The sequence below is a fragment of the Oceanobacillus longus genome (assembly GCF_042650085.1).
Taxonomy (GTDB): domain Bacteria; phylum Bacillota; class Bacilli; order Bacillales; family Amphibacillaceae; genus Oceanobacillus; species Oceanobacillus longus.
This window is the reverse complement of sequence record NZ_JBHSAO010000016.1, coordinates 1-108,444: the sequence shown is the minus strand read 5'-3', so window position 1 is coordinate 108,444 and position 108,444 is coordinate 1. Positions and strand designations below refer to the sequence as shown.

Sequence of the window (108,444 nt, the reverse complement as noted above, 5' to 3'; positions counted from 1 at the left end):
TTTTTTATTTGTTCAACCTTCTAACATTTTGGTTGCAATACTCTGTACTTTTATTATGCATTAAACAATACTTCACAAAATTTTATTACTTTATAACAATCATTGTTTATTATTACTGTGTTTGCTTTCAATTTTTTTTGAAACTTTTTCAGCCTGAGCATCTAAGTAATTTATGCTAAAAAACCATAATACACTAATTCCTATATACCAAATTGCCAAAATACAAAGGTTGTCTGTTACGTTCTCCCATAAGGTTTTGGAAGTGAAAAAGTACCCCCAACTAATTGATGATACTAAATATAGAATAGGTGAAATTATATGTACAAAGGCATATAAAAACTTCATAACTTTATATTTACTCAAATAAACCCTCCACTTCATAATCGTGTCCCACCATTTCCTTTCTAAATATACGTTTTAAAACATATTCAGTTTCATTATTTTGCTTGAATAAGATAATAGGCCGTTGTCAAAGAAACAACCTCTTCTTTCGCTAACGCACCCGTTATTTTAATAAACTTATCTTATTTATTAATACGTTTACTTATAATAACTCTTTTGTTTATTGTTGAAATTAGACATAAAAATAGAACTTACTATTTAATGTGACATTCTATAATGTGACATTCTATTTTCATTTTATTTTCATTTTATTTCATTGGCTTCTTCATAGAATATAATGCCTGTAACAATAAACCCACCAACACCAAAATTGGTAACGCAAATGCAAAAATAATATCATAAATATCAACGCCATCAGTATCAGGATTTTTTTTAATCATCCAATCCCCCCATTCAAGTAAAAATGTAAAAATTTTATTTCTTTATAATTAAAGTATTGTTAAACTAACCTACTACCCGATCAATTGGCATATACGCTGATGTTCCAGTTGGGATTAGATTGCCCCTTCTTTTTTTGAAAAGCCATTCAAAAGGGGAACAGGTCTAGATAAGAAGAAAAATACACTTTCTCATTTTATTTGATACAATAGATGAGATAAAACGGATATTTGTAATTAACCAAAAACTAAGGAGGAAACAGAAATGGATACTGTAAAAGGGTCAGAACTATTCATTAAATTAGGGGGGAATGGGCATGGCTAGATGTACAGCTCCAGTAAGGGGGCATCGAACAGCGAGTGCCGCAGCCGACTGCCCAGCGTGCGGTGGGGGCTATCGTGGATACAGGTCGTACTCAGCTCCGTCGTATCCACCGCCCGCTAGGAGCGGGGGCGGCGGAAGTAGTAGCGGAGGTTCCGCCCGCAATAAAAAGCCTCGTTGGTCGAAAGCAGGTTCGTCCGTATTTTACACAACTCAAGAAGTTAAAGCACTTACACCAGTCCGTGACAAAGTCGAAGATTTGGCAGAGCGAGACCTTCGGGACGTCTTCCTCTGCCACGCATGGGACGACCGGAAGGGAGCCGCGAAGGAACTGCACGATCTGCTTGAGTCTAATGATGTCTCCGTATGGTTCAGCGAGAAGGACGTTGGTCTCGGCGTGCCGTTACTTCGTGCAATAGACAGGGGCTTGGCGAACTCACGAGTCGGGCTTGTGCTGGTGACCCCTGCGATGCTAAAACGCCTCCCAAAAGAGGGCATCGCCGACAAAGAACTTTCAGCACTACTCGCTAACGATCGCCTCATTCCGATTGTACACGAGACAACATATGAAGCTCTCCGCGATGTCAGTCCCCTGCTCGCATCGCGAACTGGTCTGGATACAGAGGAAGAATCAATGGCGGATGTCGCGACCAAGCTCGCAGAACTCGTCGCCCTCTAAGCTCTGTTTGTTTACACCAGTTTGTTGAAAAAAGTAAACTACTAATTTTTGAAACAGCCGCATTTTTGAACGGAATACTGCGGCTTGTCGTCCTTAAAAGTAAACTACTTTATTTCATTAAACAAAAATTATTCAAAATTAAAATTAAAGATGACGATAAGAACGCAAATGGAATTAGCTTATCAGCGATTATCATATCTCTTGCAACAAAGAAAATAATAAATGAAAAGTTTTAAATTAATTATAAAAAAGAGATCTTCAGTAAGTTTATAACTTACTGAAGATCTCTTCTTATTCTTTAAAACATGAGCAAAACCATGAGCATAAATGATGTGAATCACCATAAACCTTTATATATCAAGAGTTTAAAGGGTATATTACATCATGCCGCCGGTAAGTTGAGAGTGTGTAATATCGTTAACGATAGGTGCGATAAGTGCGGTATATCAAGGTTTTTAAATTATCTTACTGTAACATCTTTCATGTTAATTTACGTTTTTTACTTCAGTGCGTTAGCAAAATGTTAACATGTTGATGTTGCTATACTGAATGCCCATAAAAAATGGCACCAAATCTTCCGTGGTTTTATACCAGCAGTTGCCTCGAATTTACTACCATTTGTTATTAACGGGTTTCCTACAGCGAAATGGCACCATGGTTTTGGTCACCCTTTTTATCAAGGAATTAGGTTTATGGTTTTACCGCAATCGCGCCAAATGCGGAAAATCGTTTGCTATTGAATAGTAGCGTTGAACTGTGCAACAAAAAGCAAAGATATAAATGGGAGGTCTTGTTGAACTTGTTTTAGTTTTTCAAGTTCTGGTCAACAATGATTTATCTACATAAAACGTAGTTCTTTTCCATTGTATTTATCAATAGCAGTATAGAATAGCATGACCATTATTTGATTACCTCATTAAATCGTAAATAGATTACCTGAGTGTATTTCATAGATCTAGATTACATCATATAATCATTTTACAAATTCTCATTGGCTTTATTCATTTCTTCTACTAAATTATCTCTAAAAAACCGTGGTGCATTTGGTTGATTTCCATAACTTCCAGATACAAAAGTCATAACTAACTTTCCAGCATCTATTATAAATCTCGACTCTAGAATCATTTTATTCGAATTAGATTTAAACTCGTACACTAATTCATTGCCGTCGATAAATGATTTCACACCTTTATTAGTACTTGTAGCTATTCCATTTATCACGCTCTCTTTAAGTCCACCAAATGATTTTTCTTCATTAATTACAGGATCAGAAGCAACTTTTGCTATGTCAGAAACTACCTTAGATGAAAGAAAAGGTAGTTTCCCCTTCTTAGCACCAACCCCAAGAACTATCGTTGCCGCTGTAGCAACAAGAGACCAACCCGTCTTTTTTGACATTTTCATATCGCCATTTTCTCCCTTTTCGAATTTAATTATTTTTCCGTATCATCAGTGCTACTGCTTCAATGTGTTTTGAATTCAGTTTCAAGTATATCACTAGTATATTGACAACTATATCAAAATTCGTCGTTTCACTTACAACGAATAATTAATATAACAGATAATATTAAACTGAATTTTAAAACCGCTTCTAATCGCTAGCTTCATATTACAGGGAATTAAATCGATTAACGCTAATAACCAGCGTTTTTGCTGATGTTACTCTAAATGGACTATATAATTAACATTTTCCATGGAGGGACACGGGAACGATGATCTGGCAAGTTGTAGTGTGAAACAGAGATGTATTATCAAGATGTTTTAGAAACGTTACAGAAGGGAATGACGATTACAAAATCATACCAGAAAAAAGTATTTTCTAAAATTATACCTGTCATTGTTGCGCAGTATAGGGCTACTATGCATTAGAAAAATTTATCCTAATCTGTTTTCACTCATTGAAATTACACAAAAGTATGAAATGGTAAACGTGTGGCATTTACTGGTACATTCTTTGTCATTCGGTGGCAATAACTATGGCAGAAGTGGTACATTTCAGTGGCTGTAATCATCATCTTTATTATTACTGTATTTAATTTTATTAGCGACAGATAAAATGGGGGCCATCACCTCGATGATAGAATTTATTCCATTCTCCTTTTTCTATTTCCCTTAGTTGAGAAGCTTTCAACTCTTTATACATCCACACGAAGATTGCTAATAATATTAAAAAATAAAATATCTCAATTTCACTAAACCCCGTAACTTTCCTAAAACTCTCAACTATTTCTTTCAAGAAGTTCATATGTATATCACCTTAAAATCATTACAAGGAGTATGGTGGATCCTCTGGAAAAGAATCTATACAATTGCAATAGGTCTCCTTAGAGACTATCTCCTTTTTATATTTGTAATACATTTTCTCTAAAGAAGGTATGTCATGTTTTAAAAGTGCTTCTTTTGTTAACCTTTGTTTAGTTTTACTATAAAAACTTTTATAAATTTGCTTTCGTATCCAGATGTCTAAAGACCGTAATTTTCGAACATCTGTTATTAGGGGTTCACAAGTTCATCGTCCCGTAGTTAACCTAAAAACTAATCGAAACAAAGAACCTGTTCCCACGGTCAAGTAAATGTTTATATCTAAAAAATCAGCGTTAAGGACTTTACCGCTTAAATTGGTGGGATACAGGCACTATAGCCATTCAAATAAAACCTAGCTTTTAGTCTTGGAGACCTCGCTAGGTTTTATTTAGTATGATCTTAGTGCTGCTTATAAGACATAGTAACTCATGAATTTCCTGACATTTTTCATTGAACTTTCAACCCATCCTGAACCTCTTCTTTGCGAACTAATTCCTTAATTCGCTGATCAATACGTTCTATCTCATTTACAGGATTCTTCCACCAATTCCTGCTCCAGATTCGTTCGATTATCCAGCCCCTTGATTCCAAATATCTTTGGCGATAAACATCTCGTTCTCTAGCGCTTGGGGAACTATGATACATGGCTCCATCACATTCTATTCCAAGAATGTATCGGGAATTATCGCTTGGATGGACGACTGCCATGTCAATTCGATAACCGGACATTCCTACTTGCGTGGTGACTTCATATCCAATATTACGAAGTTGTTGGTAAACTTGCTCTTCAAATGGTGAATCGAAATGAAGCGATTGTTGTTCAACGTGCGTATTTACCGTTTCGTTAATCTCTTGGATCACCGCATTAATGTCTTCTATCTTTCCACCAGAAACAGCTCTTGCATATTTCAAATAGGACTTTAATAGCTTCGGACCGCGTTCGGCCGTATTAGCTACATTAAGTTCCTCTGGTTCGATACTAGAAACCAGGATGATTCCTTCTTTTGCACGGGTAACCGCTACGTTTAATCGATTTTCCCCGCCCTTTTGGTTAAGCGAACCGAATCGGTTATACACTTTACCTTCTTCATTTTTTGCATAACCAATGGAAAAAATGATAATATCTCGTTCGTCCCCTTGTACGTTTTCAATGTTTTTAACAAATAGCCGTTCATCTAGATCACGTGCCATTAGTTCATTATAAAGGGTTCTAAATTCATCATCTTCCGCAACTGCCTTATCAATCATATCTTGTACTTTTGACTGTTGTTTCGAGTTAAAAGTGATGATTCCAACCGTCTTACCAGGTTGTTGTTGCAGTGTATGCTTTAACTGTGTGACGACTTCCAGTGCCTCTATTTCGTTTGATTGGTTAAGCCATCTACCATCTATTCGTCTCCATTCTATTGCAGGTGGTTCTCTAAATGGCGTGACGTTTGGGGCAATTTGAACATAGCCATTATAGAAAGCATGATTGGAAAAGTTAATAAGCTCTTCATATTTAGAACGATAATGCCACTGCAAAATCTTCTCTGGAAAACGTCGTTTCGCTAAATTAAGCAAGCTAACGGATTCATCAGTATTAAACTTCGCTTCTTCCTCTTCTTCTTCATCCGCATATCCCGCACTGAATAAATTAGATGGCGGCAGTTGCTTTTCATCTCCTGCTACGACTATTTGTTTGCCACGATATACAGACGGCATCGCGCTTTCTACTGTTAACTGGGAAGCTTCATCAAATATTACGATGTCAAATAGTCCTTCTTTTAATGGAAAAATAGATGATACCATTTCAGGTGAAGCTAGCCATACCGGTAAAATATCCACTAGTCCCTTGTTTGCAAAGTCGTTTACTAATTTACGAAGTGGCCAGATCATTCTCTTTTTACCTGTTTGATGTTTTAGTTCTTTTGTCGATTTTCCTTCTACTTGTTGCACGGATTTCACTTTATTTTTCAGTTCGTGTATCAAATATTCTGCTGCAACTTTTCGCTTTTCTTCTAGCAGAATGGCAAACGATTCACGTATTCTTCCAAATTCGTTTGTAGAGATCTTCTGGACTTCTGGATACTTTGCCTCGATCTTATCAATCCAATGGATGTACGCTGAATTTTTAAAGGTAGCTACCCAAAATTCTGATAGCGATTGTTCATTTTTATGCTCCTTTTCCTTTAAGGCCGTTATTACATGCTTTGTATCGTCACTTGCCTGCTTCCAGAACTTATCCATTAATTTCAGGTCATCAAAGTCACGATGGATATACTCTAATATTAAGTCTAACTCTTTTAACGGAATATCCCCTTCCGCCACGCGGTCCTGTAATTTATTCAGTTGATCATCTTGCATAAAAGGAGACAATGTCTTCATGTCATCTGCCATCGACTTCGTAACTTCGCCTAAATCGTGCATAATTTTTAATGACTGTTTTATCTTCAACCACTCTGTAGAACTTGTCCCTTTAAATTTCTCACCATTTGTAATCTCTTCTATAATGGATTTCCCTGTTACCGTCGTCCACCAGAACATGCGTAAACCTTGAAGCGTACGTTTTTGGCTATCATCTAAATCTGGATATATTTTTTCTAGTCGATGTTGTACTTGCCATGTATAAGCAGGTGTAATCTTGTCAATATCTAGCGCTTCGATAAAGACTATTGCTTCCTTTGCTTTCTGGATTAATGTTTCTAAAGATTCAATCGCTTCTAACTTTGCTTTCATGCCAAATCCAGCAAAGCTCTTTCGGTGACGCAACGGATAAGACTCTTTCCCAAACCGTTCATACCATTCTCCATACGTAAATATTGTTTCCGCCATGTCTCGTAATGACTCTCTCGTCATTCGATCGATCACACTGTTTAAATTGATTATCTGGTTTGAATCAGTTATCGGTTTCGATGCACCGTAAAGTTCATATAGTTTATAACCATAGACTTGCGTTTCATAAAGTGCTTTGGCGATCGTGTTTAGTAAATGTTCTTGATTATCTAGCCGAGAAGTCACGGTAATCAGCTTTTCAACCGATTCCACAAACTGTACTTCATTATGTTCTAACATACTAGAAATTTTCTGGTAAAGTACTTTTCGATCCACTTTCTCATCATGTACAAGTGCAACATGGTCACTTAGTCTCAAACTATTCATGCGTTGATACACAACATCTAGCGCTGCACGTTTCTGACAGACAACGAGTATCTTTTTCTTTCGATAAAGTGCGTCCGTTACAAGATTAACAATGACTTGCGATTTCCCAGTTCCTGGAGGTCCATGTACGACTAATCCCTTTTGATGGCGAGCCTCCTGCAAAATTTCTTCTTGAGATCCGTCTGTTTTTAATAGATTTAATATATCTTCATTTTCACTAGTTTGCTCTTCTTCCTCAACACCACTAGGTAATACACCTGCTTCAATTGATCGATCATCTTCAGAATTCATTATCTCTCCAACTAACGAAAGAGAACTGGTTTCTGATAGGTTAATCAATTCATCATAATCACGTACAATGGAAGAACCGCCTTGTGGAAAATTACCAATTACTGCATTTTCAAGTAATGTCATATTAGCAACTTCCGGTATATCACTTGCCTTATACTCCTTTAATCGACTTAGACCAGTTTGAGTATACTGAACCTTCAATTGATATTTTTCCAAGAAGGATATAATTTCCGTAAAGTCCAGGGATCCCGCAGTTAAAACAGCCTCTTCAAAAATATCCTCTGAAAAGCCAAGCTTATTTAATTTCTTCAGTGCTAAAAAGAGCGTCCTATTTAACTGTGACCCGCCTTCATCAACATGTAACACCCATTTTTGCAATGCAACTTTATCTTTTTCTAAACGAATTGGGTACAAGAAAAGAGGGGCTTGAATAAAGGTTCCATCGAGGAGAACTCCAGATATAAAGGGATAACCTAAGTAAAGGTCATTTACACCTGTTTCATCTTCCATTGCTTTGATTTGACGATAGAGATCGGTAAGCTTCTTTGATAAGTTCATCGATTTCTCATCATCAAGGGAAGGATGCAATAAAGTAATCTTACCTTTCGTTTTCTGCTCTACTACTTTCTTTATAATTGATTGTGTGTCTTCTTTTCTGTCTAAAGAATCTATATTTGCAAGATCAAAGCTCCATTTCTGATAGATTTTCAATAACCGAATAGAGCGATTTGACTTGTTTAAATTATTTAGCTTATCACGCATATGCAATAGATGAGCTTTCATTTAATCACTTCTTTCGTTAAAGCTGTTTTGCAGAATTATTTTATAAGAATCAATTATATCTTAATATATGGGGTAATAGTAACAGGATTGAAATAGTCATAATATTCATTTCTTAATGGACCACGGGGACAGATTCATCTTCCCAGGGTCCTTAACTTAAAAACTAAGTGGAACAAGGAGCCTATCCCAATGGTCGGCACACTTCAATATAACTAGCTATTGACTTACCCAACCCTTGATAGATCAGGTATTAGATACGTTTGGTATCGAAAGATCATTGAGTGAAAAAGGAACACCTTATGACAATGCCGTAGCAGAAGCCACATTTAAAACTATTAAGGTTGAATTTGTAAGTGGTAGAGTTTTCGCTAGCCAACAAGAACTTGATCTAGAGCTTTTTGATTATGTGAATTGGTTCAATAATATTCGAATACATGGATCACTAGATTATTTAACACCATCTGAATATAAGCGGGTAGACCTTTAAATAATTGTTCAGTTTAGTGTTGACATACCAATCATCCGTCTATAATATTTCTAATTTTTCTTTGGAACAAGAACTGCATTGTCTCACTTCTCTTTTTAAGTACCCTCTTCTTTTTAACTTATTACATATTTGATTAATCTATTGCCTTGGTTTTATATTTAGCACTTCTAAAAGACAATCGTCACAATACAAGTCATTTGTACTATTAATAAATTTTTGAACAACTTCTGCATTCGACATAAACAAACTCTCCCTTCCACACCTTGGAAAAAGCTATCGATTAAATTGGCTTGCATTAATTATATAACTACATTACAATCGTTCCCTGAGCATACGATTGGAGTAAATTTTAAATTGACAAAAGATAGATTGTAAAGTAGATTCCTGTCTAAGTCTTCATATTTCAATAGAGCTTTTTAAAAAATTGAATAAATATAAAAAGGCTATACGACATATCTAACAATAAGTGCATTTCTACTGAAAAGGCGTTAAATTTTGCACATATTTATGAATAAGTCGTATGCCTGATCTGAGAAGCAGATTTTTTAGAAATTCTTAGCCATTTCTTTTTTTCTTTGTAAAAACTATACTACTCGAAAAATTTTAGCAGAGGAAAAATTTCGTGAATTGAGACAATGTACAAGAAACTTAGAACAATTCACCACCCGATCGCATTTTACATTATGTGCTATATGAACCTCCCCTTATAAATTCCCTCTACATATTTTTAGGAGGTATGGCGTCTATCTGTAAGCAACTATATTCAATTTCAAACAGATCAAATAAATGCCTTATTATAAATGTTTTGTCCTTATTAGATAAACTAGTCTTTGCATAAACGCCTGGTAACAGTCGTTTTATTATTTCTAACCGGTGTAAAGGCAGTCTCGAAACCAGTTTTACTCTCTGCTTCTGCAAATTCAGCAAAAGCTGTTGGAGTTTCCTGCGCTAACTTAATTAATAATTCAACGTACATCTCTTTCCATGAGTCAACTGCGTGATAATCATCCGTAATAAAATTGTATCCTTTTACTATATAGTTAGTGAAAGGATTTTCACCATCAAAACTAATGCAAGTTCAATTAAAGAATTGCGGCGGGCAATAATTTCTTCTTCTCCCCAACAGCATGTGCAGGGAAAGCATTCAAAATAACGAAATGACTTTCTCGGTATCCTTTATCCATAAGTTGATTCTCAGAAAAGGGACGATTACTGTATTTGGGATTATATCCTGTTAAGGTTAAGTTACCTATATTATTAAGATACACTTTATATAATTTCTCATGACCTTCACCTAAATATTTTTGCCAAGGAACAGAAAGTTTTTGCGGCATAATATGTTCAATGCTATAGTCCTTTTCCTCTATACCTTCGTGTTGGGGGACTGACTCCAAAAACTGAAGCTTAGGCCGGCGTGGTTTTGGTATGATGTGTAATTATCATCCACACCTCAATTCACAAACTCCGTATTCCTCGCCTTCCAATCTTCCAGCTTAATAAACACCCAAAATCCATAAATTCCTAAAGTGATTACCGTAAAGAACCACCATTTAATCCAATGTCCAAATAAGCCGACAGCAGAGCCTGTAAACCTGAGTCTTCTTCCTTCCAAGACTGTATGGTTAATTTTCCAGCCGTAGATCATCGTTACGGACCAAGGGTAACAAATACCTAACGTAAAGACTGTAACAAGCGAACCAAGAATCACCCAACCAACAAACTGCAGCAATCCGCCGTCAAAAAATGATTTTCTTCCTTTTTGTATTTCTAATGCGTTTTCCATTTGCCATACCTCCAGATTGAATTATAATATTATGAATTCTCTTCACACCATACTATATACCTAAGTCATTAGCAATGCGTGAAATTAATTAGCACCTTTATTAATTGATTCACCTACATAATAAGCTCCCAATTTCCACTGATTCAAAGAGTTATTCCTTTTCAGCCCTTCTAGGCACAATACAATAATCCGATACTATTGTTTCCATTCCTATATAATCAATGGGAAGCTGTTTGTGATTTAAAAATACATAATTTGCAATCCAGACTATGGGGGTCAGTCCCCCACTTCGCTATCGCTTTAACGTGGTGGGGGACTGACCCATTGGCCTTGCATCAATGGAACCGCAGTCCAAATCAGTTAAATTTTACCAATTGATTTCAGTTTTAAAATTAAAAGAAGAGAACGGGGTCTCAGATAGACCTTGTTCCCACCTTTTTCCATATTAAATTATCAAAAAAAATAAGCGTTACTTCTTCTTCTGTGGCTTGATAATGGCTATATTTCCTTCAAACTCCGTCTCCTTTTTCTTCGGTAGAGGGACTTTCTGTCGCCCTCGTGATGTTTTGCTTTTCTCTCGATGTAGTGCCTCCATAAATACGTTATAAGGTTTATACATATACGTTCTCATCAACCTTAAAAACGGCCAAAGTTTCTTCTTTGATTTGGTTTGTAATTGTAGTATCAAAGCCAAGCCATATGCAGCTAGGGCAAGAAACATTTGATTCCACATTCCCTGTGGTTTCGTACTCCAGATTTTGACTAATTTTAAATGTTGCTTGATCCATTTGAAGAAGGTCTCAATCATCCATCGATAACGATAGAGATCCATGATTTGCTCTGCAGATAAATCCCATCTTGTTGTCATTAATCGATAGAGTCTGTGTTCTTCATCTTCAAATTCTACTAGACGAATCGGTTCATCCGCATAGCTATATTTGACTTTAACGTCTCTGAGAATGGCTGGGTGATTGGTTTCGTAAGTTTCAATAGGTACGGCTCTAATATTCTTTGTAATTCGGACAACAAAGGAAATGTCTTGTTCCTGCCATGACATTAGGTTTTTTACCGACGGATAGCCACGATCCATCAGGTATGTTGCATCATCTTCTTCAACAAGCAAATCAGGTGTTTCAACGTCACCCACGTTACCTGTTGAAGGTACAATTTTGTCTGGATAAGATATATCTTCTGAAACGACCACAATACGGGTATGCATTTTTACCACGTTCCATGCTTTTGTGACGAATGCCCAATCACAAAGCTCTGGAGGAAGCTTTAAATGCGTTGAGTCGATGATTTTCAGCCGTCCAATTTCTGAATTTATTCCTTTATAATCTTTCGTAAGATCATGAATGATATGTACCACTTTTTGAAAAAGCTCCTGGGCGAATTCCGTTGGTAAATCGTTGATTCTTCGGCTCAGTTGCGATCCACTTATACTGGGTAGATGGATAGATTCGCAGAATTCTGGATTAGCCCGAAGCCTTTCTTCCATATCCTCATAAGATTCCCACTTATCCAATTGTGCAGCCACAAAAATTTTCATTAAAGCATCTACAGAAAGCTTGTCATACTCGTAATTTAAGAGTGGTGATGAAAAAAATTCTGTAGGTAAAACGGACAAGCATTGACTAATTAACTGTTTATGACCTATACTGTTAGAATGCAAATTCTAAGCTCCTTTGTAGAAGATTTGGGAACAAGTATGGTCTCACTTCTACAATAGGAGCTTTTTTTATTTTTGTAAATAAAGAATACACTAAATCTATAAATTGGAAGTTATTCCCACACGTGCAAGGCCAATGGGACTGACCCCAAAAACCAGGGCGTTTAATAGATGAAGAATATGAAGCCTTTTATGAAAAGGTGAAAGAAGCCGCCGGAATTGCAAGAGAAGCACTAGATGCAACAGATACGTATACTAGTGTTGAAAAATGGAGAAAACTGTTTGGTTTGAAATTCCCTACACCGCCTAAGAGTACAAAAAAACAAAATGGATTTTCAAGCAGGGAAGAAAAAACAGATATCGGTAGTGGAGGAACCAGGTTTGCGTAAACCTTTTCAGAAAACCCCTAAAGAAGATCTGTTAACTGCTAGAAGAATGTTGGAAGAATTCAATTGCATTACCTTGCTTGAAGATTTAAGATGGGATTCTTTAGTTAATAAGTGGATAATTCATTGTTTAATCAAGATTGAAAGTTCGGACCTTCAACTGGTTGAGAATAAAACAGAGTGGTTTGTGTTTATTGATGATTCGTATCCTTTGGGGAACATAAAATTCTATCCTTCAAAACAAAATGGATTAACCCTGACCTTTCCACATCAAAACTATAATAGTGAAGGTGATAAAGAACTTCCCTGGAGAAATGGAGATTTGTGTTTAAATACACATATGAGTTTATTTCAACGACTCGGCATGGATATAGAACCTCTAGATAAAGAGCAAAGGCTGCAGTGGCATTTCAAAAGATTTATATCCTGGTTGGAATATGCTAGTAAAGAAGAATTGTTACAAACAGGTGATCCTTTTGAATTGCCCCCATTGCCAATAAGAATACCAACAACAGTTGCTTTCAACGAAAATGACCGAAATTTTCAGTTTTGGAAAAACAATCATTTTAAATATGGATATCTCGATTTAATCAAGTTGGACACTAAAAATAAAACCTTGTTGATAAATAAGTTTTTTACGTACCAAGATATTTTGATTCATAAATGCCATTGGGGGGATTATGTCAGTAATCATGAAAAGGGACATATTAAAGGTTCCTAGGTATTATTAAATGAAATCCCTATTTTACGTCCGTGGCATATCCCATCAACTTGGGGAGAACTGTTCTCCGTTTGTCATAAGCAAAACATTGATTTACTGAGTATAATTAAACAATTTGCACCTACATTTCGTTATAGTGGAAGACATATTCTTATGATAGGATTCCCCATTCCGGATAGGATAGGTGAGAAAAGTGTACAGATTTACTGGATTGGGTTAGCTCTTCCCGAACTTACTCATCAATCGTTATTGGTACATGGATTTAGAGATCCGGAAAAAGCTTATTGGTGGCATGACCAACAAAAGCTATTTAAGAAGTCGGCAGAAATCCAATGGTTGTTTACCGAGAATTGGGATAAAAGTGAATTAACTAGTCGAGGAAGTTTTCCAGATGATGTAACCACTAAAAGCGCTTTAATTATTGGCGCTGGATCAGTCGGTTCCGTTGTTTCTGAATTACTAGTCCGATCCGGCCAGACACAGTTGGCGATTATGGATGGAGATTTACTACAGGCAGGGAATTTGGTTCGCCATACCCTAACATTAAACGACATTAACAAATATAAAGTAGATTCACTTGTAAATCGACTCATCGATTGTTCACCTCACAATCGAATCAAAGGAATAAACAAACATTTTCCTTTGATTGAAGATGAACAAATAGAAATAATTAATGGATACGATGTTATTCTAGATTGCACAGCTGAAGATGAAGTAATTTACCAACTCGAAAATTTCCCTTGGTCACCGGATAAGACATTTATATCCATATCCTTAGGATATGGATCCAAACGGCTCTTTGTTTATATGTCTCAAGGACAAAGTTTCTCTGCCCAATCTTTTTTCAAACTAATTCACCCTTGGCAGGAAAAGGAAGCACAAAGCCTGATTGGTATCGAATTTCCAAGGGAAGGGATTGGCTGTTGGCATCCAGTTTTTCCAGCAAGGTCAGATGATGTATGGCAAATGGCAACAATTGCAATAAAGAATATTGAAATGGCTTTACAACAACCAATAATCAAACCAAAATTATTAGTCTATGAGCAGCAATGGAATGAAGAGGTCTTTCTTGGTACGAGATTGGTTTATCAGGAGGAATATGATGAGGGATAGACCCACATACACATCAAAAGATCAACTTTTTGAAGTAACGCTACACCGGCATATCTGCGAAATGATGAGAGAGTTATGTGGAAAATTGCATCCAAAAGAAACGGGTGAATCCTAATAGGCTATTATTCAGAGGATCAACGTACTGCGAATATCACAAAAATTACTGGTCCTCCCAGAGATTCGAAACACGGTCTTACCTGGTTTGAAAGAGGTACGGAAGGTCTCCAAAGCATATTGGATAACGCTTGGGAAATAGAACAGGTATATTATTTGGGTGAGTGGCATTATCACCCAAAAGACTTTCCCAGCCCAAGTTCTATTGATATTAACCAAATGGAGCGTATATCAAAAGATCCAAAGTATCATTGCCCAGAACCCATTCTAATTATTGTAAATGGTGATACAAACAAAACCCTTTGTGCCTATGTTTTTCCTTCAGATAAAAGCTATATTTCATTAGAAGAATTCTAATCATATATTAAATAAACGATAGCCAACTACGATCCTGTAGTTGGCTATCTATATGAATTCTTATTATTAAATTTAAACGATTTTATCTCAACTCATCCCGCAAAGGCACAAGAGATTCATCTAATATTTTCCTCCACTGTCGCTTCATCTCAGGTCCATATTTCAATGGCTTTGCACCCGGATTTACAGCTTTGTACTCCTCAAAATTCCTACTGTTAATTATGTCACTAATATTTGGTATTGGATCCATCCCGACGATATATTGAACCTTCGATAAATGGAGTGCTTCTTTGTCAACAAACCATGTATTCGCAAAGTCTGCAACTGCTCTACTTTGCGCATCCGTGAAAAAAGCTCGTTTGACGATAAATATATCTTCTTCTGCATCTACTTCTTCTGCATCAATTGCATTTAGAATTGCACGGTACACTTCTTTAACGATTTCTTTTTTCTCTAATTTTTGCAAGGCATTTTCAATATCATCACGAATATTTTTATTGTTGGCTGAGTAGGTTTCTAAGAGCTTATCGATATAGCTTGAATCTACATCATATATTTTAACGGTATTTTCTCCGTAAAATTCAATATCAGAGAAGTCTACTTCTCCTTCCCCAGTGTCTTCTTCATCCATTAATGAGCCTTTTACGGTTTGATAGACGCCGACAGATTCTTCAATAATCATTACCTGTTCTTTTAAAGCTTTTGAGTATTCCACGTCATCGTTGTATTCGTTATACGTAACGAGTGCTTCATACGCGTTATTTAACTCTTGGAATGCCTTTATAAATTCTACCCGTGTTTCAATCGGTGTATGCTCATCTACATTTTCTATATTAGGCACAGCACTTTGAAGCTTTTTATGCGCCTTTTTGAAACGTTTCTTGGATTCCTCATACGTTGGATAGATGAGTGTTGATGCTTCTTCTTCATTGGAATATACTTTTGTTGCTTCTTGGACATTGTATTCCATCGTATGTGGCTTTCGGAAGGTTACGATTAATCCCTTCTCCTTCTCGGGATACGTTCGATTCGTTCGCGAAAACGCTTGAATCAAATTAGCATAACTTAAATTACGATCAACAAATAGAGTTAATACAGTCGGTGCATCAAAACCGGTTAATAAGCGGTCAACAACAATCACAAGGTCAACTTGTTTCCCAAACTCTTTAAACTCTGCTTTCTTACGCGCTAACCGATTATTAATATCGCCATTGTACCTATCTATACTCTCAAGTGACCATGCTGTATCGTAATATTCGTTATAGTCTTTGATAATTTCCTTCATTTCATCTTGGTTTGCAGCTGCCTTTTCGTCGTTTTCTTGTAAAGAATACGTAATCGCAATGCGAGGAAAATCTGGATCCTCCATCGTTCTTCCTTTTCGAATGGGTTGATTGGCAAACTCATTCATTAACCATTCTGGATATTTCGTCATCTCTTTTATGGCATGATAATAGCGTTTTGCCATATTAATCGAACTCGTGGTAAAAATGGCTGACTTTTGTGGACGACCATTCTCAAAATTAAATTTCATATACGCATTATCGGGTCTGAACATCTTCCGAAGCACTTGATGAATATGTTTATCTGTTTCATAAATAGTAGGATCAATATAGGTTTCTTGTTCGATTCCATCCATTTGATCAATCAAATGATTTATTTCTTCATCTGTCTCATTCGCATACTTGGTATCTTTCCGCAATTGATCAAAGATGGTATTTTTTAAAGATGTCTTTTCAATGGTGTTTTCATGTTCTACTTGAAAGCCTAACACCGCACCATCTTCTAGTGCATTTTTAATCGTATAAGTATGTAAAACATCGCCGTATTGGTCACGAGTTGTCCGTGCTAATTGTCCTTTGGCCTGCTTTTTATTTACTTCAAAAATTGGAGTACCAGTAAATCCAAACCATGTAGAGTTAGGGAAAAAGCCTTTCATATCCTCCATGCCTTCTGCACTTAAAGCACGGTGACATTCATCGACAATAAAGACGATATGTTGGCCCACTAGCTTTTTAAAACGTTGTGTACCTTTCTTCTCTTCTACCCTTTGCGCATGTCTGAGAGCAGATTCCAGCTTTTGACGTGTTGTAATAATGACTGCATTGGAATTCGCATCTGATAACAATGTATCACTTAACTCTTTGGCACTTCCTGTCCCGACAATCAAACTATTCGAACGTGCATTACCGGATGAGATGCCTGTATTAAATTCCGATGCAAATTTTGTAAACTCAGAAGTAGTCTGGTTATCTAAGTCTTTGCGGTCAATGAGCATAATCGTACGATCAATTCCAGGTTTTTTAGCGAGTAACTTCGTCGACACAAAACTCGTTAAGGTTTTTCCTGAACCCGTTGCATGCCAAATATAGCCGGACTCATGTTTACTTGCAGATGTATATAATGCTTGAATAGCATGGATTTGATACGGTTTTAGGACCATTAATACTTTATTATCCTGATCTTCACTCACAATCGTATAATCAGCAACTAATCGGTGTGCATCTGGTATATTTAAAACTTGTTTTACAAATTCATAGAGATTGTCTACTTTTTGATTATCCGTCGTTCTCCAGCTAAAGAGAAATTTCTTATGCATATTTTTTGGCATCGCATTGGCGAAGTAGCGTGTCGTTTGCTCGTTAGAGACAACAAATAGTTGCAGTGTAGAAAAGATATTCCCACGAAACATTCCTTCTTCTGCATATTTCTTAACTTGATTAAACGCTTGAATTACGCCGTCTTTGGCACTCGCTTGTTTTAACTCGATTTGTACTATCGGTAAGCCATTAATTAATAATGTAACATCAAAACGACGATTCCGATCTTCCACCGCCTCTTTTTGCTTTGCGATTTGATGTACGACTTCATATCTCGATATTCCACCACCAATATCATGGTTGGAGTACAATACTAATGACATCGGTCCTAAAGCCACATTTTCTCGTTCAATCGTAATACGTGCAATGCCATTCTCCCCTTTGAGCCATTTTGCAGCTTCAAAGGGAGTTTTTGTTCGCAGTAAAAGTTCTGTTTTAATCGTATCGAATTCTTTGTCTGTAATCGGATGTTCGCCAATCTCTGATAAGTTATTTTGCGTTATAATCTGCCGTAAGTTTTTCCAGAGATGTTCTTCCGACTTTAAATCAGGGCGATAATTCCATTGATTATATCCTTCACCTAGTACTACAATGAGCCGGCGTTCGACTTCGGCTTCACTGTTTGAGGAAAGTTTTGTCATGATTTCCCTCTTTTCTATTTTTTAGACAAACATTTTCTGTAGGAAAGCTTTTTTAGTTTGTTTTAGGGTTTCTAATTCTTGCCGATGAAGCGTAATAGTGTCATCAATTTGTTTGAAAAACATACCAATTTGGGTCTGTTCTTCAATATTTGGATTAGGGATATTCATTTTGGTAATCATTTCTCGACGAACCGAATCAACTGATGTCTTTGCATTATACTTTCTTGATTCGTATATAAAGTTGTCCGAAAAATAATAGTAAAAGAACAACCCATTAAAATCCTTGAAATCTGATACCTTATACACTCGTTGATGATAATCAAATTTACCAGTAACATAATGAAACACCTTTCCTACACCAACTCCATCACCTACGGTTAATACTGCTTCTCCATCATATGAATATGAATTTATCTTTTCTATTTTAGGAGACCGTACATAAAAATCATACTTTCCATCTTCCAAAGCATCTTGAGTATCTCTATTTCCTGTGCTAACCAAAGCTATATCCTCTACCTTACACTCTTCCCAAGTACCAGTAAAACCCGGAAACCTAATCTCAGGTATGGTCTCTCCCTTTTTAGGGAACATTTTTTGCAAGAACCCCTGTTTTGTTTGTTTGAGGGTGTCTAGTTCTTGCTGACGAATAGAGATTGTATCGTCTAGTTCTGTGAAAAGATTACCTACTTCCACCTGCTCCTCTATTGATGGAATCGGAATAGGCATTTCACTAAATACAGAATCTTTGATAGCAAACCTGTCTGACCTTGCACCGGAATCCCCATTTAAGTTCATGAATCTATGCCAGCCATTACCTGAAAAATAATATTCTAAATACGTTTTATCAACGTCATGCGTACGGAAAACGTAGTAAAGTGGAGACATTATACCAGTTCTCCCCAACTTATTTCGCTTGATTGGACCTACTGGGGCAAAATTAGAAATCCTTGGATTATATACAAAATAATCTGGATGAACAATATAATAGCCATCTATATTCTTTTTGTTCGAAATATCTTTTTCGAAAAAATCACGTTGAGTGATAATTCCAAACTCAGCTGAATTCGTCAGTGTTTCAGAATAAATATTATCCTTATTTTTCTCAGTAACTTTTACCGAAATCTCACCTAACTGACGTTGTTCCCAATCTCCAGTAAAACCAGGAAACCTTATCTCTGGTGTAAGTTTATTCCCCACGCTTAAACACCTCTAATGCACCTTTAATCCACTCTTCGTTTTCCTTATTATATTTCAGGGAAGAAATGGTTTCATATAAACTTGACTCTAATTCAGCCTTTTCTTTACGAATGTCTTTTATCGACAATCCGAGCGCTGCCATATCAACCGGCTCTTCTTCTTCAAACGTATCCACATACCGAGGAATATTTAAATTGAAATCATTTTCTTCAATTTCTTCAAATGTTGCTAAATGCGCATACTTCACTATATTTTCTCGCTTTTTATATGTTTCAACAATCTCAGTAACATGTTCTTTCGTTAACTTATTTTGATTTCTTCCTTTATCAAACCCTTTACTCGCATCAATAAAGAATACGTCACGGTTGTCTCGATTTTTCTTTAATATAATAACCGTTGTTGGAATCGATGTCCCAAAGAAAAGATTTGCTGGCATACCAATAACCGCATCAATACTACCATCTTCTAGTAATTTTTTACGAATGACACCCTCTGCAGCTCCTCGGAATAAGACACCATGTGGTAAAACGATCGCCATTGTTCCTGAGTCTTTTAAATGATAGAAACCATGTAAAAGAAAGGCAAAGTCTGCTTTCGATTTAGGTGCTAATTTACCGTACCGATTGAAACGAGAATCATCTAAAAATGATGGATCAGATGACCATTTGGCAGAATACGGTGGATTCATTAAGACAGAATCAAATAGATATGGTTCATCTGTCGGCCAATCTTTATTTAAAGTATCCCCATTACGCAGTCGCATATCTTCTTTTCTTACACCATGCAAGATTAAGTTCATCTTTGCTAGGTTATATGTTGTTGTATTCAGTTCCTGCCCGTGAAATTTCACACTTTCCGGATGATTAAGATAGTTTCGTACATTAAGCATCAACGAACCCGATCCCATCGTTGGGTCATAGACACTGAATAACTTTTTATCCCCTTGCCCAATTGCAACAATTTGTGCCATCATATCCGATACTTTACTAGGAGTATAAAACTCGCCTGCCTTCTTTCCAGCTTCAGAAGCAAATTCTCCAATTAGAAATTCATAAGCATCGCCAATGACATCCCCATCATGCCCCATCACATCAATCTCACTTAATTTCTTCAAAACATCGGAGATTGTAATATTGCGTTGTTGGTCGTCTGATCCTAGTTTTTTAGAAGTCAGATCAACATCATCAAACAGCCCACTAAATTGCTCATAACTCGTAGACAAATCGACAAACGCTTTATTCAAATCATTCAGTTGAAATATGTTTTGTTTTGCTTCATCAGCTAAAACATTGAATAAGTAATTTGGCTCAATATGATGCCCTAACGTGTCAACTAATGTTTCCACTAAATCATCTTTTACATCTTCATCAGTAAGTAGTTCTCGATATAGTTCCGTCTGTTTTGCTTGGGTGCCATACGCTTCTAGTGATTCATCAGCTAACTCAACCACTTTCACTAGTAATTTATCTGATAAATACTTATAGAAAATTAATCCTAATAAATAATCTTTGTATTCGGATGCATCCATTTTACTGCGTAAGCTATCTGCAGCGCTAAATAATTTTGAATTTAATTCTGACATATTGTGTTCTCCACTTTTCTTTTATTTGTCTAATTTTTTCAACACTTCTAGAAAAAACAGTTCTTCCATATCTGCTTGTTTCTTTGCTAGGGCTAAGCGTTTCCTTAGAGTCAGATATGCCTTTCCAATGACTTGTTGCTTCTCTATACTTGGCAACTTCATATCCAAGGTCTTCAGAATCGCTGGTGTTAATTTTGGAATCGTACTACCTTGCATGGAAATCGCCATTTGTTTCTTCATGGAATGTGATTCATTCAATACATAACATAAATAGCCCGAATCCAATTGTTCTTGTTCTATAATCAGTTTAGCAAAGTTTTGATTAATAATCTTACCAGTATTCTTTCCACTCACTATTGCAGCTTTTGAACTGACAAAGCTAAAAACAACATCTCCTACTCCACTTAAATGAACATTATTCTTATCGATATTTTCATTAGATGGACTAGATTTCGAATCTAGATATAAACCATCTAAATCATTCGTTAAATCCTCGTAGGAGTAAGTTTCTAATAATTGATTCTGTATCCCATTTACTCGAGAAATGTTTCTTCCTACTCTCACCGTTACCATCTTTTTAAGTTTCATATCCCACCTCTTCAGTAAAGTAATTCTTTAAAATTACTTTAACACAAGTGAATCATATCATCTACAAAATAACCCGTCTACACTACTACGATAGAGTGGTGCAATTGCTAGAGGAAAAAAATAGTGTGATGGATATTCACCGTCAAGTTGGTGTGACCAGAAATACGGTTTATATATCAAATATTTCACATCCCATTCATTAAACAAGTCAGCTTGAACAATGCAACCTATTGATTTTACAATATTTATATTTGTTCGTTCAGAGTGTACTTTGGTTAAACACAAATAGAGTTATTTATTATAATTAAAATTAAATGAAAAATATGATAAATAAAAAATAAATTCTTGAAATATATACATTAACCCAACCATTTGCAAGGTTACGGGGTCAGCTCACAGTCCCCCGCTGAATTAAAGTGCTAAAGTAACGAGGGACTAATTCTATTTTCCTATCCCGCCCGGTTCATGACACAATGAACTGGTGTGACCACCAAACCTTTCCTTGTGGTCCTTCGTAAGATCCTTAAGATACCAGCAGATACATGGCACTTGAATTAGGCATAAAACAACCTATTTCAGGGTAACCAATACGGTTACAGATTCTTTCTTAATAAAAGGAAACATTTACTCGGTAAAGGGCGTTCGAAAAGACAAAGGAAATACGAATTATGCTGGCAAATTCGTATTTCCTTTGCTTATCACTTCTTCTACCTGATGTATTGTAATAAAGGCGTTTTGGTCGGTTTGTATTATCATCTTTCTGGCTAACAGTAGTTCACGCTGATTAATTACAACATAAAGCATTTTTTTATTAATGCCCGGGGATTATGGGGTCAGTCCCCCGCTGAATTAAAGTGCTGAAGTAACGGAGAACTAACCCTATTTCTCATGGTAGAATCATCATAAAACTGAAGTGATTGCTGTCAATAGAGTATTGCTTCATCATTAGATTATTTCTTTTAAGCAACATCTCTACATAATACCATGGATCATCTACTAAAACAGTTTTACCGAGAAAATTAGGTTTTTAATTGACTTGTGTAATGTTAGTTCTTTTCCCTTACATGTAATGATATCTGCCATATATCCTTAACCTTATTTAGTAATAGAAAAACACACGTTTGATCACTATAATTGTAATCGACAACGTGTGTTTTTAAAATAACTTTAATGTCACAACTAATTATAAATTTCTAAATCTAGTGTATAATTGATATTGTTTAATAGATTGGAGGTGAATTTAATGGATCCAATAATCACTGCTGCAGTTACTTCTTTTGTTACAACTGTAGCAACTAATAGTAGTAAAGTTCCTCTGAAAAATCTTGACGACCTTTGGTACTTGGCATTTGGCAAAATCAATCATCTTGCCGATTTAAAAAGAGCGAAATATGAAGTTGCAACAACACAATATAAAAATCTAGTTGCAAAAAAAGTCATAGAAATTGATGATAATAACTTACAAGAACCTCCAATGAGTGTAGTCGGCCCAGCATTAGAAGCTTCTCGTTTCTACATTGAAGAACAAGAATTAAGAGAAATGTTTGCTAACGTAATTTCTGCTTCAATGGATAAGAGTAAGTCCAATAAAGTACATCATTCTTTTGTTGAAATAATAAAGCAGATTTCACCTGATGATGCAAAAAACATTAGTTTATTTAGAGAAAAGACTCATCATCCAATAGTAAAGTTTGAATTAAACTATGTACAAAAAAATGGCTACCTAATTTTAAAATCAAATGTTTTTTATGATTCTTGTTCTGATATTATTACAGGTGATGAAAATGCTGCTTCCATTACAAATCTACAGCGACTGGGATTAGTTGCAATTTCCTATGAAGAAAACTACCAAGATAAATCAAATTACATTGGTTTTAGAAATTCAATATTTTATAAACATGAAATAAGCTTGCAAAATCCAGAAATTTCAAGAGTTGATATACGTGAAGGTATTATAAGAATAACGCCTTTAGGAAAAGCGTTTATTGATGTGTGCCTATAAATCGTCAGCTCTTTTGTTTTAGAAAATAATTTACTACTAAATAGAGACAACAAAGGAATATAGGGTCAGTGCCCTAAATTACTAAAGTAACGGGGGACTGCGAGCTGTGGTGCACCCCAAAGGTTAGATTCTTACTCCAACTTTTGTGGTGTACCACACATGCCTGTCCCTCTGTCCCACATCTTATAATAACATTCCAGCAATTGCTGCACTTAATAGGTTCGCTAATGTACCGCCAATAATGGCAAGGAAGCTATATCTTGCAAGAAATTCACGGCGAGATGGAGCAAGTCCGCCAATACCTCCAATTAACATACCGATCGCGCCTAAGTTTGCAAATCCACATAAAGCAAAGCTGATGATCGCTACGGTTTTATTTGAAAGTGTGTCTATATCTTGCGCAAAAGTACTATATGCTACAAATTCATTTAAAACAAACTTTTGTCCAATATACGACCCTGCTTGCAGTGCTTCATCCCAGGGAACACCGATCACGAATGCTAATGGAGCTAATAGGAAGCCAAGAATACGTTCTAGTGTAAGATTATCAAAACCGACAATACCACCAATCCATTCAAGACCAAGGTTCACTAATGCAATAAGGGAGATAAACGCAAGGATTAGTGCACCGATATTTAGCGCAATTTTTAGTCCGATAGATGCACCTTTCGAAGCCGCATCAATGATATTAACGGTATCTTTATCTCTTTCTAGTTTTATCACTTCGTTCTCTATTTGTGTCTCCGTTTCTGGTAATAACATTTTTGCCATTAGTAGACCAGCTGGAGCAGCCATAAATGCTGCAGCAATTAGATAGTCTAGTGGAACACCGAGAAGGGAGTACCCTACTAACACAGAACCCGAGACAGAAGCGGCTCCACCTGTCATGACAGCAAATAATTCTGATTTAGACATTTTTTCTAAATATGGCTTCACGACGAGTGGTGCCTCCGTAATTCCAATAAATATATTCGCTGCAGCAGACATGGATTCAGGCTGTGAAGTTTTTAACATTTTGGCTAAAAATCCTCCAACCGCTTTAGTGATAAACTGCATGATTCCTAAATAAAACAAGACAGAAATAAGAGATGAGAAAAAGATAATTACGGTAAGCACCTGAAAGGCAAATACAAATTGTACGCCTTCCCCAGCAAGTACGCCACCGAATATAAATTGGATCCCCTCATTCGATGTATCAATAATACTTTGTACGAAAATCGTGATCCAGCCTAATATCTGACTACCTGTTTCCCACTTTAAGACAATAAATCCAAAGGTAATTTGAAGTAAAAGTGCACCGATGACAGTGCGAGCATTGATTGCTTTTTTATTTGTAGATATTAAAAAGGCGATACCTAATATAACGACGATTCCCAACATTCCCCATAAAATGTGCATAGTATGTTTTCCTCTCTCTTGATGTGTTCACAATGAAGTTAAAAGGATTTTAATACGTCCAATAATTGATCCTTAAACATGTCTCGATTCACTTCTTCACAAACGATAACATTCGGTTCTTTTCCACTACGATTGTTCATATCGACCAGACTATAACCTCTCGTTAACTCCCCTTTTGTTTCCACATCTACATAATATTTCGTGGCTTTTGTCATCACGTCTTCGTTCGCGGCAATTGCTACGAGCAATGTATCTGGATGGGTCGTTCCATTTAGTCGATGCACTTTTTTGTTAAATTGCTTTACGACTTTATTAATCTGAATAAAGAATTCAGATCCTTTCGAGGCTAGACGTTCAATGTCTTCGTGATCTCCATCATCCATAATCGAGAATTTGGTACACATATCCCATCCTACAAGTGTAATAGGAACCCCGGAATGCAATACGATTCTTGCAGCTTCTGGATCGACCCAAAAGTTATATTCCGCTGCTGCGGTAATATTACCTAGTGAATTATTGGTACCACCCATAATATAAATATGTGGGATATCTTTTACAATCGATGGGTCCTTTTTGATAGCCATTGCAATATTGGTTAATGGTGCAATGGCTAATAGATGAATTTCCCCAGGGTTGGCTTTCACTTTCTCAATGATAAAATCAACTGCATGCCCCTCTTCAGGTCGCTGTTTTGCTTTTTCAAAAAAGCTATCACCCATGCCGTCGCTTCCATGCACATCCTCTACCGTTTGATGACGACCCGTGCCATTTGCTAGAAGGGGAACTTCAAAACCTTTATAAACAGGGACAGGTTCACGCGGATTGGCCACTTGGATTGTGTAAAGGGCATTTTCAACTTCTTGATCAAAGTCTACATTCCCTCCCGTAATTGTCACGCCTTCTACTTTAAAATAATGGAGGGCGGTGAGTAGGGCGATTGTGTCATCCCCGGCTGTATCTGTATCGATAATCACTTTTCTCATGAGCTCGTCCTCCTTATTTATCCTGTTTGGCAAGTTCAGTAATGTAATCAAAGAATGCATCGCGCTCTGCTTCATATACTAAATTTACTTCTCTTCCACTTTCTGAAAGCTCTGTTTTTCCTTGACTAGCTCCACTGTCATGAACGATAGATTTCACGGTTTTCTTCTTTACTAAATTGGTCTTGCCGATACTTACCGTCGTTAAAACATCCCATAAGAAGTAAGTAGAGTTCGTTTGGAAATGGACTAACGGTGGAACGATTGCATAGCATTGTCCTAAGAAATCTACACCGATATCGTTTCGTTGGGATGCCCATTTTTGTCTGACATCCAATGTAAGAGGGACCATATTCGTACTCTCAAGCGCTACTAAGTCAATAGTAATGTTACTATCCCATACCACTTTTACTGCCTCCGGATCCCAGAACGCATTCCACTCTGCTGTTCCATCATGTTCTGGTTCCTCCACGTTTCCTTTTTCTAAAAACGTACCGCCCATCCAAACTAATTTCTCAATTTTTTCTTCAATGTCTGGTGCGATTTGGAGTGCACGAGCTAAATCGGTTAATGGCCCAATAAAGATTAATGTGGTAGGTAAATCATGTTCACGGAGCACTTTAATCATATGTTCATGAGCTGGTAAATCAGCTTCTTTTGTTTGCACGGGTGGATATTCATTCAGAATGGGTAATGCATCTACGGTAAACGCGTGCATACGCCAGTCTTTCGGGAATGGGTTTTTACCACGGGAATTAGAAGCCGCAACTTCTACTTGTTTTCCATTGCCAAACCGATCGACGATTTTTCTACTTGCATACATTGCTGGTTCTAAATAACAATCTGCAGGAATAACACCTACTCCTGTTAAATTTACGTTTTCCATTTGTAACAGAAGGAATAGTGAAATTAAATCATCTACCCCGCCATCATGATTGAGATATACATTTTTACTTTTACTCATGCTGTGGTCCTCCTTGTTGTTTACCTATTTCTATATTTTGCCAAAAGAAAAGGTCTATACATATAGATGGAATGCCTCTACATGTATAGACCTACGAGTAAAGTAAATATCATAAAGCGCCAAATATATGCTTCATGATAAGATGATGTTGTTATGAGAATAACAAGCATCACATACTTTACCTCGTAGTCTAGTTCGTTTACGGGAACCAGGTAGAGACTCTCAGACCATATTACTGAGGATATACGAGTTACGATATTTAATTAATATTAGGATAATAAATATACCAGAGAAATTTGTGATAAGCAATATAAAATGGGTCATTTTTTTAAAAAACGTTATTATTGTTCGTGTTTTACGTTATTGATAGAGGTTTTTTTATAATAATATACGTATTTTGACGATTCTAAAACTCGCGACAAAAGGGATCTTACTACTCCATCGTCGAAATGACGGTGCCTAGTTCTTTTTACCATATTGTCTGATGAGATAATCGCCGTGATGCTCTTCAATGAAAATAACTAAAATAAAATGAAGTATTACCAAAATGATATTAAAAACAAAATGATATTCTGGTATGATATACAATGGGTAAATCATACCGGTACAAAAGATTAATATAAAAGGAGATTAACAAAATGACAGGATTTTTAGGATTTATAGCGTTGGTATTATTAGTATGGGGATTGATTCAAGTATTCCAGAAGGCTAAACGTAAAAAAGGATTAATTAAATTAGGTGTTGGATTTGTATTGTTCATCATTGTGGGTATAATAGCTCCACCTGTAGAAACAGAAGTTGCTGAGGAATCTGAAACAGTTGAAGAAACAGAGGAAGTTGATGAGAGCGAAAATAAAGCCAATGAGGAAGCTGAAGCAGAACAAGCTGAGAAAGATAAAGATGCCGAAGAGGAAGCAAAAGCCGAGGAAGAAGCTAAAAAAGAAGCTGAAGAAGAAGCACAGAAAGCTGAAGAAGAAGCAAAAGCAAAAGAAGAAGCTGAAGCGAAGGCTAAAGCAGAAGAAGAAGAAGAAGAAGAAGAAGCAAGAGCACAGGCAGAAGCAGAGAAAGAACCAGAAATGTCAGTCTCACAAAAGAACGCAATTCGTCAAGCTGAAAGCTACCTAGATTATACTGCCTTCTCTAAGTCTGGTTTGATTGAACAATTAGAGTATGAAGGATATAGCAACGAAGAAGCAGCTTTCGCAGTTGAAAACATTACAGTCGATTGGAGAGAACAAGCGGTATTACAAGCTGAAAATTATCTTGACTACTCAGCTTTCTCAAGAAGTGGATTGATTGACCAATTACTGTATGAAGGTCACAGTCAAGAAGATGCAAATTACGCTGCCGACCAAGTCGGACTATAATACAAATATAATAAAATGAACCTTCCATTACTTATGGGAGGTTTTTTATTTATCTCCTAATATAAAGTAGTCAATAGTACTATAATAATTTCACTACTTTTTTTGGGGGGGTGAAGTCATTGCAGTATGATTCACTAGAGAATAAGAGACTAAGTAAAGATATCTATAAGTACATCGAGATCCATGCACCTGAGTCCGTCGGTAAGGATATGAGTGAAATATTGGCTCATTTGGACTCTCTATGATTGTTTCATGAACACCAATACAAAATGATAGAAACACAAATTTCTTTTACAAAGATTTGTTATGATATTGAGGGTCTTTGCCAGGGAAGATGCCTTGTTACTTTTTATGATGATAAGAAAAGTAAATTCTCCCAATGGTAGCAGGTCCACATGTTCAAAAGAATTAAGTAATATAATTGACGGGTTAAAAATTGGCACCTGCTCCCCACCGCTTTACAGTATTAAAGCGATGGAGGACATGCATCTGATTACTAAAAGGAGGGATTTATGCAATTGCAAATACCCTTTATGACTTCTTACATAATAGATTAATAATGCTTCTTCTGGGGGAAATTTTTATACCTTCTATATTGGGGTAATTATTATCCCCTATTATTTAGGTATGTTCGCCCCTTCGAGAAGATGTGCTTCAGATTATTCTGTCTTACGTAACCACGTATGTACTCAAAAGAAAAGCCCCCGACTGGATATAGTCAGAAACTTCCTTTCATTTTGATTCGATCTATAAAATAAGTGTCTATCTCAGTTCTGATTCCATAACACCTCCATTTTGATACTCATTATAACTTCGCTATCTCACCTTAATTTCTACTAGATTATTTAATCAATTTACAAGAAGTCATGTTCAACGACTATTTCTTTGTTTAACAGCTGAATATACTACTTATATACAAGTTAGGAGGATTTTTATGGCGAAGGAGAAAATAGTTATTGGCGCAACCGATAAGAAAAAAAGTGCACAACACCAGTATAATTTATTAACCAGGAACAAAATTAACGCAGATATTAAAATCTATAAAACGGATAGCGGAGAACTCTATAGCGTGGAGGCCGGCCCATATTCAATGAGGAAACAATTACTTCAAGATATAGATAAAATTAAAGGCCTTGGATTACCAAACGCTTTTATTACAAATGCATAGTGGGACGGTTACCCCACATCCCCAAACCACTCACACCCTTCTCAAACGCCAGTTCCACCGTTCCTGTCGGTCTATTCCGTTGTTTTGAAATAATGACTTCCGTCCGGTTATTCTTTGGATTCGGCTCATAATAATCCTCCCAAAAATTGGTGCCTGTCCCCTACCGCTTTACAGTATTAAAGCGATGGGGGACAGGCACTTGATTATGGAACCTAACCAGTACATCTTCAGAGTCGACGAATGTCCGCCATTGAGGGTTCCCATAAGCCATATGCCCAGTTATATAAAAATTCTCATTTTCTTTTATTAATTGCATCGGCAAGTGTGTCGCGATGGATTTCCCTTTTTTCGTGGTGACGAGCGTTCCAAAAGAATTCTGTCGAACAAATTCCTGGATTTCTTCCACATCACTGGTTTTGAACTGTTTTGAAATATACATACTGCTCCACTTTTCACAAAAAGATTATTAAATTGTTTTCACCATAATCAAATCCACTTGCTCGTCATCGCCCATAAAGAAAGAATGCGAGCCCTTTTGGACAAATCCTTTTTTCTGATAGAACGCGATGGCATTTTCATTTGCCTCCCAGACGCCCAGCCAGATGCTCTTTTTCTGCTGTTCCAGCGCAATTTCGAATGCTTTATTTAGCAGAAGTTTACCCAACCCGTATTTTTGAAATGTCTTCCTGATATAAATCCGTTCGACTTCAAGGGAATCATCGTCCATTACTTCGGTCTGCGCGTCATCAGTATTAACCTTGAGGTATCCGGCTACTTCTTTATTAAAGGAAACAAAAAAGAATTGGGAAGAAGGATTGGCTACTTCTCGTTCCAGTTGTTTCAAATCATAGGCTTTTTCCAAATAAGCGTGAAGGTGTTCAGGTGAATTTCGATCTTTGAATGTCTCAGTAAACGTCGTGATACTAATTGCTTGGAGTTCATGTAGCTCTTTTTGGGTGCATCTTTTTATCGTTGTTGTCATGATAATCGATCACTCCTTTAATAGTTTCGCTTGTTTCCTTTTTTTACAAACTCCCAGTCCTTCTCGACATTTTTCCGGATTCGCTGCAACAGATCGAATGCAATTTCTTTTTCGGCTTCAGAAAAACCTTGTAAGGCAATTTGACCGGAGTAAACATTCTCGCTTTTGATGAAAGGGAACACCGTTTTCCCTTTTACCGTGGGAAAGAGTCTTTTATTCTTTTTATTATCCGGATCGTCTTGCTTTTCTATAAAGCCGTTCGTTTCCAGTTTTTGAAGCGCGCGAGTTGCGGTGGAGCGATCCACTTTGATCATATCCAGTAACTGTTCCTGGATAATTCCCGGGTTCTCGCAGATTCGCACCACATACAAATACTGGCCTTTAGTCAGGTCGAATTCTTTAAATTCGATATTGCTGATGGAATCCAAAGCCCTCGCTATCATGCCAATTTCGCGCAGAATCTCTTTCATAATGATCTCCTTAGTTTTTTAGTTGCAAATGCAACTAAAAATAGTATGTATTAAATCTACCTTAATTTTATTGTATTTGCAACAAAAATAATAACGAAGAAGTGAAGTGGATTGAAATATTTTTTAGGCTTAGGTCCAGGGGAACAGGTTCATCGTCCCAACATCCTTACCCCCTAATTCCCACCTTTAAAAAATCATCATCCGCATTTCCCAATCATATACATCACTAAACCTTGAACGTCCTAAGGAGATGCCTATGCTTCCTAATACGAGTAAACTCACTGTTTATCACGGGACCAATTTATTCTCTGCCAAGGTTATCAAATATAACGGCATTATGTTGAACGCTCAGAGAGATCTTACTGATTTTGGGAAAGGGTTTTATGTTACACCGCATCGTAAACAAGCAATCGAATGGGCTCTTGTAAAGGCTCAAGATCCACAGGTTAATTCCACCTTATTGAAGTTGTTACATATAAATAAAGATGATTATTTAAACCATCCGGAAACGAGAATTCCTGCCTTTTTGTCTTATCATTTAAACGTAAAGCAACTCTTTTCATTACATGGTTTGCTATTTCCTATGCCTTACGATTCAAATTGGTTTTTATATAAAGCACGTTGGAAGGATTTCGTGGAGAGCTGTCGTCTAGGTATGAAACACCCTTTTGACTTTGTTTACGGTCCAATTGGAGGAAGGCATAACGGTACATATGCAATAGTTAGACCATCAAAATTGAAAGAACAATTAGCCTTAAACAGCGATAAAGCGATGCAATGCCTTTCGAATTTACGAATTACAAGGTTAAGGCCAGTGAACACGAATCATGAAAAGAAATTAAATGAGCATTTTCTTCAGAGAAATCGAAATAAGAGTGTAATGAACCATCCATTTTTAAGAAGCGTTTGTGAGGAATTATTTTCTATTAGCCAGCGGTCTTATCTTGACGCTGATGAATGCGCTAAATTTTCATGGATGGCCCATCAAATAAGCAAACAGGAATCGATATTGTGGAATGAATCCCCAACCTATTGGGCATTTTTTATATTGTATGGAAATAAGAAATTATGGTATAACGACTACGAATCCTATTTAGTTAGGCAGCAACGTAACAAAAAATAATTACCCTCGATATAGAACGGGATTATTTTTTTCTTTATTGCCTCAACTTTTTTGTTTTTCCTTTTAGTACAAAGTTAGCATACCTTTTGGCATCCACAAAATCATTGGAAGCAATAAGCTTGAAGCCATGTTGATTGTCATAAACATGATAGCTATCTAGTAGATTTTTAATGTCTGCAAACGTACGAGGAACGAGTTTATGCGTATTTTTAATAATCGACGGAGGTACCTTTCTTCCCGTAATTTGTGCCCTTTCGTCAGCGCGTTTTATTGCAACAGATAACGGCACATCAACGACATATGCATGAATCTCGTATTGCTGTTTTTTCAACTGATGAACAAGTGATTGATACCGACGCCTCCTTGCCATCGTCCCCTCATAGATAAAATTTTTTTGTTCCCTGATTAATTTATTTAACAACAGGACACTAATATCATAGGATTCTTTGTGAACGAAACTTGCTGCTTGCTGTGGGTTTGTTTTTTTATAAATCGTGTATTCTGGAATATATTCCTTTATTTCGTCAAGGTCTATGACAGTAACGTGTATCGATTTCGAGTGGAGTTCCTTTTCGATTATTGTTTTACGCATCGTTGTTTTACCTGATGCAGTCCCTCCATCAATCAGAATTGCAATTGGCTTGCTCCCATTCTTTGGATAAGCGTTTGGCTTTTCAATCATGCGAATAATTTTTTGATGCAATACATGACGGTCCTTTGTATACGTCTTGTAATCAATAGAATACTTTTTCTTTGTGTCTTTTCCCTTCTTCTTGCCTCGTTGGACATTGTGTTTCCGTCTTAAAATCCGATTTAAAAATGAAAATTTTATTTTTCTCATAGTTATCCATACTATTCCTAAGGCTGTTGTTTGTACCTAGAATATTATTAAATAGGTATATACCTAAACCTTTTTACTTACATTACTCCCAAACTCTCCATCAGCAGGTAAATACCTGTAAACAGCAAGATGATATATGTAAATATTCGAAAAACATGCTGATTAATCCATTTAAATAATAATTGTCCTACATACAATCCTATAAATACCAATGGTAAGGCCCACATACTTGATATCCAGATCGTCTTATTTGTTCCAGCAAAAACCACTTGGATAATTAAACTAACAAAGTAGATAAATAAATAAAAGGCTAGTGTAGTACTTCTTAATTTTTCTTTTTGTGTATCTGTTCCAGAAAAATATAATAATAATGGTGGTCCGGGCATACCAATACTTGTTGTAAATACACCGGAGAGTCCCCCGACAAGTAAGTCTCGATTCTTATTTTGGCCAATTCGAAACGTAAGAAGAAGCATTATTGTTAATACTAAGATGACAATGCTCACTCCTAGCTTTAATCGATTGATATCCATTGACAAGAAAATAATAATTCCGATGGGCAGACCCATCGTACTTCCTACCACAAACCTTCTAACGATTGCAAAATCAATATCCTTTCTAATTTTTATTATTAATGCAATCGAAATAAAGAGAGATAATAGCAAGTTTATTTGAATTGCCTCCATTGGTTCAAACATTAGTAGAAGAAACGGAGTAGCCATAATGGAAAATCCAAATCCTGTACTCGTCTGTAGGACAGAAGCGACTAAAATGATGATAATAAATGCGATCGTTTCCATAAAACACCTGATTTCCTATGTTAAAAAAATTAAGGTACCGTTTATAAAACAGTACCCTGTAAAATCTATTTTAACATTTCATTGATTGTGAGTGTATCCATAACGAATTGTACTATTTCTGGTACGGTTCAGTTTTCATCAATTGAAAAATACATATATTTTGGATAGCTACTATAATGTTTGAATATCGTCAATGGGGACAGGTTTATCGTAACGTAGATTAAACAATAAATTAATTGAGCCAAAGTACCAGCGGACCGTATAAAGTTATTTTATATACCATATTGTGGAAACCGTAGTAGTCTGAAATAATTATAATAAAGAGGAAATGGGATTTGGGATGTTTTAAGTCTAATATATAATAAGGGGCGAAATATTGATTGGTCCACGGAACCATGGTCCTTAAGGAACAGTTGAATATAAAGATTGAAGTGAGTGCAAAAACGCATTTGACAATTTACAAAAGTAACAGCTCAGAATTTTGAAGATGTCAGCCAGAAAATAATTAGCTCTGAACCAATCGCTAGGCTAGAAACTTAGATTAGAAAGTATTTATTGCATGTGTTAAACGGGATGGCTCATTGTGGTAAATTTTTCTGATTTCGAGGCAAGAGTATATAATAGATACCTAAAAAAAGCACCTTTCAAACAGCTTAAAACTGCTTGGAAGGTGCATTTCCCATTTCAATTTCGTACATTTAGAATTTAGTAATTAATTTTTAAAACAGGTTTAATAACTGAGCCATTCTCTGATTCTTCAAAGGCCTTATTTATTTCATCAAATTCATAGAATTTTACCATTCGGTCAAATGGAAATTGTCCCTTCTTATAGTAAGAAATCAATTCTGGAATAAATTTTTGTGGAATTGCATCACCTTGACTGGTTCCTACAATACTGTTACCTCCTAGTGCTAAGATTTCCAAAGGTATATTAAGACTATAATCAGTAACGACAGTAGCTAGTTTTCCAAAAGTATCTAATGATGCGATTGCTTGTTCGATTACCATATCTACTCCAGTAGTATCAAGGACATGCTGCACTCCTGTCCCAGTAATTTCTTTGATCTTTTCTGCAACATCTACATTCTTGCCACTTTTTATAGTAGCCGTCGCACCCAACTCTTCAGCAAGTTCTAAGCGATTATCATGGAGGTCAATCCCAATAATATTTTCGCAACCTGCAATTTTAGCAGCCATAATTGCACTTAATCCAACGGCCCCGACTCCAAATACCGCAATAGAACTGCCTGCTTCAGGCTTTAGCACATTTAAAACACTACTAGCTCCTGTTTGTAGGCCACAACCTAATGGAGCCGCTAAAGCTAAGTCCATATCCTTATCAATTTTTACAACATTTCTTTCGCTAACGAGTGAGTATGTTGCAAATGAAGATTGTCCAAAGAATCTGGAAACCAATTTATTGGTATCTTGATCTATATGACTATTTAAATTAAGTTCAGCATAATACCTGCAATGTGCAGGGTGATTGGCTAAGCAATTATCACATTTTCCGCAACTTGCAAATGAGACAACCACATGATCTCCTTTTTGAAATTCAGTAACTTCAGATCCTATCTCTTCAACAATTCCAGCACCTTCATGACCAAGAACTGAGGGTGGATTGACCATACCTGTGTCTCTCCCTGAAACATCAGTATGACAAATCCCGGATGCTGTTACTTTTATTAAAACATCTTTCGAATCAAGTTCAGGCAGTTCAATGTCTGTGATTTCAAATGGTTGTCCCGTTTTTGGGGTGACTGCCGCTTTAATTTTCATAATTATATTCTCTCCTTTTATAAAGTTTATATCTGCTTCCTTATGGCAATTCATTATAACAATAGATTTTTATCTAATTCAAACATAAGCCTGGACATTATTGATATGCAGTTCTTTTTAATTTACATTTACCCCTCCCTGTCTCGATGGTGATTCGGATGCAACGCGGATAAAGCCGTTGAAGCCAAGGGATGGTTCTGCCTCATGGTAACAGTAGAACCGTCCCTCTGTTTTTTCTCTGTTAGGAGGTAGGACTTCTGCCTATATGCGGTCATATGTAAACTCATGTTAGTTGGAATAAAAAGATTTTTTTAAAGCACTTTGCAAATTCATTAAAATAGTTAAACCTATTCTAAACCTTTTAACAGATAAAAGTTGGCTGCGAAGATCTTTGTAGCCCAGCTTTGTTTCTTTACGCATTTAAATCAAACAAATAGAATGGACTTTAACTTATTGCTTAAATAAGTGATTTTGTAATTCATTTGGGTATCATCGATTTTTTCAATTGTTTACGTAGACAGCAATTGAACTTTTTACAACAGGTAATAGTCCCGCAACCATGTTCAATTGCCTGGCCAAAGGAATACTAACTCTCGTTTGGGAACAAAAACATTGAAAGTAAGATAATGATTCGGGAAAATCATTATCTTCTGCTATAGTCATCATAATTACCGAGGTGCATATTAGCTCCCGTGGGCGTGAGCTCTAACACTTTGCTAGCTAACTTTTACTTATACTGTTCACTTGCAATAACATTTTTTACCCTCTTTTATTATAAATTTTTATGAAATGTTCCTCTGGGAATAATCCCTCAGCTTTTTACTCCAACACAAAAAAGGCGCCGAGATAGACCCGGCGCCTTAGAATAAGGTAGTTCTGTGATTAGTATAAAATCACAGAACTACGTTTTATCATGATTTGCTTAACAAGGATGTAAAATGCCTCTGGTCACTGTTTCAGTATGAAGTTCGCTTAAAAAAGGACAGACTGGTCCCATAGTTAGCACATCTTCAATTAGCAAATATCCTTTTAATAACATTACTTTAATGAATACAGTTTCCACGGCTTTTACCTCCCTTCTTCGTTCAATGATATCTATTTTACTATTCATTTATAAAAAACAACACCTATCATTCATATTCCAGGTGGTCCATGGGGACAGCGTATAATGGCAAATAAGTCAAGCCATGTTTGACACAAATTTGAGCGACCTTAAGCCAAGCCCTCAAATTTCCATTTTTTGAAAGACTCATCTATCACAGAACTTTATGATGGGCCAGGCCAATGGGTCAGTCCCCCCGCTTCGCTATCGCTTTTACGTGGTGGGCGACTGCCTTTATTTCCCGTGCAAGGTCAACGAGACTAACCCCTTGCATCACAGAATTCGCCGCCATTTTAAGAAATAACCCCTTTTCGCAAGAGCTCTGCCACGGCTTGCGTGCGATTGTTTACATCCAGTTTTGTTAAGGCAGATTTGACATATTGGTTGACTGTTGACTCACTAATCCCCATGACATCGGCCATTTCACTGGAACTTTCTCCCCACGAGATATGTTGCATGACCTCTAATTCTCGCCTGCTTAACCTATCTATTTTTTTACTTTCGCCCAAGTTACCTAAAATGTTTCCTGATAGTCTTCCGAATAACGTGAGGGATGACAACAGCTCTTGATCAAAGGTTGTGTCATCGTCAAATGAATAACTGATGATAAAACCTACAACAACCGGGCCAGCACATAAAGGAACAATAATTGAAGAATTGACTTCCGAGGAAAATATATGCTTGCTCGTCATAAGTTTTAAAAACTCAATTCCAGTAAAATATTTGGCCTTCCTTTCTCCAATAACTGCATTGAAAACAGGTAATAACCGTACATCGTCTCGTTCGCTTCTTATATGAACAACTTTTGAATGTGATATACCAATAATCCCTTCTGCTAAATAACCTATAGACGAATATCTATATAGGAAAGCATCACGAATAGGGAAAATACGAGTGTAGTTTTCAAGGATTTCTATTAAAAGTTCATCTTGATTGTAGAAGCTAGTTAAATTAGATAGTGTTTCTTGGACATTTTGTTTCATCATCATAAAATCTATACTCCTTTTATCAAAAAAAGTGATTTTATCGATTCATACTACTAAAATCGGATGGCATTTTTCATCTAACGATACGAATCAAGAGTAAACTGTTATCCCTAATAATTAGGAATATACAGATTATTTATAGAAGTATAGGATTAAATATAGCACACATTCATGATTTTGTATAAACAGAATGTGGGTATGTTATTTACAATCAGTAATGTATTTTTTATGTAAAACATGAATGCGCTCGCAGATTGTAAAAGTATTAGAAGTTGAATGCTTGGAGAAATTCTAAGATTATGTAATGTCAGCTTTGAATTCAACAAAATTTATTATAATTTGAGAGGAGAATAACTTTGCCAACAACATTAGTTCCAGTAAGTAAAAATGCCACTAAATTTATCTCTACTCCTAAGAAAATGCTAATAAATGGTGAATGGGTGGAAGCTGACAGTGGTGAAAGAAAAGAAACAAGAAATCCTGCAACAGGTGAGGTTATCACAACGTTCCGAGAAGGTGGCGTGGAAGATATTGACCGTGCAGTAGCTGCGGCACGAAAGGCATTTGAAGAAGGTCCTTGGCCAAAAATGAAACCAAATGAACGAGCAAAATTGTTGCTTGACCTCGCAGATTTAATGGAAGAGAACGGCGAAGAACTTTCTCATCTAGAAACGCTTGATAATGGTGGACCTATTGGTGTCACTGCAGCGTTTGTTGATTTAAGTGTGAACAATCTTCGTTATTTTGCTGGATGGGCTACGAAAGTAACTGGTGAAACGATTCCAGTGTCCAATCCAGGAAATGTTTTTAACTATACAAGAAGAGAACCTCTTGGTGTTATCGGTGGAATCACGGCATGGAACGGTCCATTATATATGGCGATACTAAAATTATCTGCACCACTTGCAACAGGAAATACAGTCGTATTGAATCCAGCATCAAACACGCCACTGACAACTTTACGATTAGGTGAACTTATCCAGGAAGCTGGTTTCCCTGATGGAGTTGTTAATATTGTCACTGGTAGTGGTTCGAAAGCTGGTGCTCGATTAAGTGAACATCCTGATGTAGATAAGATTTCCTTTACAGGATCAACAGCTGTTGGGAAACAAATTATACAAGCAAGTGCTGGGAATGTGAAGAAAACATCGCTTGAACTCGGCGGGAAATCTGCACATATTATTTTCGCTGATGCAAATTATGAACAAGCATTAGAGAATGCTGCGAACGCTGTTTTCTTTAACTCAGGTCAAGCTTGTATTGCTGGTTCAAGGTTATTTGTGGAAAATAAGATTTACGATCAATTCATGAGTGACTTAGCAGATTACGCAGAAAAGAATTTCACAATTGGTAATGGATTTGATCAATCCGCAATGATGGGACCACTTATTTCCGCCAAACAGAAAGATCAAGTATTAGCCTATATTGATATTGGTCAAAAAGAAGGTGGAGAAGTTCTATTCGGTGGAGATGCAACCGGAAGTGAATTTGCAAATGGTCATTTTGTGAAACCAACTGTTTTAGCCAATATCACGAACGAAATGACGATTGCCCGTGAAGAAATCTTTGGTCCAGTTGTATCTGGTATGCCATTTACAGATATCGATGAAGTAATTAAACTTGCTAACCAATCTATATATGGTCTAGGTGGAGGGATTAGCACAACCAATCTTAGTAAAGCTCATCGAGTTGCCCATGGACTGAGAACAGGAAATATCTGGATTAATACGTACAATCTCCTGGATCCTGCTACACCATATGGTGGTTATAAACAAAGTGGATTAGGTAGAGAAAACGGCAAAGCAGCTATCGATATGTTCACAGAAGAAAAAAGTATTTGGGTCAATCTAGATTAGGTTTAAATTGAGGGCATTCCCCCATTACATAAAGCATTCACGTGGTGGGGGACTGGCACCTGATCTTTATTACCTTTTTTCTCTATTAAACTTATAAACGATTTTATAAATGTCAGTTTTATTCTTCTTACCCTCCTGTCTAACTTATGATTTGATATTATTTCATAGGTCCACAGGGACAGGTTCATCGTCCCGTTGTTAACCTAGGAAGCACCACAGACCTGTCCCCACCACTTTACAGGATTAAAGCGATGGGGGACAGGCACCTGATTGTCACTAATATCATAGGATTCCTTGTGAACGAAACTTGCTGCTTGCTGTGGGTTTGTTTTTTTATAAATCGTGTATTCAGGGATATATTCCTTTATTTCATCAAGGTCTATGACAGTAGCGTGTATCGATTTCGAGTGAAGTTCCTTTTCGATTATTGTTTTACCTGATGCAGTTCCTCCACCAATCAGAATTGCAATTGGCTTGCTCCCACTCTTCGGATAATCGTTTGGCTTTTCAATCATGCGAATAATTTTTTGATGCAATACATGACGGTCCTTTGTATATGTCTTATAATCAATAGAATACTTTTCCTTTGTGTCTTTTACCTTATACTTACCTCGTTGGACGTAGTTTTCCCCCTTTAAAATACGATTAAAATAGGACAATTTCATTTCCCTCAAAGTTATCACAAATCCAAAATATTTAATAAGTGTTCATAATTTCAACTGATTGGGGATTATTAGAGCAGAAAATATTCGTTTATGAAGCAATAACGGAACATTTTAGTATAGCCGGTAGAACCATTTATTTTTCTATATTTTATCCTATTCATTAGCCTGTTGTTTGTACCTAGAATATTTGTAAATCGGTATAAGCCTAACCCTCTGTCCAATAGCTCATATTTTCTTCAAATCCACGACTTGCGTATTAGAAAGGACAGTAAGTTGTTCCATCATAAACTTGGCCGAATACTGGAATTTACCTTGGATCCAATAAAAAATCAATCCTAGGGTGGCATTTGATTGATAATGTAAAAACATGTCATAATCTATTTTACTCACTGTGGATTTCACCTCAATAAAAATATCTTTGGAAAAAATATCGTAAAATAACTCCTCGATACGCTTTTTAAAATCGGAACGACTCGTATACAATGCATAAAACATCCGTTTATTCTTTTCGATATAATCAAATATTTGAACGGTTGTAGGCGGTAATGGTTTTATATTAATCGTATTATTATTTTTAAATGGGATTAAAATGGCTTCTCTTAACCCTTCTAACACATCACATAAAGCCTCTTCTAGAAACTCTTCCTTATTTGAGTAGTGGGCGTAAAAGGTAGCTCGATTCAAATCTGCATATTGCGCAATCATGGTTACTGTAATTTCATCTTCCGAGTACTCTTCAATTAAATCAATATAAGCATTTATCAAAGATAGTTTCGTCTTTTTAACTCTTCGATCGATTCTAATTTCCATATGTCCAGCTCCTATTAGTGTAATACCTAACAATATTAGTATAACTGTTGTTAAAGCTTCATTTGAAGTAATTTTGTTTATCAAATTTTTCCCAATAGATGTTAAATTGGAGTTGTAGAAATAAACATACGTATGAGGAGGAATATTTTATGAGACTAGAAAACAAAATTGCTGTAGTAACTGGAGCTGCCTCTGGTATTGGGTATGGAATCGTAGAGAAATTTGTTAAAGAAGGCGCAAAAGTTGTTGCTGGGGATATAACAGACAATGTTTTTGATCTTGAAAAAACGTTTGGTGACAATGTAAAATCTGTAAAGACCGATGTCTCAAAAGAAGCAGATGTAAAAAACCTTATTGAAACAGCAGTAAATACGTTTGGCAAACTCGATATCTTATGTAACAATGCAGGTATTATCGGAGCTTATGCAAACATTGATGAATATACAGAAGAGCAGTGGAATAAAGTAATTAGCATTAATATAAATGGTCCGTTCTTTGGTATAAAACATGCTGTTCCTTATATGAAACAAAATGGCGGTGGTTCCATTGTAAATACCGTTTCTATTTCATCTAAACATGCTACTCCAGGATCACCAGCTTATGTTACTTCAAAAGGTGCCGTTCAAATGTTAACGCGTCAAGCTGGTCACGATTATTCTCGTGATAACATTCGTGTCAACGGAATCTCTCCAGGTGTGGTTAATACTGGTATTTTAAAAGATGTAGACGATGACATGTTAAAAGTATACTCCGAAGCCATTCCGATGGGAAGAATTGGTGAACCTTCTGAACTTGCAAATGTCGCTTGTTTCTTAGCATCAGATGAAGCATCTTATGTGACTGGTCAAACTTACATTGTTGATGGTGGAAAAGATACGATTTAAAATTTCTACTATAAATATGTCGTTTTTAATTTTAATGAAATCCCTATATATAGGTTACTTTAACGGTTTACAGGGTCAGTCCCCCACCTCACTAATATTTTAATGTTAATGCAGTGGGGGTCTGATCCTATTTATCCAGCTGTCACTGATACTTATATTTTTTCTTGAATATATTTTAAATGTTTTATTTGTAAAAGGGAATCTAATTATATTTGTTTAATCAATATGTCTATACACACAAAAAAACGCTTGAAACCAAGCGTTTTTTGTTATCATTGTGCAATCGTTCCACCATCAACAACCAGTTCCGAACCAGTCATAAAGCGAGATTCATCTGAAGCTAAAAATAAAACTGGATAAGCTATATCTTTTGGTTCTCCAGAGAAACCTAAAGGAATAGTAGATTCCATTTGCTTCCTTCCTTCATCATCAAGCGCACTTTCAGACATTGGGGTCGTGATAAGACCAGGATGAACGGAATTGACTCTTATTCCATCTTTTGCAAGATCTAACGCCACTGATTTTGTTAAAGCTCTCGTTGCACCTTTCGACGCTTGATATGGTACACCGCCTTGGTTCCCTACTATCGCTGCAATAGAAGAAATATTAATAATGGAGCCTGAACCATTTCTTCTCATATGAGGAACAACTTCTTTTATTCCTAAAAAGTTACCAACAACATTAATATCTTGAACAATTTGCCAATCTTCTAAGCTAAAATCTAAAACATTTGAACTCAATTTTCCAGCAATACCCGCATTATTTACTAAAATATCAATTGTACCAAATTTATTTATAGTTTCTTCGACAACTTCTTTCCAACTCTCTTCAGTCGATACATCGTGTTTTAATCCGATGATTCTTCCTTCATACTCTTCGTTAATCTCTCTTACGGTGTTTGCAAGTAATTCTTCTTGCACGTCGGTTGCTACAACATAAGCCCCTTCTTTCGCAAATAGTCTTGCTTCTTCCGCACCTTGTCCACCTGCTGCACCTGTAATAATTGCTACTTTATTTTCTAATCTTTTCATATCTTTTCCTCCCTTTTCGTTAAGATTTTACGGCTTGTCCGATTGTCTCTACTCTAATCTATGACCGCTTTTAAATAATATGACTATTTATATCACTTCTCTACGGTGGGTAAATGGTGGAAAAGATAACTCTTAAACCTTTACAATCCCTAAATTGGCCACTTTAGCAATTTAGGGATTGGTTATGGGGTCAGTTACCACTTTGATGTCACTTTCATGCTGGGAACTGGCACCATTTCCTAGGACAAATTAGTAATTATGATGGATTACATACTGCAGCTTAAATTATAAAAGATATTAAGATTATGTAATACCTGCAAAAATTCTCTCGACACAAGTGTTGAGGGGATAATTATTAGTTATTATTTTGTTGCTCCACTGATACTTATTACAGGACATTTCCACGAATTAAATCTTCAGGCGATAAGTATCATCACTATTTTGCGGTCTTCTAACAGCCCATGGCATTGCTTGGACGCCTCCATGTTTATCGAACAATTTTGATTCCAGTTCATCACATTTGTTCACTGGGCAGTGTTGGAAGATCATTTGGATTCGATCTCTATTATTTTCGTTGATATGTTGGTTTAAACCACAATGTTGATTGAGACCGTAATATTGTTGCATTCTTTTTTGGACTCCAATTTTTGCACTACCAACTTTCTTAATACTGCCGTCCATTTTCAATATGTAGACACCAGGCTTATTTAAATATAAGAATGGATTTGCCATACTCTTTAATGATGTGGATCCCGTTTCCACACTTCTTGGACTTCCTGAATTTGTACTTTTTCCTCTTTGATTCCCTTTGATTTGATTTAATTTTGCTTTTGCTTCATTTACTTTTTTAGCGTATGCTGCATCTTTCATTTTATCTGATCTTTGAGCAGCATTAACTTTTCGTTCGTATGTTTGTACCTGTCTATTTGCTTTTCTTTGTAATTCTGCTTGCTTCTTTGATGATTCCTCTATAACAGCTGAAGCAATCTTTCCAACCACATCAAAAAATCCCATCATTTCGTCTCCTATTCAATTGTAAGTTAAAGGTCTTAGGTAGTTCATACTAAATACTATTCGACATAATACTTCCTTTTTCCTGCTTGTAAGTCCATGGGGACAGATTTTTTCGAACAATTATCCCCATAATAAAAAGCAGGAAATCCACACATGATTCCCCGCTTGTTGAATGTTATTTCAATGATTATTTATCCGTTTTAATTTCTAACTAAAACCTATCTGCATTTCAATCCCTACATTAAGGAGCCGCCACTGCGGACGCGGATGCTTGATCAGCTTTCACACAATCAACGGCGACTACGAGCGCAATAACGAGAGTCTCCATCTCTTCGTTGAGTACTTGAAGCTTATAGCTATCTCCCCAAGTGAACCATTCTTTGCTCACCTTCCCAACGACTTCACCATGCTGGTACACCTCAAAGTTCATGTCCCACCAATTGCCATGTACTTCAATCCCCGCCGAATCAATCGTATAACGTGCTTTAAAGAAAGAAAACTCCTTCTTAATCGTTAACACTTCTTGGCCATTCACCTCAACCAAAAACTTTGGTAAAAAGCTGAACACCTTTTTTGTAATACGTGCAACTTCATCACTTGCATTATTTCTAATAGAGAAAGTCTTTGGAACCTGCATAAAACTGCCCTCAACAAAATAAACATCCTTCTCCTGCTGATCTTTTACCGTAAACTTACTACTTAGACTGAATACCTTCTGCTTTATATAAAGTTGTTTCATACGATGCCTCCTTCATTAATAGATATTGCTACTATATAATTTCATTCGGATTCTGTTAATTCTTATACGATTATCAATTGATAAAAGTTTCTATATGCCAGGGAAAAGTTCCAAAATTAATTTAATAGAGTTCTTGTAGTACAATGAAAGTAGTCCGTAAAACGAAATGTAAGGTGGCAATAATGATGACTGATTCAATAAATTCATACGTTCAAGAACTTGTAACGATGTATTCAAAACATACGGATGTTGAATTTGCTAGATGGTCTAAAAACTATTTAAGAAACCAATTCGACTTCTTGGGTATTCGAACCCCTATTCGTCGAAAATTAACGAAACAATTTATAAAAGAAAATGGATTACCTCAAAAAGATGAGCTGAAAGATGTCATCCTTACGCTCTGGGATCTTCCAGAACGGGAATATCAAAAAGCAGCCCTTGATATTCTCGAAGTGTCCAAAAAGGAATTAACCAAGGACGATATGGTTTGGTTATCCAGTTTGATTGTTAAAAAGTCGTGGTGGGATACGGTAGATGTACTTTCTCCTCATATAATGGGATATCTATTTTCCATTCAGCCTGAACTTATCCCTTCATTTGCGGATAAATGGATTGAAGATGATAATATTTGGTTACAGAGGTCGGCCATATTGTATCAGCTAAAATACAAAGATAAAACAGATGAGGAACTGCTATTCCGCTACATTTTAAGACGAGCAACTAGTGATGATTTCTTTGTACAAAAGGCAATTGGATGGATACTTCGTGAATATGCCAAAACTCGCCCCGAGAACGTAAGCGCATTTGTTACGGACCATTACTTAAAACCACTTAGTAAGCGAGAAGCTTTAAAACATTTTTAAGGCATCATTATATCTTGCGCTAGATTATGGGTCGGTCCATGGGGACAGGTTTACTGGTCGGGCCCACGTGGATAGGATTATCATAACGTAATGTTATTTTATATACCATATTATGAAAACCGTAGTATTCTGAAATAATTATTATAAAGAGGAGTAGGAATTTGGGATGTTTTTTAAGTCTACTATATAATAAGGGGGAAAAATTGATCGGTCCAAGAAACCTGTCCCCACGGTCCACGATTGTGGAACACATAAAATAGCATCTGTCCGCCACTTTGCTATCGCTTTAACGGGGTGGCAGACTGACCCATTGCCCATTTCTTTCCATCCATTCCTTTTCTAATACACTCATTTCCCATGAACTCCAGTATTCATCCCCATTTTTTGCAGAGTCTCTAAGCAATCCCTCTTTTATAAATCCAACTTTTTCATAACAGGATATAGCAGCAACATTAAAGTCATAAACTCCTAGACTTATTCGATGTAAACAAAGTTCATCAAAAGCAATAGTAAGGATTTGCTTTATCATTTGCTCCCCTATTCCTTTGCCTCTTGCGTTTTTGTCACCAACTAATACTTTACCTATCCGTGCAGATCTATTTTTCCGATCAATTCTCCCTAAAGAAATGTGACCAATAACAGCTTCAGTTTCTTTATCTACTACTTTGTAAACCAACGTATCTGAGCTATCACTATTGGCATTCTCCATATATTTTTCTAACTGGTTTACCGTTAAGGGAAAGTCAAATGCAGGCCCTCCCCACTGACGTAAAAGCTCTGGGGTTTCTATCCAATTGATAAGTTGCTGAAAATCCGATGTCTCGAAATATTCTAATTGAATCATATTAAAATTATCCTCGTTTCTTTTATTCAAATTATGTATCGTTTCCGAGCCCTATCGAAAATTACTTCATATAATCTGCAACCAACTCATAGCATCTTTCTTCTGTAAGATTTGCTAGCACAGACACATATTCCAAGTGCTCCTGCGTACCGCCTTTATATTTTAGCGATGCTTCCAATGCTTGATCATCTCTATATTGTATCCAATTTCGTTGTTCCTCTCTTAATTGGTTCATCTCATTTGGCAGTAGTTGCTCCTTTAAAACTCCATAAATTTCATTCAACAATCCATCCCATAGATCCCATCTATCGTTTTCCACTTTTTTCAAAGCGAATGTCGAAGAATCTGTTGGTTCCAATTCTTCCGCTTCTATTTTAGTATTGTTTAATTTTTCGAGATACGCTTCCTTCAGACTCTCAGTAGTATTATCAGTAGATGGATTTTCTTCTTTTTCGGATACATTGTTTGACGTATCCTCTTTTTCATTTACATTATTAATGTCTGTTTCACTGGTTTTTGAAGCACTTTCTGTTGAATCTACATTAGAAGAATCGTCGTTTGTGTCTTGAGATGAATTGTTATTTTGTGACTGATTGTCCAACTTAGCACTTGATTCATTAGATGAGTTTTCACAAGCTGCTAATAAAATTACGAACACGAAAGTAACGATTGCTATTAAAATTTTTCTATTACTTTTCATAAAATAGTCCTCCTCTTATAACGAAAAATTCTTATACGTAATAACAGTTCGTTATCAATTTTTAATTTCTATTATTTCCTCTTTCAATTATAATCTAATTAATAGAAATATACAGCATATTTGGATGTACAATTTGACGAGTAAGGGAGAAGTTAAATATGAAAAAAAACCAAGGTGTGAAGGACACTTGGAATGCAAGTTTATATGATATAAAATATTCATTTGTTTCAAATTATGGGGATAATCTAATTGAATTATTAGCTCCAAAAGCAGGCGAGAAAATTCTTGACCTTGGCTGTGGTACAGGTGATTTGGCTAAGAGGTTGTATGATCAAAATGTAAATGTTATAGGGGTAGATAAATCTAAAAATATGGTTTTGCAAGCAATGCGTAAATACCCAAATATTAAATTTATGGTTCAGGATGCGACAGACCTGGAATACAATAATGAATTTGATGCGGTTTTCTCTAACGCTACACTTCATTGGGTAAAGCCGCCAATGCAAGCACTCCATTCCATATGAGAGTTTAAAACAAGGTGGAAGATTTATTGCAGAATTGGTGGCAAAGGAAACGTTCAAACTATCACAACCAATCATATATTATCTCCCTTTATGTTTTTTTGTTGTTTCTTTCTTGCTCAAGTCTTGCACCATAGTTGAATAACCATTTAAAGGCTATTCAGCTAAATCTAATTCATAATGAAAAAATTGAGAATCCTTTTTGTATCCACTTTTTTCATATAATCGTTGAGCAGAATAATTATCTTGTGCTGTACTAAGACTAAGGCTTTTAGCACCTGTTTCAATTGCGTATTCTTTTGCTTTATCTAAGAGCATTTCTCCTACTCCTTGTTTTCTTGCTTTTGTATCAACATATAAGTCATTTAATATCCAAGCTCTTTTCATAGATATAGATGAAAATGTAGGATAAAGTTGAATAAATCCGATATAGTTTTGCTTATCTTTAACAACAAATATAACGGACTCCTTGCTTTCTATACGTTCTTTTATGTAAGTTTTAGCACCTTCCATATCAGTTTCTTGTTGGTAAAACATCCGATACAAATTAAATAAATTTGATACTCCATCTAAATCTTCAATAGTAGCTTGAAATAATTCCATAATTCCTCCACCTCTTAAACAACTTATTTTTCAAATAATCTTACGATAAACCTGGGATTTGCCATATTAATTTATTCTGCCCATTAGTGAAATAAACTTTTTAAATACTGCTAAAAGTGTGACCATCATTCTCTAATACGACTCTTGCCCTCTCAATTGAATGACTTTTAACAAGTAGGTAATCCGTATTAAAAGTTGAAATAGCAAATATACTGATTTTATTCTCGGCTAATGTATTCGCTAAAGAAGCTAATATTCCAGTTAAGCTAAAGTCTAAAACACCTTCTACTTTTATACACTTCCAATCATTTTCTACATCCTTAAATACCCCATTGGTTGGTAAACATTTGGAAGGGCACACAATTGAAAGTTCCTCATCTGTTCGGGTAATAGAAAATACAGCGCAGTTCAATGCCCATAATGGTATCGTTTCGGTTGGGGGGAATTTTATAACGGAAAAAGTTGAATCCAAAATTTTTAACTGCATTTTTAGCACTCCTTTTAAAGTTATTTACACATTTCCACTAACCTGCCATTTAACACAATAAACGATAGCTGTTGCCGAAATGACAACTCCTTCTTTCAATAAAAGCACCAGCTCAACAAGTCCCCAATAATTTATTAAATCAAATCTTTCATTCCAACAATAAACTCATAAACAAAATAACCAGCAAAACCAATTAACACCAAGCCAGCAATAATGGAAAATCGCTTTATCATTTTACGGTTCATTATCTTTCTGGTATAAGCCAAAATAGCTAATAAACCTATATCGTGAAGCAAAATACCTGTCAAAACTCCTGCCGCAATAATTAAAAACATCGCTGGCTCTGAAGTATCATATGAATTGGTTAATACTGTTCCAAAAACAGTTAACCAAAAAACAATGTTACCAGGAGATATAGCAACAAGGAATCCATTCCAATAAGAGGAGATAAATGACTTATTCGGCTTCTTCCCTGAAAGTGTAATATCTTTATCAGCATTCTTAATCGATTCAAAACCTATAAAAAATAAAAATACTGCACCTACAAGCCACATTGGTACCTGTATAAACGGAATTTGGAGAATCGAAGCTAAACCAAGATAAAGAGCAACTATTAAAATTAGATCAATAGTCATTCCACCTAGGCCCACAGCCCAACCATGCATAAATCCGTTTTTCAGTCCTTGTTTAGACATTTCCACCGTGATTGCACCTATTGGCATTGCAACAGCTAATCCTGCTAAAACGTATGTTAAGAATAATTCCATAAAAGTCCCCTTATTTCTATATATTTATTTTATTGCTTTATTATTTTACCAAACTTTCAAACAAAGGTATGCATAATTATACAATAAATATAATAAAAATAAGTTTCATTCCATCAAACTTTTTAATTGCATAATGTATGGAAGAACGAACATGGGAAATAGACGGAAAGCTAGTAAAGGAATTCCCTAATGGTGACATTGTCCCCCTTGAACAAAGACGGTGAGGCATAATGCATAACCATAAAGAATAAAACAAAAAAAGCTACCTGGTATGGCAGCTGAATTGATTTACTTTACTGATTTGATCTTGAAAGATGAGTATCGAATAAATCTATAATTTCCAAAAACCTTTCAGCTTCTCTAAATGTATGATCAGCTAGGAGTGGATGAATATTACTTTTAATACGACAAGCCTCAATTAAGTCTCTTGCTGTTTTCTTAAAGTCACGTAAGGAAACTACTGAAACTCTGTTTTGATCCAAGAATTGATCCAATATTGGGGCAGTTTCAGATTGCGGTCGCATTGAGTCTAAATCAACCGCCTGGAAAACCAGTTGATCAAAATCATGACTAAATTCTCTCGCCTGTTCTACTAGCTTTCTTTCGGAAGGATCTAAAAGATGTCCGATAAATTTAGAATGGTCAGCCATAATTCTTAAGAAGAATAAATTTTCCTGAATGATGCTATCAGGTTCAGGGGCAAGTTTTCCTTCGTTGAGATCTTTTAATCTATTGGCAAAATAAGCTGCTTCTCTGCTAATATGGTCGACTAATAATGGAAAGTTATTTGATTGGATTTCACAACGTAAAGTTAACCCTAAAACTTTTCTTTTGTAACTCCAAATTGCAACAGCTGCTTGATAAACCTCACTGTTAAAAGCTTGAACTTGTTGTAAATCCGAATTTACAGTAAACCTTGCCAACTTTTCTTCTATTCGTTCAAAAAGAGTGATGAACTGCTGGGCTTCTTCAATTAATTTGTTCTGTTCATAGGTAAATCCCAAGCTTAAAAATAAAGCATGCTCCTTCATGATCCTCGACCAAAATTGAATTTCATCCAAGGACCTCATTACGATCGGATTCGCCATTATGTCCCTCCTCATTTGCACTTCCTTCCCAAATATATGTAAATGTATTTGTCCTTATTCTTGCTATTATTAGAACTATTGAGTATTTTTTCAGGTTCTTGGCTACTTAGTTAAATTATTTGAATCAAACTTACTTCTGAAAATTAATGTTTCCAATGTAGGAGTTCACAAAATTCAAGATGGCATTAAAAATATAGCAGCCGAATTGCATTCGAATCAGAATAACTACTTTTAATAATCGTTTTAAAAGTAGTTATTCTTTATTTCCTCTTGCTAAACAATATGGCCCGTTTGTTGAAGACAAGTAAAACAACACTCGTTACTACAATTCAATCTTCAATTACCTCAATCAAATCGGTATGTATTTTAACAAAATAACTTTCTAATAAATGTCCTATCTTCCCATTCAACTTGTGATACGCACTGTCCGCTCTTTCAATAATGCTATAAAATTCATTTTCTTTATTCTCATCATTTTCTAAAGTTAAGTACAGTTGCCACAACTGTTCAATGTACTTTTTCTCAATCAAAGCATAATCATGAGCACCAATTTCTTCAAGTATACTTATTAGCTCTTTCATGTAATGATTAATGCCTACTTCTTTTATATAATCGGAAAACCATGTAAGTAACATTTCATGCCCACCGCTTTCAAGTTCTGCAAAATATTGAAACACAATGAAATTTTCATTAGTGGTTTTATTTTCTGTTGGAAAATCATATGTGCATATCACTTGGATAACAGCGTTCCATATATCATCGTTATTCATTAAACCTGTTCTTTTCATTTTAGGCTTCAATATACTCCCTCCAATTAAGTATGGTTAAAAAATATTTTCAATTTCTTTTTTGATTGTGTAAACTTCAGTCGTTACATTATCTTCCATATTAGCATAGAAGAAGTTGCCACATGGTAACGAAACTATATGAATTTATAACAATAAATTTATCCCGCCTAACGCTGCTAGTCCGAGGACAAGCCTCCCGAAAACCTTCCTTGGTATAAGCGGCAAGATTTTAATACCAATAAATACACCAGCAATAATTGCCGGAACCATCCATAGGTTAAAAGTCAATGAAGCTTGATTAATTAACCCCAATTGCAGGTAAAACGGAAACTTGATCAGATTTACGAACAGGAAAAACCATGCAGCAGTGCCGACAAAATCTTCCTTTGATAGACCTTTCACTAATAGATAAATGGTCATCACGGCACCAGCAGCATTTCCTACGATGGTCGTGAATCCGCCTAAAATCCCCATTAATGCAACAAACCAAAGAGATGTTGGCAAAAGTTGATTGAACCTTTCTCCGAATTTCTGCCGTGTTAGCTGAAGCACAATCATTGTCAGCACAATGATGCCAATGAGGGGTTTCAACTGCCCGCTGCTTACTTGCGAGAGTACAAAATAGCCTGATAGAATCCCTATCAATACCCAAGGAATTAGTTTGATGAGATGTTTCCAAATGACATTTCTACGATAATACGTCACTGCAAATATGTCCCCCACCAACAACATAGGAAGCAGAATACCAACTGATTCTTTTGCTGGAAAAATGAACGTAAGCACTGTAACAACGAGAATAATCATGTTTGGCAATCCCGTTTTTGAAAAACCTATGAAAATAGCACAAAGGATGACAACAAGCCATTCCATGATCGTTAGTTCAAACATATGTATACTCCCATTCTGATTCGTTTTAGAATTAGCTTATCACATTTGTGTGGATATTTTGGTTTCTCATTTTTTAAATCCTTAAAAGCTAGTGTTTTCCTTTCTATTTTTAATCAGATTAGCTGCAAGTTGATTCGTACGCTTTTTATTTAGCGGATAAAAAATGGCTAGGACTAAAAATCCTACTAAAAACAATACTCCTGGTACCAAGGTGGCAAGTGAATAAATGCCATCAAGTACATTTTGCGACTGTGTTCCATTCGCTGCATCGTACCCCACTGCCGTTATTGCAAACCCAGCAAGTCCACCTGCAAGTGCTTGACCGATTTTTCGCGAAAAGGAATAGATTGAATAAACGGTCCCGTCTTCCCTCATTCCAGTAATATACTCATGATAATCCGCAACATCTGTAACAAATGCCCAAGTGATGATGTTAAATAAGTTCATTCCAAACATACCTACTGCTGTTAACATGACGAACAAGGTTACGGAGACATCCGGTAAAATATATAATAGTAAATAGGCAACAGATGCAATAAGTAGTCCCGCCGAACCGATTTCTTTTTTTCCAAACCTCATAACTGCAGGGGTAATCATTGGCATCGCAATAAATACGGTAGCAGTCTGAATAAATCCAACAACACTTAATGCAATTGTGTTACCAAAGTAATTTTTAAACAAATAAATATTTACAACGCCAATCATCATCATCGTCGTCATCGAAATGAGTGAGACAAGTAACAACCACAGGAGAGATTTGTTTTTCATAAGTGCGCTGGCAGTTCGTTTTAAATCACCTGTTTTCTTTTCCATCTTAGGTACCGTAATTCGCTCCGTTGATAACCTGACACAAGTTTGAAGCAATGCAAGAGACAAGAATCCAAATAGAACTGCTGTCAACAAAAAGCGGTCCGCACTTGCTATATTATTTTCAAATAAAATGAGTGGTCCACCAACACTTATAATTAACATGGCAATCGACGAACCCATCGTTCTCCAAGTGGATAGTGATGTACGCTCTACTGGATCATTCGTAATGACGGATGCCATGGAACCATAAGGAATATTCACGGTAGAATATAAAGTGCCCCAAAGAATATACATGACAACGGACCATCCAACATAGAAGCCATCCGGCATTCCGGGAATCTTCACAAACATGAGGACACCTGCAATAACTAGCGGAAATGACATGCGGAATATCCAGGGGATGAATTTGCTTTTGTTTCTATTCCTCCTTGAGTCTAGAAAGCGTCCCCATAGTACATCAACACAGGCATTCCAAATATTTACAAACAAAAATAAACTACCAACCATTGCTGCGCTAACATGTAAGATATCCGTGTAATAAATCATTAAGTAGGTAGTTACCAACATAAAAAATAAACTGCTTCCAAAATCTCCAAATAAATAACCTAATTTATCCCTTATACCAAAAGGCTTTACTGACCCTAAAGTATTATTTTCGTAATCCGGTTCTATTTCTTTCTGAGCCTGACTCATCATTTTATTGCCTCCTAGTTTCCATTGCATTAGCGGGTATTGCAGCTTTTCATAAAGCCCTCTTAGATGAAATATTCCGTCATAATAGAGTATGGAAATATCAGGTGGATTGAATTTTAATACGCAGCCTTAGTTGATGTTTTTCCTTTGCTTTCAAATAAGTTAAATTACTTCAATTATAGTAGGTGATTACAAATAAAGCTCGCATTATTTTGATTTAACTAGTACATATATGTCTTCGTTTTTATTATTTGTGTATAATTAAGAAAACACTGAAATAAAGAGGCGATTATATGAGCGTAGGTTGGGAAAATGATATAAGTGACTTCAAAAAGAAGTGTAATCTATTGAACGCGATTACTAAAATTGATATTCGATTTATTGATAAAAATGGGCATGCTCTGTTTCAGCTAGTAGATCACCTTAATCCAGTAACAATTCAAGGCTTAGACAAAGAGTTCTTTACGATTATGGAGCAACTAAAAAAGAATGAAACAACTAGCTATTACTATCATGTGAACTCTTTTAACCTGGAATACATTGCAACAGGGATTTGGAAAGGGGCTAAAATTCACGGATTCATTTTAATTGGTCCTTTTGTTTCCAATGTACCTAGCATTGGTTTTATCAGTAGTATTATAACTAAAAACAAAATACCCATAAGCGAACGAAAACAACTCGAAGCATTTTATCAATCATTATCCGTTATGAGTAGGATGGATTCCAATCGTATTGGTGAGTTGCTAGTAAATGTATGTGCACATAGCCATATTGAATCCCAACTAATAACGACAGATGTTGTCCATTCACCGATAAATAGAGACCATTTAAAAATAGAAATTGCTGAGAATAAAAACCTGATTGAAGCTAGGCTCCAATTAGAAAAAGATATCATGAATGCCATCGCCAAAGGAAATACAGACGAAATAACACGGATTTCAAACGAAAATAACATGAACATTCTCTCAAACTTTGCGGATCGAATACCTGAAAGTCCACTAAGGTCTATAAAAAATATCACATTGGTTATGAACACGATTTGTAGGACAGCCGCTGAAAGGGGTGGCGTTCCTCCCATTTATATTCATCATCTATCCGAAAAGTTTGCGATTTTGATTGAAAGAGCGCCAAATCTCAACGATTTAAAAAAGTTGGGTGTCGTGATGATTAATGAATATTGTACTACAGTAAAAAAGATTTCGACACGCCATTTTAGCGCTATTGTAAAGAAAGCCGTAGATTATATTCATTTGCATTTAGAAGATGCCTTAACATTAAATAAAATTGCTTCCAAGATCCATGTCAATGCTTCACATCTTTCACGAAAATTCAAAGCAGATACGAATATGAATATCATCGATTATATTAATCAAAAAAGAGTGGAAGAAGCAAAGTTATACTTACAAAAGGGAAATGTATCCATTACAGAAATTGCCCTTATGATTGGATTTAATGATTTAAATTATTTTAGTAGGGTATTTAAAAAAAGCACTTCCATGTCTCCATCGCAATATAGGAAACACTCTATTTGAAGGATTAGGTCAGGGAGGCCAAGGGTCAGTCCTTTCTCTATCACTTTAATATGGTGGGGACTGACCCTTTATTCGCAAAAAGAAGAAGTGTAGTATAAAAAGGAAAAAGAAATAACCACCAAAAATGGTAGTCACCTCTATATTGTTTAAAAAGTTTCTTTTATTTCGATAATCCTAAAATTAACTCTTTATATATATCGAAGAATGCAAAGTAGTAATCTTTGTAGACATATTCATCTGTTTTGTGTGCCATTTTTGTTTCGCCTGGACCAAACATCATGAATGGGAAGTTTTCATCTTTACCTCGTAATAAGTTTGATGCATCCGTCACCCCTGGCGAACCTTTAACAGAAATCTCTAAATCTAAATATTTCTTACCGAGTTCTTTCGTAAGATCAACCATTTCAGACTGTCCTGAAGTGAAAACACTTGGTAATGACATTGTCACTTCGACATCAATTTCAGAGCCTTTTTTATTGTAAATGCTCGCTGTTGTGTTGAATAAGTCAATCACTTCATCGTTATCAAATTCTGGAATAGTCCGCACGTTTATTTCAGCAACTGCTTTTTCTGGAACGGAGTTTACTTGGTTCCCTGCATTAAAAATAGTTGTACTCATAACCAATTTATCTAGAACTTTATTTTTACGATCATCGCCATTCAACTTTTCGTCTACTTCTAATAGATATTCCATTAATGGATTAATCGCGTTATAACCCTGGTCAGGCATCGAACTGTGTGCTGCTTCACCACTAGACGTTACACGCAAGTTTAATGATCCTTTGTGAGAGTAAATAATCGTGTCATGAGAAGGTTCAGCAACCCATAGATAATCTACATCATCCATATAGCCTTCTTCGTATAGTTTTTTAGAACCTGCACCACCGACTTCTTCACCAGTCGTTGCCATAAAACGTACGGTACCATTTTTTAGTTCATTATTTTCTTTGAGTTCAATCATCACTAAAGCAAGGTTAACTAAACCTGCTTTCATGTCATTTGTTCCACGTCCGTATAATTTTCCGTCTCTTTCTGTCAATGTGAACGGATCAGTTGTCCACTCGCTTTCATCTCCAGGTGAAACGACATCCATATGACCAGAAACACCAATGACTGGACTCCCGCTTCCAATTTCAGCCACTAAGTTAACACGAGTTTCTGTAACTGGAACAATTTTAGAGTCGATGCCGTATTTAGCAAATAAATCTTTCAAGTAATTTGCCACTTCGATTTCGTTTTCATTAATCGTTTTAATCGCTATCATGTCAGATAAAATCGTTATCTTTTCTTCTTTAGTAAAATGTTTCATACATAATTCCTCCAGTGTATTTAAGCAAAAAGTCCATTAATATGTTAGCCACTTCCGAAAATATTATACTCCTTTATACACTAGTGGTGTTGCCTGTCTGTATTTTTTATACCACTTGCCAGCATCGATTATTCATGTAATAAAGAATCTTCAGGCTTTACAGCTATAAATTCGTTAATAGTCTCAGGGGTATTTTTTCCTTCTTTACCTTGGAAAAGCTCGATATTAACTGTCACATCCATACAGCCAAGGTATTTTCCATTTTCATCACGTACTGCCATGAATTTTTGGTAAATTTGAACAGTTTCACCAGAGCGTTTTGGGAACCAAAATTCCTAATCGTCGCGTGCTCCTGAATGGAAATCGTTCAACAATTTTTTAACATGGTGAGCCACTTTTGGGTGGAGCTCAAGTACATGGCGATCAATTGCTTCTTTACGACGACCATGCACACGGTCTGGATTATTTGAATACCATCGGAAAATATCGTTGGCATCGCAAAAACCCATTTCAAATGGCAAAAGATTAATGATTGAATCCAAAGTGCTTGCTTTAATCGCACCAGTTTCAAAATTAATCACAGCTTCAGGACTAATTAATTCTGACAATTTTTCTTCAGACATTTATAAATCTCCTTTATGTAATCTCCTTTATGAGAAGAATAAAATATTAAAATATTAGTGAGAATAAGATCGCTCACTTCTAGGTGATCATTATTTAACCTCATTAATAATGATAGCACTTTGTGATTAATTTCACAATAATTATTTTGGCCATTACTAATTCTTATATGGTTAGGAATACTAAAAGATTCGTTACTATTTTTAAGAAAGAGTAACATTTTGATTGGATCATTCTATAGTTATGGCTCGAGCCTGGCCTAAAGATTGGCTCCTATTAAATTGCATATTAAACTAGGAGAAAACCATTTCTTTGACAAATATTAGTTGTGAAGTAGATACTAGATAAGTAAGGTGATTTTATCTTACGGTTGTTCAAATTCTATATAAACATGGAGGAATACATGATGGGGAAATTAGACGGTAAAGTAGCAATCATTACAGGTGCAGCACAAGGTATGGGTGCTATGCATGTTCGTAAATTCGTGGAAGAAGGCGCGAAAGTAGCGATTACTGACCTTAACTTTGAAGGTGCACAAAAACTAGCCGATGAATTAGGAGAAAACGCAATCGCTCTTAAATTAGATGTTGCTAGTGAAGAGAACTGGGTAGAAGTTGTAGCAAAAACAGAAGAAACTTTTGGTCCTATCAACGTGTTAGTAAACAACGCAGGAATTGGTATCTTCAAAACATTAGAAGAACTAACTGTAAAAGACTTCGAATTAACATTTAAAGTAGACGAGCTTGGCGTATTCTTAGGAATGCAAAAATCACTTCCTTCTATGAAAAAAGCTGGTGTTGGTTCTATTATTAACATTTCATCTGTAGATGGTTTGGTAAGTGCGCCAACGGCTATTGCGTATAGTGCTTCTAAACATGCTGTAACTGGTATGACTAAAGGTGCGGCTACTGAGCTTGGACAATATAACATCCGTGTAAATTCTGTACATCCAGGAATTATCAAAACACCTATGGCTGACCAACCAGATGTTGAAGAATATCTTAAGCAACTTGAACAAGATATTCCACTAAGAAGAAGAGCAGAAGTAGAAGAAGTATCTAATTTGGTTGTATACCTTGCCTCTGATGATTCTAGCTATTCAACTGGAGCTCAATTTGTAGTAGATGGTGGAATGATTTCTGACCTATAATTATAAATATAAAAATGAAGTCAGTTAACGGAATAAGTATTGTTACTTATTCCGTTAACTGAAGCTATAGTTGAATATTCTTTGAAAATAAATACAAAAAATCTCATGTAATTAACTGAGATTTTTTTAATTTTATGAAACCCGTTAGTAAATTGACGGTCTTCTTATTGTGATTTTGAATAGCAATGTTATTTCTTTTCTCTATTCCTTTTTAATCATCGGTGGTTCATCAAGCATTTTATGTTTGATAAGTATGTTGCCAGTGTCTTCGGCATACAATAGCGTTTCACCCATCATTTTTAAAAAAGAAGCACCAATGTCCTTTCGTAGTGTTGCGGAAGCGGAAACGCCATATTTCCCTCCAGTTGCCCCGACTATGAGTGATATTTTAAACAGCATTAAACGTTCAGAGAAAGGAGCTCTATCCGTATCAATGTCGGTTTCCCAAGTAGGAAATTGAGGTACATTTTCTTTTTGAAGCTTATCCTGAATTGCCTCTAGTTGTTTCGAGAATAATTTAGTACCTCGCTCAAAATGTTCTTTGATCTCCGTTGTTTCTGTCGGACAAAAAGAACGAAGTAGCTCACGTAGCACTTCTGTTGAATAATAGTTCGTTGTAAGTTGTTGGACTTCAGGAGTACTTAATGGACGATTCTTACCAAACATTTTCCCTAAAAAGTCTTGTTCGTGAATTTTTTCCACTACTTCCGTTCTAGGTATGTGGATGATGGGTTGATCCATCCCATTTTTGATAATAAACTCCATGCATCGTTCAATCAATACCGTTGTATCCGTTAGCATTTTTTTATAAAAGGCACGAATCTTTGGATTGCGTGATGTGGAGAAGGAAAGAGAATATAAATTTAATGCATCTATTCCTAAAATATATTTCAGCAAGACGACAAATTTATCGGAATAGTATTTTGAATCACTACGCAAAATATCTTTCTCTGTGAATCCCTCTGGCAGGGCCCTCCTGTCACTCTTTAAAAAATATTCCGCTCCTTTAACTTCTTCATTAGCTATATTAAGTCCTAAATCAAGCATCTTTTTGACATCTAGACTGTCTGCTTTCTTTAAAAAATCCGCAGTTACAGCGGATGCCATTGTATTCGTCATATAAGATGTCATTAAATTTTGAATCTCGGATGGAGTTAAATCACTCATTTTTCTTACCTGCCTTTTTTGCTTAGTTTACATCCATAACGTATTTATATACAAAAAAGGCCAAGACCTTTAACTCTACTGCCAGTCACTCATTTGCATTATTCTTTAAAAATAAAAAGGATACATCTTTTAACGAGAATAAATTACCTTGAAAGAAATTAAATAGGCGATTAGACCAACAACTGGTATGGAAGCCGTCGTGAACATTGGATACCAAACATAATCTAGGAAATAAGTTGGAATGAACATGTATGAACCGAGGACTAAAAAGGAATACAATAATACAAAAACGAATGCAAAACGGACTGCTTTACCAGTAATCTCCACGGACCGTTCATCTGAAGAGTCATATTCAGGTAGCATATAGTCCTCTACTTTTGCTTGTTTATTTTTTTTCATAACTAGTAGCTGAATCACATTCATAATGGCTAATATTATCGTAATAACAACAAAAACCAATCCCGCCTGATTACCTATAGATACGGAGAATTCATTAATATATCCCCTTCGCAATAACTCAAATTGTTGCTCAACTTTAACAAAATCATAAACCATAATAGCTAGTGAAACATATAGTAAAGACCTCAAAATAACGGTAAAATATAATTTCATTCTTCTTCCTCCCTTTTATAAAAAATTTCCTCTATCGGTTTATCAAAAACTTCAGCCATATTCATAGCAAGAAGTAATGAAGGTATGTAACTCCCTTTTTCCAATGAAACAATTGTTTGCCTCGTTACACCAATCTTTTTTGCCAGTTCTCCTTGTGTCAATTTGAATGTAGCCCGTAATTCTCTTACACGATTAACAAGCAATTAAATCACTCCTAACTTTTCCACACCCAAATTGTAAAGTCAACTTGTCTTTTTGTCAAGTCAACTTTACAATTATTCGCAACTTATTATACCCCTTCTTATACACAAAAAAACTGTTCCTCTTGTTAGAGACACAGTTCTACTCTTGGTTACATCTAAAGAAGAACTTACAGGATTATAATTTTAAAAAACCTACGAAGCAGGGATTTAAAACTACTTCTTAGGTCTGATTTTAAGTACTTATTTTTCCATATTAGCTACTAATCGGCCAGTTACTTTATTATCTCCCAGCAACTGAATACTTTCGGGAATTTTATCAAAAGTAATGTCAGTTATTTTAGGACTTACCTTGCCGCTAGCAAACAATTCATAGATATCTTCAATATCTTGTTTCGTACCCCCGTTACTTCCAACGTTGCTTGTTTAGTTATCAATGAAGTAACATTTAGCTGGTTTACTTTAAGAACACTACTTCACCCAATCAATGTTGCAATTGATAGGAACAAACATTATTCTTCTTTAAATGATAAACCAGCTTCTTCTAATGAAGTTCTCATAGTTGGTAAGGAAGCTGACCCAATACCATGGATTTTTAGAATTTCTTTTTCGGTATACTTTGATAGTTTTTGCAAAGTATCAATCCCTTCTGAGCTAAGGCATTTCTGGCAGGTGAACTTAGTTTCGATAGGAAGCCACTATCAGGTTTATTCTTTTTATCGCAAGTAGGGCAACTTGTACAGTTACTACTTTTGTAATACTTATGTCCTTTTTCACAAACCCTTAACTTTTTTTCAGCTGTCAAAATAATCCCTCCTACTTATTCCTGTATCAATATCGCATATTTCTTATTTTGTGTTAAAAGAGGTGCGTCAAAAAAACTGACGTACCTTGTTTCAGCTAACACGGCAGAAATTCGGGGAAAGGTTCAATCAGCTTTTACCAACATCTCTCTGGTTTTAGAAATATTAGGTGGATTGAATCTTAATAGTTGATGCATTTATAGATCGACCTTCCATTATACAACCTCTTAAAGTTTAGTAACCCGCTTCCATCATTACAAATGATATAAGTATACCAAATCTTTACACTAATTATAGTAGGTAGTCACATGAAAGCACGATTATTTTGACTTAACATTACGTTACTTTTTTCCATAGAACCATACTGGCTCAGAGAACTTCTCCTGAATATGATTGGATTTAATGATTTAAAATATTTTAGTAGGGTATTAAATAAGGCAACTAAACTTCAGGTCCAGTATTCTTTAATTCTGTATACATAAATAAATTCTTGCGGAAAATAAGATACTATATACGAAGCTTTCCTTCATGTTTAAATACTTTTAAAAGATACACCAGAATAGATTTCCATTTCAACATATTAAATAAAGGAGGACAGCAGATGAAGATTCGGTTCGGCTATGTAGCAAGCGCATTAGGTTTATGGGATGCAAGTCCTTCGAAAACGTTAACTTTTACACGCTATTCTGCGCTTCCTAAAAACGAGCGAATGGAAAAGTTGAAATCAATAACAGCTCAAAATTTACATCATACAAAGCGAATTTTGCATTATAATATCGCACATGAAATAGAGTTATATCGGCTTTCAAGCTCGCTTGTCCCTTTAGCAACCCATCCGGAAGTTATGTGGGATTTCATCACTCCATTTAAAAACGAATGGAAGGAAATAGGAAATCTAATCCGGCAATTCAATCTCAGAGTAAGCTTTCACCCAAATCAATTTACACTTTTCACAAGCCAAAGGGAAGAAGTAACGATGAATGCAGTAAAAGATATGGAATATCATTATAAAATGCTCGAAGCAATGGATGCTTTCGATAAGGGATTAATTAATATTCATATCGGCGGGGCCTATGGGGATAAAAATAAGACATTAGATCGTTTCCATGAAAATCTCAAGAAACTGCCAAAGGAAATTAAGAAGCACATGACGTTAGAAAATGATGATAAAACGTATGATGTTCAGGAGACACTCCTTACTTGCGAAAAGGAAAACATTCCAATGATACTCGATTATCATCACCATATGGCGAATAACGTGGAGAATGACCTGCCTCTGTACTTAGACCGTATATTTAAGACTTGGAATAATTTTAACATGGTACCGAAAGTCCACCTTTCTTCACCAAAATCGGAACATGCCTATCGTTCCCATGCTGATTTTGTCTCATTAGACTTTGTCCTCCCCTTCTTAAAGATGGCAAAGGAACTGAATCAGGACTTTGACATCATGATTGAAGCAAAACAAAAGAACCTAGCAATGCAGAGACTTGTAGAGGAAGTAGCTGCCATTCGGGGAGTCAAGCGGGCTTCCGGTTCATCTGTGGAATGGTAACAGCGGAAAACAAAGGACTCCCATTTAGGAAGTCCTCTGCATGCCATAACCTTTAAGGAATGACTTTATTTCATTCTAATCTCTTTTTTTGGAGACATGATTGTCTTCATCTCTACCCGTCTTGTTGTCCAACTCGTCACCAACAGCACCTGCAGCAGCACCAAATGGATCAAGAGCAGTAGCTATGTTATCTCCAGGAACAACACCTACACCACTTCCTACTCTTTTGCCAGCATCTTTATCGTCACGTTTGCGTTTGTTGTTATCAGCCATCTATTTCACTCCCTCGTTTATTATAGGGAAGTGCTATTGCTTTTAGTAGCACTGTCCTGTAACCTATTTTGTCCAATAGTTACAAATTTACGAGGTGGAATGAAGGCGCAGCATTTGTAAATTTTTTCTTCCTTCAACTCTTCTGCCACGTTATCAAATGAAAGACCATGTATATTAACGATCTCCTTATGGGTTAATGGTGCTTTCCTGGAAGAAGATTTCTGCATAGCAATGATATTTAGAAGGGCCCTTATCTGCTGTATGAGTTACCTTTCTTTTGTTGTTTCGCCTTGATTGGTCACTCATCGGCTGTATGAGTAACCTTTTTCTAAGCTAGTTTAATAAACCTGCCCTTTAAGATTGCTGCCAAAAGTATTATTAATGCTTACCATTCTGAGTAAAAAAAATTGGAGCTGAATCAACTTCCTTAATCCATTTATGTTCCCGACCACTTAATCCTTCCTTCACTAATACATCACCTTTTGTATTATTTAATCCCTTTCGAAACCAAGTAAGTTTAGAATCAATAACTTGAGGTTCTCTGTCAAGTTCATTTTTCTTTGGAAAAGAGATTTGTTTTTGCTCTTCTGTTTTAACATTGATAACATAAAGTTCTGTCAACATGGTTGGGACAGGTCCTTCATCCCATTCCTTGTTCTCTTTGGCACGAGCAACAATGACTTGTTCGGGTGAAAACCATTCCAAATCAAGATCGACATAACCTTTAGGTGTGTATTCCTTTTGCTGATTTGAAGTTGGTATATCAGCAATTGTGGTGTTTTTGTTCTCAACAAAAAATCTTCCTTCACCAGAAATATATGCGAGTTTGTTAGCTGATGGAGCCCACTTCATCCAGTCTTGATACCAAAGCATTTTCCCAATTACTTGAAAATCCTTTCCCTCTGATGACAAAACGCATAATGTATTACTATCATTTGACCAGGAACCTGTTGGAGTGGCTAGGAAGCTAATCCATTTTCCGTCAAAGCTCCATTTAAAGTCATCTGCGGAAATAGCAAAGAAATCTTGTTTTTTTGTTTGAATGGTATAAAAAGGGTTCATTTTCTCTTCAGAAAGATTTGCATCTACAGGAACCTTATAAAGCGGTATTGGTCCCCACCCAGTTGGACGCAAACTGGCTTGGGAAGAAACGATAAATTCTTTTCCGTTTGGGAACCACTCAAAATCACTAACACCTAGAGAGACATTTTCAAAACCATGTGGACGACCATTTTTCATTTTTGTAACATTTAGTATCCCATTTGAATTGTAAGCTAATTGATTTTTAATCGGGGACCATTTGAAGTTCGTTGTTTCAACCCTTACATATGGCTGGTAGTTTTCTTTTTCCTTTGTGTCATATATGAATAAGTCCGCTTTTTCTCCTTGCTCATCACCATCAATATAAGCAATAAATCGACCGTCATATGACCATTTTGGAGAATACACATATTTGTCCTTTGTAAGTTGTATTTCTGTCTCACCGCTTTTAATCCATAACTGGTTGTCACGAATAAAAGCTGCTTTTAATGGGGAAATTGCACTAACCATTGTCGTTAGATCTAAACTTATGAAAATAAGTAGTAATATTACCCGAAGTATCAAGATCATCCCTCCTACTTTTAGGATGACCTAATATTGGTTGAAAATTCTACTTAGATTATCTTAGAATAGATTATTTTCACTTATCTTTTTTTAGCTATTCTGCCATTTGGAACACTAAAGGTAGCAATTTTTGAATACTATTTTTCTGTATAATTCTTATCATACATCCATTGTTAATTCTCCTTTTTTTCCTCCCAAAGCTGTAATCGTTCTTCATGACTAACTTCTTTATATACTTGATGCAGCATCCATACATAACCAAAGGGATCCATGAAAATGGCATTCGACACTCCGTAGTCAGCCAGATCAGTCACTGGTTGTATCTCTGTACATCCTAAATCCATCGCCTTTTTATATGTCTCCTTAATATCTGGGACAGTAACGTTAACCCAACTCGTTTTAGGGTCATCAGGTTTTGGTGCTATTAAATGGAATTGTGGGTTTTCATCTAACATATGAAATTGAACACCATATAGAGTAAAAACTGCTTCATTTTCCCCTCTCGGTAAGTTTGAAACCTCAATCCGTTCGGTTTCAAATATTTTTTCGTATAGTTCCAATGCCTTTAAGCTATCTGTAACTACCAAGTCTAATTCTACTCCAGTCAAGCTGAACACACTCCTTTTTTTCTTAACTTCATCATTTTCCAAAGTTTAACCATTAAAGTATATCAAAATTCAATTCATCACACGGCGTTATATGGTTTCTTACTATAAGTCACAATTATTTTACTCCATTAACCGGCCACTATAGGTAATTTCTTAATCTGTCTTTTGTTTTTGTTTCATCGATTTTTACACTATATAGTTACTAATATATATGGTTAATCGATGTGGATACCAAAAAGAGGACTTTTGGTTTTCCACCATTTTTGCTTATTAGCAGCGACATGTGGTCTTTCATGTCCTTGATAGTATATATTATTAATTGCTTTCATTGAAAACAACTTTGAAAACAACTTTAAATATTTCTTAAAAAGATGGTAAGAATAAAGTTGTTATGATGTTAAAAGCAATTTTCACGTATAAATCATCCTACTTTTAGAATTATCATTGAAAGGCGGTCTTATATACTATGGATAAAGTAAAAGTTAAACTATGGACCAACCAATATTTAATAATTGTATTATTGTCTTTAGTTATGTTCGCTTCTTTTTATATGATTACGGCAGGTTTCCCCATTTTTGTATCAACCTTTAGTGATAATCCTGCGCTTGCGGGAATCATGACTACGACCTTAATGACTGCATCATTAATCACGCGCTTCTTTGCGAGCGTCATTATCCAAAAAGTTAACATGAAATTACTCCTCATTATTTCTCTCCTTTACTTTTTGGGTACAATCGGTCTAACTTTTGTAAGTCAGTCAATCGGATTTTTAATAGTCATTAGAGCTCTACAAGGCATTGGATTTAGTATGCTTACAATTTTAGTCTTTACGATATCAAGTAATATTGTTCCTAAATCTCGCTTAGGTGAAGGGATTGTTTTCTTCGCAATGTCTACAAGCGTTGGAACGACAATTGGGCCGCTAATCGCTATTGCTTACCTTGCAAATTACTCATTTGAATCGATGATGATGTTGACTCTAGGGCTCATGTCTTTTTCCCTTCTGTGTAGTTTTTTCACAAAAAATACAGCTAAAGTAGAAAATGAAAGTACACAGGCAACAGATAATGAACCTTTCTATAAGTACATGTTCGATAAGCGTGTTCTTCTTCCATGTATTTTGGTATCGCTGAATTATATGACTATTGCAGGAACGGTAAACTTTATGGGGGCGTTTGGTAAAGAGATCAATGTTGGCGGAAGTATTTCACAGTTTTTTATCGCACAAGGAATTGCAATGGTGTTAGTTCGTTCTTTTTCCGGTAAAATTTTTGATAAATTCGGTCACAGAATCCTTATTATTCCAGCTGCTGTTTCAGGGGCTGTAGGCTTAATCTTATTAGGCTTCTCCACTAGTATGTGGATGGTTCTCGTTTCAGGGGTATTATTCGGAATTGCTTTTGCCATTATCCATCCAATTGGCCAAGCTTGGGCGTTAACGCTTGTTCCACCCGAGAAAAAGTCAACAGCCAATTCGATGCTGCTAATTTTTATTGATTTTGGTTTGGCCTTTGGGTCAATCGGGCTTGGATTCTTAGCAAAATTTGTCGGTTACGGCATGACCTTTAGTCTTTCTGCTGTATTAATGATTATAATTTTGTTGTTGTATCTAATCGGGAGCAGGAAAACAGTACCATTTGAAGCTAATAAGAAACAACCCTGAACAAACAAACCAGAACCACTTAATCACATTTTTTGCTAAAACAAAATGTACGCTATACAAAAATCTCCCCTTAAGGAAAACAGATTTTTTCAACCTGTCACCTTAAGAGGAGCGTATCATTTTTTAGGCAGCTTACCTTTCCTACTTATATGGACATTGATTCCATTGAAGATTTACAACCTAAAGAATAACTGACGTTCATAAATCTCTGATATTACTAGGACCAATAAGGTTAAAATTAAATCCTCTCAAGTTTCTCTGACATTATGGCCTGTTTATTGAAAGAAAATCAGACCGCACTAGTTAGTTGTAGAAAATTTGGAGGTACAATCAGCCAAGTATGGCTAAGATTAGAATACAGTGAGTAGACTGTTAATCCCAAACAAATAAGTATTAAATAAAAAGAGCCTAAGTTATATCTTTTCTCCACAAAATTCCCCCTGTATTTACCTTTCTTATCCTTCTTCGTCTTCTTGATAATCAATAATTTCCTTAATGTAGTTAACATCGCTTTTATCGATTTGGTAATATTCTACTTGGTTCCAACTTTCCCCAATACGCTCGCCTATAATAGCACCTTCATCGATAAACCACACCCTAGAGTCAATTAAGCCGACTGATTGCTTTGGACTCATTACTACAATATATATATCTGGGTTTTCCACATCCTGATTTACATTTGTTAACTTATCTCTATGTAAATAAATCATCATAAAATTATCAATTATCGTTTGGTTTTCAGTATCAGTAAAAATATTACTATAATCAACTTGGTTTGGATTTTCATTATTTTTGTATCCAATCCTTAATTCCCTAGAAGCTTCGTTATTGTTTATGTTACCTGTAAAATAACCACCCAAAAATATGATAATAACAATAGCAATAACACTAATTATTTTTATCGATTTCATAAAATCTTCCTCCTTTCTTCATTTTAAAAATTGGCTTATCCAGATTTGATAAGCCAATTTTTAAAATATTATACTATTTTGATAATGCGATTTTTATATGGGCCAAGTGATGGTCTTCATGCCAAGCTAATTTGGCAACCTTTGTTGCAACTGTTATTTTACCGTTTATCTGGTGAGTAAAAGCTCGATCTAATTGCCCCTCAGTTAAACGATGACCCAAAGATACGATGCGCTCGTTTATACCTTCCAGCATTTTAATAGAGCTTTCTATAGGAAGATTTGTATCAGGTTGAACAGCCCACTTGTCTTGATCAAAATTTGGTACTGTTGGATTCTCATCTGTTAAAGCTAGCTTCAAACGTTGATACATGTTCACTTGAGAATCGGCAATGTGATGAACAAGTTGTTGAACTGTCCAACTACCATCACGATAAGTTTTGCTTAATTCCTCATCACTTAATGAGTCGACTGTTTCTCTTAATCGAGTCGTGTAAGTGTCGATTTGGCTTAACCATTCTTGAATATTTTCAAGTGTTACCTTTTCGGGTACTTGTAATTTGCCAATTGGGTACCTTACATCCATTTTTCAATCCCCCTATTAAATTATATTTCGGTATTAACCTATAATATACCTAATCTACTTAGTTCTTGTAAACCTCTTGACGTCATACAGAACCTACTTGGACATGAAAAAAGTGAAAAAACCCAGACAAGATTTCTAAAGAATATATTTTTTGATGAAAAGGAGCAAGAAAAGGAGTTTCTCCTTTTCTGGAATAACTTATAGGCTTTCTGTCACAACAACCTTCAAAATGAAACTAAGAGCCTCCTTGAAGTGGCAGCTCAAGGAGGCTCTTACTAAGTATATCCAGACTGTGAATAAATTGATACGAAACTTATAGGCCTGTATTAATAAGTGGTTAAGTACTGTTCGCGCTCCCATGGATGTACAGCTGTTCGAAAATTATCCCATTCAATTTCCTTTGCTTCCATGAAATGTTCAAATAGATGTTCACCTAATGCATTTACCAGGACTTCGTCTTTCTGTAGCTTCTCCAGCGCATCCATTAACGTAGCTGGCAAATCTTTCACACCATTTTCTTCGCGCTCAGCTTTATTCATCTCGTAAATATTGCGATCAACTGCATCAGGTGCTTCTAATTTATTTTCCACACCATCTAAACCCGCAGCTAGTAATACCGCTAAAGCCATATAAGGATTGGCAGAAGGATCAACACTGCGCGCTTCAACACGGGTGCTGAGTCCTCTTGAATTCGGGATACGTAATAAAGGACTTCTATTTGACCCAGACCATGCTACGTAACAAGGTGCTTCATAGCCAGGTACTAGTCGTTTATACGAATTTATAGTTGGATTTGTAACAGCAGTAAAATTTGTTGCATGTTCAATCACACCTGCAATAAATTGATATGCTGTGTTACTCAATTGCATTTCTCCACTTTTATCGAAGAACTTATTTTCTCCATCTTTAAATAAAGACATATTAACGTGCATTCCAGATCCGTTTACACCAAATAGTGGCTTAGGCATAAATGTTGCATGAAGGTTATGCTTTCTTGCAATTGTCTTTACAGCTAACTTAAATGTTTGAATATCATCTGCATGCTTAACAGCATCTGAATATTTAAAATCAATTTCATGTTGACCAGGAGCCACTTCATGATGGGATGCTTCAATTTCAAATCCCATTTCTTCTAACTCAAGAACAATATCTCTTCGGCAATTTTCCCCTAAATCTGTAGGAGCTAGATCAAAGTAACCTCCATGGTCATTAAGCTCTAATGAGGGATCTCCATTCTCATCTAATTTGAATAGGAAGAATTCAGGTTCTGTTCCAATATTAAATGTGTCGAATCCTAACTCTTCCATTTTTTTAAGATTTCGTTTCAAGTTATATCGTGGACATCCCTCAAACGGTGTACCATCTGGCTTATAGATGTCACAAATAAAACGAGCTACTTTACCTTTATCAGAAGTCCATGGAAACACTACAAATGTTTCTAAATCAGGATATAAGTACATATCTGATTCCTCAATACGTACAAAACCTTCGATTGAAGATCCATCGAACATCATCATATTATCCAATGCTTTATCTAATTGGCTAAGTGGAATTTCTACATTTTTAATCGTTCCCAGCATATCCGTAAATTGTAGTCGAATAAATCGAACATTTTCTTCTTCAATTATTTTATTAATTTCAGATTTGTTCATATCAGTACTCATCCTTTTCTACTAGTATTAGATTGATTCTTCCAGATAAGACGGAAGTGTGGAACTTCCCATTAAGTATTCGTCAACTTTATGGGCTGCTTCCCTCCCTTCATTGATGGCCCAAACGATTAAGCTTTGGCCACGTCTGGCATCACCTGCTGTAAAGACGTTATCGATATTGGTCATAAAGTTACCGTATGTCGCCTTTACGTTGCCATTTTCAGTGTCCAGACCAAGCTGCTGCAGCAACTGTTCATCAGGACCTTCAAAACCAATGGCAATCAAGACAAGCTGAGCCGGCCAAAACTTTTCTGTTCCGGGTATTTCACGGAATGTTGCCTTGCCGTTTTCGTCTGTAGTTTTTTCCATTTCCACGGTATGTACTTCTTTTAGACTCCCGTTTTCACCAGTAACGAACCGCTTTGTCTGAATACAGAACTGACGCGGGTCTTCGCCGAATTTGGCGGTTGCTTCTTTATGCGCATAATCCACGGTAAAGACGTTCGGAAATTCTGGCCACATGTTGCTTCCAATTCTGGCTGCTGGCGGTTTTGGATGCTTACCGAATTGCACCACACTGTTGCACTCTTGTCGAAGGGCTGTTGCAATGCAGTCTGCTCCTGTATCACCACCGCCGATAACGATGACATCTTTCCCTTTGGCATCGATGCATTCATCACCTTGTAGCAAATGCTTCGTGGAAGCTGTCAGATAATCCATTGCTAAATGGATACCCTCTGTATCTCTGCCAGCCATCTGTAAATCGCGCTGCTTTTGAGCACCGATACATAGGATGGTAGCATCATATTGATGGTTTAATGCTTCAAATGGGATGTCTTTGCCTGCTTCTGTATTCAGAACGAAATTAATGCCTTCCTGTTCAAGCAGCCGGATTCTGCGCTCGACTACTTCTTTTTCCAGTTTCATATTGGGAATACCGTACATCAATAGTCCACCTGCACGATCCTGGCGTTCATACACAGTGACGTGATGACCAACCTGATTCAATTGGTCGGCGCTGGCCAGCCCGGCAGGACCAGAACCAATGATGGCGACATTTTTCCCCGTTCTGTTTTTCGGGATCCGGGGTGTGATCCAACCATTTTCAAACCCTTTATCAATAATCGTACGTTCGATACTTTTAATCGTGACGGCAGGATCGGAAATCCCAAGTGTGCAAGATCCCTCACATGGTGCGGGACATGCCCTCCCGGTAAATTCCGGAAAGTTGTTCGTTTTTAATAGCCGTTCCAGTGCTTCTTTCCATCTTCCCTTATAAACCAGATCATTCCATTCCGGTATCAGGTTGTAAATCGGGCATCCTGTTGTGGCACCATTGATTATCTCCCCCATCTGACAAAAAGGCGTTCCGCAATCCATACATCTTGCCCCTTGCCGTTTCAATGATTCATCAGAGAAGGACGTATCATATTCACGCCAGTCATTTGTCCGGGTTAGTGGATCGCGTTTGTTGGTCTCCTCACGCTGATAGTCCATAAATCCTGTCGCTTTTCCCATATTCCTCTCTCCTTTCTACTGTACTACCGCATTTTCAAGTTTCTTAATTGGGATTTTTTTATTTTCTTTTTTCGCTTGGAAAGCACTCATATGTGCTTCTTCTTCTGATTCACCAACATCCCTAAACGATTGAATCGTATTCAACATATCCTGATAATCTTTCGGAATAACTTTGACAAATTTATTTACTGCTTCCTCCCAATTTTCTAAAACATGTGCAGCTTTACTACTATTTGTATAGTGTAAATGCTTTTGAACCATTTCTTTCACTTTATTCATTTCTTCTATATCTTGTAGTCTTTCGATTTTTATCATTTCTTGATTGCTTAAGTTTTTGAATTTCTCTCTATCCTCTGCAAGTACATAAGCGATTCCACCAGACATACCGGCTCCAAAGTTTTTACCAACTTCACCAAGCACAACAACACGTCCACCAGTCATATATTCACAACCATGGTCACCAATTCCTTCAACAACAATGTTTGCACCACTATTTCGAACAGCAAAACGTTCACCAGCCATACCGTTGATGTAGGCTTCACCACTTGTTGCGCCATAGAAAGATACGTTACCAGCAATAACATTATCTCTTGGAATAAAAATAGATTCCTTCGGTGCAGAAACAACTATTTTACCTCCTGATAGACCTTTGCCAACATAGTCATTGGCATCTCCATAGAGGATTAGTGACATACCTTTTGGAATGAACGCTCCAAAACTCTGACCTGCAGAACCATAAAAGCGTAGTATAATCGTATCTACAGGTAATCCTTCATTCCCATATCGTTTAGAAATCTCACTACCTGTTATCGTACCTGTTGCACGATCAATATTTCTAATCGGGAACTTTAAATCAACTTTTCCTTTTGACTCAATCGCTGACTGGACAGCAGGTAAAATTTCTCTCATATCGAGTGATTCATTAATTTTATGGTTCTGTGGTGTACTAAATATGCGTCCACCAGTAGTAGGTTGATAGAGTATTTTTGAAAGATCAAGGTCTTTTGCTTTCCAATGTGCTTTCGCTCTGTTACTTACTCCTAGCACATCTGTACGGCCGACCATTTCATCAACCGTTTTGAAACCAAGTTGCGCCATAATTTCACGTAACTCCTCGGCAACAAACCGCATATAATTCACAATATGATCAGGATTCCCAGTAAATTTTTTGCGCAACTCTGGATTTTGCGTTGCGACTCCTACAGGACAAGTATCCATATGACAAACACGCATCATCACACACCCAAGAACAACAAGAGGTGCTGTTGCAAATCCAAATTCCTCTGCCCCAAGTAATGCCGCCATCGCTACATCTTTACCAGTTAGTAATTTACCATCCGTTTCTAATACAACTCTTTCTCTTAACCCATTAAGCATTAATGTTTGGTGTGCTTCTGCTAATCCTAATTCCCATGGTAAACCAGTATGCTTCACACTCGTTTTTGGCGATGCACCTGTACCGCCATCGTAACCAACAATCGAAATAACATCTGCGTTTCCTTTGGCTACACCGGCAGCGATTGTACCAACACCAGATTTAGCTACAAGCTTCACACTAATTCTTGCGTCACGATTTGCATTCTTTAAATCGTGGATTAATTGAGATAAGTCCTCAATGGAATATATATCATGGTGTGGAGGTGGTGAAATGAGACCTACTCCTGGTATAGACCCTCGAACACCTGCAACCCATGGGTATACTTTATTACCAGGTAACTGTCCACCTTCACCAGGTTTTGCCCCTTGAGCCATTTTGATTTGTAATTCATCAGCACTAACTAAATAGTGGCTATTTACTCCAAATCGCCCCGATGCAATTTGTTTAATCGCGCTTCTGCGTAAATCTCCATTTTCATCAATCGTATAACGATTTGAGTCTTCTCCACCCTCACCACTGTTACTTTTACCACCCAAACGATTCATTGCAATTGCGAGTGCTTCATGAGCTTCCTGACTCAGTGAACCAAATGACATAGCGCCAGTTTTGAAACGTTTGACGATGGAATCTATAGACTCAACTTCATCAAGAGGAATCGATTGGTTAACATCAAATGAGAACAAGTTACGTAAAAATCCTATGCGTTCTTCATCTGCAGCCTTTGAGAAGTCTTTAAAAAGGCTATAATCTCCTCTACGACATGCCCATTGAAGCGTATGAATCGTTTTTGGATTGAACGCATGATGTTCACCAGTTTTCCTCCACTGGAAATCACTCCCTGGTTCCAAGGATTGATCAACAGATTGGTGATAACCATTTTGATGTCTGATTGCCGCTTCTTTAGAAATTGTATCCAATCCAATGCCATCAATTTGCGATGCAGTTCCAGTAAAGTATTTTTCAATTACTTCATTACTAATACCAACAGCTTCGAAAATTTGGGCACCACGGTAACTTTGCACTGTAGATATCCCCATTTTAGACATTACTTTTACCACACCTTCTGTAACAGCAGCAATGTATTTTCTAACAACTTCTTGATAGCAGACAGTTAAATTTCCACGATTAATTTCGCGCTTATAGGATTCAAATGCTAAATACGGGGTAATAGCATCTACACCATAACCTAACAAGGCAGCAAAATGATGAACCTCTCTTGTCTCACCAGTTTCAGCAATAATACTTACTTTTGTTCTGCTTCCATGGCGAACAAGGTATTGGTGCAATCCGCTTACTACTAATAAAGCAGGAATTGCAATGTTCGTAGCACTCATATTTCGATCAGATAAGATTAATAGATTCACACCGTCTTTTATAGCTTGATCTGCTTGCTTAAACACAGACTTTAAACTAGCTTCTAAATCACCGGTAAATAGCGTATCAATGGTTTTGCTCAAAAAACCTTCATATTTATTAGCTTTCAATTGATTCAATTGTTGATTAGAAAGAACTGGGGATTCTAGTTGAATACGATGACAGTTTGTTTCATCCGAATGTAAGATATTTCTTTCAGGCCCTAACAATGTCATTGTCGATGTAACGACCTGTTCTCGATACGCATCGATTGGCGGGTTCGTTACTTGAGCAAACAATTGTTTAAAATAGTTGAAAAGTGATTGGGCATGATCAGACAATACTGCTAGCGGAGTATCGTTCCCCATCGAACCAATCGGATCTTTTCCTTGGTTAACCATTGGTATTAAATACTTTTCAATATCTTCTGTCGTATAACCAAAAGCTTTTTGCCTTTCAAGTAAGTTGGTTATTGGCTCTTCATCACCACCGGTTATTTCCTCATCCAATTTAACTAATTTATCATTTAACCATTCTTTGTATGGATGTGCTAATGCCACTTTGTTCTTGATTTCTTCATCGGCAATTATACGCCCTTCTTCTAAATCAATTAGAAGCATTTTCCCTGGACGAAGACGGTCTTTATATAAAATATTTTCTTCTTCTATATCAATAACGCCAACTTCAGAAGAATAAACAATATAATCATCTTTTGTTACATAGTAACGTGCAGGGCGCAAACCGTTACGATCCAAAATTGCACCAATTTGCTTCCCATCGGTAAACGTAATGGAAGTAGGTCCATCCCATGGTTCCATCAGACAACTATGGTATTCATAAAATGCTTTCTTCTCCTCTGACATATGAGTATTATTATTCCATGGTTCTGGAATTAACATCATTGCAGCTTGTGCTGGTGTCCTTCCAGCCAACGTAAAGAATTCCAGTGCATTATCTAGAGTGGAAGAGTCACTACCGTCTGCATTTAAAATAGGAAGGAGTTTATTTAAATCATCTCCAAATGCTTTTGATACAAATTGTTGTTCTCGCGCTCTCATCCAATTGATGTTGCCACGCAATGTATTAATTTCACCATTATGAATCAAATATCTGTTCGGATGTGCTCGTTCCCAGCTAGGGAATGTATTCGTACTAAATCTAGAGTGTACTAAAGAAAAAGCTGATACAAAGTCTTCATCTTGTAGCTCTACATAAAAGTCATCAACTTGATTCGATGTTAACAAGCCTTTGTAAACGATTGTTCTGTTAGATAGACTAGCAAAGTAAAAACGCATTTCACACTTATTCGCCCAATTTTCAGCTTGTTTTCTGATTACATATAACTTCCGCTCAAACGCTAATTCATTTGTAATATCATCATTCGCACCGATAAATACTTGACGAACCACCGGAGCAGTTTCTTTTGCCTTTTTACCGATTTTTCTGGCATCTGTAGGTACAGTTCTCCAGCCGAGAAGTTTCTGACCCTCATTTTCTATTAATTCGTTAACAAAATTTTCTATTTTGCCTCTCTCTTGATCGTCATTCGAAAAGAAAACCATTCCTACGGCGTATCGTCCTTTATCTGGTAAATTTAGCTCTGGGCATACTTTCCGGAAATAATCATCCGGTATTTGAACCATCAGTCCAGCACCGTCACCTGTGTTTGGGTCACTGCCTTGTCCACCACGGTGGTCTAACTGACATAACATTTGTAAGCCTTTTTTTACAATATCATGTGTTGCTAATCCTTTTATATGTGCATATAAGCCAATACCGCATGCATCGTGTTCGAATTCGGGACGGTATAAACCTTGTGCATTAGGCATCTGATTGTAATTCATATAATAAACTCCCCGTTTCCAACTTTTTGAAGTGTCTGAAAGTATCTTATATGTTATTATTAATCGAAACAATATATAATTAAGATAGAAAATATCTCGTTTTGATATATATTAAATTTTGGAGGAGTTCAATATGGAGTTAAGACAACTTGTTTATTTTATAGAAGTTGCTGAACGAGAGCATGTTTCTGAAGCTGCTGCAAACCTGCATGTAGCACAGTCTGCAGTTAGTAGACAAATTGCAAATTTAGAAGCAGAATTAGGAGTTTCATTATTTGACAGAGAAGGGAGAAACATAAAAATTACGCATATTGGTAAAACTTTTTTATCTCATGCCAAAACAGCTATAAAAGCTGTTGAACATGCAAAAAAGCAGGTTGATGAGTATCTAGATCCAGAACGAGGTACCATAAAAATAGGTTTTCCAACTAGTTTAGCTAGCCATTTACTCCCGATGATTGCTTCCGAATTTAAAAAGAAGTATCCACGAATCGCTTTCCAATTACGGCAAGGATCATATAATTTCCTCATAGAATCAGTGAAGAAACGGGAAATTGATGTTGCATTTCTTGGCCCAGTACCAACAGACGACCCTGAAATTAAAGGAGATATCTTATTTTTGGAAAGACTACATGCTCTTGTACCTAGTACAAATCCGATTGCTAATAAAAAGAGTGTACATTTACTTGAACTAAGCAATGAAGCCTTTGTGTTATTTCCAAAAGGATTTATTCTTCATAATTTAGCCATTGAAGGATGTAAACAAGCAGGTTTCAGACCGATTGTTACGTCAGAAGGAGAAGATCTTGACGCGATTAAAGGGCTCGTTGCTGCTGGTATCGGTATTACATTATTACCTGAAAGCGCATTTGATAATAGTAATCCGCATTATTCAAAAAAACTAATAATAGACACACCTCAGCTGCGTCGTACAGTTGGAATAATTACTCCAAAAAATAAAGAGTTATCACCTTCTGAGAAAGTTTTTTATAATTTTGTAAAAGAGTTTTTCTCTGTATTGCAGTAATTCAATATCACAAAAAGAAAAGGTTATGGAAAAACCATAACCTTTTCTTTTTGATTTGTTTTTTAACCCCTTTGCTCCAAATGAAAATCTGGATGCATAGCGTCTTCCATTCATAACTAGCTGTGCGATTATTCGCAGCTTTGGTGTTTCTTTTCGTGGGTAAGTTATCATCGGGCTCTTTGGACTTTTTGTCGGAGGAGCGGCAAGACTTCTTGAGACGGATAATAACTTGACGGAAAAGAGTATGTTCTAACTAATCCCTTGTATTTGAATATTGACCAATTCTATTATTCTTGATAGCTGTGCATTATGGTTGATTCCAAAAGAAAGTCGTAACTATAAAAGGGAAAACAATTGTAATAAATAAAATAATTCCATTACCTAATAAACCAATCTTTTTATACATACCTTTCTCGGCAAGTAACGCCAAAATAAACCCTATTACTGATACAATAACTCCAACTATTAGAAAACTGTCATTACCAAATAATACAAAAATGTAAGAAACTAACCCAACGAAAAATAAAACGGTTGAAAGCACACCAATTTTGCTATTCATAATTATTTCGCCCCAATCTATTTATTCGTCTTTTATCTAACTCTCGCACCATATAGTTACACAACATTTTTAAGCCAAGTTACTATACGGAGAACATGAAGTGGTTCAAACCAAGTTATAAAAAATAAAATAACAAAGAAAGAAATCAGTGATATAAATTTCATACTGCCTTTTTCGTTTTTAAAAATAGCAATAAAACTAAAAATAGCTCCTAACAATATAAAAATAACTCCTATAAATACAACAAGTTCATAATAACCCTCTCTAATCCAGTTTAACCCAAAACAAAATAACCCCAATATAATAAATACTATTGACCTTTTGCTGTTTGATTTCAACATACATCCCCCTTTAAATTGATTGTACCATTCTTGATAAACTGCCAGTTAGTTGAAGTATATTTGTTCACAAACTTCCATATATTATTTCAATTATTTTTATAAATTCAGTTTACTTGAAGCATAAAAAAGAGCATAATATATGCCCTTCCTAAGAAACGAATTTATGAAATGATGGTATTCTTAATTTATTATTACCGATTAAACATAACACTCGTGTAACGAGTGTTCAAAAACAGAAAAATATCTATTACGTTTCGACAGAGCATATGGAATATAAAGCTGAAAATATCATAATAGCAACTGGGCCTTTTCAGAAGCCAAAAACACCCGATTTTCTAAACAATTTATCAAAAGAGATAGATTAAAAGACACTGCATAGTCTTTCAAATATTGTGATATCTCGTCTTTTGAGGGAAAACCATTGGAATCCCCATTGAGTTCGAGTCCCGGCAAAGAACTGAATGATCTTGGAGTAAACAAGACTAAGGAATCGTACCTCTTATCCCATACCTCTCCTACTTCTTGACCTCTATCTAATATGAGAAAAGAATGATTAAATTGTTTTAAATAATAACCCATTGCAAGACCTGCTTGTCCAGCACCAATAACCAATCGTATTGTACATTTCTTCACATCTTAGTTGTAAAGGCTTATTTGGATTAAATAGGTAAGCTGTTCACCTATCATTGAACAGCTTACCTATAATTAATCTTTAACCCTTAAAAGTCGTAGGGCATTTAAAATTACGATAATAGCAGCCCCGGTATCGCTAAGCACAGCCATCCAAAGTGTCAGCCACCCCGGAAATATAAGAACTAATGCTATAAATTTTACAATTAAAGAAAACCAGATATTTTGCTTGATAATCGCTAATGCTTTTCTGCTTAGTTTAATGGTATGTGGTAATTTTTCCAGATTATCCGCCATTAAAACAATATCGGCAGTCTCCATTGCTGTGTCCGTTCCTGCGCCACCCATTGCAATCCCTAAATTTGCAGTTGCAAGTGCGGGTGCATCGTTTATTCCGTCGCCAACCATGGCTACCTTGTGACCTTCACTTTGTAATTGTTTAATCGCATCTACTTTGTCTTCTGGCAATAGTTCTGCAAAATAACGATTGACATTCGTTTGACTTGAAATCATTTTGGCAGTACCTTCATTATCACCGGTTAACATGACAAGTTGTTTTACACCAACTTGTTTCAATCCATTCAATGCTTTTACTGTAGTAGAGCGAATAGTATCGGAAACAGAGATAATCCCCATGATTTCCTGCCCTGTACCGATAATGACTACTGTTTTCCCCTGACTTTGCATCTCTTCTACCTTAGACCTTACATCATCTAAAGATATTTCCAGATCTTCAAACAGTTTTAGATTACCAGCATAATGAACTTTTGCATTAACTGTTGCTTGAACACCCTTACCGACTATATTTTTAAATAACTCTCCATTTTTTGCCTGAATTCCCTTATCTTTGGCATATTTAACTATTGTTTTTGCTATTGGGTGTGTGGAGTAATCTTCTAATGTTAATGCTAGTGATATTAATTCGTTTTCTGAAATAGTAAACGCTTCAACACCAGAAACCTTTGGTTTTCCTTCGGTTAATGTCCCTGTTTTATCAAACGCAATTGCATCAATAGCGCCTGCTTTTTCTAGGAATGTACCACCCTTGATTAAGACACCATTCTTTGCAGCATTTCCGATAGCAGAAACAATAGCAACAGGAGTAGATATAACCAACGCACAAGGGCAGGCAACTACTAATAATGCAAGTCCTTTATAAACCCACTCACCCCAAGTGCCAAAGCCAAAAAGTGGTGGTAACACGATGACAACTAATGCTAAAGCAAAAACAATTGGTGTATAGATGCTAGCAAACTTATCGATAAAAGCTTGAGTTGGAGCCTTTTGCTCTTGTGCTTCCTCAACTAAATGAATGATTTTGGCAATGGTCGTATCTTCGACTAACTTGGTGACTTTGATCTCAATAGAACCACTTTCATTAATTGTTCCTGCATATACAGTATCTCCGATTAATTTATCGACTGGGATTGACTCCCCAGTGATAGGTGCTTGATTAACGCTAGTTTCGCCCTGGATGACTTCACCATCTAGTGGGATTCGATCACCGGGTTTAATAACAACAATCTGACCAACTGAAACTTCTTCTACTGGCTTCTTAACTAATTCCGAGCCTACTTTAATCCATGCCTCTGAAGGTGCTAAATCCATCAGATTACGTATAGATTTTCTCGTTTGTTCAATGGATCTATTTTGCAGGGCATTACCTAACGCAAATAACCATACTACGGTTGCACCTTCAAACCATTCTCCAATCAATGCAGCTCCAATTGCTGCTGCTGACATTAGGACATTCATGTCTAACGAACGACTTTTTATAGCATAATAGGCACTTTTCACAGGTTTATAGCCACTTATAACGATAGCAATAGCAAATAGAATGGTGGTCATTAATGGAGATACACCATTATAAGAACCAATAAAACCAAGTGCAATTAAAATACCGGAAAAGGTAATTAAGCCATATCCCTCTTTGTTTTTGGGAGTATCTGAAGATTTATTGCTATTATTAATTAGTGAAGCGTTAAACCCTAGTTTAGATACTTCCGAAACAATATCATCTACACTATTTTCATGCTCTACTTTCATTTTTCCAGTTGAAAAATTGACAGTAACTGTATTAACTGTTGCAATCGAATTTAAATGATTTTCAATACTTTTAGCACAACTACTGCAGTCCATTCCTATAACATCGTAAGTTCTTAAATCTTTATTTTGTATTAGTGGTTCAGCAGTATAGCCGAGTTTTTGGACTTCACTCTCTATGCTGTCAAGAGATAATGCGTTGCTTCCGATAATCTGCAATTTTGCAGTATTATAATTTACCTTGGCCTCTTGAATGTCAATTAAGTTAGTTAAGCCTTTTTCTATCGTTAGTGCACAAGAAGGGCAATCCATCCCGTGTATTCGATATTCGACCTTTTCACCCTTAACAGGTGTCGCGTTTAAGTTAGTTATATCCTTAACTTCATTGCTACAACAACTTGATGTCTCTAAGCTGATATTATCTTCTTTGTTGCTGCAACAAGACTTTATCTCTAAATCTTTCTTTGGTTCCTGGCTGCAACAATCGCTAGTAGTATTATCATTTATATTCTTATTCTTAGATTGACTACAACAAGATGAATTAGTTGTAGTAATTGCTATTCCCTGAAATGAATTTTGACTGCTGCAACAACTGTCCCCTTCTTTTGTTGCCACCTTTTCGGGATTATTATGACAACAGTCTTTATTATCTTCACTAGTTATTAGTTCTTCTTTTGGACCACAGCACTTATCTGCCATTCATCCTACCCCCATTAATCTATATGATTTTTACAACAAGCAATATCATTTTGAATATCTTCAAGCACAACATCAAACTTGGTTAACAAATCACGTACTAGTTGGTTACGCACACGGTAGTATACATATTTTCCATCTTGTCTCCCGACAATTAGCCCACAACCCTTTAAGCATGCCAAATGCTGTGATATGTTCGATTGATTGCCCTTTAAATCATCAACAATTTGCGTAACTGTTTTTTCCCCTTCTTTTATGCTTTCGAGTATTTGAATCCTCGTTTTATGTGAAAATCCATGCATGAATTTCATCTTCGTATCAATATCAACTTTTAACATTTTTTAGCCCCCGATTATATTAGACATCACTAATATGTTTTGTTATTATCATATTAGCAGTTTCTAATATGTGTGTCAATTTCAAATAATTTACGGAAAAGCGCGGAATTATTAATGTAAGAAAATTGTCAGAGTATGTATATTTTAAAAATGGTACTCTATAGTGGGAGGAATTCAGCATAGAGCAAATAATAATAAGGGAATGGAACTAAAAATGTGATTAAAATTCAATCTGAAGGGAGGATAATTTATGCCGGAAATTAACGTTTTTCTTGCTTTTAGTGCCGGATTTTTATCATTTATTTCACCATGTGTACTACCACTTTATCCAGTCTTTTTGTCATATATAACTGGTATGAGCGTTAGTGAAATAAATGGGGAAAATAAGAAAATAAATAAAAAAGCGTTACTACATACGATCTTATTCTTATTAGGATTTTCGAGTATATTTATTATGATCGGCTTTACTACAACATTTATATCTGAGTTCCTATTAACATATCAGGATATTATTAGGCAGTTGGGAGCCATTGTAATTATGTTCTTCGGTCTAGTCATTATAGGGGTACTCAATTTCGAATTTTTGATGAAGGACAAAAAGATTACATTTAAAAATCGCCCAGGCGGATTTTTTGGTTCATTTATTATTGGAATGGCTTTCTCTTTAGGTTGGACACCTTGTACAGGACCCATACTTGCAATAGTACTTTCATTGGCTGCAACTAGTCCGAATACAGGCATGATTATGATGATAAGTTATATATTAGGATTTTCTATTCCATTTCTATTATTATCTTTCTTTATAGGTAAATTTAAGTGGATTAAAAAACATAACAATCGAATAATTAAAATTGGTGGTTATGTAATGATTATCATGGGGGTTGCACTCTTTTTTGACTGGATGACTAAACTAACTTCATTTTTAGCAGGATGGTTTGGTTTCTATGGATTTTAAAGAGTTATTTAATTTTTTGTATAAAGAACAAATCAATATAAGGAAGAGAGATGTTTTAATGAAAAGTAAAAATTCAACTTTAAAAATATTAGTAATTATAACTACCGTAGTCATTCTGTTGGGAATAGCGTTGGTAGTACTAAATAACAGTAAAAATCCAGACAATGGGGAAACATTTGCTGAACAGCCGCCTATTGAAGGACAACCTATATTAGGTGAAGCCGATGCACCCGTAACCGTGGTAGAATTTGGAGACTTTAAATGCCCATCTTGTAAGGCTTGGGGTGAAACTATTTTTCCGCAACTGGTAAAAGATTACGTCGATACAGGAAAAGTTAAATTTTCTTATATAAATACATTGTTCCATGGTGAAGAGTCTACGTTGGGCTCAATGGCAGCCGAATCTGTTTATGAGCAAAGCCCTGATACTTACTGGGAATTCCATACAACGCTTTTCGATGAACAGCCAAGTGAAAATCATCATAGTCAATGGATAACTAATGAAAAAATCCTTGAAGTAGCAAATGGAATTGAAAACATTAATGTACAACAATTAGAATTAGCACTTGAAGAACAGTCAGGATTAGAGGAAGTAAAAAAAGACACTGAATTAGTAGAGAAATTTAATGTTCAAATGACCCCAAGTATAATGGTAAATGACATAATGCTAGAAGACCCATTTGATTATGAAGCGATTAAAAAACTTATAGAACAAGAGTTGGAAGGATAATCGGGTTATGAATAAAACTAATAGTAAACAGATTTTCCTTTACTTCTCTTGGATTGTTTCCGTGATAGCGACACTTGGAAGTCTCTATTTTAGTGAAATACGGGAATTTATACCTTGCGAACTATGTTGGTATCAGCGCATTCTTATGTATCCTCTGGCTCTAATATTAGGGATAGCAACCTTTAATAGTGATTTTACGGTTAAGAAGTACGTACTTCCAATGGCAGTTATAGGGTGGTCGATCTCACTTTTTCACTACTTGGAACAAAAGGTTCCAGGTTTTGCGGCAATAAAACCTTGCACGAATGGTGTTCCGTGTAATACGGAATATATCAATTGGTTTGGTTTTATAACCATTCCTTTTTTGGCTTTAACTGCCTTTACCTTGATTATAATCTTTATGTTACTAATAAGATCACCGAAAGTTAAATAGAAAGCATAGAAAAAGCTGTCCCACAAGGACAGCTTCTTCTATGCTTTGTTTCGTATTATTGAACCCAATCATTAATCCGATATATGCAGCAAGAACCATTAGTAAAGACGAGAAAGTAGAAGCTACAATAGAATACCTCTTAGTCGCAGCCAAAATAGTAATTATCATAAATAAGAAACTTAAGCAAATGTTGGGTACTACCAAATTTTGTACGCTAAATGAATTTCAACCTAAAAAAGTCGAATTCCCGTTCGCTAAGGATTCGCTTTATTAAATTAGCTAATTGCACTAAAGCACAAGTTGCTTAAAAGGGAACTTATTAAATTACTAAGAAATTTCCCTCTTAAAGTAGAAAATTGTTCCATTCACTCCCGATAATTCCCATCCTTCTTTCCCAAGAGTATTTAATTTTTGGGTCATTGCTGTTTTGAAATCAACACCTGTCTTTAGTTGTAGCTGAATATCCTCCACTTTATATTCAAACTGCCTCACCTAAAAAACCTCCTCTTATAAGTAATTTACTAAGATAATGTTATGAGTTTAAAATTTAACTATAAATACGACTCTTTCGCTAAAGCACCAGTTAGCTTAATAACTTTTCCTTAGATTTCCCTTACTTTTATACATTTCCTTATGCCCTTACCTGCAAGTCGCTCATCTTTATATTTTGGGGTATAACATGAAATGAGCGTGACCACAAAATTCGCCACCATTCCATCCAGGAATATTCATCGAGAAATTACCAAAAAGAGCTATTCATTAACTTATATTTAAATTAAGAATACGTAAAAAGAAAATGGACAGTAATAATAAGGAATTAAAATTAATTTAAAACGAGGTGAATAAAATGAAATTCAAAAAAATATTCGGTTGTACGTTTATAGCGATTCTCACTACTGGATTATTGTTCGGATGTGGTACACCTAATGATGAACAAGAACCTGATCCTACCGAGGAACCTTCCGAGCAAATGGAAGATTAACAATAATAATTCATTCAAAAATGAGAAGGATTCATGGATGAACGGCCAGCTTAGTGTCATGCTGAAGACAGATCAACAGCCGGTTACACCTCATACATTAGGGATTCCTATCGAACAGGAACATGGGCCAACCATTCTAATTATGGATGGTCAATTGCTTGAAAAGGGATTGAAGGAACGCGGTTTTTCCAAAGAATGGTTACTAGGTGAGGTACAGAAGCAAGGGGCTGAGGGTTTCAAAGAGGTATTCCTTGCCCAGATAGATTCTCGTGGGAATGTATATGTAGATTTATATGAGAATAAAGAAAAACGTCATATAGTTGAAGAAAGGCCACTGCAGGGCGCAATCTTGAAAAAAATACAGGCTGATTTGGAAAGCTTTTCGCTGCAGACAGATAATCCAGAGGCCAAAAAGTTATATGCAGAGCAGGCAGCTAATCTTCAAAAGACAATCGATTCGATAATACCATATTTGAAGTAACGTAAAACGAAGAAAATCCTCTTGAAGAAGCTTTTATGATTATCTTTTTCAAGAATACTATGCCGATGCTGTTTTTTGAAGCAAACATTTCAACGATCTTATAAGGGCTGATGTGCTATAAGCGTTGATTTTACACGCCATGATATTTTTCATTTTTAAAAAAGGTTGATCAAAACGTGCTATTCGATGAAAAGTATGTATTAAGTTTTTTGAAAAGGTTTAATCGCTTTTTATAATGAAACATTGGTATATCAACAATCAGTATGAGTAATCCGTAATCGTATATATTTTAATCAATTTTCTATTTCAACGGTGCAACGGTCTAAATTTATTTTAAACCCACATTTTCGACTTCGGGGAGTAACAGGCACTATAAAAGGAGACTTAGTCACAAATCTAGGACTAGTCTCCTTTTGATAGAAACTTATTTACAAATTATTCCTGAAATTAAAATACTCTTTAAAAGCCTGATACGTTTCTATTCCCTGATAAAAAAACACGTACAGTGCAGAGAGTGAAAACAACCCCATAATCACAAAACGAATCCACATTATCGGTATCCTCCTTTACATAATTAATTAGATTTATGCAAAAGAGGTAAAACCACATAATTAGATTGATAGAATACAGGTGTGAGCAGAATCAGCCTTCTCGTATGCAATACAAAAAAAGGAAAAGCATAGGTCACCGATAAAGCAAGAAATAAAATAACCCCAAGTTTACCTATACTTATCTTGTTATCATCGTCAATCGGATGGAAACTTTCCATATAGGAATCGTTTAAAGTTTCACTTTCATCCATAATAAATGGACTATACTTATGAACGTTATCATCAACTAATAAAGAACCATATGCAAATACGATGAGAAACATAAAAAGGCATACGTATTTTTTCATAAATACACACCCTTTAAAGTAGTTATAACAATTATATAGTAATCAAGTATAGATGAAAAGAGCAAAATTCATTATTTTATAAGTTCTAAAAAACTTAGCACACTTCACAGTTTAAGCCCTTCCCGTTAGCCTGTGATTTTGGAACCTAACCTTAATTGTTAGCAATAAATCTTTGGGGGATTTAAAATAACTTTTCGCATTTCCATGTTGGTTGCCTATGTAGGTTTATAAAAAGGTTTAATCGTTTTTTATAATGAACCATTGGTATATCAACAATCGATATGAGTAATCGTATATATTTTAATCAATTTTCTATTTTAACTGTCACTTAAGACGCTATTTTGCACCTGTTTTAATCGATATTTTGCGTATTACCATCAACATTTCTTAAAACTTTGTACCCTAAGTGAATTTCATTCTAAAAAAGTTGAATTCCCGTATGCTAAAGGATTCGACTTTTTTAGATTGGCTTATTCCATTAAAGCACCAGATGGTTTAAGAAGATTTATTTATTTTCCATTATTTTTCGTGTCAATCTTGGTGGTAAACGTAGTCATCAAAACTATAAAAACAGGTAATAAACTCCATAAGAAGAATCCCCAATGGTGTGTCATTAAAGATAATACTAAGAAGCAAGCAAGCGCTACAATTGAAATATAAACAGAACGTCTTTGGTATTTCTTCACCTTGAACACCCCTTTATTAACAATTAAAATATTCTGTTTTTATTTTAACATATCTTATTCCATTAACTTGCTTTCGTTAAAAAAAAGACCGCCGTATAGACGATCTACTTATTGTGTGTAGCACCAGATTCCTAAATAGTCTTTATGCCATTCTGAATGATGGAGCAATACATTTATTAGTCTTTTGATGAATTCTTAGATAATATAGAGGAAATGCTCCACCCGAATATTCCACCTGAGCCTATTCCGAAGATTAGAGCTGATGTCAAAGTATCAAAGGAATTGAATCCTACAATACTCATAGTCACGATTGTTAAAATCATAATGTACCAATTAATATTGGACATAAAATATAATTCCCTCCCAACCATTTACCCAAGTTTTATTTCTTACCACACTTTGCAGACGTCTAACTAACGAACATATTCTTTTACTAACGAGCGGATTTTTATTGAAGCCCTTATTCAACTCTTGCACCCGTTAGCTCAATAAGTTTTTAATTTGTGAACCAACTTTCCTAAACATTTATATATCCTTCTAAATAAGATACGGCTTCTTCAGACATTTTCACCGTTTCACCTAAATCAGTACAATATAGCTTTCCGCCTCTTTCAGATAATTGCAATGCGACAAATTCATTTTTTTCAATATGTTCTTCCAATACGGAACTAACGTACTCTTTCTTCAAATGAAGAGTAATTTTTATATGCCTTTAAATATGTATCATGTGTCAAATCTTCCGCTTGTTGATAATCGTGAACCATCATCAAAATATAATGGAATATTGAATCACTATAATGATCATACCACTCAGTAATTTTCGCTGTTATGCTGTCGTCTCCCAAAACAAATCCCCCCCTCCTTCGTTTTTTCAATCAATACTTAGACGTATTATAAACTTAAAAGGTGCATGTTTTATCATTAAACAAAAAAGGTGCTTCTCCTTCTTAGAAGATTGCACCAGTTAATGAAATTACTTTAATTATTCAAAGAACCCAAAAAATCACCTATACGAATTAACATATCTTCTATTCTATGTTCTTCATTTAAATTGGCTTGCCCAGTCACCGTTTCAACTTCTGATAATTCACTGCCTTCTTTTTGGTACTGTAATTCTATGGTGAAATCATAAATTATCTCTTCAGATTCTGTTTTCTCATATTCAATATTTTTAACCTTAAAGTTATAATCATATTTCATTGCTTCAATCAGTATTCCAGAACCATTATTGTTATTTACAAATTCCATATAGGATGTTTCATTTGCAAAATAATCTTCAAAATGGTCTTTATCATATTGCAGTAAATCTTCGATGCTAGATTCTTCACTATTAAATATTTCCTTTAATTCATCATCTGGACCTGTAAGAGCATTCTGTAATACAGCTTCAGTTGTCTGTATATTTTCATCTTGTACTTTCGTTTCTGTGTTTTCAGTGCATCCAACCATAAATAATAGAAGTGGAGTTAATAAAGCGATTGCTAATAATTTACACGTATGTTTCTTCATATAATTTCCTCTCTATAAGTAATACGACCTGTAATGCAAGTTGGTTTCAAAAGGCATTATATTCAAATCTTGTTCTTCAACCCTACTGCCTATTTAACACAATAGGAGCTGCCATATCGACAACTCCTATTCCACTTTTAATGGGTTAAATACACATTATTTTTACTAATCCTTCTTCCTGGAGAAGTTTGAAGTAACTGATAATACAATACCGATTACTATTAACGGTACAGAAAATGAACTATATGGTTCAGGGATGTCTGGCACTCCTAGCGTCGGATTAAGTGCAAATCCAATTGCGAATAGATATATTCCAATATTAGCAAGGATTTTTCCTATACGATTATGTTTTTTCAACAAAAATATCAACCCCTTATTTACTAATACACCATATAGGTTAAGAAGAAACTGAGACGCTTATTCAAGATTCGCGCCCGTTAGTGGTATAAATTACTCAATTAACACTTCAATTTCATCCTCATTCTCTTCCACCAATTCCTCTAATAAATAGTTGGATTTCTCGTTAAATTCAACCATCCCTTTTTCACCATAAAACTCTGCCTTCCCTAACTTTTCTTCGAGATAAGTAACGATATAAGCATTTTGTTCATCGATTTTTTTTGCATATTCTTGTTGGTATTCTTCAGGTTTCATATCTAATTTTCTGGCTTGTGATTCGGCAAATTTACGAATTTGCTTTCCGCCTTCATCTGTTGTGTTTTTAGGAGGCAGTTCCTCAAACCAGTCATCGGTATCACTTAAATTTTCGGAAATATCAAGGCTCATATCCTTTACTTCTTGTTTTACCAACTCTACATTTATTGCCCATTCAAGGTAATCTAACGCAGTATCATCTGGGTATAAAAACCGTAGATCACCTATTGTGATTTCTTGTCCTTTTACAATAGCTGCTACTTCGTTATCATCATATTTTGAAATACTGTTGCACCCAGCCAGAAAAATAAAAACTATCAAAATGGAATACTGTAAGATTCTTGACATTAAAACACCTCCTCTAATCCATACTTCCACAAAATGGCCCGATTGTTGAAAAGATAATCAGATGGTACTCTTTAGCTAACCTGCAAGATAGATCAACAACCTTTTATTAAAATTAACATAATATTCCTAACATTATTAGAAAAAGAATAGCCAATCAAATTCTGATTGACTTACTAAACTCTTGCACCATTTAACTTAATAACATATTTTTATCTTAACATTAAATTCCACATTCTCATTTAGAACATACTAAATTATTCAATAAATTATTTTATTCAGCTAGTTGGAGATGATTATTATAAATCTAATTAGGGAGTGATTTGATTTGCTGTTGTCAGAAACTGCGAAGTCTTATGAAGCAGATAAGAGAATTGAGGGTTTTTCCCCACAAACTCTAAACGCTTATAGGCTTCAAGCTAAGTTATTAGTTAACTATTTCGGTAACACCAAAATGAATGACATTACAATCCAACATCTAAAGCAATATTTAGCTGAATCAAGTAATGAATTGAAACCATCGAGTTTGTCTCATCGAATAAGGTTTATCCGATCTTTATTTCGCTGGTCACACGAGGAAGGGATTATTGATAGTAATCCTGCTAGTAAAATAAAGGAACCAAAAGTTGGGAAACGTATCCCAAAATTCTTAACAGAAAGGGAAATTGAGCATTTACGAGATGCTTGTTTTACTCCAATGGAGAAAGCCTTATTTGAATTTATGTTTTCAACAGGGTGTCGTATTGGAGAAATTGTGACACTTGACCGAAATAGCATTAATTGGGGAAGTCAGTCCGCAATTGTTCGAGGCAAGGGTGATAAAGAAAGGTATATTTCAATATCCGTTGTGATATATGGCTGAATAAATACTTAAATAGTAGGAACGACAATGATTCGGCTATATTTGTTACAGAGCGATCCCCACATAGGATGAGCATTGCTCAAATGAGATACATAATTAAACGTATTTCAAATCGTGCTGGAATTAATAAAACCATTCATCCTCATCAATTAAGACACAGTTACGCTACTCATTCTCTTGAATAAAGGTGCTCCACTTGAAGTTATCCAAAGTCTTCTAGAACACGAGAAAAGCGAAAAAACACGAATTTATGTCCATTTAAGTGGAAGACTAAGGCAAGAGTTTTATAGAAAATATTTTTAAATTGTTGAAGAGCAACGCTAATAATTTACGTTGCTCTTTTTAATTAATGCCCAGTTTGTTTAAGTAAATCGGATTTGACTAGAAGTCTGGAAGCCCGTCTATAACAGAAGAGCTTTTTTCTATATCTTATTATAATTTAACAACGTTTGTTGCTTGTGGTCCACGGTTACCTTCTTCGATATCGAAAGAAACTTGTTGACCTTCATCTAAGCTTTTGAAACCGTCGCCTTGAATTGCTGAGAAGTGTACGAATACATCGTCTCCACCTTCAATTTCGATGAAACCGAAACCTTTATCTGCGTTAAACCATTTTACTGTACCTGTGTTCATATAACATTCCTCCATTGTGCATAATACAAGTTTTTTCCTTTGGTTGATCTGCTAATGCAATTAATTTATTCATTATATACCCCGAATCACTCAAACAAAACATTCCTCTCTCTACATTAGACAGAAGGCCTTCTTGTTCAATTATTGCACCAGATAGGTTAAGAAGAAACTGAGACGCTTATTCAAGAATCGCGCAAAATTGTAGAAGATTAATATTATATACAGAGGGAAATTTTTACCGCTATCCAATAATTACCCTTTCTTTAGGATAGTGATAATTTTCTTTTGTTTCTTTTCCTCTTATAAGGAATAAGAAGGAGAATATCCCTATTCTACCTACAAACATTAAAAATATAATGATACATTTTCCAGCTGTACTTAATTCAGGAGTAACACCCATGGATAAACCGGTTGTCCCAAATGCGGACGTAACCTCAAAAGCGATCGCCAAAATGGGGAATGGTTCAATAGAAGCCAGTAAGATAATTGCTGTGATACATAACATGGCAGCGGTTGTGATTACCATAAAAGAACGAATGATGTCTTCATTATCCAGTTCTCTTCCAAATATTTTAATACCAGTTCTTCCCTTAGCAAAGTTATAAATAGCTAACAACATAATTGCAAAGGTAGTCGTTCTGATTCCCCCACCTACACTGCTTGGTGATGCCCCGATAAACATGAGCACACATAATAAAATTAATGTAGGAGGTGTAAACTCACTTACATCCATGGTAGCTAAACCACCATTTCTCGTAGTCACAGATTGGAATAGGCTATAAAATATCTTTTCATGCCACACCTTATCCGCCATAAAACCGTTACGTTCCAAAATCAAGATTAAAATCATTCCTACTACAATAAGCGCAAAAAAAGTAATTGTTGTCAGTTTAGTAAACAAAGAAAAGCTATGTCTTGGATTTCCTTCCCGATGATCTCCCCGTATATAATTTTGCAATTCGAACAGTACAGGAAAACCAATTGCTCCTAGTGTTAATAAGACCATATTTATAAACTGTACGAAATAGTCATTCGCAAAAAGCTCCAATGATGAACCCGTAATATCAAATCCAGCATTAGTAGTAGCACTGACAGCTCCAAAATATCCTTGCAACAAAGACTCTTGCCATGTATCAAAGTAATTTAAAAAATATGCACTTAAAATGATAGTACCTACAAGCTCAATTAGAAGAATGGTTTTTAGAATTTTTAGGATTAATTGAACCGAACCTGACAATGATGTTCTGTTTTGATCTATTTGAATAAGTTGCCTGCCCCTCAGTCCTATCCGTTTACGAAGCATTACCCAAATAAATGTTCCCAGTGTCATAATACCAATACCACCAAATTGCAGTACAAACGTTAATGCAATTTTCCCCGCCGCATTAAACGTATCCACAGTGGAAACAACCGTTAATCCGGTAACGCTTATCGCACTCACTGCAGTGAAAACCAGGTCAATAAAAGATAACTCTACTCCTTCATTATGAAAAATGGGCAGACTCAGTAACCCCACTGAAAATATTACAGCGATAACATAGAACAATACAATAAGTCGAATAGCTGATAAATAGGTCAATTTAATTTTTCTATTGGATAAATCCATCGTTTTGCCCCTGTCTACCTAGAATCCTTTTTCTTCAAAGCGTTTCAGATCTTTTATATGTCCCATCACAACCAACATATCTCCTTTAGAAATAACATCATGAGGCATAGGTGCAATGTTTAAATTTCCCTTTTGTTTAATTGCAAGTATCGTGCAACCAAATTTTGCACGAACATCCAATTGTACTAACGACTTATTGGATAGTTTTTGAGTTGCCACTAGTTCCACGATGCTATAGTCATTCGAGAGCTCTATATAATCTAGGAGTTTACCGGAATCAAGTTGGTTGGCAACGCGGATACCCATTTCTTTCTCTGGTTCGATGATCCGGTCAGCGCCTACTTTTTCAAGTATTTTTTTATGATGTGGATCCCGTGCCTTTACCCATACCTCATTTAAGCCCATTTCCTTTAGTATCAAAGTACATAAAATACTTGATTCAATGCTGTCTCCTATTGCAACAATCGCATAATCGAAATTTTTAACACCATAGTTTTTAAGCCCATTTTCATCAGCTGCATTTGCAATTACAGCATAGTAAGAATAATTGGAAGCCGCCTTAACTCTAGCTTCCTTTATATCAATAGCCAATACTTCATGTCCCAGTTCATATAATTGTTTACAAACACTTCTACCAAATCTTCCTAGTCCAATAACTACGACTTGCTTTTCCACATAACCCCTCTTTTCTATATCTATCCATATAAAAAAGACCAATTCAAATAGAAAGGGTCTTAGGAAGATTCACAGACCTTACTCTCAAATGATAAATTAACGCTTACGAGGTTAGCTGTCGGATTAGGGAATGAGAGTATCCCTTCTTACTTTATATAAGATTTACCCCAAGATAGAAAAGTATTTTTTATTCTATGCTATCAATAATGGTTTCCCCGTTCGAAAAGATTCAGCGACTAAAAGGTGTACAGATATTTATATATAATAAACATAATCTACTCCGTTTGTTTTACTTTGTCAATGACTCTTTTCCTTTACTTAGCTCTCTGTCAGAAGATAGAAAGAACTATAGAGTATAGCCACTATATGGAGTCTTGCCGACAAAACGCGGATATTATTACGCTAAGCAAAATTTCAACCTAAAAGAGTCGAATTCCTCAATTAAGGAACCGACTTTTTAATTTGGCTTGCCTAGCTAAAGCACCCGTTTGTTTAATAGCGGTTATTTCTTACCTAAAGAAAAACCATCAAATAATCGTCCTGCATAGGGTTCCAATATTTCATCAACCAACTTGATAACTTCATCTTTTGCACCACTTCTATAAAATATATCAAAGGCTTCAACAAATTGTTCCGCAAAGTTTGTATCGTGCTCTCTTAATGAACGTACTATCCACTTAGAAGTACCAACCCACTTATTATTAGTTCTTAATACAAATTCACTGACAAGTTCAGCGAGTATATTAGCAATGAAAATTTCTTCTGCTCTATTATTACAACCAATAAAATCATCAAGGGTGTCCGTAATAAAGTATCGCTTCGTATTTATTATCTCAGTTGACCACTTTTCTGGACCTTTAGATAATAATTCTTTTGCTTCACTTTTGATAGAGTCAATTACCCCATTATCTTTGAGTATTATACCTTCCGATACCATTCGAGGCAGTGATGGTCTAGCTCGTTTATAATCACTTGCAAAATATTCTTGATAAGAATTCAGGTTATGTGCAAATACTTCTATCGGCCAATCATACTCAATTACTGACTCCCTATAAGAAGAGCTATATGTTTTATCAAATATTACTATATCAAGGTCTGATGTTTTTGTTGCTTCGCCACGAACAACACTTCCTGCTAATAAAGCTCCATCGCAATATGGAAAATGATTTTTGATAAATTTCTGTGCAGCTTTTACTGGTTCTAATCTGTTAAGATCTCCCATTATCATCCCTCTTTTTGATATTTACCTTATTAAACATTGGCACCCGTTAGTTCAACAATAAATATTTTTTGCTATTATTTAAGATATTTTTCTTTGAAAGTCGGACTTAATTCACTCCACACATCAAATTTATTGCTATCTAAATCATAGAAAACAAAATTTCTTCCAGAGTGTCCTCTGTTTTCAATTTCTCCAACTCTTATCTCTTTTTCTGTAAAATCTTTATGTATAGCTTTTAAGGCACTTAATCCATTAACTTCAAATGTTAAAGAAAAACGCTCGACACCGTTAATATCATAGAAATTAGAGCTTTGATTTTCATTAGATTTAACAAGAAAAATGCTTTGGTTTGCAAAATTAAGAATTGCTTTATCTTCGTCTTTGTAGCTTAACTCTGCACCTAATTTGTTGACATACCATTCAGAAGATAGTTCTACATTAGTCACTGGTATATAAGTAGTTCCTACCCTTAATAATTTATCGTTCATTCTATTGACCCCTTCCAATATTTTATGGTATATACTTTCTTCTTTTATGTATCTTTATATCCTTCCTAACTCCATATTTTTCTTATTTTTTATTGAACTATTCTGCCCCATTAGCTAGAGAAAGACTGTTGTATTGACGTTCTCCATTATTGTGTTAAAGCACCAGATAGTTGAAGTAACTAATAAAAGGTGTTTTGTTATTATGTCTTTTGCTTTTACTCTTCTTTTTAAATTCTCTTTGTTTTTCCTTTTTAATTTGCTGATCTGTATTCATTAAAAACCACATTATAGATACTGTAATGAGAGCAAAAATGATTAAATCCAATAGTTTATTAAGGTCTACCAATTCACCTTGAGACAGCGAAGTGTATAAATAAATGGATAAACTTATAACTACCGGGATGGAAATGAAATTACGGATCAGTAATTTTCTTTTTAACCTATTATACTCATTAGATGGAATGGAATCACTCATATTTAACACCTCTCAGTTTAAATTATTATTTCATAATTTGTCTGATTGTTGAACTCAAATTAAATATCACTCTTAAAGTAAACTGCCATTTAACTTAATAACATATTTTTATCTTAATATTAAATTCCACATTCTCATTTAGAACATACTAAATTATTCAATAAATTACTATTCAGCTAGTTGGAGATGATTATTATAAATCTAATTAGGGAGTGATTTGATTTGCTGTTGTCAGAAACTGCGAAGTCTTATGAAGCAGATAAGAGAATTGAGGATTTTTCCCCACAAACTCTAAACGCTTATAGGCTTCAAGCTAAGTTATTAGTTAACTATTTCGGTAACACCAAAATGAATGACATTACAATCCAACATCTAAAGCAATATTTAGCTGAATCAAGTAATGAATTGAAACCATCGAGTTTGTCTCATCGAATAAGGTTTATCCGATCTTTATTTCGCTGGTCACACGAGGAAGGGATTATTGATAGTAATCCTGCTAGTAAAATAAAGGAACCAAAAGTTGGGAAACGTATCCCAAAATTCTTAACAGAAAGGGAAATTGAGCATTTACGAGATGCTTGTTTTACTCCAATGGAGAAAGCCTTATTCGAATTTATGTTTTCAACAGGGTGTCGTATTGGAGAAATTGTGACACTTGACCGAAATAGCATTAATTGGGGAAGTCAATCCGCAATTGTTCGAGGCAAGGGCGATAAAGAAAGAGAGGTATATTTCAATATCCGTTGTGATATATGGCTGAATAAATACTTAAATAGTAGGAACGACACTGATTCGGCTATATTTGTTACAGAGCGATCCCCACATAGGATGAGCATTGCTCAAATGAGATACATAATTAAACGTATTTCAAATCGTGCTGGAATTAATAAAACCATTCATCCTCATCAATTAAGACACAGTTACGCTACTCATCTCTTGAATAAAGGTGCTCCACTTGATGTTATCCAAAGTCTTCTGGGACACGAGAAAAGCGAAACAACACGATTTATGCTCAATTAAGTGGAAGACTAAGGCAAGAGTTTTATAGAAAATATTTTTAGGATGTTGAAGAGCAACGCTAAAAATTTACGTTGCTCTTTTTAATTAACGCACCAGTTAGTAAAGTAGAATGATAAAAACAATATTTATTACTTCTATTATTCTGTATGGTTGCGGGCTTATCTAATAAAAACGTCGTATATGAATGGTATGCCTACATCCAGGTAAATCAAAGCGATGACGACGTAAAGGACGGTTCCGACTATTGGTAGAAACCATTTTCTTTTCTTGATTTGGAACCAGTAATTGATTGCCCACATTACAGTCAGGAAAATAATAGAGCCGATTGCAAACATGTCAGAGATGGGGTCACGGTGTGGGCTAATATTTACCACAGAGAAAAACGCGAGAAAACCGATAGCTCCCAATGGAATTAAATTGACAGTATGCACGACAATATCATAAATCGTATCCTTGTTTTTCATTAAATTTCCACCCCAATCATTTATAGTACACAATCACATTTTATTACTCTCTTTCTTGTCCCACTAATCTTCGACTGCCATCCCTTTAACAAGATAGTCATCTTTGAGTAAAGCACCATTTACTTAAATAACTTTATTTCTTTAAACAATCCAATAAGGTAAATCCAAAAACAGCACCAGCGATTATAAGAATAGTTGGATTTCTATTTATTGCATATTCTGGTATTTCTATGGAACCTGCTAATGGTAAAATCGACATTGATATTATATAGAAAGATGGTAATGCAATCGCAATAAACTTTATCCAGTCAAATGTCCATTGCTTGTTCTGTTTAATTTCAATTATCAACTTGGGTAATCTTAGAAAGAGTCCAATAACAATTGGAAATATTGTTCCGAATAATACAACAGGCATTATTTCATAATTATTACTGGCTTCTTCTTCCAATCTAACCTGAAATTTACTTCCTAAATAAATAATAAATCCAATAACAATTGTCCAACCAAAATAATAAAAAAACCTTTTAATAAAGCAACCCCCCCTTGAAAATGATTTACTTATTTATATATACGAATATAATTACTTTAATGTTTCAATATTCAACAAACTCATCTTATTAAACTAAACTGCCATTTAATGAAAAAGACCGCCATAGTGACGATCTCATTGTTGTTAAAGCACCAGATAGTTTAATAAGTAATCAATCACTCTTTTAGAGCTAACTCAAAAGACTCCTCGTTATCATCCCATTTAACTTCAACACTAACGACTATATCTTCCCTCATAATTGACCCAGTTCCACCACCTCTTGATGTAAATTCTTTAACAGAAACAGGTTCATCAAAGGTTTCCGACGAACTTCCACCACCAGTTGGTCCTAGTTTAAATTCATAATCTAATTTTTTCATTGAAGCTAATTCGTCTAAATCTCCTTTATAAGTTAACTTAAAGTTATATTCATCTTCACTTGAATACGTGTTTACATTATTGGCATCTATTTCCCTTATTTCTTCTGCTTCGTATTTTAACTCTGCTTCCCAGTATTGCCCCTCTCCTATAAATTGATAGCTATGTTCAGTTATCTCTTCATTGTTAGAACAGGCACTTATTAACCCTGTAAATAGAAGTAACAAAATTAAGCGTTTCATTAGAAAAACCCCTCACTATAATAAAGATTTAATGTTATTCCACTGTACGTTTATAAACTAATAATATCATAATGCCTAACACTCTTATTGCAAATTTCTGAATTAAGAATAAAATAAGAGGAGACCATCATTTGATGGTCTCACTTGCTCAAGTTTCGCACCAGATAGTGGAAGATGAGAAAAAGAGTCTTTTTAACATATGATCTTATACATTAGGATATCATTAGGGAGTGTATCAACATCAGCAATACTAGATTATTCCCACTAATAGCTAATCTTTTCTATCCAACTTTTTGTGAATTCCCTTTAATTCATGAAGTATTTCTTTTTGTGTTTCACTTATGTCCTGTATCGCTATCTTTTGTTTTTCTAAACTTTCAATTCTACTTTTAATAATTTCATCAGATTGACTGGTAAGCTTTGTAGTTTGTTTTTTAGTAAATCTAATAGACGACCCCACACCAATAAACAAAACAGCTATTAAAAAAACCCAAAATAAAAAATCCATGTATTACTCGCCACCTTTAGAGAAATTAATTGGGACTTCAATATATTCACCTAATGACTCACCATTTTCGTTTTTTGGTGCTTCCACAATGAAATTTACACTTTCTACACTCTCTGCTTTCGTATCTTCAAATACATATACGAGAATACGTTGTGTATTATAGGATTTTAAATATTGCATCTCAACTTTATCACTTAGATAATCATGTGGTGACTCAATTGTCTCTCCAGCATCTGTAACTACTTTTAAATGCCCCGGATTAAATTGAATCTTTTCACTTTCTGTAGAAATATCGATTGCGATATTCATATAATCCACTTTTTCTTTGCCAAGTAGATCAATATAGAAATCATCCGTTAATGTACCGGTATTTAGATTTGCAGCCTTTATAGTAACCGATATCGGGCCCGACTTGTAGGTACCTAAGTTTTCTGCTTTCCCTACATGCTCAAAACCACCATAACTATTCTGTTCTATATTATTATCCCTAGATTCACGACCAGATTGTTGTTGATCGGTCTTATTGTCGCTACAAGCTCCCAATAAAACTACTAATATAAGGACGTTTAGTAACAAAAAATTTTTCATTATTTATCCTCCAAATATGACATTTACTGAATAAAGATAGTATAACTCTATACTATCTTTGGAATAGCTCCACCTTCAATGCAGCACTATTATTACAAAAACAAAAAAGACAATCGTTTCATTGCGATGATTGCCTTTTTTAATTCTTGCACCATAGAGTTGAAGATTCTTATTTCACAAAATTGATTTTTTAGGCGATATTATTTAATTTATTAAATAATATTTTGTGTAATTTTTCTTGACACCTTTCCTGATAAGACTCTCTATCAAGTTTACTACTTTTGAAATTCCCAATTACTTGACGGACATCTCTATTGTGAATGATTAGTCCCCTATATTTTTCGTCATTAAGGTAATTTTGGAACCATTGTTGTCTTTTTAGATGCTTTATATTTCTCCCGATATCTTCTTCATCAACCTTTAGAAACGGTAAAAACCCACCAATATTTACAAAAACAACTACTGCAAACACAAATAAGTAAAATATGACTTTCAAATTTAATCCTCCCAATTAAAATTATATATATGAAATACGTTTAAAACATTTGAAGAGTTTCAATTCCTATAACACAAACTCGCCTCAATAGTAAAAAATAAGCGTTTCTGCATGTTCCAGAAACGCACCAGTTTGTTTAAGATCACCTATTAAAGTTTAACCTTCTCAAAATGTTCAACTATTGGAAATGGATCATAGAAATGATGTAATTGCTTTTTCCATTCTTGATACTCGTTGGATTGTCTAAATCCAACTGTATGGTCTTCTAATGTTTCCCATCTTACCAGCAGTAGATATTTCCCTTTAACTTCGTTACACCGTTGTAATTCGTGAGATATGTATCCTTTCATTGAAGAAATTATTTTTGATGCATTACCAAACGCCTCTTCATATTCCTTTTCCTTCCCCGATTTAACTTGAAGCATAGCAGCTTCTAATATCATAAAACCTCTCCTTTATTTACAAATCACCTTACAGATATTCTTTTTGTAGATAAGCACCCGTTAATTGAAGAACGTCTAATTATCTTTCTTTCTATACGTCTAAGCTTCGTAAGTAAAAAAACAATCGAAATGATTATTGCGATTGGCATACCTTAGGTAACAACCATACCTAGTATCATCGAAAGTACCTACATAAAATCCATAATCCAATTCCCTTTTTAAAGTAAAAATATGGCTTTACTGCTTTTCTGATATATATTCTACTGCTTCTATAAGTTGATTAGTTAAGTCATCAGGCAAACTATGTCCCATACCTTTTTTAACAATTAACTTACAAGGAACCCCATTGTCTCTTAAAATAGCCACTGTTTTTAGAGTCATATTATAAAAAGGATCTTTATCTCCTGTGATAACACAACCTCTTACATTTATTTCACAATTTAATTGCAGAATTTCTTCTATTTCTTCTGTATTTTCAAATGATGGTACTATTGCTATAAACCCATTAATTCTTTCTAAATTGTTCTTTAAGCTTAGCTCAATTGCTGTCTTACCACCCTGTGATGCTCCTGCTATTATATTTTCTTTTGTTGCGAGGTCGTATTTTCTTTCAAATTGATTGAAAGTATCAGTAACATCTTTTTCTGCAACACCTTGATTATCCCAGGAAAAGCACTCATAACTAAACAACTGAGAAGATTGGGGAAATCCCAATAAATATTTTGATAAAATGCCTGACTCACTCCACTGTTCAGTGAAATCTTTGGCGTTTGAACCTTTCCAGTGTAATGCGAAAATAGAAGTGTTAGCTTGGGGGTTACCCACCACTTGCAATGAAGCTTTGGCATTCTTCTTTTCTGCTTCATATTTCTCTTTGCACAGTTTTAAAACCTTTTGAAATTCTTCCTTTTCTTTGAGTGGTTGTAACTCAGTGTCATTCGTTAGCAGTTCTGGATTCCACCAAAGTCCTTGATCTAATACTTCGGATATTTCTGATATTGCTTGATCGTTGTTTCCTTGCAACATATAAATACCAGCTTTCCAATGCCCTAGTCGATCTAGCTTACCTGGGAATTGTTCTTTAGCTTTTTCTAAAAGCAAAGCCGCTTCTGTAAAATTCTCCTCTTGCACCAGGTTAACTGCCTTTTGTTGAATTTTTATAAACCGACTATTTGATTTTGTAGATTCCATAAAATCCCCCCTATTTTCCTTTATGATATTTACCTTCTTCAACTAACCTGCCAGATAGATCAAAAGCCTTTTATTTACCATTAATATAATATTCCTAACATTATTAGAAAAAGAAAAGAAAATTAAATTTCAATTGTCTTATCCAAGACTTGCACCCGTTACTTTAATAACATTTTTCGGTTCTACTGTGGACAAGGGTAAAACCAAGTTCACTACCTTGAAAAACTGGAAAACTTCACTAACTGGAATCATCATTTATAACCCCATTTTAAAATAAGGGCTAATAGCAAGATTAGCCCTTATTTACACTTTACTTATTTATAATTAACCTTTCTACTTCCTTAAGCATTTCATAGGCACCCTCTGACTTATTTGAGCAAACAACGATGGTGAGATTTTGATTTGGATAATGTACAGAACGATAATTCACGCCTGGATCATATCCCATCTGATTATATTTCACGACACCCTGTTCGTTTGATTCCATATACCCACCATAACCATAAAAAATGTCTTCTACAACATTTTCTTGAGGAGTCAATAAAATGCTAGTCATTTCTTCTGACAATAGTCTCCCACTCGTTAACGCTTCCCAAAATATCCCCATATCAGTTGCAGTAACATAGGCACCGCCATCAGGTCCACCTTTTGCTGGCAAAGAGAAAATATTTGATTTCCACGTACCATCTGGTTGCTCCATATACCCGATTGAAACGCTTTCAGGTAATTGATCCATTGAAAAATACCCTGAGTCAGTCATGCCAGCTGTATGAAATATTTTTTTTTCAATATAGTCAACGAAATTCATGCCACTGTTATGCTCAATAACAAGGCCTAAAATAATATAACCCGTATTATTGTATTTAAAAGTATTCCCAGTTTCGGCCTGCATTTTTTCATACTGAAACATTGGCAAAAAGTCCTTCGCACAGCGAACCCGATACGATGGCAGGGTTTCCCAAAGCTCTTCATAATCATCCATTTCATCTTCGTCGAAATAATCTGGAACACCAGATGTATGCGTTAGTAAATGATGAATGGTGATTCCTTCATCAAAATATGGAAAATCAATATCCAAGCAGTTGATGATTTTCGTGTCAAATGTGATTTTTCCTTCTTCCACCAACTTACAAATCGCAACAGATGTAAATATCTTGCTGCCAGATGCAATCGAAAAGCGAGTATGTGGCTGATTTGCGATTTTTTCCGAATGGATTGCATAGCCAAAGCTATCGGATAATATTTTCTCTCCACTCTTACGTATGTGAATGCTCCCAGAAAATTGAAGTTCCTGTTGTTTTTTAGCCAAACTATTCCAACTTATTTGTTTATCCATTATTTAATTCCTCCTGAATGTGTTTTTTACAAAAATTGTAAATACAGCTTATAAAACACATTCAATTAACCTCTTCACACTTGATAAAGAATCATTTCGCTTCCCCCCCTTTTACCTTTTTGAGTATAGCACCCGCACTGAAAATTCACAATAATTGATGGATTATAAATTCAAAGAATCTTTTAATAATAAAAACAAACAATCTTGTTGAACTATTGCACCAGTTTGATGAATAAGGTCTTATACGTTTTCATAAAGTATCAGTAACAGCATTGCTGAGGAGAGTGGGCAAATTGTTAGATTTTAGTAAAAGAGTTGTCTTAGTAACTTTAATTAGTGGCTTAGCTCTATTCCTAATCGTTAATTTTAATGGAACGTCGTTGGCTCAAGATAATAAAGATAATGGAGAAAGCAATTTTACATTTGAACAGCAAATTAAAAATTTTGGAGAAAAACAAACGAATAAAGTTCCTAAAGACTACACACCAGAAGAAGCAATGGAGAATGGTGATATTACTCCAACTAACATCACTCCAAAGCAACGTGAAAAAATCAATCAATTTAAGGAGAGCGTCAAGAATGGTAATCCTGACTTTATTCGATTTACCCAATTTTCACAGTTTGGAGACCCAATAATTACTGAATTCCAATTTAACGGTGAACTTATATACTATCGTTGGGATAGTACAAGAGATGAAAGTGGTAGACATATAGCAGAAAATATGGATACAGGGGAACGATTTAGCGTACAAGAAGATTACTGTAAGAAGCTTGTAAACAATCCGAAAATGCCGTATATCACAAACTGTTATAACTCGGAGAGTTATGAGTTTTAACGTATTCCATTCATCTAATTCGTATGTTAATTTATCAACCATTACGGATATTTAAAGAATAACCTATATACCCAATGACCATCAAAAACAGCTTGGAGAACCAAGCTGTTTTCTAATCAATTATTCTCTTGCTTCTTTATACAGATAGGTAAGGGTTTGAAGTTATCGCTTCCTTTTCCCCCTGTTCACACCGTACGTGCGACTTTCACCGCATACGGCGTTCCAACTAATCCAATTCATTCAATTCTATGTATATTCTAGATTGATGTTATTTCTTCCGATATCAGATTGCTTGGTTATGACATTGTAATCGAAGTTGATTAAGTTTTTCTATTTGCTTTTTAGAAAGATTTAATACTTTTATTAAGGCATTTATCTTAATACCATCTTTCATATGAACCAGCCTATGGACTGGTTCATGGAGTATTACTAGATTTGAAAATGAATCATCTTTTGAAAGATGATAAGGATTTTTATGATGGCAGTGCCAATCATTTAGACCTAGTTCTATTCTAGAAATGGCACACTTCCCATACTGTGCGATAAATTTACTTATTCGATTGTCATTATATTCAATTGTCCGATTAGGAATAAAATTCTTCATGACAGAAGATAGAACGTCTTTACTTATGGCTTTTAACCCTTTGTGAATCTTGTCTCTCCCTTCGGGAGTGTAATTGCACGTACCTTGGGAAAAGCCTAAATTCGTTTTATGCCGTTGGGCATGAATAGGTACGAACACCATGTTTTGTATTTTATACAATTTACATTTGTATCCTTTATACCTTTTTTGTAAAGTCTTGGTCATGTCATGAAGATTCGCATCTGTTCTAAGATTCTTTAGTCGATTGTACATTGTTTTTCGCAGATAAGAGTTTAACTCATTAAGATTTATTGTGATTTTAGTGGCTGCTGAATAGTAATTTTGTATCCCCATAACGATCGTATTGAAATTCCAAACGGTCTGATTACCAGGATGTTTCTGCACAGTTTTAATTGCTTCTTTTATTTTGTTGGAAGCATTTATTTTTGTTTTCCTAGACATATTTGACTTGGCTACATAGCCATACTTGGTCTTTCCTTTTCTCACTGCTTTAATAGAAAAACCGAGAAATTCGGAAGAATTTTTCTTGAGATTAATTACTTTAGACTTTTCTTTACTTGTTTCTAGATGTAATCTAGTCATCAAGAAGTCTTTAATGGCGTAGTTCATTCTTATTGCGTGTGAACGTGTACGGCATAATACTTTGAAGTCGTCCGCATAGCGGACTATAAAGCATTCTTTCAGTCCCGATTTCTTAAGTGCTTGGTGTTTAATTCCTTTAGTTTTGTAGTTAAAATCAGTATCGAATGATTCCCACTGATTACTAATCCACCAATCAAGTTCATTTAACACAATGTTTGAAAGCAGTGGGGATAAGATACCACCTTGTGGTGTTCCCTTAGTTGGAATACCTTCACCGTCAATCTCTGCTTTTAAGAGTTTAGAAATAATAGATAGAAGTGATTTATCTTTTATTCCTAATGACCAAATCTGCTTTAAAAGTTTACTATGATTTACATTATCAAAGAAACCTTTTATATCAACATCAATGCAGTGATGAAGCCCAGACAGGTTTATAAGGAATTCAAACCTAGCTTTTGCGTGATGTGTATTTCGATTGGGTCTGAATCCATAACTATGCTTGTGAAACTTCGCTTCACAAATAGGTTCTAATACTTGCAGAATGCACTGTTGGAAAATCCTGTCCCAAATAGTTGGAATTCCTAGAGGTCGAACCTTACCATTCGTTTTAGGAATCAGAACACGTCTAACTTTCTGTGGTTCATAATCATCAAACATTCTCTGAACCTTAACTATTACATCTTCCACTGATACATGACTAATATCTTTAATTGTTAATTTATCTGTTCCTTTCGTTTTGCTTCCAGTGTTTCTTTTAATATTTCGATAGGCAAGACGTATATTTTCATTAGAACTCATCAATTCTATTAATCCATAAAACTTTTCACCATTGACACTTCGAGCGTATAGGTTGTCAAAGCACTCTTGTAGATTATAATACTCATTATGCCTCAGTTTCTTCCGTTTCAATAAGTCGGCCACTCCTTTCGGAGTTAAACCTCTTTTAGTCTCACGAGAACCTTATTAACCGATAAAGATCTGCCTTACATGGTTGAATGATTCTTCATTAGTCTAGTGGCTATCCCTCCATGTGGATTAAACATCTCATCGGTACTATGCCACCACTTTTACTGATATAAAGAGAAGTTATACAATAACTATTGTCATTATTGCTTTCCTTGCCACCGATTCATTGGGAGTAAGCCCTCCACGTTATCAGCTTACAACGTTGAATTATATCTATTATAGAATGAAGTTAGGTGCTTCCTTTAAGCCTGTTAGCATTCATACGCCTATAACGTATCATGGATTTTCATATTAGTTAGTCTTACTCATCCACATCTAACCTCACAATTTGGTGATGTACACATTTCTATGTATTGTGCGTTTAGACCCGTACATTCAGAAGTTTGTCAGCTTAACCTTTTTCTTGTAGGTTTATTCGCATACTCACCGTATTCATTCAACTCAAGCATCATGATTTACACCACCCCATCGGGTAGGCTTTCGACAGCTAGACTACACTGTTACGGTAAATTCTTACGCCTTTTCACCGAGCTTATAACACTGTCATTCTTACTAACTCAAGTGCTAATCGACTAAGAGAGAACCCTTCCGAGCGTTACCTCCTCATTTGATTCATCGATATAATCCTTCAATTCCATAAGGAATTGCCTAGCCTTTACTAGAGAGATGTAGCCATCCTCCATTTAAACTAGGAACATTTCGCACAACAATCGCACCAGATAGTTTAATAAAAGATAATTAAAGTTTCAGCTTTAAGCCTTCATGTGTTGCTTTAAAACCTAACCGTTCATAAAACCTTAATGCATCTGGTCTTGTTTTATCAGTTGTCAGTTGTACTAAATGACAACCTCGTTCTTCTGCACATTGAATCGCCCATTTTATAAGTTCAGAACCTACACCCTTACCTCTTACAGAAGCTGATGTTCTTACTCCTTCGATAGTAGCTCTCCATCCACCTTGATGTGTTATATAAGGTGTAAAAGTAATTTGTTGTACCCCAATCACTTCATTGCCGTCACAAGCCACTACTAACTCGTTATTAGGGTCGGATGTAATAGCTTTAAATGCTTTTATATAACTATTAGGAAGTGGTTGCTCATAACGTTCACGCTTACTTCCTAAAACATCGTCTGCAAGCATTGCAACAATGCTATCTAAATCTTTTTCAGTAGCAATTCTGAATCTTATTTCCGTCTCCATTAAGATTCCTCCCTTTTTTAGTAAAACGTTAATTACTTTTATTAATATTTTTTGCTTCTGTAATAATCTTTTTAATTAACAAGTTAACAGTTTGTTTTTCAGCTAACCTTGGACTTTGTCCAGACCAAAGAGACATAAAATCTCGATTTTCTTGTGAAGAAGAGGTTTTTCTAATTCCTTTAGTTAATGTGTTTTGAACAGGAAAATCGGGCAAGGTTGATTCACTTTGTTGCGTTTCTGAAATGAATTTATTATTAATTCCTCTTGCCCACTTTCCTGAAAATGAACGTGTTAAAACAGTTTGGTCTTCGTGGGCATGAAGAATTTCTTCTTTATGAATCTCATTAGCCCCACTTTCAGTACAAGTTAAAAAAGCTGTACCCATTTGTACACCCTTTGCTCCTAAGCAAATAGAAGCCATTAAACCTCTCCCATCCATTATTCCTCCAGCGGCAACAACAGGAATACTTACATTGTCAACAACTTGCGGGATTAGTGACATTAACCCAATTAAACTCTCCTGATCATCACTGATAAAGCTGCCTCGATGCCCACCAGCCTCACTACCTTGAACAACCACAATATCCATTCCTGCTTTTTCATTTTCAATTGCTTCTCTGACAGTAGTAGCTGTTCCCATTAGAATAATGTTATGTTGTTTTAACTCACTCATAACTTCGCTTGAAGGAATACCAAATGTAAAAGAGCAAACGGGAACTTTTTCTTCAATTAGAGTCTTAATTTGTTCATTAAATGTTTCTAATACATTATTAAATTCCGGGATTTCTAAGTTATCTTTATAGTGTAAACCCAATTGCTCACGAATAGGTTGTAATATCTGGTTAGCTGATTTAATTCGGTCTTGAGTAACATCAAATTCTTTGGGAACAAATAGGTTTATACCAAAAAAATTTGATGTTAACTGTTTTATTTCCCTAATTTGTTCACGCATTTGAATAGGGGTCATATAGCCTGCCCCAATCGATCCTAAACCTCCAGAATTTGAAACCTCAGCTACTAATTTTGTAGTAGTTACTCCGCCCGCCATAGGTGCTTGTATAATCGGGTACTGAATATGCAGAAGTTCTGTAATTTTATTATTTAGCATAAATTACACCTCGTTATTTGTATTTATTTATTTTCCTAACTATTCCTTTATTTCCGTTAGCGTAAGGATCATTATTTTAATATTAACATAATATTCAAAAGTGTTTACAAAAAGATAAGACGATCAATTTGATGATCGCCCGTTAAACTCTTGCACCAGTTTGTTGAAGAAATTACATTTACTATTTACCTTTAAAAATAAACCCACTTATAGTACCTATCCATATACCAACGAAACCACTGAACGTAACAAATAACAGTCCGATACCTTCCCAACCACGAACAACTACTAAGCTGTAAATAACGATACCGACACAAACTAAACTCAATACGATGGAAATTAAAATTAACGCTTTTCTGGAAATTTTACGAGATACAAAAAAGATGATAATTGCAATAGCAATTCCAATGAGTAATATCGGCGTCCATCCTTCTAACATTAAAGCGTCCATTTTGTCCTCCCCCTATACATATTCTTATGAATCGATTGTTTTTGAACTTTCCTGCCCTAAACTTCAATAAATAGAGTGCGATCTCCTTCTAAATGAAACGCACCCGTTAGCGAGTATTTAAGAGTAAATTGAATCTATCTGAGGGAGTTGAATAAGAAACAATAAGATTCATTCTGTATTCAACTTTTTATGAAAAATGTCAAATATAATACCACTTAAACCGACTGCTAATATCATTATGCTATAAAAGTTAGCACCACCTGAAAAAATATAATACCCATGTGTTTTGCAACCTAAAAGGTTACAAGATTGCAATGAAAAGGTTAGAACTTTGCCAGCCCATATTT

103 protein-coding genes, 7 pseudogenes and 2 riboswitches are annotated in these 108,444 nt (G+C 35.5%); of the genes and pseudogenes, 29 read left to right on the top strand and 81 right to left on the bottom strand.

The window, feature by feature from the left end; all coding sequences use genetic code 11:
• Window positions 1–99: 99 nt before the first annotated feature.
• Together ACFOUV_RS17560 and ACFOUV_RS17555 are read right to left on the bottom strand one after the other, a co-directional pair.
• Window positions 100–363, bottom strand: a complete 264-nt coding sequence (locus tag ACFOUV_RS17560) for a hypothetical protein (RefSeq protein ID WP_379498079.1) — start codon at window positions 361–363, stop codon at window positions 100–102.
• Between the two features lie 287 nt (window positions 364–650).
• Window positions 651–782 (bottom strand): hypothetical protein, encoded by a 132-nt coding sequence (locus ACFOUV_RS17555; protein WP_379498078.1) that lies wholly within the window; start codon window positions 780–782, stop codon window positions 651–653.
• A gap of 314 nt (window positions 783–1,096) precedes the next feature.
• On the opposite strand from ACFOUV_RS17555, the gene ACFOUV_RS17550 reads away from it, so the two are divergent.
• On the top strand, window positions 1,097–1,780 hold the full coding sequence (locus tag ACFOUV_RS17550; RefSeq protein WP_379498077.1) for a toll/interleukin-1 receptor domain-containing protein: 684 nt from the start codon (window positions 1,097–1,099) through the stop codon (window positions 1,778–1,780).
• A gap of 978 nt (window positions 1,781–2,758) precedes the next feature.
• Here the strand turns inward: ACFOUV_RS17550 and ACFOUV_RS17545 are convergent.
• Together ACFOUV_RS17545 and ACFOUV_RS17540 are read right to left on the bottom strand one after the other, a co-directional pair.
• Entirely contained in the window at window positions 2,759–3,178 is a 420-nt protein-coding gene (locus tag ACFOUV_RS17545; protein WP_379498076.1) for a hypothetical protein, read from the bottom strand.
• Window positions 3,179–4,531: 1,353 nt separating this feature from the next.
• A complete protein-coding gene (locus tag ACFOUV_RS17540) occupies window positions 4,532–8,299 on the bottom strand; it encodes an AAA domain-containing protein (protein WP_379498075.1) in 3,768 nt (1,255 codons plus the stop codon).
• 238 nt (window positions 8,300–8,537) lie between these two features.
• On the opposite strand from ACFOUV_RS17540, the pseudogene ACFOUV_RS17535 reads away from it, so the two are divergent.
• Window positions 8,538–8,786, top strand: a pseudogene (locus ACFOUV_RS17535) (IS3 family transposase); the annotation flags it as partial.
• A gap of 1,082 nt (window positions 8,787–9,868) precedes the next feature.
• On the opposite strand, the gene ACFOUV_RS17530 reads toward ACFOUV_RS17535, so the two are convergent.
• The 3 genes from ACFOUV_RS17530 to ACFOUV_RS17520 form a co-directional block, all read right to left on the bottom strand.
• A complete protein-coding gene (locus ACFOUV_RS17530) occupies window positions 9,869–10,180 on the bottom strand; it encodes an HNH endonuclease family protein (protein WP_379498074.1) in 312 nt (103 codons plus the stop codon).
• Window positions 10,181–10,236: 56 nt separating this feature from the next.
• The gene (locus ACFOUV_RS17525) at window positions 10,237–10,569 is read right to left on the bottom strand and encodes a hypothetical protein (protein ID WP_379498073.1); all 333 of its coding nucleotides are present in this window, start codon (window positions 10,567–10,569) and stop codon (window positions 10,237–10,239) included.
• A 469-nt stretch (window positions 10,570–11,038) separates the two neighbouring features.
• A complete protein-coding gene (locus ACFOUV_RS17520; RefSeq protein ID WP_379498072.1) occupies window positions 11,039–12,241 on the bottom strand; it encodes an IS4 family transposase in 1,203 nt (400 codons plus the stop codon).
• A 197-nt stretch (window positions 12,242–12,438) separates the two neighbouring features.
• On the opposite strand from ACFOUV_RS17520, the gene ACFOUV_RS17515 reads away from it, so the two are divergent.
• From ACFOUV_RS17515 to ACFOUV_RS17500, 4 genes are all read left to right on the top strand, one after another.
• Window positions 12,439–12,627 (top strand): hypothetical protein, encoded by a 189-nt coding sequence (locus ACFOUV_RS17515; protein ID WP_379498071.1) that lies wholly within the window; start codon window positions 12,439–12,441, stop codon window positions 12,625–12,627.
• On the top strand, window positions 12,620–13,345 hold the full coding sequence (locus ACFOUV_RS17510; protein WP_379498070.1) for a hypothetical protein: 726 nt from the start codon (window positions 12,620–12,622) through the stop codon (window positions 13,343–13,345). The genes ACFOUV_RS17515 and ACFOUV_RS17510 overlap by 8 nt, the downstream gene beginning before the upstream one ends.
• 153 nt (window positions 13,346–13,498) lie before the next feature.
• Window positions 13,499–14,458 carry a ThiF family adenylyltransferase gene (locus ACFOUV_RS17505; RefSeq protein ID WP_379498069.1) on the top strand — a complete coding sequence of 320 codons (960 nt, stop codon included), beginning with the start codon at window positions 13,499–13,501 and terminating at the stop codon, window positions 14,456–14,458.
• A gap of 234 nt (window positions 14,459–14,692) precedes the next feature.
• On the top strand, window positions 14,693–14,929 hold the full coding sequence (locus ACFOUV_RS17500; RefSeq protein ID WP_379498068.1) for a hypothetical protein: 237 nt from the start codon (window positions 14,693–14,695) through the stop codon (window positions 14,927–14,929).
• Window positions 14,930–15,011: 82 nt separating this feature from the next.
• On the opposite strand, the gene ACFOUV_RS17495 is transcribed toward ACFOUV_RS17500, so the two are convergent.
• Genes ACFOUV_RS17495 through ACFOUV_RS17480 form a run of 4 tightly spaced genes read right to left on the bottom strand, consistent with a single transcriptional unit; the run spans window position 15,012 to window position 21,537 of the window.
• A complete protein-coding gene (locus ACFOUV_RS17495) occupies window positions 15,012–18,170 on the bottom strand; it encodes a type I restriction endonuclease subunit R (RefSeq protein ID WP_379498067.1) in 3,159 nt (1,052 codons plus the stop codon).
• A gap of 21 nt (window positions 18,171–18,191) precedes the next feature.
• A complete protein-coding gene (locus ACFOUV_RS17490; RefSeq protein WP_379498066.1) occupies window positions 18,192–19,367 on the bottom strand; it encodes a restriction endonuclease subunit S in 1,176 nt (391 codons plus the stop codon).
• Entirely contained in the window at window positions 19,357–20,949 is a 1,593-nt protein-coding gene (locus ACFOUV_RS17485; protein ID WP_379498065.1) for a type I restriction-modification system subunit M, read from the bottom strand. Before ACFOUV_RS17485 ends, ACFOUV_RS17490 begins: the two co-directional genes overlap by 11 nt.
• Before the next feature lie 21 nt (window positions 20,950–20,970).
• Window positions 20,971–21,537 (bottom strand): restriction endonuclease subunit S, encoded by a 567-nt coding sequence (locus ACFOUV_RS17480; RefSeq protein WP_379498064.1) that lies wholly within the window; start codon window positions 21,535–21,537, stop codon window positions 20,971–20,973.
• A gap of 47 nt (window positions 21,538–21,584) precedes the next feature.
• Here ACFOUV_RS17480 and ACFOUV_RS17475 point away from each other — a divergent pair, with 47 nt between their 5' ends.
• A complete protein-coding gene (locus ACFOUV_RS17475; protein ID WP_379498063.1) occupies window positions 21,585–21,740 on the top strand; it encodes a helix-turn-helix domain-containing protein in 156 nt (51 codons plus the stop codon).
• Window positions 21,741–22,203: 463 nt separating this feature from the next.
• On the opposite strand, the gene ACFOUV_RS17470 is transcribed toward ACFOUV_RS17475, so the two are convergent.
• A complete protein-coding gene (locus tag ACFOUV_RS17470) occupies window positions 22,204–22,341 on the bottom strand; it encodes a DUF2179 domain-containing protein (RefSeq protein WP_379498062.1) in 138 nt (45 codons plus the stop codon).
• 439 nt (window positions 22,342–22,780) lie between these two features.
• On the opposite strand from ACFOUV_RS17470, the gene ACFOUV_RS17465 reads away from it, so the two are divergent.
• On the top strand, window positions 22,781–23,539 hold the full coding sequence (locus tag ACFOUV_RS17465; protein WP_379498061.1) for a DUF4393 domain-containing protein: 759 nt from the start codon (window positions 22,781–22,783) through the stop codon (window positions 23,537–23,539).
• 183 nt (window positions 23,540–23,722) lie between these two features.
• Here the strand turns inward: ACFOUV_RS17465 and ACFOUV_RS17460 are convergent, their stop codons facing one another.
• Genes ACFOUV_RS17460 through ACFOUV_RS17450 form a run of 3 tightly spaced genes read right to left on the bottom strand, consistent with a single transcriptional unit; the run spans window position 23,723 to window position 26,881 of the window.
• On the bottom strand, window positions 23,723–24,937 hold the full coding sequence (locus ACFOUV_RS17460; RefSeq protein ID WP_379498060.1) for a NupC/NupG family nucleoside CNT transporter: 1,215 nt from the start codon (window positions 24,935–24,937) through the stop codon (window positions 23,723–23,725).
• A 38-nt stretch (window positions 24,938–24,975) separates the two neighbouring features.
• Entirely contained in the window at window positions 24,976–25,920 is a 945-nt protein-coding gene (locus tag ACFOUV_RS17455) for a nucleoside hydrolase (protein ID WP_379498059.1), read from the bottom strand.
• Between the two features lie 13 nt (window positions 25,921–25,933).
• On the bottom strand, window positions 25,934–26,881 hold the full coding sequence (locus ACFOUV_RS17450) for a nucleoside hydrolase (protein WP_379498058.1): 948 nt from the start codon (window positions 26,879–26,881) through the stop codon (window positions 25,934–25,936).
• A 166-nt stretch (window positions 26,882–27,047) separates the two neighbouring features.
• Window positions 27,048–27,150, bottom strand: a riboswitch (purine riboswitch).
• Between the two features lie 369 nt (window positions 27,151–27,519).
• On the opposite strand from ACFOUV_RS17450, the gene ACFOUV_RS17445 reads away from it, so the two are divergent.
• Window positions 27,520–28,248 (top strand): Ltp family lipoprotein, encoded by a 729-nt coding sequence (locus tag ACFOUV_RS17445; protein ID WP_379498057.1) that lies wholly within the window; start codon window positions 27,520–27,522, stop codon window positions 28,246–28,248.
• Window positions 28,249–29,182: 934 nt separating this feature from the next.
• A complete protein-coding gene (locus ACFOUV_RS17440) occupies window positions 29,183–29,416 on the top strand; it encodes an SPOR domain-containing protein (protein ID WP_379498056.1) in 234 nt (77 codons plus the stop codon).
• Between the two features lie 178 nt (window positions 29,417–29,594).
• Here ACFOUV_RS17440 and ACFOUV_RS17435 read toward each other — a convergent pair.
• From ACFOUV_RS17435 to ACFOUV_RS17425, 3 genes and pseudogenes are all read right to left on the bottom strand, one after another.
• A pseudogene (locus ACFOUV_RS17435) lies at window positions 29,595–29,855 on the bottom strand (FMN-binding negative transcriptional regulator); the annotation flags it as partial.
• 27 nt (window positions 29,856–29,882) lie between these two features.
• Window positions 29,883–30,398: a GNAT family N-acetyltransferase gene (locus ACFOUV_RS17430; RefSeq protein ID WP_379498055.1), complete on the bottom strand. Its 516-nt coding sequence runs from the start codon at window positions 30,396–30,398 to the stop codon at window positions 29,883–29,885.
• A 17-nt stretch (window positions 30,399–30,415) separates the two neighbouring features.
• Window positions 30,416–30,868: a MarR family winged helix-turn-helix transcriptional regulator gene (locus tag ACFOUV_RS17425; RefSeq protein ID WP_379498054.1), complete on the bottom strand. Its 453-nt coding sequence runs from the start codon at window positions 30,866–30,868 to the stop codon at window positions 30,416–30,418.
• 256 nt (window positions 30,869–31,124) lie between these two features.
• On the opposite strand from ACFOUV_RS17425, the gene ACFOUV_RS17420 reads away from it, so the two are divergent.
• The gene (locus ACFOUV_RS17420) at window positions 31,125–31,991 is read left to right on the top strand and encodes a DUF3990 domain-containing protein (protein WP_379498053.1); all 867 of its coding nucleotides are present in this window, start codon (window positions 31,125–31,127) and stop codon (window positions 31,989–31,991) included.
• 34 nt (window positions 31,992–32,025) lie between these two features.
• Here ACFOUV_RS17420 and ACFOUV_RS17415 read toward each other — a convergent pair whose 3' ends face one another.
• The 4 genes from ACFOUV_RS17415 to ACFOUV_RS17400 form a co-directional block, all read right to left on the bottom strand.
• Window positions 32,026–32,832 carry a zeta toxin family protein gene (locus tag ACFOUV_RS17415; RefSeq protein ID WP_379498052.1) on the bottom strand — a complete coding sequence of 269 codons (807 nt, stop codon included), beginning with the start codon at window positions 32,830–32,832 and terminating at the stop codon, window positions 32,026–32,028.
• Window positions 32,833–32,909: 77 nt separating this feature from the next.
• Window positions 32,910–33,632, bottom strand: coding sequence for a sulfite exporter TauE/SafE family protein (locus ACFOUV_RS17410; RefSeq protein WP_379498051.1), 723 nt, complete (start codon window positions 33,630–33,632; stop codon window positions 32,910–32,912).
• A 705-nt stretch (window positions 33,633–34,337) separates the two neighbouring features.
• Window positions 34,338–35,411 carry an NAD(P)-dependent alcohol dehydrogenase gene (locus ACFOUV_RS17405; protein WP_379498050.1) on the bottom strand — a complete coding sequence of 358 codons (1,074 nt, stop codon included), beginning with the start codon at window positions 35,409–35,411 and terminating at the stop codon, window positions 34,338–34,340.
• 1,395 nt (window positions 35,412–36,806) lie between these two features.
• Window positions 36,807–37,502 carry a response regulator transcription factor gene (locus ACFOUV_RS17400; RefSeq protein ID WP_379498049.1) on the bottom strand — a complete coding sequence of 232 codons (696 nt, stop codon included), beginning with the start codon at window positions 37,500–37,502 and terminating at the stop codon, window positions 36,807–36,809.
• A 353-nt stretch (window positions 37,503–37,855) separates the two neighbouring features.
• Between ACFOUV_RS17400 and ACFOUV_RS17395 the strand changes: the two genes are divergently transcribed.
• Complete coding sequence (locus ACFOUV_RS17395) at window positions 37,856–39,355, top strand: aldehyde dehydrogenase family protein (RefSeq protein WP_379498048.1); 1,500 nt, start codon at window positions 37,856–37,858, stop codon at window positions 39,353–39,355.
• Between the two features lie 203 nt (window positions 39,356–39,558).
• Here the strand turns inward: ACFOUV_RS17395 and ACFOUV_RS17390 are convergent, their stop codons facing one another.
• The gene (locus tag ACFOUV_RS17390) at window positions 39,559–40,014 is read right to left on the bottom strand and encodes a zeta toxin family protein (RefSeq protein WP_379498047.1); all 456 of its coding nucleotides are present in this window, start codon (window positions 40,012–40,014) and stop codon (window positions 39,559–39,561) included.
• A 231-nt stretch (window positions 40,015–40,245) separates the two neighbouring features.
• On the bottom strand, window positions 40,246–40,830 hold the full coding sequence (locus tag ACFOUV_RS17385) for a TetR/AcrR family transcriptional regulator (protein ID WP_379498046.1): 585 nt from the start codon (window positions 40,828–40,830) through the stop codon (window positions 40,246–40,248).
• Between the two features lie 149 nt (window positions 40,831–40,979).
• Here ACFOUV_RS17385 and ACFOUV_RS17380 point away from each other — a divergent pair, with 149 nt between their 5' ends.
• Entirely contained in the window at window positions 40,980–41,714 is a 735-nt protein-coding gene (locus ACFOUV_RS17380; protein WP_379498045.1) for an SDR family NAD(P)-dependent oxidoreductase, read from the top strand.
• 272 nt (window positions 41,715–41,986) lie between these two features.
• On the opposite strand, the gene ACFOUV_RS17375 is transcribed toward ACFOUV_RS17380, so the two are convergent.
• The 3 genes from ACFOUV_RS17375 to ACFOUV_RS17365 form a co-directional block, all read right to left on the bottom strand.
• Window positions 41,987–42,745, bottom strand: a complete 759-nt coding sequence (locus tag ACFOUV_RS17375) for an SDR family NAD(P)-dependent oxidoreductase (protein ID WP_379498044.1) — start codon at window positions 42,743–42,745, stop codon at window positions 41,987–41,989.
• Window positions 42,746–43,153: 408 nt separating this feature from the next.
• Complete coding sequence (locus ACFOUV_RS17370) at window positions 43,154–43,762, bottom strand: hypothetical protein (RefSeq protein ID WP_379498043.1); 609 nt, start codon at window positions 43,760–43,762, stop codon at window positions 43,154–43,156.
• Window positions 43,763–44,000: 238 nt separating this feature from the next.
• Window positions 44,001–44,498 (bottom strand): LURP-one-related/scramblase family protein, encoded by a 498-nt coding sequence (locus ACFOUV_RS17365; protein ID WP_379498042.1) that lies wholly within the window; start codon window positions 44,496–44,498, stop codon window positions 44,001–44,003.
• 197 nt (window positions 44,499–44,695) lie between these two features.
• On the opposite strand from ACFOUV_RS17365, the gene ACFOUV_RS17360 reads away from it, so the two are divergent.
• Window positions 44,696–45,361, top strand: coding sequence for a DNA alkylation repair protein (locus tag ACFOUV_RS17360; protein ID WP_379498084.1), 666 nt, complete (start codon window positions 44,696–44,698; stop codon window positions 45,359–45,361).
• 286 nt (window positions 45,362–45,647) lie between these two features.
• Here ACFOUV_RS17360 and ACFOUV_RS17355 read toward each other — a convergent pair whose 3' ends face one another.
• Together ACFOUV_RS17355 and ACFOUV_RS17350 are read right to left on the bottom strand one after the other, a co-directional pair.
• A complete protein-coding gene (locus ACFOUV_RS17355; protein ID WP_379498041.1) occupies window positions 45,648–46,205 on the bottom strand; it encodes a GNAT family N-acetyltransferase in 558 nt (185 codons plus the stop codon).
• A 61-nt stretch (window positions 46,206–46,266) separates the two neighbouring features.
• Window positions 46,267–46,905: a lysozyme inhibitor LprI family protein gene (locus tag ACFOUV_RS17350; protein WP_379498040.1), complete on the bottom strand. Its 639-nt coding sequence runs from the start codon at window positions 46,903–46,905 to the stop codon at window positions 46,267–46,269.
• Window positions 46,906–47,063: 158 nt separating this feature from the next.
• Between ACFOUV_RS17350 and ACFOUV_RS17345 the strand changes: the two are divergent.
• Window positions 47,064–47,495: pseudogene (locus tag ACFOUV_RS17345) on the top strand (class I SAM-dependent methyltransferase); the annotation flags it as partial.
• Between the two features lie 87 nt (window positions 47,496–47,582).
• Here ACFOUV_RS17345 and ACFOUV_RS17340 read toward each other — a convergent pair.
• From ACFOUV_RS17340 to ACFOUV_RS17310, 7 genes are all read right to left on the bottom strand, one after another.
• Window positions 47,583–48,029, bottom strand: a complete 447-nt coding sequence (locus tag ACFOUV_RS17340; RefSeq protein WP_379498039.1) for a GNAT family N-acetyltransferase — start codon at window positions 48,027–48,029, stop codon at window positions 47,583–47,585.
• Between the two features lie 100 nt (window positions 48,030–48,129).
• The gene (locus ACFOUV_RS17335) at window positions 48,130–48,516 is read right to left on the bottom strand and encodes an ACT domain-containing protein (protein ID WP_379498038.1); all 387 of its coding nucleotides are present in this window, start codon (window positions 48,514–48,516) and stop codon (window positions 48,130–48,132) included.
• Between the two features lie 134 nt (window positions 48,517–48,650).
• Complete coding sequence (locus tag ACFOUV_RS17330) at window positions 48,651–49,283, bottom strand: LysE family translocator (RefSeq protein WP_379498037.1); 633 nt, start codon at window positions 49,281–49,283, stop codon at window positions 48,651–48,653.
• A gap of 293 nt (window positions 49,284–49,576) precedes the next feature.
• Window positions 49,577–50,371, bottom strand: coding sequence for a DUF2935 domain-containing protein (locus ACFOUV_RS17325; RefSeq protein ID WP_379498036.1), 795 nt, complete (start codon window positions 50,369–50,371; stop codon window positions 49,577–49,579).
• A gap of 329 nt (window positions 50,372–50,700) precedes the next feature.
• Window positions 50,701–51,171 carry a DMP19 family protein gene (locus tag ACFOUV_RS17320; RefSeq protein ID WP_379498035.1) on the bottom strand — a complete coding sequence of 157 codons (471 nt, stop codon included), beginning with the start codon at window positions 51,169–51,171 and terminating at the stop codon, window positions 50,701–50,703.
• A gap of 132 nt (window positions 51,172–51,303) precedes the next feature.
• Complete coding sequence (locus ACFOUV_RS17315) at window positions 51,304–52,047, bottom strand: sulfite exporter TauE/SafE family protein (RefSeq protein WP_379498034.1); 744 nt, start codon at window positions 52,045–52,047, stop codon at window positions 51,304–51,306.
• A gap of 81 nt (window positions 52,048–52,128) precedes the next feature.
• Window positions 52,129–53,553: an MFS transporter gene (locus ACFOUV_RS17310; RefSeq protein WP_379498033.1), complete on the bottom strand. Its 1,425-nt coding sequence runs from the start codon at window positions 53,551–53,553 to the stop codon at window positions 52,129–52,131.
• Between the two features lie 290 nt (window positions 53,554–53,843).
• On the opposite strand from ACFOUV_RS17310, the gene ACFOUV_RS17305 reads away from it, so the two are divergent.
• Window positions 53,844–55,082, top strand: a complete 1,239-nt coding sequence (locus ACFOUV_RS17305) for a helix-turn-helix domain-containing protein (protein ID WP_379498032.1) — start codon at window positions 53,844–53,846, stop codon at window positions 55,080–55,082.
• 160 nt (window positions 55,083–55,242) lie between these two features.
• Here ACFOUV_RS17305 and ACFOUV_RS17300 read toward each other — a convergent pair whose 3' ends face one another.
• Window positions 55,243–56,391 carry an ArgE/DapE family deacylase gene (locus ACFOUV_RS17300; RefSeq protein ID WP_379498031.1) on the bottom strand — a complete coding sequence of 383 codons (1,149 nt, stop codon included), beginning with the start codon at window positions 56,389–56,391 and terminating at the stop codon, window positions 55,243–55,245.
• Between the two features lie 335 nt (window positions 56,392–56,726).
• Window positions 56,727–57,014, bottom strand: coding sequence for a PAS domain-containing protein (locus tag ACFOUV_RS17295; protein WP_379498030.1), 288 nt, complete (start codon window positions 57,012–57,014; stop codon window positions 56,727–56,729).
• Window positions 57,015–57,418: 404 nt separating this feature from the next.
• Between ACFOUV_RS17295 and ACFOUV_RS17290 the strand changes: the two genes are divergently transcribed.
• Entirely contained in the window at window positions 57,419–58,162 is a 744-nt protein-coding gene (locus tag ACFOUV_RS17290; protein ID WP_379498083.1) for an SDR family NAD(P)-dependent oxidoreductase, read from the top strand.
• A gap of 201 nt (window positions 58,163–58,363) precedes the next feature.
• On the opposite strand, the gene ACFOUV_RS17285 is transcribed toward ACFOUV_RS17290, so the two are convergent.
• The 4 genes and pseudogenes from ACFOUV_RS17285 to ACFOUV_RS17270 form a co-directional block, all read right to left on the bottom strand.
• Window positions 58,364–59,329 carry a DUF3231 family protein gene (locus ACFOUV_RS17285; protein WP_379498029.1) on the bottom strand — a complete coding sequence of 322 codons (966 nt, stop codon included), beginning with the start codon at window positions 59,327–59,329 and terminating at the stop codon, window positions 58,364–58,366.
• A gap of 129 nt (window positions 59,330–59,458) precedes the next feature.
• A complete protein-coding gene (locus ACFOUV_RS17280) occupies window positions 59,459–59,941 on the bottom strand; it encodes a hypothetical protein (RefSeq protein ID WP_379498028.1) in 483 nt (160 codons plus the stop codon).
• On the bottom strand, window positions 59,938–60,144 hold the full coding sequence (locus ACFOUV_RS17275; protein WP_379498027.1) for a helix-turn-helix transcriptional regulator: 207 nt from the start codon (window positions 60,142–60,144) through the stop codon (window positions 59,938–59,940). The genes ACFOUV_RS17280 and ACFOUV_RS17275 overlap by 4 nt, the downstream gene beginning before the upstream one ends.
• A 509-nt stretch (window positions 60,145–60,653) precedes the next feature.
• Window positions 60,654–60,946, bottom strand: a pseudogene (locus tag ACFOUV_RS17270) (RNA polymerase alpha subunit C-terminal domain-containing protein).
• 599 nt (window positions 60,947–61,545) lie between these two features.
• On the opposite strand from ACFOUV_RS17270, the gene uvsE reads away from it, so the two are divergent.
• Window positions 61,546–62,499, top strand: coding sequence for a UV DNA damage repair endonuclease UvsE (gene uvsE, locus ACFOUV_RS17265; protein WP_379498026.1), 954 nt, complete (start codon window positions 61,546–61,548; stop codon window positions 62,497–62,499).
• A gap of 75 nt (window positions 62,500–62,574) precedes the next feature.
• On the opposite strand, the gene ACFOUV_RS17260 is transcribed toward uvsE, so the two are convergent.
• The 3 genes from ACFOUV_RS17260 to ACFOUV_RS17250 form a co-directional block, all read right to left on the bottom strand.
• Window positions 62,575–62,772 carry a hypothetical protein gene (locus ACFOUV_RS17260; protein WP_379498025.1) on the bottom strand — a complete coding sequence of 66 codons (198 nt, stop codon included), beginning with the start codon at window positions 62,770–62,772 and terminating at the stop codon, window positions 62,575–62,577.
• A gap of 378 nt (window positions 62,773–63,150) precedes the next feature.
• Complete coding sequence (locus ACFOUV_RS17255; protein ID WP_379498082.1) at window positions 63,151–64,323, bottom strand: translocation protein TolB; 1,173 nt, start codon at window positions 64,321–64,323, stop codon at window positions 63,151–63,153.
• A 227-nt stretch (window positions 64,324–64,550) separates the two neighbouring features.
• Window positions 64,551–64,985, bottom strand: a complete 435-nt coding sequence (locus ACFOUV_RS17250) for a VOC family protein (protein WP_379498024.1) — start codon at window positions 64,983–64,985, stop codon at window positions 64,551–64,553.
• 466 nt (window positions 64,986–65,451) lie between these two features.
• Here ACFOUV_RS17250 and ACFOUV_RS17245 point away from each other — a divergent pair, with 466 nt between their 5' ends.
• The gene (locus ACFOUV_RS17245) at window positions 65,452–66,648 is read left to right on the top strand and encodes an MFS transporter (protein WP_379498023.1); all 1,197 of its coding nucleotides are present in this window, start codon (window positions 65,452–65,454) and stop codon (window positions 66,646–66,648) included.
• Between the two features lie 455 nt (window positions 66,649–67,103).
• Here the strand turns inward: ACFOUV_RS17245 and ACFOUV_RS17240 are convergent, their stop codons facing one another.
• The 5 genes from ACFOUV_RS17240 to gltB form a co-directional block, all read right to left on the bottom strand.
• Complete coding sequence (locus tag ACFOUV_RS17240; protein WP_379498022.1) at window positions 67,104–67,559, bottom strand: hypothetical protein; 456 nt, start codon at window positions 67,557–67,559, stop codon at window positions 67,104–67,106.
• A 73-nt stretch (window positions 67,560–67,632) separates the two neighbouring features.
• Window positions 67,633–68,142 carry a YfiT family bacillithiol transferase gene (locus ACFOUV_RS17235; RefSeq protein ID WP_379498021.1) on the bottom strand — a complete coding sequence of 170 codons (510 nt, stop codon included), beginning with the start codon at window positions 68,140–68,142 and terminating at the stop codon, window positions 67,633–67,635.
• Window positions 68,143–68,468: 326 nt separating this feature from the next.
• Window positions 68,469–69,794: a type I glutamate--ammonia ligase gene (glnA, locus tag ACFOUV_RS17230; RefSeq protein ID WP_379498020.1), complete on the bottom strand. Its 1,326-nt coding sequence runs from the start codon at window positions 69,792–69,794 to the stop codon at window positions 68,469–68,471.
• A 27-nt stretch (window positions 69,795–69,821) separates the two neighbouring features.
• Window positions 69,822–71,312: a glutamate synthase subunit beta gene (locus ACFOUV_RS17225; RefSeq protein WP_379498019.1), complete on the bottom strand. Its 1,491-nt coding sequence runs from the start codon at window positions 71,310–71,312 to the stop codon at window positions 69,822–69,824.
• Between the two features lie 15 nt (window positions 71,313–71,327).
• On the bottom strand, window positions 71,328–75,887 hold the full coding sequence (gltB, locus tag ACFOUV_RS17220; protein WP_379498018.1) for a glutamate synthase large subunit: 4,560 nt from the start codon (window positions 75,885–75,887) through the stop codon (window positions 71,328–71,330).
• 133 nt (window positions 75,888–76,020) lie between these two features.
• Between gltB and ACFOUV_RS17215 the strand changes: the two genes are divergently transcribed.
• A complete protein-coding gene (locus tag ACFOUV_RS17215) occupies window positions 76,021–76,914 on the top strand; it encodes a LysR family transcriptional regulator (RefSeq protein ID WP_379498017.1) in 894 nt (297 codons plus the stop codon).
• A gap of 307 nt (window positions 76,915–77,221) precedes the next feature.
• On the opposite strand, the gene ACFOUV_RS17210 is transcribed toward ACFOUV_RS17215, so the two are convergent.
• Both ACFOUV_RS17210 and ACFOUV_RS17205 read right to left on the bottom strand, forming a co-directional pair.
• Window positions 77,222–77,473 (bottom strand): hypothetical protein, encoded by a 252-nt coding sequence (locus ACFOUV_RS17210; protein WP_379498016.1) that lies wholly within the window; start codon window positions 77,471–77,473, stop codon window positions 77,222–77,224.
• 56 nt (window positions 77,474–77,529) lie between these two features.
• Window positions 77,530–77,814: a hypothetical protein gene (locus ACFOUV_RS17205; protein ID WP_379498015.1), complete on the bottom strand. Its 285-nt coding sequence runs from the start codon at window positions 77,812–77,814 to the stop codon at window positions 77,530–77,532.
• A 176-nt stretch (window positions 77,815–77,990) separates the two neighbouring features.
• Here ACFOUV_RS17205 and ACFOUV_RS17200 point away from each other — a divergent pair, with 176 nt between their 5' ends.
• A complete protein-coding gene (locus ACFOUV_RS17200) occupies window positions 77,991–78,179 on the top strand; it encodes an NAD(P)-binding domain-containing protein (protein WP_379498081.1) in 189 nt (62 codons plus the stop codon).
• On the opposite strand, the pseudogene ACFOUV_RS17195 reads toward ACFOUV_RS17200, so the two are convergent.
• From ACFOUV_RS17195 to ACFOUV_RS17185, 3 genes and pseudogenes are all read right to left on the bottom strand, one after another.
• Window positions 78,157–78,393: pseudogene (locus ACFOUV_RS17195) on the bottom strand (oxidoreductase); the annotation flags it as partial. The gene ACFOUV_RS17200 and the pseudogene ACFOUV_RS17195 sit on opposite strands and share 23 nt — an antisense overlap.
• Window positions 78,394–78,519: 126 nt before the next feature.
• The gene (locus ACFOUV_RS17190) at window positions 78,520–81,186 is read right to left on the bottom strand and encodes a heavy metal translocating P-type ATPase (protein ID WP_379498014.1); all 2,667 of its coding nucleotides are present in this window, start codon (window positions 81,184–81,186) and stop codon (window positions 78,520–78,522) included.
• Between the two features lie 14 nt (window positions 81,187–81,200).
• Complete coding sequence (locus tag ACFOUV_RS17185) at window positions 81,201–81,521, bottom strand: ArsR/SmtB family transcription factor (RefSeq protein ID WP_379498013.1); 321 nt, start codon at window positions 81,519–81,521, stop codon at window positions 81,201–81,203.
• A 250-nt stretch (window positions 81,522–81,771) separates the two neighbouring features.
• On the opposite strand from ACFOUV_RS17185, the gene ACFOUV_RS17180 reads away from it, so the two are divergent.
• Genes ACFOUV_RS17180 through ACFOUV_RS17170 form a run of 3 tightly spaced genes read left to right on the top strand, consistent with a single transcriptional unit; the run spans window position 81,772 to window position 83,639 of the window.
• On the top strand, window positions 81,772–82,476 hold the full coding sequence (locus ACFOUV_RS17180; RefSeq protein WP_379498012.1) for a cytochrome c biogenesis CcdA family protein: 705 nt from the start codon (window positions 81,772–81,774) through the stop codon (window positions 82,474–82,476).
• A 58-nt stretch (window positions 82,477–82,534) separates the two neighbouring features.
• Window positions 82,535–83,206: a DsbA family protein gene (locus ACFOUV_RS17175; RefSeq protein ID WP_379498080.1), complete on the top strand. Its 672-nt coding sequence runs from the start codon at window positions 82,535–82,537 to the stop codon at window positions 83,204–83,206.
• 7 nt (window positions 83,207–83,213) lie between these two features.
• Window positions 83,214–83,639, top strand: a complete 426-nt coding sequence (locus ACFOUV_RS17170; RefSeq protein WP_379498011.1) for a disulfide oxidoreductase — start codon at window positions 83,214–83,216, stop codon at window positions 83,637–83,639.
• Window positions 83,640–83,966: 327 nt separating this feature from the next.
• Here ACFOUV_RS17170 and ACFOUV_RS17165 read toward each other — a convergent pair whose 3' ends face one another.
• Complete coding sequence (locus ACFOUV_RS17165) at window positions 83,967–84,131, bottom strand: hypothetical protein (RefSeq protein ID WP_379498010.1); 165 nt, start codon at window positions 84,129–84,131, stop codon at window positions 83,967–83,969.
• Between the two features lie 355 nt (window positions 84,132–84,486).
• Here ACFOUV_RS17165 and ACFOUV_RS17160 point away from each other — a divergent pair, with 355 nt between their 5' ends.
• Window positions 84,487–84,621 carry a hypothetical protein gene (locus ACFOUV_RS17160; RefSeq protein WP_379498009.1) on the top strand — a complete coding sequence of 45 codons (135 nt, stop codon included), beginning with the start codon at window positions 84,487–84,489 and terminating at the stop codon, window positions 84,619–84,621.
• A 37-nt stretch (window positions 84,622–84,658) separates the two neighbouring features.
• Window positions 84,659–85,102, top strand: a complete 444-nt coding sequence (locus ACFOUV_RS17155; protein ID WP_379498008.1) for a YetF domain-containing protein — start codon at window positions 84,659–84,661, stop codon at window positions 85,100–85,102.
• A 428-nt stretch (window positions 85,103–85,530) separates the two neighbouring features.
• Here ACFOUV_RS17155 and ACFOUV_RS17150 read toward each other — a convergent pair whose 3' ends face one another.
• The 6 genes from ACFOUV_RS17150 to ACFOUV_RS17125 form a co-directional block, all read right to left on the bottom strand.
• On the bottom strand, window positions 85,531–85,653 hold the full coding sequence (locus ACFOUV_RS17150) for a hypothetical protein (RefSeq protein WP_379498007.1): 123 nt from the start codon (window positions 85,651–85,653) through the stop codon (window positions 85,531–85,533).
• Window positions 85,654–85,676: 23 nt separating this feature from the next.
• Entirely contained in the window at window positions 85,677–86,000 is a 324-nt protein-coding gene (locus tag ACFOUV_RS17145) for a hypothetical protein (protein ID WP_379498006.1), read from the bottom strand.
• 1,354 nt (window positions 86,001–87,354) lie between these two features.
• A complete protein-coding gene (locus ACFOUV_RS17140) occupies window positions 87,355–87,531 on the bottom strand; it encodes an RNA polymerase sigma factor (RefSeq protein ID WP_379498005.1) in 177 nt (58 codons plus the stop codon).
• A 133-nt stretch (window positions 87,532–87,664) separates the two neighbouring features.
• Window positions 87,665–88,195, bottom strand: coding sequence for a hypothetical protein (locus ACFOUV_RS17135; protein ID WP_379498004.1), 531 nt, complete (start codon window positions 88,193–88,195; stop codon window positions 87,665–87,667).
• A gap of 165 nt (window positions 88,196–88,360) precedes the next feature.
• Complete coding sequence (locus ACFOUV_RS17130) at window positions 88,361–88,555, bottom strand: hypothetical protein (RefSeq protein WP_379498003.1); 195 nt, start codon at window positions 88,553–88,555, stop codon at window positions 88,361–88,363.
• A 90-nt stretch (window positions 88,556–88,645) separates the two neighbouring features.
• On the bottom strand, window positions 88,646–89,197 hold the full coding sequence (locus ACFOUV_RS17125) for a hypothetical protein (protein ID WP_379498002.1): 552 nt from the start codon (window positions 89,195–89,197) through the stop codon (window positions 88,646–88,648).
• A gap of 325 nt (window positions 89,198–89,522) precedes the next feature.
• Here ACFOUV_RS17125 and ACFOUV_RS17120 point away from each other — a divergent pair.
• Window positions 89,523–90,359: pseudogene (locus ACFOUV_RS17120) on the top strand (tyrosine-type recombinase/integrase).
• A 129-nt stretch (window positions 90,360–90,488) separates the two neighbouring features.
• Here the strand turns inward: ACFOUV_RS17120 and ACFOUV_RS17115 are convergent.
• The 6 genes from ACFOUV_RS17115 to ACFOUV_RS17090 all read right to left on the bottom strand — a co-directional run bounded on the left by ACFOUV_RS17115 (window position 90,489) and on the right by ACFOUV_RS17090 (window position 95,155).
• Window positions 90,489–90,689: a cold-shock protein gene (locus ACFOUV_RS17115; RefSeq protein ID WP_379498001.1), complete on the bottom strand. Its 201-nt coding sequence runs from the start codon at window positions 90,687–90,689 to the stop codon at window positions 90,489–90,491.
• Between the two features lie 241 nt (window positions 90,690–90,930).
• Window positions 90,931–92,295, bottom strand: a complete 1,365-nt coding sequence (locus tag ACFOUV_RS17110) for a TrkH family potassium uptake protein (RefSeq protein WP_379498000.1) — start codon at window positions 92,293–92,295, stop codon at window positions 90,931–90,933.
• Between the two features lie 18 nt (window positions 92,296–92,313).
• Window positions 92,314–92,970 carry a potassium channel family protein gene (locus ACFOUV_RS17105; protein ID WP_379497999.1) on the bottom strand — a complete coding sequence of 219 codons (657 nt, stop codon included), beginning with the start codon at window positions 92,968–92,970 and terminating at the stop codon, window positions 92,314–92,316.
• Between the two features lie 85 nt (window positions 92,971–93,055).
• Window positions 93,056–93,215, bottom strand: a riboswitch (cyclic di-AMP (ydaO/yuaA leader).
• A 257-nt stretch (window positions 93,216–93,472) separates the two neighbouring features.
• Window positions 93,473–94,192, bottom strand: a complete 720-nt coding sequence (locus ACFOUV_RS17100) for a nucleotidyltransferase domain-containing protein (RefSeq protein ID WP_379497998.1) — start codon at window positions 94,190–94,192, stop codon at window positions 93,473–93,475.
• A gap of 74 nt (window positions 94,193–94,266) precedes the next feature.
• Window positions 94,267–94,680, bottom strand: a complete 414-nt coding sequence (locus ACFOUV_RS17095; protein WP_379497997.1) for a VOC family protein — start codon at window positions 94,678–94,680, stop codon at window positions 94,267–94,269.
• 154 nt (window positions 94,681–94,834) lie between these two features.
• Window positions 94,835–95,155 carry a hypothetical protein gene (locus ACFOUV_RS17090; RefSeq protein ID WP_379497996.1) on the bottom strand — a complete coding sequence of 107 codons (321 nt, stop codon included), beginning with the start codon at window positions 95,153–95,155 and terminating at the stop codon, window positions 94,835–94,837.
• 222 nt (window positions 95,156–95,377) lie between these two features.
• Between ACFOUV_RS17090 and ACFOUV_RS17085 the strand changes: the two are divergent.
• A pseudogene (locus ACFOUV_RS17085) lies at window positions 95,378–96,216 on the top strand (tyrosine-type recombinase/integrase).
• 117 nt (window positions 96,217–96,333) lie between these two features.
• Here the strand turns inward: ACFOUV_RS17085 and ACFOUV_RS17080 are convergent.
• The 9 genes from ACFOUV_RS17080 to ACFOUV_RS17040 form a co-directional block, all read right to left on the bottom strand.
• On the bottom strand, window positions 96,334–96,639 hold the full coding sequence (locus ACFOUV_RS17080) for a hypothetical protein (RefSeq protein WP_379497995.1): 306 nt from the start codon (window positions 96,637–96,639) through the stop codon (window positions 96,334–96,336).
• 133 nt (window positions 96,640–96,772) lie between these two features.
• Window positions 96,773–97,087 carry a hypothetical protein gene (locus ACFOUV_RS17075; protein ID WP_379497994.1) on the bottom strand — a complete coding sequence of 105 codons (315 nt, stop codon included), beginning with the start codon at window positions 97,085–97,087 and terminating at the stop codon, window positions 96,773–96,775.
• Window positions 97,088–97,344: 257 nt separating this feature from the next.
• Window positions 97,345–97,788: a hypothetical protein gene (locus ACFOUV_RS17070; RefSeq protein WP_379497993.1), complete on the bottom strand. Its 444-nt coding sequence runs from the start codon at window positions 97,786–97,788 to the stop codon at window positions 97,345–97,347.
• A 271-nt stretch (window positions 97,789–98,059) separates the two neighbouring features.
• A complete protein-coding gene (locus tag ACFOUV_RS17065) occupies window positions 98,060–98,296 on the bottom strand; it encodes a hypothetical protein (protein ID WP_379497992.1) in 237 nt (78 codons plus the stop codon).
• Window positions 98,297–98,299: 3 nt separating this feature from the next.
• Window positions 98,300–98,884: a hypothetical protein gene (locus ACFOUV_RS17060; protein WP_379497991.1), complete on the bottom strand. Its 585-nt coding sequence runs from the start codon at window positions 98,882–98,884 to the stop codon at window positions 98,300–98,302.
• Between the two features lie 190 nt (window positions 98,885–99,074).
• The gene (locus ACFOUV_RS17055) at window positions 99,075–99,380 is read right to left on the bottom strand and encodes a hypothetical protein (RefSeq protein ID WP_379497990.1); all 306 of its coding nucleotides are present in this window, start codon (window positions 99,378–99,380) and stop codon (window positions 99,075–99,077) included.
• A 149-nt stretch (window positions 99,381–99,529) separates the two neighbouring features.
• Window positions 99,530–99,823, bottom strand: coding sequence for an antibiotic biosynthesis monooxygenase family protein (locus tag ACFOUV_RS17050; RefSeq protein ID WP_379497989.1), 294 nt, complete (start codon window positions 99,821–99,823; stop codon window positions 99,530–99,532).
• Between the two features lie 237 nt (window positions 99,824–100,060).
• A complete protein-coding gene (locus ACFOUV_RS17045) occupies window positions 100,061–101,014 on the bottom strand; it encodes a DUF3089 domain-containing protein (protein WP_379497988.1) in 954 nt (317 codons plus the stop codon).
• A gap of 310 nt (window positions 101,015–101,324) precedes the next feature.
• Window positions 101,325–102,350 carry a serine hydrolase domain-containing protein gene (locus tag ACFOUV_RS17040; protein WP_379497987.1) on the bottom strand — a complete coding sequence of 342 codons (1,026 nt, stop codon included), beginning with the start codon at window positions 102,348–102,350 and terminating at the stop codon, window positions 101,325–101,327.
• A gap of 293 nt (window positions 102,351–102,643) precedes the next feature.
• On the opposite strand from ACFOUV_RS17040, the gene ACFOUV_RS17035 reads away from it, so the two are divergent.
• Window positions 102,644–103,186, top strand: coding sequence for a DUF4362 domain-containing protein (locus ACFOUV_RS17035; RefSeq protein ID WP_379497986.1), 543 nt, complete (start codon window positions 102,644–102,646; stop codon window positions 103,184–103,186).
• Between the two features lie 283 nt (window positions 103,187–103,469).
• On the opposite strand, the gene ltrA is transcribed toward ACFOUV_RS17035, so the two are convergent.
• The 4 genes from ltrA to ACFOUV_RS17015 form a co-directional block, all read right to left on the bottom strand.
• Window positions 103,470–105,281: a group II intron reverse transcriptase/maturase gene (ltrA, locus tag ACFOUV_RS17030; protein WP_379497985.1), complete on the bottom strand. Its 1,812-nt coding sequence runs from the start codon at window positions 105,279–105,281 to the stop codon at window positions 103,470–103,472.
• A 795-nt stretch (window positions 105,282–106,076) separates the two neighbouring features.
• Complete coding sequence (locus ACFOUV_RS17025; protein ID WP_379497984.1) at window positions 106,077–106,538, bottom strand: GNAT family N-acetyltransferase; 462 nt, start codon at window positions 106,536–106,538, stop codon at window positions 106,077–106,079.
• Window positions 106,539–106,566: 28 nt separating this feature from the next.
• Window positions 106,567–107,646, bottom strand: coding sequence for an NAD(P)H-dependent flavin oxidoreductase (locus ACFOUV_RS17020; RefSeq protein ID WP_379497983.1), 1,080 nt, complete (start codon window positions 107,644–107,646; stop codon window positions 106,567–106,569).
• A 181-nt stretch (window positions 107,647–107,827) separates the two neighbouring features.
• Window positions 107,828–108,097, bottom strand: coding sequence for a YesK family protein (locus tag ACFOUV_RS17015; protein WP_379497982.1), 270 nt, complete (start codon window positions 108,095–108,097; stop codon window positions 107,828–107,830).
• Window positions 108,098–108,444: the final 347 nt, after the last annotated feature.

What these genes read in the sequence shown, in the direction of transcription:
- ACFOUV_RS17555 (WP_379498078.1), bottom strand. Translation starts at nt 782, where the DNA reads ATGATTAAAAAAAATCCTGATACTGATGGCGTTGATATTTATGATATT.
- ACFOUV_RS17550 (WP_379498077.1), top strand. Translation starts at nt 1,097, where the DNA reads ATGGCTAGATGTACAGCTCCAGTAAGGGGGCATCGAACAGCGAGTGCC.
- ACFOUV_RS17545 (WP_379498076.1), bottom strand. Translation starts at nt 3,178, where the DNA reads ATGTCAAAAAAGACGGGTTGGTCTCTTGTTGCTACAGCGGCAACGATA.
- ACFOUV_RS17540 (WP_379498075.1), bottom strand. Translation starts at nt 8,299, where the DNA reads ATGAAAGCTCATCTATTGCATATGCGTGATAAGCTAAATAATTTAAAC.
- ACFOUV_RS17525 (WP_379498073.1), bottom strand. Translation starts at nt 10,569, where the DNA reads ATGGAAAACGCATTAGAAATACAAAAAGGAAGAAAATCATTTTTTGAC.
- ACFOUV_RS17505 (WP_379498069.1), top strand. Translation starts at nt 13,499, where the DNA reads ATGATAGGATTCCCCATTCCGGATAGGATAGGTGAGAAAAGTGTACAG.
- ACFOUV_RS17495 (WP_379498067.1), bottom strand. Translation starts at nt 18,170, where the DNA reads ATGACAAAACTTTCCTCAAACAGTGAAGCCGAAGTCGAACGCCGGCTC.
- ACFOUV_RS17485 (WP_379498065.1), bottom strand. Translation starts at nt 20,949, where the DNA reads ATGTCAGAATTAAATTCAAAATTATTTAGCGCTGCAGATAGCTTACGC.
- ACFOUV_RS17480 (WP_379498064.1), bottom strand. Translation starts at nt 21,537, where the DNA reads ATGAAACTTAAAAAGATGGTAACGGTGAGAGTAGGAAGAAACATTTCT.
- ACFOUV_RS17470 (WP_379498062.1), bottom strand. Translation starts at nt 22,341, where the DNA reads ATGCTTTATGTTGTAATTAATCAGCGTGAACTACTGTTAGCCAGAAAG.
- ACFOUV_RS17465 (WP_379498061.1), top strand. Translation starts at nt 22,781, where the DNA reads ATGGATCCAATAATCACTGCTGCAGTTACTTCTTTTGTTACAACTGTA.
- ACFOUV_RS17460 (WP_379498060.1), bottom strand. Translation starts at nt 24,937, where the DNA reads ATGCACATTTTATGGGGAATGTTGGGAATCGTCGTTATATTAGGTATC.
- ACFOUV_RS17455 (WP_379498059.1), bottom strand. Translation starts at nt 25,920, where the DNA reads ATGAGAAAAGTGATTATCGATACAGATACAGCCGGGGATGACACAATC.
- ACFOUV_RS17450 (WP_379498058.1), bottom strand. Translation starts at nt 26,881, where the DNA reads ATGAGTAAAAGTAAAAATGTATATCTCAATCATGATGGCGGGGTAGAT.
- ACFOUV_RS17445 (WP_379498057.1), top strand. Translation starts at nt 27,520, where the DNA reads ATGACAGGATTTTTAGGATTTATAGCGTTGGTATTATTAGTATGGGGA.
- ACFOUV_RS17440 (WP_379498056.1), top strand. Translation starts at nt 29,183, where the DNA reads ATGGCGAAGGAGAAAATAGTTATTGGCGCAACCGATAAGAAAAAAAGT.
- ACFOUV_RS17430 (WP_379498055.1), bottom strand. Translation starts at nt 30,398, where the DNA reads ATGACAACAACGATAAAAAGATGCACCCAAAAAGAGCTACATGAACTC.
- ACFOUV_RS17425 (WP_379498054.1), bottom strand. Translation starts at nt 30,868, where the DNA reads ATGAAAGAGATTCTGCGCGAAATTGGCATGATAGCGAGGGCTTTGGAT.
- ACFOUV_RS17420 (WP_379498053.1), top strand. Translation starts at nt 31,125, where the DNA reads ATGCTTCCTAATACGAGTAAACTCACTGTTTATCACGGGACCAATTTA.
- ACFOUV_RS17415 (WP_379498052.1), bottom strand. Translation starts at nt 32,832, where the DNA reads ATGAGAAAAATAAAATTTTCATTTTTAAATCGGATTTTAAGACGGAAA.
- ACFOUV_RS17410 (WP_379498051.1), bottom strand. Translation starts at nt 33,632, where the DNA reads ATGGAAACGATCGCATTTATTATCATCATTTTAGTCGCTTCTGTCCTA.
- ACFOUV_RS17405 (WP_379498050.1), bottom strand. Translation starts at nt 35,411, where the DNA reads ATGAAAATTAAAGCGGCAGTCACCCCAAAAACGGGACAACCATTTGAA.
- ACFOUV_RS17400 (WP_379498049.1), bottom strand. Translation starts at nt 37,502, where the DNA reads ATGATGATGAAACAAAATGTCCAAGAAACACTATCTAATTTAACTAGC.
- ACFOUV_RS17385 (WP_379498046.1), bottom strand. Translation starts at nt 40,830, where the DNA reads ATGGAAATTAGAATCGATCGAAGAGTTAAAAAGACGAAACTATCTTTG.
- ACFOUV_RS17380 (WP_379498045.1), top strand. Translation starts at nt 40,980, where the DNA reads ATGAGACTAGAAAACAAAATTGCTGTAGTAACTGGAGCTGCCTCTGGT.
- ACFOUV_RS17375 (WP_379498044.1), bottom strand. Translation starts at nt 42,745, where the DNA reads ATGAAAAGATTAGAAAATAAAGTAGCAATTATTACAGGTGCAGCAGGT.
- ACFOUV_RS17370 (WP_379498043.1), bottom strand. Translation starts at nt 43,762, where the DNA reads ATGATGGGATTTTTTGATGTGGTTGGAAAGATTGCTTCAGCTGTTATA.
- ACFOUV_RS17365 (WP_379498042.1), bottom strand. Translation starts at nt 44,498, where the DNA reads ATGAAACAACTTTATATAAAGCAGAAGGTATTCAGTCTAAGTAGTAAG.
- ACFOUV_RS17355 (WP_379498041.1), bottom strand. Translation starts at nt 46,205, where the DNA reads ATGATTCAATTAGAATATTTCGAGACATCGGATTTTCAGCAACTTATC.
- ACFOUV_RS17350 (WP_379498040.1), bottom strand. Translation starts at nt 46,905, where the DNA reads ATGAAAAGTAATAGAAAAATTTTAATAGCAATCGTTACTTTCGTGTTC.
- ACFOUV_RS17340 (WP_379498039.1), bottom strand. Translation starts at nt 48,029, where the DNA reads ATGGAATTATTTCAAGCTACTATTGAAGATTTAGATGGAGTATCAAAT.
- ACFOUV_RS17335 (WP_379498038.1), bottom strand. Translation starts at nt 48,516, where the DNA reads ATGCAGTTAAAAATTTTGGATTCAACTTTTTCCGTTATAAAATTCCCC.
- ACFOUV_RS17330 (WP_379498037.1), bottom strand. Translation starts at nt 49,283, where the DNA reads ATGGAATTATTCTTAACATACGTTTTAGCAGGATTAGCTGTTGCAATG.
- ACFOUV_RS17325 (WP_379498036.1), bottom strand. Translation starts at nt 50,371, where the DNA reads ATGGCGAATCCGATCGTAATGAGGTCCTTGGATGAAATTCAATTTTGG.
- ACFOUV_RS17315 (WP_379498034.1), bottom strand. Translation starts at nt 52,047, where the DNA reads ATGTTTGAACTAACGATCATGGAATGGCTTGTTGTCATCCTTTGTGCT.
- ACFOUV_RS17310 (WP_379498033.1), bottom strand. Translation starts at nt 53,553, where the DNA reads ATGATGAGTCAGGCTCAGAAAGAAATAGAACCGGATTACGAAAATAAT.
- ACFOUV_RS17305 (WP_379498032.1), top strand. Translation starts at nt 53,844, where the DNA reads ATGAGCGTAGGTTGGGAAAATGATATAAGTGACTTCAAAAAGAAGTGT.
- ACFOUV_RS17300 (WP_379498031.1), bottom strand. Translation starts at nt 56,391, where the DNA reads ATGAAACATTTTACTAAAGAAGAAAAGATAACGATTTTATCTGACATG.
- ACFOUV_RS17295 (WP_379498030.1), bottom strand. Translation starts at nt 57,014, where the DNA reads ATGTCTGAAGAAAAATTGTCAGAATTAATTAGTCCTGAAGCTGTGATT.
- ACFOUV_RS17290 (WP_379498083.1), top strand. Translation starts at nt 57,419, where the DNA reads ATGGGGAAATTAGACGGTAAAGTAGCAATCATTACAGGTGCAGCACAA.
- ACFOUV_RS17285 (WP_379498029.1), bottom strand. Translation starts at nt 59,329, where the DNA reads ATGAGTGATTTAACTCCATCCGAGATTCAAAATTTAATGACATCTTAT.
- ACFOUV_RS17280 (WP_379498028.1), bottom strand. Translation starts at nt 59,941, where the DNA reads ATGAAATTATATTTTACCGTTATTTTGAGGTCTTTACTATATGTTTCA.
- uvsE (WP_379498026.1), top strand. Translation starts at nt 61,546, where the DNA reads ATGAAGATTCGGTTCGGCTATGTAGCAAGCGCATTAGGTTTATGGGAT.
- ACFOUV_RS17260 (WP_379498025.1), bottom strand. Translation starts at nt 62,772, where the DNA reads ATGGCTGATAACAACAAACGCAAACGTGACGATAAAGATGCTGGCAAA.
- ACFOUV_RS17255 (WP_379498082.1), bottom strand. Translation starts at nt 64,323, where the DNA reads ATGGTTAGTGCAATTTCCCCATTAAAAGCAGCTTTTATTCGTGACAAC.
- ACFOUV_RS17245 (WP_379498023.1), top strand. Translation starts at nt 65,452, where the DNA reads ATGGATAAAGTAAAAGTTAAACTATGGACCAACCAATATTTAATAATT.
- ACFOUV_RS17240 (WP_379498022.1), bottom strand. Translation starts at nt 67,559, where the DNA reads ATGAAATCGATAAAAATAATTAGTGTTATTGCTATTGTTATTATCATA.
- ACFOUV_RS17235 (WP_379498021.1), bottom strand. Translation starts at nt 68,142, where the DNA reads ATGGATGTAAGGTACCCAATTGGCAAATTACAAGTACCCGAAAAGGTA.
- glnA (WP_379498020.1), bottom strand. Translation starts at nt 69,794, where the DNA reads ATGAACAAATCTGAAATTAATAAAATAATTGAAGAAGAAAATGTTCGA.
- ACFOUV_RS17225 (WP_379498019.1), bottom strand. Translation starts at nt 71,312, where the DNA reads ATGGGAAAAGCGACAGGATTTATGGACTATCAGCGTGAGGAGACCAAC.
- gltB (WP_379498018.1), bottom strand. Translation starts at nt 75,887, where the DNA reads ATGAATTACAATCAGATGCCTAATGCACAAGGTTTATACCGTCCCGAA.
- ACFOUV_RS17215 (WP_379498017.1), top strand. Translation starts at nt 76,021, where the DNA reads ATGGAGTTAAGACAACTTGTTTATTTTATAGAAGTTGCTGAACGAGAG.
- ACFOUV_RS17210 (WP_379498016.1), bottom strand. Translation starts at nt 77,473, where the DNA reads ATGAATAGCAAAATTGGTGTGCTTTCAACCGTTTTATTTTTCGTTGGG.
- ACFOUV_RS17205 (WP_379498015.1), bottom strand. Translation starts at nt 77,814, where the DNA reads ATGTTGAAATCAAACAGCAAAAGGTCAATAGTATTTATTATATTGGGG.
- ACFOUV_RS17190 (WP_379498014.1), bottom strand. Translation starts at nt 81,186, where the DNA reads ATGGCAGATAAGTGCTGTGGTCCAAAAGAAGAACTAATAACTAGTGAA.
- ACFOUV_RS17185 (WP_379498013.1), bottom strand. Translation starts at nt 81,521, where the DNA reads ATGTTAAAAGTTGATATTGATACGAAGATGAAATTCATGCATGGATTT.
- ACFOUV_RS17180 (WP_379498012.1), top strand. Translation starts at nt 81,772, where the DNA reads ATGCCGGAAATTAACGTTTTTCTTGCTTTTAGTGCCGGATTTTTATCA.
- ACFOUV_RS17175 (WP_379498080.1), top strand. Translation starts at nt 82,535, where the DNA reads ATGAAAAGTAAAAATTCAACTTTAAAAATATTAGTAATTATAACTACC.
- ACFOUV_RS17170 (WP_379498011.1), top strand. Translation starts at nt 83,214, where the DNA reads ATGAATAAAACTAATAGTAAACAGATTTTCCTTTACTTCTCTTGGATT.
- ACFOUV_RS17160 (WP_379498009.1), top strand. Translation starts at nt 84,487, where the DNA reads ATGAAATTCAAAAAAATATTCGGTTGTACGTTTATAGCGATTCTCACT.
- ACFOUV_RS17155 (WP_379498008.1), top strand. Translation starts at nt 84,659, where the DNA reads ATGAACGGCCAGCTTAGTGTCATGCTGAAGACAGATCAACAGCCGGTT.
- ACFOUV_RS17150 (WP_379498007.1), bottom strand. Translation starts at nt 85,653, where the DNA reads ATGTGGATTCGTTTTGTGATTATGGGGTTGTTTTCACTCTCTGCACTG.
- ACFOUV_RS17145 (WP_379498006.1), bottom strand. Translation starts at nt 86,000, where the DNA reads ATGAAAAAATACGTATGCCTTTTTATGTTTCTCATCGTATTTGCATAT.
- ACFOUV_RS17135 (WP_379498004.1), bottom strand. Translation starts at nt 88,195, where the DNA reads ATGAAGAAACATACGTGTAAATTATTAGCAATCGCTTTATTAACTCCA.
- ACFOUV_RS17125 (WP_379498002.1), bottom strand. Translation starts at nt 89,197, where the DNA reads ATGTCAAGAATCTTACAGTATTCCATTTTGATAGTTTTTATTTTTCTG.
- ACFOUV_RS17115 (WP_379498001.1), bottom strand. Translation starts at nt 90,689, where the DNA reads ATGAACACAGGTACAGTAAAATGGTTTAACGCAGATAAAGGTTTCGGT.
- ACFOUV_RS17110 (WP_379498000.1), bottom strand. Translation starts at nt 92,295, where the DNA reads ATGGATTTATCCAATAGAAAAATTAAATTGACCTATTTATCAGCTATT.
- ACFOUV_RS17100 (WP_379497998.1), bottom strand. Translation starts at nt 94,192, where the DNA reads ATGGGAGATCTTAACAGATTAGAACCAGTAAAAGCTGCACAGAAATTT.
- ACFOUV_RS17095 (WP_379497997.1), bottom strand. Translation starts at nt 94,680, where the DNA reads ATGAACGATAAATTATTAAGGGTAGGAACTACTTATATACCAGTGACT.
- ACFOUV_RS17090 (WP_379497996.1), bottom strand. Translation starts at nt 95,155, where the DNA reads ATGAGTGATTCCATTCCATCTAATGAGTATAATAGGTTAAAAAGAAAA.
- ACFOUV_RS17080 (WP_379497995.1), bottom strand. Translation starts at nt 96,639, where the DNA reads ATGAAAAACAAGGATACGATTTATGATATTGTCGTGCATACTGTCAAT.
- ACFOUV_RS17070 (WP_379497993.1), bottom strand. Translation starts at nt 97,788, where the DNA reads ATGAAACGCTTAATTTTGTTACTTCTATTTACAGGGTTAATAAGTGCC.
- ACFOUV_RS17065 (WP_379497992.1), bottom strand. Translation starts at nt 98,296, where the DNA reads ATGGATTTTTTATTTTGGGTTTTTTTAATAGCTGTTTTGTTTATTGGT.
- ACFOUV_RS17060 (WP_379497991.1), bottom strand. Translation starts at nt 98,884, where the DNA reads ATGAAAAATTTTTTGTTACTAAACGTCCTTATATTAGTAGTTTTATTG.
- ACFOUV_RS17050 (WP_379497989.1), bottom strand. Translation starts at nt 99,823, where the DNA reads ATGATATTAGAAGCTGCTATGCTTCAAGTTAAATCGGGGAAGGAAAAG.
- ACFOUV_RS17045 (WP_379497988.1), bottom strand. Translation starts at nt 101,014, where the DNA reads ATGGAATCTACAAAATCAAATAGTCGGTTTATAAAAATTCAACAAAAG.
- ACFOUV_RS17040 (WP_379497987.1), bottom strand. Translation starts at nt 102,350, where the DNA reads ATGGATAAACAAATAAGTTGGAATAGTTTGGCTAAAAAACAACAGGAA.
- ACFOUV_RS17025 (WP_379497984.1), bottom strand. Translation starts at nt 106,538, where the DNA reads ATGGAGACGGAAATAAGATTCAGAATTGCTACTGAAAAAGATTTAGAT.
- ACFOUV_RS17020 (WP_379497983.1), bottom strand. Translation starts at nt 107,646, where the DNA reads ATGCTAAATAATAAAATTACAGAACTTCTGCATATTCAGTACCCGATT.
- ACFOUV_RS17015 (WP_379497982.1), bottom strand. Translation starts at nt 108,097, where the DNA reads ATGGACGCTTTAATGTTAGAAGGATGGACGCCGATATTACTCATTGGA.